Origin of the sequence: Nesterenkonia sp. AN1 (assembly GCF_000582475.1) — a bacterium.
Lineage (GTDB): Bacteria > Actinomycetota > Actinomycetes > Actinomycetales > Micrococcaceae > Nesterenkonia > Nesterenkonia aurantiaca.
The window spans coordinates 166,746-280,548 of record NZ_JEMO01000001.1 but is presented as its reverse complement, the minus strand read 5'-3'; the positions used below and the strand labels follow the sequence as shown (position 1 = coordinate 280,548).

General features: G+C 67.1%; 107 protein-coding genes, 1 tRNA gene, 1 other RNA gene and 6 pseudogenes (2 of these 115 only partly in view). 31 read left to right on the top strand and 84 right to left on the bottom strand.

Translation table 11 applies throughout. The features are described 5' to 3' along the window. A protein-coding gene (aceA, locus tag BG28_RS01365) for an isocitrate lyase (protein WP_036473319.1) crosses the window boundary here: on the bottom strand, positions 1-556 show its 5' portion. 812 nt of this gene lie to the left of the window's left edge; the window shows 556 of its 1,368 coding nt (coding positions 1-556); its start codon is at positions 554-556; its stop codon lies off the left edge, out of view. 204 nt (positions 557-760) lie between these two features. Between aceA and BG28_RS15590 the strand changes: the two genes are divergently transcribed. Next, positions 761-1,198 (top strand): TMEM14 family protein, encoded by a 438-nt coding sequence (locus tag BG28_RS15590; protein ID WP_161634778.1) that lies wholly within the window; start codon positions 761-763, stop codon positions 1,196-1,198. A 21-nt stretch (positions 1,199-1,219) separates the two neighbouring features. Here BG28_RS15590 and BG28_RS01355 read toward each other — a convergent pair whose 3' ends face one another. The 4 genes from BG28_RS01355 to BG28_RS01345 all read right to left on the bottom strand — a co-directional run bounded on the left by BG28_RS01355 (position 1,220) and on the right by BG28_RS01345 (position 4,296). Next, complete coding sequence (locus BG28_RS01355) at positions 1,220-1,747, bottom strand: LytR C-terminal domain-containing protein (RefSeq protein WP_036473317.1); 528 nt, start codon at positions 1,745-1,747, stop codon at positions 1,220-1,222. Positions 1,748-1,785: 38 nt separating this feature from the next. Beyond that, positions 1,786-2,277 carry a hypothetical protein gene (locus BG28_RS01350; protein ID WP_036473316.1) on the bottom strand — a complete coding sequence of 164 codons (492 nt, stop codon included), beginning with the start codon at positions 2,275-2,277 and terminating at the stop codon, positions 1,786-1,788. Between the two features lie 183 nt (positions 2,278-2,460). After that, an RNA gene (gene ffs / locus BG28_RS14700) (signal recognition particle sRNA small type) lies at positions 2,461-2,557 on the bottom strand. 41 nt (positions 2,558-2,598) lie between these two features. Continuing rightward, positions 2,599-4,296, bottom strand: a complete 1,698-nt coding sequence (locus BG28_RS01345) for an alpha-keto acid decarboxylase family protein (protein WP_051500790.1) — start codon at positions 4,294-4,296, stop codon at positions 2,599-2,601. A gap of 206 nt (positions 4,297-4,502) precedes the next feature. On the opposite strand from BG28_RS01345, the gene BG28_RS01340 reads away from it, so the two are divergent. Then, positions 4,503-5,510, top strand: a complete 1,008-nt coding sequence (locus BG28_RS01340; protein ID WP_369797167.1) for a zinc-binding dehydrogenase — start codon at positions 4,503-4,505, stop codon at positions 5,508-5,510. A gap of 50 nt (positions 5,511-5,560) precedes the next feature. On the opposite strand, the gene gluQRS is transcribed toward BG28_RS01340, so the two are convergent. Continuing rightward, positions 5,561-6,493 carry a tRNA glutamyl-Q(34) synthetase GluQRS gene (gene gluQRS / locus BG28_RS01335; RefSeq protein ID WP_036473315.1) on the bottom strand — a complete coding sequence of 311 codons (933 nt, stop codon included), beginning with the start codon at positions 6,491-6,493 and terminating at the stop codon, positions 5,561-5,563. A gap of 140 nt (positions 6,494-6,633) precedes the next feature. On the opposite strand from gluQRS, the gene BG28_RS01330 reads away from it, so the two are divergent. The 3 genes from BG28_RS01330 to BG28_RS01320 all read left to right on the top strand — a co-directional run bounded on the left by BG28_RS01330 (position 6,634) and on the right by BG28_RS01320 (position 10,916). Next, a tRNA-Ser gene (locus tag BG28_RS01330) sits at positions 6,634-6,718 on the top strand. Between the two features lie 142 nt (positions 6,719-6,860). After that, positions 6,861-7,376, top strand: coding sequence for a hypothetical protein (locus BG28_RS01325; RefSeq protein ID WP_036473314.1), 516 nt, complete (start codon positions 6,861-6,863; stop codon positions 7,374-7,376). A gap of 354 nt (positions 7,377-7,730) precedes the next feature. Beyond that, positions 7,731-10,916: an ExeM/NucH family extracellular endonuclease gene (locus BG28_RS01320; RefSeq protein WP_084479299.1), complete on the top strand. Its 3,186-nt coding sequence runs from the start codon at positions 7,731-7,733 to the stop codon at positions 10,914-10,916. Between the two features lie 106 nt (positions 10,917-11,022). Here BG28_RS01320 and BG28_RS01315 read toward each other — a convergent pair whose 3' ends face one another. Both BG28_RS01315 and guaB read right to left on the bottom strand, forming a co-directional pair. Then, entirely contained in the window at positions 11,023-12,165 is a 1,143-nt protein-coding gene (locus BG28_RS01315; RefSeq protein WP_036473313.1) for a GuaB3 family IMP dehydrogenase-related protein, read from the bottom strand. A 13-nt stretch (positions 12,166-12,178) separates the two neighbouring features. Continuing rightward, positions 12,179-13,717, bottom strand: a complete 1,539-nt coding sequence (guaB, locus tag BG28_RS01310) for an IMP dehydrogenase (protein ID WP_051500808.1) — start codon at positions 13,715-13,717, stop codon at positions 12,179-12,181. A 342-nt stretch (positions 13,718-14,059) separates the two neighbouring features. Here guaB and groES point away from each other — a divergent pair, with 342 nt between their 5' ends. Both groES and groL read left to right on the top strand, forming a co-directional pair. Next, positions 14,060-14,356, top strand: coding sequence for a co-chaperone GroES (gene groES, locus BG28_RS01305; RefSeq protein ID WP_036473312.1), 297 nt, complete (start codon positions 14,060-14,062; stop codon positions 14,354-14,356). A 73-nt stretch (positions 14,357-14,429) separates the two neighbouring features. Further along, the gene (groL, locus tag BG28_RS01300; RefSeq protein ID WP_036473311.1) at positions 14,430-16,025 is read left to right on the top strand and encodes a chaperonin GroEL; all 1,596 of its coding nucleotides are present in this window, start codon (positions 14,430-14,432) and stop codon (positions 16,023-16,025) included. Between the two features lie 69 nt (positions 16,026-16,094). Here the strand turns inward: groL and BG28_RS01295 are convergent, their stop codons facing one another. Beyond that, on the bottom strand, positions 16,095-16,934 hold the full coding sequence (locus BG28_RS01295; protein WP_235180907.1) for a CPBP family intramembrane glutamic endopeptidase: 840 nt from the start codon (positions 16,932-16,934) through the stop codon (positions 16,095-16,097). Between the two features lie 52 nt (positions 16,935-16,986). Here BG28_RS01295 and BG28_RS01290 point away from each other — a divergent pair, with 52 nt between their 5' ends. After that, complete coding sequence (locus tag BG28_RS01290; protein ID WP_036473310.1) at positions 16,987-17,565, top strand: hypothetical protein; 579 nt, start codon at positions 16,987-16,989, stop codon at positions 17,563-17,565. A gap of 24 nt (positions 17,566-17,589) precedes the next feature. Here the strand turns inward: BG28_RS01290 and BG28_RS01285 are convergent, their stop codons facing one another. Further along, complete coding sequence (locus tag BG28_RS01285; protein WP_036473309.1) at positions 17,590-18,522, bottom strand: fructosamine kinase family protein; 933 nt, start codon at positions 18,520-18,522, stop codon at positions 17,590-17,592. Between BG28_RS01285 and ligA the strand changes: the two genes are divergently transcribed. Genes ligA through BG28_RS01270 form a run of 3 tightly spaced genes read left to right on the top strand, consistent with a single transcriptional unit; the run spans position 18,521 to position 22,361 of the window. Further along, positions 18,521-20,896: an NAD-dependent DNA ligase LigA gene (ligA, locus tag BG28_RS01280; RefSeq protein WP_084479297.1), complete on the top strand. Its 2,376-nt coding sequence runs from the start codon at positions 18,521-18,523 to the stop codon at positions 20,894-20,896. The two genes, BG28_RS01285 and ligA, sit on opposite strands and share 2 nt — an antisense overlap. Continuing rightward, entirely contained in the window at positions 20,893-21,804 is a 912-nt protein-coding gene (locus BG28_RS01275) for an inositol monophosphatase family protein (protein ID WP_084479296.1), read from the top strand. Before ligA ends, BG28_RS01275 begins: the two co-directional genes overlap by 4 nt. 5 nt (positions 21,805-21,809) lie before the next feature. Continuing rightward, complete coding sequence (locus BG28_RS01270; protein WP_051500787.1) at positions 21,810-22,361, top strand: GNAT family N-acetyltransferase; 552 nt, start codon at positions 21,810-21,812, stop codon at positions 22,359-22,361. Between the two features lie 199 nt (positions 22,362-22,560). Here the strand turns inward: BG28_RS01270 and BG28_RS01265 are convergent, their stop codons facing one another. The 10 genes and pseudogenes from BG28_RS01265 to BG28_RS01220 all read right to left on the bottom strand — a co-directional run bounded on the left by BG28_RS01265 (position 22,561) and on the right by BG28_RS01220 (position 34,581). Further along, positions 22,561-24,114 (bottom strand): sodium:alanine symporter family protein, encoded by a 1,554-nt coding sequence (locus tag BG28_RS01265; protein WP_133726474.1) that lies wholly within the window; start codon positions 24,112-24,114, stop codon positions 22,561-22,563. Between the two features lie 339 nt (positions 24,115-24,453). Further along, positions 24,454-25,974 carry an Asp-tRNA(Asn)/Glu-tRNA(Gln) amidotransferase subunit GatB gene (gene gatB, locus BG28_RS01260; RefSeq protein ID WP_036473307.1) on the bottom strand — a complete coding sequence of 507 codons (1,521 nt, stop codon included), beginning with the start codon at positions 25,972-25,974 and terminating at the stop codon, positions 24,454-24,456. Positions 25,975-25,982: 8 nt separating this feature from the next. Further along, entirely contained in the window at positions 25,983-27,542 is a 1,560-nt protein-coding gene (gene gatA, locus BG28_RS01255) for an Asp-tRNA(Asn)/Glu-tRNA(Gln) amidotransferase subunit GatA (protein WP_036473306.1), read from the bottom strand. An 8-nt stretch (positions 27,543-27,550) separates the two neighbouring features. Continuing rightward, positions 27,551-27,847: an Asp-tRNA(Asn)/Glu-tRNA(Gln) amidotransferase subunit GatC gene (gene gatC / locus BG28_RS01250; RefSeq protein WP_036473304.1), complete on the bottom strand. Its 297-nt coding sequence runs from the start codon at positions 27,845-27,847 to the stop codon at positions 27,551-27,553. 177 nt (positions 27,848-28,024) lie between these two features. Then, on the bottom strand, positions 28,025-29,083 hold the full coding sequence (locus tag BG28_RS01245; protein WP_036473303.1) for a hypothetical protein: 1,059 nt from the start codon (positions 29,081-29,083) through the stop codon (positions 28,025-28,027). A gap of 118 nt (positions 29,084-29,201) precedes the next feature. After that, the gene (locus BG28_RS01240; RefSeq protein WP_051500786.1) at positions 29,202-29,981 is read right to left on the bottom strand and encodes a protein phosphatase 2C domain-containing protein; all 780 of its coding nucleotides are present in this window, start codon (positions 29,979-29,981) and stop codon (positions 29,202-29,204) included. A gap of 125 nt (positions 29,982-30,106) precedes the next feature. Continuing rightward, positions 30,107-31,161 (bottom strand): annotated as a pseudogene (locus BG28_RS01235) (adenylate/guanylate cyclase domain-containing protein). Positions 31,162-31,669: 508 nt separating this feature from the next. Continuing rightward, a complete protein-coding gene (locus BG28_RS01230) occupies positions 31,670-32,245 on the bottom strand; it encodes a hypothetical protein (RefSeq protein WP_036473302.1) in 576 nt (191 codons plus the stop codon). 79 nt (positions 32,246-32,324) lie between these two features. Then, positions 32,325-33,344, bottom strand: coding sequence for a biotin--[acetyl-CoA-carboxylase] ligase (locus BG28_RS01225; RefSeq protein ID WP_051500785.1), 1,020 nt, complete (start codon positions 33,342-33,344; stop codon positions 32,325-32,327). Between the two features lie 196 nt (positions 33,345-33,540). Next, the gene (locus BG28_RS01220; RefSeq protein WP_036473301.1) at positions 33,541-34,581 is read right to left on the bottom strand and encodes an NAD(P)-dependent oxidoreductase; all 1,041 of its coding nucleotides are present in this window, start codon (positions 34,579-34,581) and stop codon (positions 33,541-33,543) included. A 179-nt stretch (positions 34,582-34,760) separates the two neighbouring features. Here BG28_RS01220 and BG28_RS01215 point away from each other — a divergent pair, with 179 nt between their 5' ends. From BG28_RS01215 to BG28_RS01200, 4 genes and pseudogenes are all read left to right on the top strand, one after another. After that, positions 34,761-36,344: an acyl-CoA carboxylase subunit beta gene (locus BG28_RS01215; RefSeq protein ID WP_036473300.1), complete on the top strand. Its 1,584-nt coding sequence runs from the start codon at positions 34,761-34,763 to the stop codon at positions 36,342-36,344. A gap of 14 nt (positions 36,345-36,358) precedes the next feature. After that, positions 36,359-36,793 (top strand): acyl-CoA carboxylase epsilon subunit, encoded by a 435-nt coding sequence (locus tag BG28_RS14020; protein WP_051500784.1) that lies wholly within the window; start codon positions 36,359-36,361, stop codon positions 36,791-36,793. Next, a complete protein-coding gene (locus BG28_RS01205; RefSeq protein ID WP_036473299.1) occupies positions 36,790-37,434 on the top strand; it encodes a nucleoside triphosphate pyrophosphatase in 645 nt (214 codons plus the stop codon). The genes BG28_RS14020 and BG28_RS01205 overlap by 4 nt, the downstream gene beginning before the upstream one ends. 91 nt (positions 37,435-37,525) lie before the next feature. Then, positions 37,526-39,399: pseudogene (locus BG28_RS01200) on the top strand (biotin carboxylase N-terminal domain-containing protein). A gap of 249 nt (positions 39,400-39,648) precedes the next feature. On the opposite strand, the gene BG28_RS01190 reads toward BG28_RS01200, so the two are convergent. From BG28_RS01190 to BG28_RS01165, 6 genes are all read right to left on the bottom strand, one after another. Then, positions 39,649-40,791 carry a mannitol-1-phosphate 5-dehydrogenase gene (locus BG28_RS01190; RefSeq protein ID WP_036473297.1) on the bottom strand — a complete coding sequence of 381 codons (1,143 nt, stop codon included), beginning with the start codon at positions 40,789-40,791 and terminating at the stop codon, positions 39,649-39,651. A gap of 132 nt (positions 40,792-40,923) precedes the next feature. Then, positions 40,924-41,370 carry a PTS sugar transporter subunit IIA gene (locus BG28_RS01185; RefSeq protein WP_036473564.1) on the bottom strand — a complete coding sequence of 149 codons (447 nt, stop codon included), beginning with the start codon at positions 41,368-41,370 and terminating at the stop codon, positions 40,924-40,926. 95 nt (positions 41,371-41,465) lie between these two features. Beyond that, the gene (locus BG28_RS01180) at positions 41,466-42,953 is read right to left on the bottom strand and encodes a PTS mannitol transporter subunit IICB (RefSeq protein WP_161634777.1); all 1,488 of its coding nucleotides are present in this window, start codon (positions 42,951-42,953) and stop codon (positions 41,466-41,468) included. A 96-nt stretch (positions 42,954-43,049) separates the two neighbouring features. Next, positions 43,050-44,708 (bottom strand): phosphoenolpyruvate--protein phosphotransferase, encoded by a 1,659-nt coding sequence (gene ptsP / locus BG28_RS01175; RefSeq protein WP_036473296.1) that lies wholly within the window; start codon positions 44,706-44,708, stop codon positions 43,050-43,052. Continuing rightward, positions 44,708-44,980 carry an HPr family phosphocarrier protein gene (locus BG28_RS01170; RefSeq protein ID WP_036473294.1) on the bottom strand — a complete coding sequence of 91 codons (273 nt, stop codon included), beginning with the start codon at positions 44,978-44,980 and terminating at the stop codon, positions 44,708-44,710. The genes ptsP and BG28_RS01170 overlap by 1 nt, the downstream gene beginning before the upstream one ends. Beyond that, on the bottom strand, positions 44,977-45,324 hold the full coding sequence (locus BG28_RS01165) for a PTS sugar transporter subunit IIB (RefSeq protein ID WP_051500783.1): 348 nt from the start codon (positions 45,322-45,324) through the stop codon (positions 44,977-44,979). Before BG28_RS01165 ends, BG28_RS01170 begins: the two co-directional genes overlap by 4 nt. 139 nt (positions 45,325-45,463) lie before the next feature. Here BG28_RS01165 and BG28_RS01160 point away from each other — a divergent pair, with 139 nt between their 5' ends. Next, a complete protein-coding gene (locus BG28_RS01160; protein ID WP_036473561.1) occupies positions 45,464-47,395 on the top strand; it encodes a transcription antiterminator in 1,932 nt (643 codons plus the stop codon). A 193-nt stretch (positions 47,396-47,588) separates the two neighbouring features. Here the strand turns inward: BG28_RS01160 and BG28_RS01155 are convergent, their stop codons facing one another. Both BG28_RS01155 and BG28_RS01150 read right to left on the bottom strand, forming a co-directional pair. After that, positions 47,589-49,001, bottom strand: a complete 1,413-nt coding sequence (locus BG28_RS01155) for an MFS transporter (RefSeq protein ID WP_051500782.1) — start codon at positions 48,999-49,001, stop codon at positions 47,589-47,591. A gap of 529 nt (positions 49,002-49,530) precedes the next feature. Then, on the bottom strand, positions 49,531-50,247 hold the full coding sequence (locus BG28_RS01150) for a TetR/AcrR family transcriptional regulator C-terminal domain-containing protein (RefSeq protein ID WP_036473559.1): 717 nt from the start codon (positions 50,245-50,247) through the stop codon (positions 49,531-49,533). 611 nt (positions 50,248-50,858) lie between these two features. On the opposite strand from BG28_RS01150, the pseudogene BG28_RS16620 reads away from it, so the two are divergent. The 9 genes and pseudogenes from BG28_RS16620 to BG28_RS01115 form a co-directional block, all read left to right on the top strand. Next, a pseudogene (locus BG28_RS16620) lies at positions 50,859-50,981 on the top strand (PRC-barrel domain-containing protein); the annotation flags it as partial. Positions 50,982-51,070: 89 nt separating this feature from the next. After that, on the top strand, positions 51,071-51,625 hold the full coding sequence (locus BG28_RS15985; RefSeq protein ID WP_051500781.1) for a YsnF/AvaK domain-containing protein: 555 nt from the start codon (positions 51,071-51,073) through the stop codon (positions 51,623-51,625). A 278-nt stretch (positions 51,626-51,903) separates the two neighbouring features. Then, complete coding sequence (locus BG28_RS01140; RefSeq protein WP_036473558.1) at positions 51,904-52,314, top strand: phage holin family protein; 411 nt, start codon at positions 51,904-51,906, stop codon at positions 52,312-52,314. Further along, a complete protein-coding gene (locus BG28_RS14015; RefSeq protein ID WP_051500780.1) occupies positions 52,301-52,693 on the top strand; it encodes a DUF3618 domain-containing protein in 393 nt (130 codons plus the stop codon). The genes BG28_RS01140 and BG28_RS14015 overlap by 14 nt, the downstream gene beginning before the upstream one ends. Before the next feature lies 1 nt (position 52,694). Then, positions 52,695-52,808, top strand: a complete 114-nt coding sequence (locus BG28_RS14695; RefSeq protein ID WP_084479294.1) for a DUF4235 domain-containing protein — start codon at positions 52,695-52,697, stop codon at positions 52,806-52,808. A gap of 63 nt (positions 52,809-52,871) precedes the next feature. Further along, on the top strand, positions 52,872-53,975 hold the full coding sequence (locus BG28_RS01130; protein ID WP_036473293.1) for a YihY/virulence factor BrkB family protein: 1,104 nt from the start codon (positions 52,872-52,874) through the stop codon (positions 53,973-53,975). A gap of 227 nt (positions 53,976-54,202) precedes the next feature. After that, positions 54,203-54,904 carry a hypothetical protein gene (locus BG28_RS14010; RefSeq protein WP_051500779.1) on the top strand — a complete coding sequence of 234 codons (702 nt, stop codon included), beginning with the start codon at positions 54,203-54,205 and terminating at the stop codon, positions 54,902-54,904. 101 nt (positions 54,905-55,005) lie between these two features. Then, a complete protein-coding gene (locus BG28_RS01120) occupies positions 55,006-55,365 on the top strand; it encodes a phage holin family protein (RefSeq protein WP_235180904.1) in 360 nt (119 codons plus the stop codon). Next, positions 55,362-55,874 carry a DUF3618 domain-containing protein gene (locus tag BG28_RS01115; protein WP_235180903.1) on the top strand — a complete coding sequence of 171 codons (513 nt, stop codon included), beginning with the start codon at positions 55,362-55,364 and terminating at the stop codon, positions 55,872-55,874. The genes BG28_RS01120 and BG28_RS01115 overlap by 4 nt, the downstream gene beginning before the upstream one ends. A 426-nt stretch (positions 55,875-56,300) precedes the next feature. Here the strand turns inward: BG28_RS01115 and BG28_RS01110 are convergent, their stop codons facing one another. The 4 genes from BG28_RS01110 to BG28_RS01095 all read right to left on the bottom strand — a co-directional run bounded on the left by BG28_RS01110 (position 56,301) and on the right by BG28_RS01095 (position 60,527). Continuing rightward, positions 56,301-57,071 (bottom strand): ABC transporter ATP-binding protein, encoded by a 771-nt coding sequence (locus BG28_RS01110; RefSeq protein ID WP_036473291.1) that lies wholly within the window; start codon positions 57,069-57,071, stop codon positions 56,301-56,303. Beyond that, the gene (locus BG28_RS01105; RefSeq protein WP_036473290.1) at positions 57,068-58,159 is read right to left on the bottom strand and encodes an iron chelate uptake ABC transporter family permease subunit; all 1,092 of its coding nucleotides are present in this window, start codon (positions 58,157-58,159) and stop codon (positions 57,068-57,070) included. Before BG28_RS01105 ends, BG28_RS01110 begins: the two co-directional genes overlap by 4 nt. Continuing rightward, on the bottom strand, positions 58,156-59,193 hold the full coding sequence (locus BG28_RS01100) for an ABC transporter permease (RefSeq protein WP_036473288.1): 1,038 nt from the start codon (positions 59,191-59,193) through the stop codon (positions 58,156-58,158). Before BG28_RS01100 ends, BG28_RS01105 begins: the two co-directional genes overlap by 4 nt. 179 nt (positions 59,194-59,372) lie before the next feature. Beyond that, positions 59,373-60,527, bottom strand: a complete 1,155-nt coding sequence (locus tag BG28_RS01095; protein ID WP_084479293.1) for a siderophore ABC transporter substrate-binding protein — start codon at positions 60,525-60,527, stop codon at positions 59,373-59,375. Positions 60,528-60,858: 331 nt separating this feature from the next. On the opposite strand from BG28_RS01095, the gene BG28_RS01090 reads away from it, so the two are divergent. Next, entirely contained in the window at positions 60,859-62,046 is a 1,188-nt protein-coding gene (locus BG28_RS01090; protein WP_369797166.1) for an SAM-dependent methyltransferase, read from the top strand. A gap of 4 nt (positions 62,047-62,050) precedes the next feature. On the opposite strand, the gene BG28_RS01085 is transcribed toward BG28_RS01090, so the two are convergent. After that, positions 62,051-63,868 (bottom strand): glycoside hydrolase family 3 N-terminal domain-containing protein, encoded by a 1,818-nt coding sequence (locus BG28_RS01085; RefSeq protein WP_084479292.1) that lies wholly within the window; start codon positions 63,866-63,868, stop codon positions 62,051-62,053. 169 nt (positions 63,869-64,037) lie between these two features. Here BG28_RS01085 and BG28_RS01080 point away from each other — a divergent pair, with 169 nt between their 5' ends. Continuing rightward, on the top strand, positions 64,038-65,201 hold the full coding sequence (locus tag BG28_RS01080; RefSeq protein WP_036473285.1) for a glutamate--cysteine ligase: 1,164 nt from the start codon (positions 64,038-64,040) through the stop codon (positions 65,199-65,201). Here the strand turns inward: BG28_RS01080 and BG28_RS01075 are convergent, their stop codons facing one another. From BG28_RS01075 to glmS, 8 genes are all read right to left on the bottom strand, one after another. After that, on the bottom strand, positions 65,202-66,377 hold the full coding sequence (locus tag BG28_RS01075; RefSeq protein ID WP_036473284.1) for a tRNA (adenosine(37)-N6)-threonylcarbamoyltransferase complex transferase subunit TsaD: 1,176 nt from the start codon (positions 66,375-66,377) through the stop codon (positions 65,202-65,204). Next, positions 66,374-66,982 (bottom strand): ribosomal protein S18-alanine N-acetyltransferase, encoded by a 609-nt coding sequence (gene rimI / locus BG28_RS01070; protein ID WP_235180902.1) that lies wholly within the window; start codon positions 66,980-66,982, stop codon positions 66,374-66,376. The genes BG28_RS01075 and rimI overlap by 4 nt, the downstream gene beginning before the upstream one ends. Further along, positions 66,979-67,707 carry a tRNA (adenosine(37)-N6)-threonylcarbamoyltransferase complex dimerization subunit type 1 TsaB gene (gene tsaB, locus BG28_RS01065; protein ID WP_036473283.1) on the bottom strand — a complete coding sequence of 243 codons (729 nt, stop codon included), beginning with the start codon at positions 67,705-67,707 and terminating at the stop codon, positions 66,979-66,981. The genes rimI and tsaB overlap by 4 nt, the downstream gene beginning before the upstream one ends. Before the next feature lie 17 nt (positions 67,708-67,724). Continuing rightward, the gene (tsaE, locus tag BG28_RS01060) at positions 67,725-68,315 is read right to left on the bottom strand and encodes a tRNA (adenosine(37)-N6)-threonylcarbamoyltransferase complex ATPase subunit type 1 TsaE (RefSeq protein ID WP_152539169.1); all 591 of its coding nucleotides are present in this window, start codon (positions 68,313-68,315) and stop codon (positions 67,725-67,727) included. Then, positions 68,312-69,514, bottom strand: a complete 1,203-nt coding sequence (alr, locus tag BG28_RS01055) for an alanine racemase (RefSeq protein ID WP_036473281.1) — start codon at positions 69,512-69,514, stop codon at positions 68,312-68,314. The genes tsaE and alr overlap by 4 nt, the downstream gene beginning before the upstream one ends. A gap of 45 nt (positions 69,515-69,559) precedes the next feature. Next, a complete protein-coding gene (locus BG28_RS01050; protein ID WP_051500777.1) occupies positions 69,560-71,044 on the bottom strand; it encodes an NAD(P)H-hydrate dehydratase in 1,485 nt (494 codons plus the stop codon). A 2-nt stretch (positions 71,045-71,046) separates the two neighbouring features. Further along, positions 71,047-71,397: a holo-ACP synthase gene (locus tag BG28_RS01045; RefSeq protein WP_036473539.1), complete on the bottom strand. Its 351-nt coding sequence runs from the start codon at positions 71,395-71,397 to the stop codon at positions 71,047-71,049. A 95-nt stretch (positions 71,398-71,492) separates the two neighbouring features. Next, positions 71,493-73,364, bottom strand: a complete 1,872-nt coding sequence (gene glmS, locus BG28_RS01040) for a glutamine--fructose-6-phosphate transaminase (isomerizing) (protein WP_036473279.1) — start codon at positions 73,362-73,364, stop codon at positions 71,493-71,495. A gap of 86 nt (positions 73,365-73,450) precedes the next feature. Between glmS and coaA the strand changes: the two genes are divergently transcribed. The 3 genes from coaA to mscL all read left to right on the top strand — a co-directional run bounded on the left by coaA (position 73,451) and on the right by mscL (position 76,079). Continuing rightward, positions 73,451-74,440 carry a type I pantothenate kinase gene (gene coaA / locus BG28_RS01035; protein WP_051500804.1) on the top strand — a complete coding sequence of 330 codons (990 nt, stop codon included), beginning with the start codon at positions 73,451-73,453 and terminating at the stop codon, positions 74,438-74,440. Positions 74,441-74,524: 84 nt separating this feature from the next. Continuing rightward, positions 74,525-75,463, top strand: coding sequence for a D-alanyl-D-alanine carboxypeptidase family protein (locus BG28_RS01030; protein ID WP_152539168.1), 939 nt, complete (start codon positions 74,525-74,527; stop codon positions 75,461-75,463). An 85-nt stretch (positions 75,464-75,548) separates the two neighbouring features. Continuing rightward, on the top strand, positions 75,549-76,079 hold the full coding sequence (gene mscL / locus BG28_RS01025; protein WP_084479291.1) for a large conductance mechanosensitive channel protein MscL: 531 nt from the start codon (positions 75,549-75,551) through the stop codon (positions 76,077-76,079). A 70-nt stretch (positions 76,080-76,149) separates the two neighbouring features. On the opposite strand, the gene glmM is transcribed toward mscL, so the two are convergent. From glmM to BG28_RS15585, 43 genes and pseudogenes are all read right to left on the bottom strand, one after another. Continuing rightward, on the bottom strand, positions 76,150-77,502 hold the full coding sequence (gene glmM / locus BG28_RS01020) for a phosphoglucosamine mutase (RefSeq protein ID WP_036473277.1): 1,353 nt from the start codon (positions 77,500-77,502) through the stop codon (positions 76,150-76,152). Positions 77,503-77,616: 114 nt separating this feature from the next. Beyond that, the gene (gene rpsI / locus BG28_RS01015) at positions 77,617-78,114 is read right to left on the bottom strand and encodes a 30S ribosomal protein S9 (RefSeq protein ID WP_036473276.1); all 498 of its coding nucleotides are present in this window, start codon (positions 78,112-78,114) and stop codon (positions 77,617-77,619) included. 37 nt (positions 78,115-78,151) lie between these two features. Beyond that, complete coding sequence (gene rplM, locus BG28_RS01010; RefSeq protein ID WP_036473275.1) at positions 78,152-78,595, bottom strand: 50S ribosomal protein L13; 444 nt, start codon at positions 78,593-78,595, stop codon at positions 78,152-78,154. A 434-nt stretch (positions 78,596-79,029) separates the two neighbouring features. Next, a pseudogene (locus BG28_RS01005) lies at positions 79,030-80,492 on the bottom strand (sugar porter family MFS transporter). A gap of 225 nt (positions 80,493-80,717) precedes the next feature. Further along, a pseudogene (locus tag BG28_RS01000) lies at positions 80,718-81,598 on the bottom strand (tRNA pseudouridine(38-40) synthase TruA). A 119-nt stretch (positions 81,599-81,717) separates the two neighbouring features. Then, entirely contained in the window at positions 81,718-82,263 is a 546-nt protein-coding gene (rplQ, locus tag BG28_RS00995; RefSeq protein ID WP_036473274.1) for a 50S ribosomal protein L17, read from the bottom strand. A gap of 77 nt (positions 82,264-82,340) precedes the next feature. Beyond that, a complete protein-coding gene (locus BG28_RS00990; RefSeq protein WP_036473272.1) occupies positions 82,341-83,357 on the bottom strand; it encodes a DNA-directed RNA polymerase subunit alpha in 1,017 nt (338 codons plus the stop codon). Between the two features lie 120 nt (positions 83,358-83,477). After that, entirely contained in the window at positions 83,478-83,879 is a 402-nt protein-coding gene (gene rpsK / locus BG28_RS00985) for a 30S ribosomal protein S11 (RefSeq protein ID WP_036473271.1), read from the bottom strand. 63 nt (positions 83,880-83,942) lie between these two features. Next, positions 83,943-84,311 carry a 30S ribosomal protein S13 gene (gene rpsM, locus BG28_RS00980; RefSeq protein WP_036473269.1) on the bottom strand — a complete coding sequence of 123 codons (369 nt, stop codon included), beginning with the start codon at positions 84,309-84,311 and terminating at the stop codon, positions 83,943-83,945. Positions 84,312-84,524: 213 nt separating this feature from the next. Next, on the bottom strand, positions 84,525-84,641 hold the full coding sequence (gene rpmJ / locus BG28_RS00975; protein ID WP_036473268.1) for a 50S ribosomal protein L36: 117 nt from the start codon (positions 84,639-84,641) through the stop codon (positions 84,525-84,527). 62 nt (positions 84,642-84,703) lie between these two features. Then, positions 84,704-84,925: a translation initiation factor IF-1 gene (infA, locus tag BG28_RS00970; protein WP_036473267.1), complete on the bottom strand. Its 222-nt coding sequence runs from the start codon at positions 84,923-84,925 to the stop codon at positions 84,704-84,706. Between the two features lie 248 nt (positions 84,926-85,173). Further along, positions 85,174-86,022: a type I methionyl aminopeptidase gene (map, locus tag BG28_RS00965; RefSeq protein ID WP_036473266.1), complete on the bottom strand. Its 849-nt coding sequence runs from the start codon at positions 86,020-86,022 to the stop codon at positions 85,174-85,176. Beyond that, entirely contained in the window at positions 86,019-86,588 is a 570-nt protein-coding gene (locus tag BG28_RS00960; RefSeq protein ID WP_036473265.1) for an adenylate kinase, read from the bottom strand. Before BG28_RS00960 ends, map begins: the two co-directional genes overlap by 4 nt. Further along, the gene (gene secY, locus BG28_RS00955; RefSeq protein WP_036473264.1) at positions 86,585-87,892 is read right to left on the bottom strand and encodes a preprotein translocase subunit SecY; all 1,308 of its coding nucleotides are present in this window, start codon (positions 87,890-87,892) and stop codon (positions 86,585-86,587) included. Before secY ends, BG28_RS00960 begins: the two co-directional genes overlap by 4 nt. 161 nt (positions 87,893-88,053) lie before the next feature. Beyond that, positions 88,054-88,548, bottom strand: coding sequence for a 50S ribosomal protein L15 (gene rplO, locus BG28_RS00950; RefSeq protein WP_036473263.1), 495 nt, complete (start codon positions 88,546-88,548; stop codon positions 88,054-88,056). A 2-nt stretch (positions 88,549-88,550) separates the two neighbouring features. Continuing rightward, on the bottom strand, positions 88,551-88,787 hold the full coding sequence (gene rpmD / locus BG28_RS00945; RefSeq protein WP_036473262.1) for a 50S ribosomal protein L30: 237 nt from the start codon (positions 88,785-88,787) through the stop codon (positions 88,551-88,553). Next, positions 88,784-89,539 (bottom strand): 30S ribosomal protein S5, encoded by a 756-nt coding sequence (rpsE, locus tag BG28_RS00940; protein WP_036473261.1) that lies wholly within the window; start codon positions 89,537-89,539, stop codon positions 88,784-88,786. Before rpsE ends, rpmD begins: the two co-directional genes overlap by 4 nt. After that, positions 89,536-89,907, bottom strand: coding sequence for a 50S ribosomal protein L18 (rplR, locus tag BG28_RS00935; RefSeq protein WP_036473259.1), 372 nt, complete (start codon positions 89,905-89,907; stop codon positions 89,536-89,538). Before rplR ends, rpsE begins: the two co-directional genes overlap by 4 nt. Positions 89,908-89,910: 3 nt before the next feature. Continuing rightward, positions 89,911-90,447: a 50S ribosomal protein L6 gene (rplF, locus tag BG28_RS00930; RefSeq protein ID WP_036473258.1), complete on the bottom strand. Its 537-nt coding sequence runs from the start codon at positions 90,445-90,447 to the stop codon at positions 89,911-89,913. Between the two features lie 20 nt (positions 90,448-90,467). Next, positions 90,468-90,866 (bottom strand): 30S ribosomal protein S8, encoded by a 399-nt coding sequence (gene rpsH, locus BG28_RS00925; protein ID WP_036473257.1) that lies wholly within the window; start codon positions 90,864-90,866, stop codon positions 90,468-90,470. A gap of 115 nt (positions 90,867-90,981) precedes the next feature. Next, entirely contained in the window at positions 90,982-91,557 is a 576-nt protein-coding gene (gene rplE / locus BG28_RS00920) for a 50S ribosomal protein L5 (RefSeq protein WP_036473255.1), read from the bottom strand. Beyond that, positions 91,557-91,892 (bottom strand): 50S ribosomal protein L24, encoded by a 336-nt coding sequence (gene rplX, locus BG28_RS00915; RefSeq protein ID WP_036473254.1) that lies wholly within the window; start codon positions 91,890-91,892, stop codon positions 91,557-91,559. The genes rplE and rplX overlap by 1 nt, the downstream gene beginning before the upstream one ends. A gap of 3 nt (positions 91,893-91,895) precedes the next feature. Next, a complete protein-coding gene (gene rplN, locus BG28_RS00910) occupies positions 91,896-92,267 on the bottom strand; it encodes a 50S ribosomal protein L14 (RefSeq protein ID WP_036473253.1) in 372 nt (123 codons plus the stop codon). A 417-nt stretch (positions 92,268-92,684) separates the two neighbouring features. Continuing rightward, complete coding sequence (rpsQ, locus tag BG28_RS00905; protein WP_051500775.1) at positions 92,685-92,957, bottom strand: 30S ribosomal protein S17; 273 nt, start codon at positions 92,955-92,957, stop codon at positions 92,685-92,687. 2 nt (positions 92,958-92,959) lie between these two features. Further along, complete coding sequence (gene rpmC / locus BG28_RS00900) at positions 92,960-93,247, bottom strand: 50S ribosomal protein L29 (protein WP_036473250.1); 288 nt, start codon at positions 93,245-93,247, stop codon at positions 92,960-92,962. 2 nt (positions 93,248-93,249) lie between these two features. After that, positions 93,250-93,666, bottom strand: a complete 417-nt coding sequence (gene rplP, locus BG28_RS00895; protein WP_036473248.1) for a 50S ribosomal protein L16 — start codon at positions 93,664-93,666, stop codon at positions 93,250-93,252. Continuing rightward, positions 93,666-94,484 carry a 30S ribosomal protein S3 gene (rpsC, locus tag BG28_RS00890; protein WP_036473247.1) on the bottom strand — a complete coding sequence of 273 codons (819 nt, stop codon included), beginning with the start codon at positions 94,482-94,484 and terminating at the stop codon, positions 93,666-93,668. The genes rplP and rpsC overlap by 1 nt, the downstream gene beginning before the upstream one ends. Then, positions 94,484-94,849, bottom strand: a complete 366-nt coding sequence (gene rplV / locus BG28_RS00885) for a 50S ribosomal protein L22 (RefSeq protein WP_036473246.1) — start codon at positions 94,847-94,849, stop codon at positions 94,484-94,486. Before rplV ends, rpsC begins: the two co-directional genes overlap by 1 nt. 68 nt (positions 94,850-94,917) lie before the next feature. Beyond that, on the bottom strand, positions 94,918-95,199 hold the full coding sequence (gene rpsS, locus BG28_RS00880) for a 30S ribosomal protein S19 (protein WP_036473245.1): 282 nt from the start codon (positions 95,197-95,199) through the stop codon (positions 94,918-94,920). A gap of 12 nt (positions 95,200-95,211) precedes the next feature. After that, a complete protein-coding gene (rplB, locus tag BG28_RS00875) occupies positions 95,212-96,048 on the bottom strand; it encodes a 50S ribosomal protein L2 (RefSeq protein WP_036473244.1) in 837 nt (278 codons plus the stop codon). 37 nt (positions 96,049-96,085) lie between these two features. Next, complete coding sequence (gene rplW / locus BG28_RS00870) at positions 96,086-96,394, bottom strand: 50S ribosomal protein L23 (protein WP_036473243.1); 309 nt, start codon at positions 96,392-96,394, stop codon at positions 96,086-96,088. Further along, the gene (gene rplD, locus BG28_RS00865) at positions 96,391-97,005 is read right to left on the bottom strand and encodes a 50S ribosomal protein L4 (RefSeq protein WP_036473534.1); all 615 of its coding nucleotides are present in this window, start codon (positions 97,003-97,005) and stop codon (positions 96,391-96,393) included. Before rplD ends, rplW begins: the two co-directional genes overlap by 4 nt. Positions 97,006-97,010: 5 nt before the next feature. After that, complete coding sequence (gene rplC / locus BG28_RS00860) at positions 97,011-97,673, bottom strand: 50S ribosomal protein L3 (RefSeq protein ID WP_036473242.1); 663 nt, start codon at positions 97,671-97,673, stop codon at positions 97,011-97,013. Between the two features lie 21 nt (positions 97,674-97,694). Then, complete coding sequence (rpsJ, locus tag BG28_RS00855; RefSeq protein ID WP_022871716.1) at positions 97,695-98,003, bottom strand: 30S ribosomal protein S10; 309 nt, start codon at positions 98,001-98,003, stop codon at positions 97,695-97,697. A 566-nt stretch (positions 98,004-98,569) separates the two neighbouring features. After that, positions 98,570-99,760, bottom strand: coding sequence for an elongation factor Tu (gene tuf, locus BG28_RS00850; RefSeq protein ID WP_036473241.1), 1,191 nt, complete (start codon positions 99,758-99,760; stop codon positions 98,570-98,572). Positions 99,761-99,999: 239 nt separating this feature from the next. Further along, complete coding sequence (gene fusA / locus BG28_RS00845) at positions 100,000-102,114, bottom strand: elongation factor G (RefSeq protein ID WP_036473240.1); 2,115 nt, start codon at positions 102,112-102,114, stop codon at positions 100,000-100,002. Positions 102,115-102,132: 18 nt separating this feature from the next. Then, positions 102,133-102,603, bottom strand: coding sequence for a 30S ribosomal protein S7 (gene rpsG / locus BG28_RS00840; RefSeq protein WP_036473239.1), 471 nt, complete (start codon positions 102,601-102,603; stop codon positions 102,133-102,135). After that, positions 102,603-102,977 (bottom strand): 30S ribosomal protein S12, encoded by a 375-nt coding sequence (gene rpsL / locus BG28_RS00835; RefSeq protein WP_036473238.1) that lies wholly within the window; start codon positions 102,975-102,977, stop codon positions 102,603-102,605. Before rpsL ends, rpsG begins: the two co-directional genes overlap by 1 nt. Positions 102,978-103,309: 332 nt before the next feature. Then, positions 103,310-107,195 (bottom strand): annotated as a pseudogene (locus BG28_RS00830) (DNA-directed RNA polymerase subunit beta'). A 62-nt stretch (positions 107,196-107,257) separates the two neighbouring features. Beyond that, positions 107,258-110,776, bottom strand: coding sequence for a DNA-directed RNA polymerase subunit beta (locus tag BG28_RS00825; protein ID WP_036473236.1), 3,519 nt, complete (start codon positions 110,774-110,776; stop codon positions 107,258-107,260). Between the two features lie 371 nt (positions 110,777-111,147). After that, complete coding sequence (locus tag BG28_RS00820) at positions 111,148-111,813, bottom strand: response regulator transcription factor (protein ID WP_036473234.1); 666 nt, start codon at positions 111,811-111,813, stop codon at positions 111,148-111,150. Next, the gene (locus tag BG28_RS00815) at positions 111,806-113,077 is read right to left on the bottom strand and encodes an ATP-binding protein (RefSeq protein WP_051500774.1); all 1,272 of its coding nucleotides are present in this window, start codon (positions 113,075-113,077) and stop codon (positions 111,806-111,808) included. Before BG28_RS00815 ends, BG28_RS00820 begins: the two co-directional genes overlap by 8 nt. Beyond that, positions 113,074-113,226, bottom strand: coding sequence for a PspC domain-containing protein (locus BG28_RS15585; RefSeq protein WP_161634776.1), 153 nt, complete (start codon positions 113,224-113,226; stop codon positions 113,074-113,076). Before BG28_RS15585 ends, BG28_RS00815 begins: the two co-directional genes overlap by 4 nt. A gap of 136 nt (positions 113,227-113,362) precedes the next feature. Between BG28_RS15585 and BG28_RS14005 the strand changes: the two genes are divergently transcribed. Then, positions 113,363-113,803: the beginning of a PspC domain-containing protein gene (locus BG28_RS14005; RefSeq protein WP_051500773.1), read on the top strand. The gene runs 933 nt beyond the window's last position; 441 of the gene's 1,374 nt are visible here — the first part of the coding sequence; it begins with the start codon at positions 113,363-113,365; its stop codon lies off the right edge, out of view.

Genomic DNA, 113,803 nt, shown 5'->3' with positions numbered 1-113,803 from the left:
CGAACCCGGCCTCGGCGTCGGCGATGATCGGGACCATGTAGTCCTCCACCGTGCGGGTGCCCTCGAGGTAGTCGATCTGATCCGCGCGCAGCAGAGCGTTGTTGATCCGGCGCACCACGGAAGGCACCGAGTTCGCCGGGTAGAGCGACTGGTCCGGGTAGGTGTGGCCCGAGAGGTTGGCGTCGCCGGCGACCTGCCAGCCGGAGAGGTAGATGGCGCGCAGCCCGGCCTTGACCTGCTGGACCGCCATGTTGCCGGTCAGCGCGCCCAGGGAGTTGGTGTACTTGCCCTCGGCGTGCTCTGCGGTGAGCTGGCTCCAGAGCTTCTCGGAGCCGCGCTTGGCCAGCGTGTGCTCCTCCTGGACGTTGCCCTGCAGCTTGATGACCTCGGCTGCGGAGTAGTCGCGGGTGGTGTGTTCCCAGCGGGGGTTGGTGTCCCAGTCCTGCTGCAGCGCGTCGACCTTCTGCTGGAAGACCTCTTTGGTCTCGGGGCTGAGCGTGCCCTCGGGCTGCGAGGTCTGCGATGTCTCGGACTGCGGAGTAAGTGTGTCGGTCATCTGAATCTCCTTTGAATCGTGGACCGTTTTTCGGGGACAACCCCAGTTCACGCCCTGCGCAACCCAAGCGCCAGGGTTTTCCCATCAAAGATCCGCACTTCTTTGCGCAATCGAAGAAACGTCGAAAGATGTGATGGATCCGGATCTTCTACACTGTGTAGAAGAGACAGGACGCACCACCCCCGCCACCCGAGAAGGAGCACCATGACCAACCCCGCAACACCGAGGAACTCCACGAGATCGACGACGACGGCCCCCGCCGCTCCGGCGAGCCCGATGCCTCGTCTGACCCTGATCGTCGGCGGCCTGCTGGTGGTGATCGGCATCGCCGGCTACGTGGCCACCGGCTTCGCCAGCGTGACCGCGCTGATCCCCTCAGTGGTCGGTGTGCTGCTGCTGATCAGCGGCGGCATCGCGCTGAAGAACCGCAAGCTCGGCGTCCATATCGCCCTGGTGGTCGCGCTGCTCGGCGCCTTCGGGATGATCATGCCGCTGATGAGCCTGCCCGAGCTCTTCACCGGCGAGTCCGAGAACCCGGGAGCCGTGATCTCCTCGCTGGTCACCGTGATCGTGCTCGTGGTCTACATCGTCCTGGGCGTGCGCAGCTTCATCGCCGCCCGGCGCTGGAAGAACGCGCACTGAACTGAACGGGGCTGAGCCGGCTCAGTCCGCAGAGCAGCGCAGGAGGCCGGGGACCAGATCGAGGTCCTCGGCCTCTCCTATGTCCTGGACCTCGAACTCGGAGCCCAGAATCAGGTCCACGCGGAAGTCGCCGCGGTCATCGACGTCCACCATGCTGCCGGGGATGTGCTGCTGCAGGGTGTAGGCCTGCCGCAGGCCGCGGTCCCCCACCCGGATGATCCCGGCGAAGCCCGTGTCGGCGAAGTAGTCGTTGTCGACGTCGGCCACCCGGAAGCCGCGAAGGCTGAGCTCATCGGCCACCTGGTGGGCCAGCCCGGGCGCGTTGGTGGTGTTGAACACCGAGATCCGGACCCGTTCGGGCACCACCGGCTGCTGGGTGCCGGAGGGGCACTGGTCTGCCGCGGGGATCGAGCCGCGGCCGAAGATGCTCACCGGCAGCGTTCCATTGATCATGAGCCAACTGGTCCCGCTGATCAGCCCGATCACGGCGAAGGTGCCCAGCGAGATCAGCAGGCGCTGGGTGCGCGTGCTCGCGGGCCGGTGATCCATGGGACAAGTCTAGAAGCTTGCCGGGTGTGGAAGATTCATCAGACGGATGCGGCGAGCCGAGGCTCACCCTCTGCGATGCCGACGCGTGGCCTCGGCTGCTCCGGGGTGCCCCCGGTGGCTCCTGCGACCAGACCACCCAGCACGGCCATCACCATCCGTGGCCGCGCGACGCCGAGCTCACGCAGCTTGTCCTCTATGGCGCCATCAGCCCACAGCGAGAATCGCATGTACCCGTAGACCGAAGCTCCGGCGGCAACCCCGATGCTCCACAGCGCCACCTTGCGCCGAACGGTCGGCGGCGGCTTGTGTCCTTCACGTGGCTGCTCCTCCGCAACCGGCTCCGGCTCGCCCTGTTCCCGCTCGTGTTCCTGCTCCGCTTCCTCGGGCAGTCTCGCTCCAGCCTCTGCCATCGCCTCCCAGACTCGAGGAGTCACCAGCACCGCGGTGGCACCTGTGGCTGGGACCCACATGGCGGCCTGACGCAGCCATTCCGGATACCTGCGCGCCGGCACCAGGGTCAGGAGCCCCACGGCAGCACCTTGGACCCACCGGTTGCCCAGCCACGCGGGGGCTCGAGAAGGCGCCTGGACAGCTGTGGAGGGGGAGCTTGGAGATGATGTCATACCAAGAGACTAGGAACTCAGCGGCGGCGGGTCCTCCGTCCAGGGGCTGATCCTGTCGAGAAACCGGCCAGGCAAAAAACGGCTGGAGACATTAAGAGCCCCACGTGCACCTGCCAGAGCCCGCTTACCCTTGCTACCTTCCGGTCCTGGGGGAGTTCAGCAGGATGGCACCGCACGTGGGGCCAGGAGTCATCGTATCTCGGCCGCGGTCGAGAAGGCCAATGGAGCTCAGCGCTTGAGCGCGTTGGCCACATCCTGGAGCAGCTGCGGGATGTCATCGCGGTCGGTGATCGCCTCGATGAAGACCAGCTTCTCGCGGTTGCTCATGGTGTCCTTGCAGGCCGCAAGCAGCTCCTTCTCGGTGGTGACCCGGCGGTAGAGGTAGTCCGCCTCCTCGGCGCCGAAGAGGCGGGGCACCAGCTCCCAGCGCCACGGCGCGATGTCGTTGTAGATCTCGTCGGGGCCGTGGATGGCCCGTTCCACGGTGTATCCGTCGTTGTTGACCAGCACCACGACCACGGGCAGCTTCTCCCGGATCATCACGCCCATCTCCTGGATGGTCAGCTGTGCGGAGCCGTCACCGATGAGCAGCACCGGTCGGCGGCTGGGGTCGGCGAGCCCGGCACCGATGATCGCGGGCAGGGTGTAGCCGATCGAGCCCCACATGGGCTGCCCGATGAACGTGGACTTCGCCGGGAAGCGGTGGGAGGCCATCCCGAAGTAGCTGGTTCCCTGGTCGGCCGCGACGATGTTGGCCGACTCCAGCTGCGAGGCCAGCACCGACCAGAGGCCGTCCTGGGTCAGCGGACCCTCGGAGGGCTCCCGTGGGGTCTCCGGCGCCGGAGCCTCAGCAGCGGGCATGGGGACGACGTCGTCGAGCTCGGTGGTGACCCGATGCAGGACCGCGAGCGCGTCCTGCAGCGAGATCGGGGTGAACACCTCGTCACCGACCCGGGCGCCGAAGCGGGAGACGTCGATCATCCGGGCGGGATCGAGATCCATCGAGAACCCGGCGGTGGTGTTGTCGGTGTATTCCACCCCGAGGGTGATCAGCGCATCGGCACCCTCGATGACCTCGCGCACCCGATCCTGCGACGCGGCTCCGGCGTAGATGCCCACGAAGTTCGGGTCCGACTCATCGACCAGGGTCTTGCCCCAGGCCAGGGTGGCGAAGGGGAGCTCGGACTCGGTGAGGAAGGAGGCCAGCTCCTCGGTGGCGCCGAGTCGGTGGACCAGCAGATCGGCGAGCACCGCAGTGCGCCGCCCGGGCAGGAAGCGGCGCACCGCGGCTTCGAAGGCGGCGACGGCGCGCGGGGTGGTCACCGGCAGGTCGGTGGTCAGCGGCTCCGAGGGCGGGTAGGCGGCGACCTCGGCGACGTCGGCGGCCAGCATCAGATATCCGGGGCGTCGGCGGAAGACCACATCGCGCAGGACCCGGTCGATCTCCCAGGTGGCGGTGGGGGCATCGAGGTCCGCGTGCGCGCAGGTGACCTCTTCGGCCATGCGCAGGAAGTGCTTGAAGTCGCCGTCGCCCAACGAGTGGTGGATCTTGCGACCCGAGGCCTGGGTCTCCTTGGGCGGAGCGCCGACGATCTGGACCACCGGCACGGACTCGGCGTAGGAGCCGGCCACGGCGTTGATCGCCGAGAGCTCCCCGACGCCGTAGGTGGTCAGGAAGGCGCCGATGCCGCGGATCCGGGCGTAGCCGTCGGCGCTGTAGCCGGCGTTGAGCTCATTGGCGGAACCGACCCAGCGGATGCCGCGGTGGGCGACCACATGGTCCAGGAAATGGAGGTTGAAGTCTCCGGGGACCCCGAACAGCTCGGTCAGGCCGAGTTCGGCCAACCGGTCCAGCAGGTAGTCACCGATGGTGTAGTTCTCCAGGGACGCATCCTGGGCGGTTTCGGACAGTTCTTCTTCGGGCATGGGTCTCGCCTTCTGGTCTTGGCGGGCTCCAGCGATGCGGGTGGTTCGACTGGGCGGCCAACGGTCTACGGTGCGATCAGTCTACGTGCGAGCCGTCACATCCGATCCTGACCAGGCCGCCGGGCGGGGCTGCGAACGGAATAGCCCGCAGCGCAAAGCCGTTGCTCCACGCGTGAGGCCTCAGCAGCATCGGCGTCACCAGCATCATGCAGCAGCACCCAACGGAAGGCAGAACATCATGCGCGCAGTCACCCAGAAGACCTTCGGCGAGCCATGGGACGCCTCGACGCGAGGAGGTCCCCACCCCGGATCCCGGCGCCGGAGAGGTGCGGGTGCGGACCCTGCTCTCCCCGATCCACAACCACGACCTGTGGACCATCCGCGGGTCCTACGGCTTCAAGCCGGAGCTGCCGGCCCGCACCGGGTCCGAGGCGGTCGGTGTCATCGATGCCCTCGGTGAGGGCGTGGAGAGCCTTGCAGTGGGGCAGCGGGTGGCTGTCGGCGGCACCTTCGGCGCCTGGGCCGAGTACTTCACCGCCCCGGCCGCGGGCCTGATTCCGGTGGATGAAGACGCCGCCGACGAGGTCGCCGCCCAGCTGGTCGCGATGCCCTTCTCCACCATCGCGCTGCTGGACTGGTTGGACCTAAACGAGGGTGATTGGATCATCCAGAACGCCGCCAACGGCGCCGTCGGCCGGATGCTCGCCCAGCTCGCCCCGACCCGGGGCATCAATGTGCTCGGCCTGGTGCGCCGCGACGCCGGCGTCGAGGAGCTCAGCGCCCAGGGCATCACCGGGGTCGTCTCCACCGAGTCGGCGGGCTGGCAGGACCGGGTCGCCGAGATCACCGGCGGAGCCAAGATCGTCGCGGGCATCGACTCCGTGGGTGGAGACGCCAGCAATCACGTGCTCTCCCAGCTCGGTGAGGAGGCCACGCTGGTCATCTTCGGAGCCATGGCAGGTGGCACGATGGCGCTGAACTCCGGCGCGGTCATCTTCAAGAACGTCACGATCAAGGGCTTCTGGGGCTCCCGGGTGATGAGTGATCTGGCGCCCAAGCGCCGCGGCGAGCTGTTCACCGAGCTGCTCACCCGGGTCGCGGACGGCACGCTTTCGCTGACCGCCGAGGCGACCTATCCCTTCGATCAAGTGCGGGAGGCGGCGAAGGCGAACTTCGTCCCGGGCCGCAAGGGCAAGATCCTGTTGCGCCCCTGAGCCCCTGAGTGCAGCCACGCGCTGCGCCGGGCGCTGAGGCCCGGTGCGGCTCAGCCGCCCGGCGGCTGAAACACCCAGGGCTCGCTGGGCAGCGCCTGGGGGTCGAAGGACGCCAGCGCCTGGCCCAGCGGGCCGGCCGGGAGACCCAGCGAGACCAGCAGCAGGTCCCGCAGGGCCTCGGCCTCGATCCCCTGCTCCTCCAGGGCTGCCCGGGTCACGGCACCGTCCCGCTTCGCCAGGCGCTCACCCTCGATGTTGAGCACCAGCGGGACATGCGCGTACTGGACCTTCGCGGCCGCCTCCGTGCCGTAGAGCAGTCCGCGCAGATAGGCCTGGCTCGGTGTCGAGGAGGCCAGATCGTCGCCGCGCACCACCTGGTCCACACCGGTGAGCTGATCATCGACCACCACGGCGAGGTTGTAGGCGGCGGCGCCGTCGTTGCGCTGGATCACGAAGTCGTCGACCTCGGTGGTGAGCCTGCCCAGCAGCACGTCTTCGACGGCGAATCGTTGCGCCGCCCCGGTCTCGGTGCGCGGAGTGCGCAGCCGCACCGCCGCGGGGCGCTGCACTCGCCGTCGTGCCCGCTGTGCTGCGTCTAGATCGCGACAGGTCCCCGGGTAGGCGCTGGTCGGCCCATGCGGGGCCCGCGCGGCCTCCCGGATCTCGCGGCGCGAGCAGAAGCACTCATAGGTCAGACCCGCTTGCTCCAGCTGCGCGATGGCTGCGGCATAGCGATCCGTCCGCTCGGACTGCCAGATCATCTCGGCGCCGTCCTGCACGTCGAAGGTCAGTCCCATGGCGTGGAGGTCCTGGAGCTGCTGTTCCGCCGACCCGGGGACGGTGCGGGCGGTGTCGAGGTCTTCGAAGCGCAGCAGGAAGGCCCGCCCCGTGGAGCGGGCGAAGAGCCAGGCGAGCATCCCGGTGCGCAGGTTGCCCAGATGCAGCTCCCCCGAGGGGCTGGGTGCATAGCGTCCAGCGGGCATCGATGTCCCCTTTCCTCAGGTCAGATCGCGGCAGTGATCCATCCTACGGGGGCCCGATGTGCATTATGCGTCGGTTCTCCGCTAGTATGAAGTCTGCTCTCGAGGGCCGTGCCGATCAGGCAGGCCAGCGGAAGCAGCCAGGAGGATTCGCCTAGCGGCCTATGGCGCACGCTTGGAACGCGTGTTGGGTTCACGCCCTCGGGGGTTCAAATCCCCCATCCTCCGCCGAGTGAAGCCCGTCAGTCTGGACACCAGACCGGCGGGCTTCTTCGTGTCCGGCGGCACTGTGCATCTGGGACCCGGGGTAACGTTGGCACGCGCGCCCTGCGGCATCCGCCGACACACATCACTCACCCCTGGAGGGGTCATGCACAAACCAGTTGCTGCCGGGATCGGCTTCCTCGCGATCCTGGGCCTGGTCAGCTGCGCCGGGGGCTCCGAGGAGTCGGCGGCGCCCAGCGAGCAGCCGGCCGCCCAGGCCACAGCCACGGCGACGCCGGGGCCCGGAGAAGATTCAGCGGCCGAGGTGCCCGGCGATGCCTGGTTGGCCCAGGCCAGGGATCTCCACCTGGACGACCTCGAAGCGTGGCACCGCGAGTACCTCCAGGCCGACTGCGTGGCCGCCGAACCCCGGTGCCACGAACTCTTCGCCGAGGCTCTGCCGCTGATGGCCGATTACAGCTACTGGATCCGCAATCAGACCGCGGGCCTCCCCGAGTACGTTCCGGGGTCCTACCCCTCGGATCTCGGTGCGGCCGCGCGAGGCCTGGTCTCCTGGTCCTACGCCTGCCCCGAGGGCGAGGACTGCGCGGAGATCGCCCGGGACGCCGAGTCCCAAACATCTCAGGTGATCATGGAAGCCTCGGACTGGCCAGAGCAGTGACCGCTGCCTGGCTGACCTGAGGGCCAGCGCCCAGGCGACCCTCAGCGGCTGAAGAGCCTGCTGAAGAATCCGTCGGGGCGCGTGGACTCATGGCCTGGGCAGCGCTGGGCGGGACTGACCCCGCGCATCACCTGATCGACATGCTGGCCGCATCCGGCCCAGGTGGTCTTGTGACAGGTCTTGCAGGTCACGGCTCGACACATGGTGGCTCCTCTGCTCGGTTGAACGATATCCCCACTATACCCCCGGGGGTATACGTGGCGCACCATCATCGTCCTCCCGACCCATGCTGCGCCGTCATCCTCGCAGGTCACATGGGGTGCCGGGTTTCCTCATCTGTAGCACGCCGTTCACATGACCCTGCTTGGATTCGATGGTGGGCTGGGTCTGCGGCGCGCTCTGCGCGGCAGCCTGGTCCACGGTGACAACACTGACGTGACCATCGGTGAGCGCACGAGACGATCACCTCGAATGGAAGAAGACTCCACCTTGATGAGCATCCCCCACCAGAGCGCCCCACCCGGGCGAGGACGTCCGCTGCCGCGGGCACTCGCCGCCCTGGGGCTCAGCGCGGCCCTGCTGGCCCCCGCCCCCGCCTTCGGCTCCACCGACTCCGCTGCCCCCGAGGAGGGCAGTCCTGCGGGGACCGACTGCGTCGTGATCAATGAGGCCTTCCCGAACGGTGGGAGCGGATCCGCCGCCCTCTCCCACCGGTTCGTGGAGCTGCTGAACACCTGTGAGACCGCCGTGGACCTCAGCGAGTGGTCGCTGCAGTACCGCGCCCGGACGTCCACGGGCGCCCCGAGCTCCACCGTCGAGCTCGACGGCGAGATCGAACCCGGGGGGCACTATCTGATCCAGGGCGGCGGGAACAACGGCGACGGCGCAGCCCTGCCCACCCCGGATGCCCAGACCGGGGTGGCCATCGGCGCTGCGGCGGGAGGCACGTTCATCCTGGCCACCACATCCGAGACGCTGGAGGAGCTGCCGCTGGATTCAGTGCTGGAGCATGACCAGGTGGCGGACCTGCTGGGCTTCGGCACGACCAACACGTTCGAGACGGCACCGGCCACCGCCGCGACGAACACCACCTCGATCGGCCGGACCGAGGGTGTGGACACCGATGACAACTCCGCGGACTTCACCCGCGGCGAGCCCTCCCCGACCAACGCCGCCGGCGAGACCCTCGGCGCGACGGACCCGGCTGACCCGGACCCGGCTGAACCCGAGCCGACAGACCCAGCAGACCCGGAGCCGACTGACCCGGCGACTCCGACCGAGCCCAGCGAGCTGGAGATCGCCGAGATCAACGCCGCGCTGGACTCCGATGGCGAGGACCGCCCGGTGACCACCCGGGGCGTGGTGACCGCGGTCTACCCCGCCGAGCAGAGCTTCAACGGCTTCTACCTGCAGACGGCAGGCTCCGGCGGCGATGTTGATCTGAGCAGCCATGAGACCTCGGACGCGATCTTCGTCTACTCCCCCGCCGCGATCTCCCAGGAACTCGTGCAGATCGGGGACTTCGTGGAGATCACCGGGGACGCCACCGTCTACTTCGAGAATCCACAGATCGCGCTGTACCCGGGATCCACCCAGACCCCGCACCACGAGCTGGCGCTGATCGAGGACGAACCCTTCGAAGCGGTCAAGCCGGCCTCTCTCGAGGTTCCGGAGGATGCCCGGCAGCGCGAATCGCTGCTGGGCATGCTGCTGGACCCGCAGGGCAGCTACACGGTCACCGACCACTACACGCTGAACCAGTACGGCGAGATCGGCATCGTCCTGGGCGAGGAGCCGCTGATCAATCCCACCTCAGCCTTCCGCCCGGGCGCTGAGGCCGAGGCGCTGGCGGCGCAGAACGCCGAGCGGGTGATCTATCTGGACGACGCGGCGTCGACCTCTTGGCAGGGCTGGAGCGATGATCGGGACAAGCCGCTGCCCTATCTGAGCATCGAGGATCCGATCCGGATCGGCGCCGAGGTGCTCTGGCAGACCGATGTGATCATGGACTACCGGTTCGAGGAATGGCGGCTCCAGCCGCTGGGCAAGCTCACCCCCGAGACGGCCGAGCAGATCCAGCCGGCGCAGTTCGAGAACACCCGCGAGGGCAACGAGTCCCCCGCCGAGCGCGCGGGCGATCTGCGCATCGCCGGGTTCAACGTGCTCAACTACTTCATCTCGCTGGGCGAGGATGAGCCCGGATGCGCGTTCTACACCGATATCGATGGCAACCCGACCACGAATGACTTCTGCGACGCCCGCGGAGCCTACAGCCAGGCCAGCTTCGAGCGTCAGGAGGACAAGATCGTGACCGCCATCAACGGGCTCGATGCCGACGTCGTCGCCCTCCAGGAGATCGAGAACAGCCGCTACTTCGTGGAAGACGGTGACCGTGACCGTGCTCTGGCCGCTCTGGTCGAGGCGCTCAACAGCGCCGAGGGCACCGCGGGGACCTGGGACTACGTCGAATCCCCCGAGGAGGTGCCCGCTGACGAGGATGTGATCCGCAACGGGTTCATCTACCGCACCGATCGCGTGGCGCCCGAGGGAGATTCACGGATCCTCTTCGAGGACGGGATCGAGGACCTTGATCAGGAGGCCTTCGCCGGATTGGACCTCGAGGAGATCTTCTCCAACGCACGGGAGCCGCTGGCCCAGGAGTTCACCGCCCTCGGAGGCGGAGCCGAGGACAGCCAGGAGAGGTTCCTCGCGATCGTCAACCACTTCAAGTCCAAGGGTGGCAGCGGCAGCGGCGACAACGCCGACACCACCGGGCAGGGCTCCTTCAACGGGGACCGGGTCCGGCAGGCGCAGGCGCTGGTGGCCTTCGCCGACGCGCTCGAGGAGGAGGCCGCGACCGGGAAGACCTTCCTGATGGGCGACTTCAACTCCTACGAGATGGAGGACCCGCTGCAGGTCATCGCCGAGGCCGGCTACGCAAACCTCTCGGCCCAGACCGGTGGGTACAGCTACATGTTCGACGGTGCGGTGGGATCCCTGGATCACCTCTTCGCCTCGGAGGCCGCCGCGGCCGATGTCGTGCAGACCGAGATCTGGAACATCAACTCCGTGGAACCGCTGGCACTGGAGTACAGCCGCTACAACTCCGTGGGCACTCTGCTCTACTCCCCGGACCAGTGGCGCTCCTCAGACCACGATCCGATCCTCGCTGACCTGATCCTCTCAGGTTCCGAGGCTCCCGGTGGCGGGGACGAGGAGGAGACTCCGGAGCACGCAGCCTGGAGCTCCGGCGCGGTCTACACCAACGGTGACACCGTGAGCCATGAGGGCGGCGTCTACCGGGCGCTCTGGTACACGCAGAACCAGGAGCCCGGGGCCTCCCCGTGGAGCGCCTGGTCCCAGGTCGGTGCGCCTACGGACTGCTCCGGTGAGACGTGGGCGCAGTGGGCGCCGAGCTCACAGTTCGACGGCGGCGAGACCATCGTCCACGACGGGGTCAGTTACACCGCGAAGTGGCACACCCGGAACCAGGAGCCCGGAGGCCGCTACGGCCCCTGGGAGGAGTCCGGCAGCTGCTGAGCCGACCCGCCCCCGACGTGAAAAAATCGTAGGGCTGTGGGATGTCGTAGAGCTCAAGCCCTACGACATCACCACAGCCCTACGATTCTTTTGCCGAGAGACAGGCTCAGCGGGTCTGCTGGCCCATCGGGGAGACGATCGCGTCCACGCGTTGGAAGGACTTCAGGTCCACGTAGCCGGTGGAGGCCATCGCGTGGCGCAGGCCGCCCATCAGGTTTGAGGAGCCGTCGGTGTGATGCGCGGGCCCCCAGAGCACCTCCTGCAGCGGCGCCACGGTCCCGACCCGGGTGCGGTGGCCGCGCGGGAAGTCCTGGTGCACCGCCTCGAGTCCCCAGTGCCAGCCCTGCCCCGGCGCCTCTTCGGCGCGGGCGAGGGTGGTGCCGAGCATCACGGCGTCGGCGCCCATTGCGAGGGCCTTGACCAGGTCTCCGGAGGAGCCCATGCCGCCGTCGGCGATGACGTGGACGTAGCGCCCCCCGGACTCATCCAGGTAGTCCCGGCGGGCCGCGGCGACGTCGCTGATCGCGGTGGCCATCGGCACCCGGATGCCCATGGCGCGGCGGGTGGTGGTGGCGGCGCCCCCGCCGAAGCCCACCAGCACACCGGCTGCGCCGGTGCGCATCAGGTGCAGCGCAGGCGTGTACCCCGCGGCGCCCCCGACGATGACCGGGACGTCGAGCTCGTAGATGAACTCCTTGAGGTTCAGCGGGTCACCGTTCTGCGCCACGTGCTCGGCCGAGACGGTGGTGCCGCGGATGACGAACATGTCCACCCCGGCCTCGATGACGGTGCTGTAGAACTCCTGGGTGCGCTGGGGAGTCAGCGAGCCGGAGACGACGACGCCGGCCTCCCGGATCTCGGCCAGCCGTGCGGTGATCAGCTCGGCCTTGATCGGCTCGGCATAGAGCTGCTGCAGCCGGCGGGTGTTCTGCGCGGAGACCTCCTCGGCGCCCAGCGCCGCGATCTCCGCAAGCACCGGCTCCGGGTTCTCGTAGCGGGTCCAGAGGCCCTCCAGGTTGAGGACCCCGAGACCGCCCTGCCGGCCGAGCTCGATGGCGGTGGCCGGGGACATCACCGAGTCCATCGGGGCGCCGACCACGGGCATGGAGAAGGAGTAGGCGTCGATGCGCCAGTCCAGACTCACATCCGCGGGGCTGCGGGTGCGTCGATTCGGGACGATGGCGACATCGTCCAGAGCCCAGGCCCGACGGCCGTTCTTGGCCAGGCCGATGGGGATCTCGTTGCTCAAAGCTGCTCCTTTACTAGCGCCGGTAGTTCGGCGCTTCCACCGTCATCATGATGTCATGCGGGTGCGATTCCTTGAGTCCGGCGGAGGTGATCCGCACGAACTTGCCCTTGTACTTGAGCTGCTCGATGGTGTGCGCTCCCACGTAGAACATGGTCTGGCGCAGACCGCCGGTGAGCTGGTGGAACACCACCTCGAGCGGGCCGCGGTAGGGCACCTGCCCCTCGATGCCCTCCGGGATGAGCTTCTCATCGGTAGGGACATCGGCCTGGAAGTAGCGGTCCTTGGAGAAGGAGGTGTTCTTCCCGCGGGTCTGCATCGCGCCCATGGATCCCATGCCGCGGTAGGCCTTGAACTGCTTGCCGTTGTAGAACACCAGGTCTCCGGGGGACTCGGCGGAGCCTGCCAGCAGCGAGCCGAGCATCACCGAGTCGGCCCCGGCGACCATGGCCTTGCCGATGTCGCCGGAGTGCTGCAGCCCGCCGTCGGCGATGAGCGGCACCCCTGCCGGGATGGTCGCCTTGGATGATTCGTAGATGGCCGTGACCTGGGGAACCCCGACGCCGGCGACGATGCGGGTGGTGCAGATGGAGCCCGGTCCGACGCCGACCTTGACCGCGTCGGCCCCGGCGTCGACGATCGCCTGTGCTCCCTCGCGGGTGGCCGCCTGACCGCCGATCACATCGACCCCGGCCGCGGCCGGTTCGGCCTTGAGCCGGGCGACCATGTCCAGCACGCCGCGGGTGTGGCCGTTGGCGGTGTCCACCACCAGGGCGTCGACCCCGGCGTCGATCAGGGTCATGGCGCGCTCGAAGCCCTCACCGAAGAAGCCCACGGCCGCGCCGACGCGCAGCCGGCCCTCGGAGTCCTTGGTGGCCTGCGGGTAGCGGTCGGCCTTGTCGAAGTCCTTGATCGTGATCAATCCCTGCAGCACGCCCTGATCATCGACCAGCGGCAGCTTCTCCACCCGGTGCTCGGAGAAGATCCGCAGCACCTCCTCGTTGGGGATCCCGACATGGGCGGTGATCAGCGGCTGCGGGGTCATCTTCTCGTAGACCTTGGTGGTCAGGTACTGCTCGCGCGGGATGAACCGGGTGTCGCGGTTGGTGATGATGCCCAGCAGCTTGGACTCGCTGTCCACGACGGGAAGGCCGGAGACCCTGTAGTGCGCGCAGAGCTCATCGAGATCCGCGATGGTCGCGTCCGGAGTGATCGTCACCGGATCGCTGATCATGCCGGACTCGGAGCGCTTGACCTTGTCCACCTGCCGGGCCTGATCGTCGATGGAGAGGTTGCGGTGCAGGATGCCGATGCCGCCCTGGCGTGCCATGGCGATGGCCATGGGCGCCTCGGTGACGGTGTCCATCGCGGCGGAGGCCACCGGGGACTGCAGCATGATGTTGCGGGAGAACCGGGTCGCGGTATCTGCTTCTGAGGGGATGACGTCGGTCGCGCCGGGGAGCAGCAGGACGTCGTCGTAGGTCAGTCCGACGAAGCCGAAGGGATCATGCTCCGGGCCTCCGGCCGCGCTCGGCTGCTGATGAGTTTCAGTCACGGTGGTGCCTCTCGGGGTCAAAAGCGGGTGGCTCGGGCCCAAGTCTACGTGTCGTCCACGTCCGCCCGGAGCCAAAGGCTTAGCACTCTGCTTGACCGAGTGCTAAGCCCGTCTATAAAGTTTCGTCTAGCACTCGAGACCCTCGGGTGCCAGCTTGTCCGTGGGTCGTCAACCCGCGGAGATCAGCCTGACGGGGCACCATCCGGCACCGCGACGACGGTTGGCCACTCCCAAGGCGTGCGACAGATTTCGGCTCGTCGAGCACCCCGGAAGCACCGGGGAGGCTCTGCACGGGTCTGTGCTGATAAACCGAATCCACACCACGCAAAGGAGAGTACTGACGTGTCAGTCTCTATCAAGCCTCTCGAGGATCGCATCGTTGTTCGCCCCCTGGAAGCAGAGCAGACCACCGCTTCCGGGCTGGTCATCCCCGACACCGCCAAGGAGAAGCCCCAGGAGGGCAAGGTCATCGCGGTGGGCCCAGGTCGCTTCGACGAAAAGGGCAAGCGCATCCCGGTTGACGTCTCCGAGGGCGACGTCGTCATCTACTCCAAGTTCGGCGGCACCGAGGTCAAGGTCAGCGGCGAGGAGTACCTCGTGCTCAACGCTCGCGACGTCCTGGCCATCATCGAGAAGTAAGAACGGACCGCTGAAGGTTCTTCACAGACCTGATCACGATCCGATTCTCACACTCTCAAAGGAGCACTAACCCATGGCAAAGCAGCTTGAATTCAGTGATGCTGCACGCCGCGCTCTGGAAGCCGGCATCGATAAGCTTGCAGACACGGTCAAGGTCACGCTCGGCCCGAAAGGCCGCAATGTAGTCCTGGACAAGTCCTGGGGCGCACCGACCATCACCAACGACGGCGTCACCATCGCCCGCGAGGTGGAGGTCGAAGACCCGTACGAGAACCTTGGCGTGCAGCTGGCCAAGGAAGTCGCCACCAAGACCAACGACGTCGCAGGCGACGGCACCACCACCGCAACGGTCCTGGCCCAGGCGCTGGTCAAGGAAGGCCTGCGCAACGTGGCCGCCGGTGCGGCACCGAGCGAGATCAAGCGCGGCATCGAGATCTCGGTCGCCGCCGTGACCCGCCGGCTGCGCGAGAACGCACGCGATGTCGAGGGCCAGCAGGTCGCCAACGTGGCCGCGATCTCCGCGCAGAACGACGAGGTCGGTGAACTCCTGGCTCGTGCATTCGACGCCGTGGGCACCGACGGTGTGATCACCATCGAAGAGGGGTCCTCGACCTCCACGGAGCTGGAGATCACCGAGGGCATGCAGTTCGACAAGGGCTACCTGTCCCCGCACTTCGTCACCGATCCTGAGCGCCAGGAAGCGATCCTCGAAGATCCGCTGATCCTGATCAACCAGGGCAAGATCTCCAACATGGCCGAGTTCCTGCCCGTGCTGGAGAAGGTCCTGCAGGCCAAGCGCCCGCTGTTCATCATCGCCGAGGACGTCGAGGGTGAGGCCCTCTCCACGCTGGTGGTCAACAAGCTGCGCGGCACGCTCAACGTGGTCGCGGTCAAGGCTCCCGGCTTCGGAGACCGCCGCAAGGCCATGCTCGAGGACATCGCCGTGCTCACCGGCGGACAGGTCATCTCTCCTGATCTGGGCCTGAAGCTCGATCAGGTGGATCTGGAATCACTGGGCACCGCACGTCGGGTGACCGTGACCAAGGACGCCACCACCCTCGTCGACGGCGCCGGGTCCAAGGAAGATGTGGACGCTCGCGCGGCCACCATCAAGGCCCAGGCCGACGCCTCTGACTCCGAGTGGGATCGCGAGAAGCTCCAGGAGCGTCTGGCGAAGCTCTCCGGCGGCATCGGCGTCATCAAGGTCGGCGCTGCCACCGAGGTGGAGCTCAAGGAGCGCAAGCACCGCATCGAAGATGCCGTCTCGTCCACCCGTGCGGCTCTGGAAGAGGGCATCGTGGCCGGCGGCGGCACCGCGCTGATCAACGCTCTCTCCGTGCTGGACGAGGACGAAGACGTGCAGGCGCTCTCCGGAGATGCCGCAGCCGCTGTGGGCATCGTCCGCCGCGCGCTGGTCCAGCCGCTGCGCTGGATCGCTCAGAACGCCGGCGAGGACGGCTTCGTCGTCGCCTCCAAGGTTGCGGAGATGGAGCCGAACCACGGCTTCAACGCAAAGACCGGTGTCTACGGCGATCTGATCGCCGACGGCGTCATCGACCCGGTGAAGGTCACGCGCTCTGCTCTGCAGAACGCCGCCTCCATCGCGGCCCTGGTGCTGACCACCGAGACCCTCGTGGTCGAGAAGAAGGATGAGGAAGACGATCACTGATCGCATCTGACTCTTCCCTCGCAGGTGGGGCCCTGACCGTTCGCGGTCAGGGCCCCACCTGCGTTCGGCCTACGCGAGCGCGAACAGCTGCAGCACCAGCGGGAAGGCCAGGAACGCGACCACATCGAGGAGCAGGTGCGCGATCACCAGCGGCATCACCCGGCCGTAGCGGTGGTAGATCCAGCCGAAGATGATGCCCATCAGCAGATTGCCGATGCCCGGGCCGAAGCCCTGGTAGAGGTGATAGGCCCCGCGCAGCAGCGCCGCGGCGAGGATGATCAGCCAGATGCTCGCCCGGGGCCAGATCCGGCGAGCGCGGTCGAAGAGGTAGGCGATCATGATCACCTCTTCGAGCAGCGAATGCCGCAGCGCGGCCAGGATCAGCACCGGGGTGGTCCACCAGTGCTCGCCGACGTCGGCCGGGATGATCTCGGTGGTGATCCCCGCCGCCCGGCCCAGCCCGTAGACCACCAGCGTGCCCAGCCCGATGATCAGAAAGAGTCCGACGCCGAGGCTGAGGTCCCGCACGGGACGGCGCAGGTCCAGCCCGAAGCGGCGGAACGGGTTCATCCCCTGCAGGAAGAACAGATAGCAGACCAGCACCACCGGGAAGAGCGCGAACAGCGAGTCCAGCACCTGGTAGCTGAGATCGAAGAACTCCGCCCGGGATCGCGAGGACTGCACCGTGGCGCTCTGCTCGGCCAGCGGCGCCAGGCTCAGCCGTTCGATGAGCCGCAGCACCGCGTAGACCGCGGAGCGGCCCAGCGAGAGCCCGAGCACGATCGCGAGCTCCCAGCCCAGGAACCGCCGACTCATCGGGATCGGCGCTCCACCAATGCGCACAGGGAGCACCGATCCCGATGAGTCGGCGGGCTGCGGACCGGAGACCTCCGGCGTGGTTGGCTTCACGCTCAAGAGTCTAGATCCGCCCAGCGTCGAGGAGTGTGGTCAGATGGAAGCTATGACTGAGACTTACGCCCTGCTCGCCGTCTGCACCGGCAACATCTGCCGCTCCCCCGCCATGGACCGGCTGCTCGCCCATGAGCTGGGTTCGCAGCCCGGCATCACCGTGCGCTCCGCGGGCACCCACGCCCATGTCGGAGAAGACATGGAGGCGCAGATGAAGGATCGGCTCGTGGAATATGGCGCCGACACCGAAGATTTCGAGGCCGAGCAGCTGGAGCCTGACCTGGTCCGCAGCGCCGATCTGGTCCTCACCGCCACCCGAGAACATGTGCGCGACATCCTCGCCGATGTCCCCGAGAGTCGGCAGAAGGTGTTCACGCTGCGCGAGTTTGTCCGGCTCCTCGATTCCCTGGACCCGGGGGCTCGTGCCGGGGCCCTGGAGACCTCGCAGACCGTGGCCGGGAAGCTTGCAGCCCTGGTGGCGCTGGTGGCGGACCGGCGCGATCAGGCGCAGGCACCCACGGCGCAGGACGATGTGGTGGACCCGTACATGATGCCCGGGGACGTCTTCGAGGAGTCCTTCGCCCAGGTCCGCGGACCGATCGAGGCGCTGCGCGAGACCCTCCGGGGCTGAGCCTGCAGCGCTGACCCTGACCGCTCAGAGCCGGAGCACGGCCTCCGCGGCGTTCAGCGTGGCCCCGCGATAGCTCGGCCCGAAGAGCAGCCAGTGCACCGCGAGGCAGAAGAGCTGGTGCAGCGGGATCCGCTCTCGCCAGCCCTCCCGCAGCGCGTGTTCCTGCTGATAGCCGCTGATCACCGCGTCCAGCTCAGGCAGACCGAAGAGGTGCAGCAGCGCGATGTCGGTCTCCCGATGTCCGGCGTGGGCGGCCGGGTCGATCAGCACCGCCTCCACAGCGCCGGCCTCGGTCCTGGTCCATAGCACATTGCCGGCCCAGAGGTCCCCGTGGATCAGCGCGGGCGGCTCGTCGTCGTCGAGCGCACCGGAGTCGATCCGGTCCCGCGCGGCGCGCAACAACGCCTTATCCGGGACCGTGATGCTCGCCTCCAGGGCCCGCAGCACCGGGTCCAGGCGCTCGGCAGCGGTGAAGGCGCCCCAGGAGCTGTGCACCCCGATGCCCAGTGCCAGCGGCTGCTCGGCGGGTCCGAAATAGGCCGGGGTGCCGACGGGATGCTCTGGCGGCAACGTGCCGAAGCCGACAGGCTCCGCAGCACTCGCTGCATCCCCCGCGCCGCTGGCGGCTCCGGCGGATCCGGCATCCCCCGCACCACCGGCGGCTCCGGCGGCTCCGGGGCGGGAGGCGAGCCAGACATGGGTGCGGGCCAGCGCGGCGCCGAAGCGCTGCGCCGCCTCCGCATCCGGGGTCCTCGAGCTGAGCTCCTCCAGCTCCAGCGCGCCGCGTCGCGCGTCGGATCCGGGCCCCGCCCCGGGCCCGGTCCCCGGGGTGGCCCTCAGCACCGGCACCACCGGTGCCCCGCCGGCCTCGGCGGCCCGGGTGAGCCAGCGCAGCCCGGCGGCCTCCACCATGGTGGCCTGCGGGTGAGCTGCGGGAGCGTGCTTGATGAAGACCATGTGCCACACCCTAGTCACGACTAGACTCAGACGAGTGAGCGAAACAACCCAGATCCCCGCCGCTGACTCCTCCGAGGCCGCCGCCGAGGCGGTCCCGTCACACGCGCTGCGTGAGGAGTACGTGGAGCTGGTGGAAGAAGTGCGCAAGCACCGGATCGCCTACTACCAGGACAACGATCCGATCATCTCCGACGCCGAGTTCGACGTCCTCTTCGAACGCCTGGAGCAGATCGAGGCCGAGCACCCCGAGATCATCGCCGCAGACTCCCCCACCCAGGAGGTCGGCGGCGAGGTTGCCGAGGCCTTCTCCCCGGTGCAGCACCTGCAGCGGCTCTACTCCCTCGAAGACGTCTTCACCGCCTCGGAGCTGCGCACCTGGTATGACCGGGCGAGCGTCTCGCTGGCCGCCCAGCGCCCCGAGGAGACCGTGAAGTGGCTCGTCGAGGTCAAGATCGACGGCCTGGCGATCAACCTGCTCTACCGCAGCGGCAGGCTGATCCGCGCCGCCACCCGCGGCGACGGCACCACCGGTGAGGACGTCACCCATAATGTGCTCACCATCAAGGACATCCCCGCCGAGCTCGCCGGGACGGACCACCCGGAGGAGCTGGAGGTCCGCGGCGAGATCTTCATGCCCACCGCGGAGTTCCATGCCTTCAACACCCGGCTCACCGAGGCCGGCAAGGCTCCGCTGGCGAACCCGCGCAACGCCGCGGCCGGTTCGCTGCGGCAGAAGGACCCCGCCAAGACCGCCGAGCGGCCGCTGTCGATGTTCGTCCACGGCATCGGCGCGCGCACCGGCTTCGAGCCTGGCAGCCAGCACGCCGCCTATGAGCAGCTCGCCGCCTGGGGACTGCCGGTCAGCCCCTACACCGCGCTGCTGGAGGACTACGCGCAGATCGAGGCGTATCTCGACGAGCACCAGGCCAAGCGGCACTCGCTGGTCCATGAGATCGACGGGGTGGTCATCAAGGTCGATGACTTCGCCCAGCAGCGCGGCCTGGGACACACCTCTCGGGTGCCGCGCTGGGCCGCGGCGTATAAGTACCCGCCCGAAGAGGTCCACACCCGGCTGCTCGACATCATGGTCCACGTCGGGCGCACCGGCCGGGTCACCCCCTTCGCCGTGCTTGAGCCCAAGAAGGTCGCCGGCTCGGTGGTCTCCCGCGCCACTCTGCACAACCGCGACGTGGTCAAGGCCAAAGGGGTGCTGATCGGCGACGACGTCATCGTCCGCAAGGCCGGAGACGTGATCCCGGAGGTGGTCGGACCGGTGCTGCCGGCGCGGAAGAACCGGGAGGATGAGCTTTTCGAGTTCAGCTTCCCCACCCACTGCCCGGTCTGTGGCACCGAGCTCGCCCCGGCCAAGGAGGGCGACGTCGACTACCGCTGCCCCAACGCCGAAAGCTGCCCCGCCCAGGTCAGTGAACGAGTCATCCACATCGGCTCCCGCGGCGCCCTGGACATCGAGGCCCTCGGCGAGGAGGCCGGACTGGCGCTGACCAACCCGGACCTGCGCCGCCCCATCCCGGAGTTGATCGACTGGGAGGAGACCCGCGCCTCGGGCATCATTCTGAACCTCGACGAGCAGGGCGCGCCGACTCCCCAGGAGCCGGTGCTCCACGGTGAGGCCGGGCTCTTCGACCTGGGGGTCCAGGACCTCAAGGACGTCTACGTCTGGCGAGAGACCCGCCGAAGGAACGCGGAGACCGGACAGCGCGAGTCCACCGGGAAGTGGGCCCCGTCGCTGTATTTCTTCACCAAGGCGCAGCTCGCCAAGGACGGGACGGTGAAGAAGTCCTCCGAACCCACGGCCAACACCGTCCAGCTCTTCGCCGAGCTCGAAAAGGCCAAGGCCCAGCCGCTGTGGCGGGTGCTGGTCGCGCTCTCGATCCGGCACGTCGGGCCCAGCGCCTCCCGTGCGCTGGCCAATGCCTACGGCTCCATGGCGAAGATCCGGGCGGCCAGCGAGGAGGAGCTCGCCGGGATCGACGGGGTCGGCCCCACCATGGCCTCCACGCTGGGCGACTGGTTCAGCACCGACTGGCACTGCCGGATCGTGGATCGCTGGGCCGCCGCCGGGGTCCGGATGGTCGATGAGATCGACGAGTCCGCTCCGCGCACTCTGGAGGGACTCAGCGTGGTCGTCACCGGATCGCTGGAGGGCTACTCCCGGGATGAGTCCAAGGAAGCGATCATCACCCGAGGCGGCCGAGCCGCCGGATCGGTGTCGAAGAAGACCGACTACGTGGTGGCCGGCGCGAATGCCGGCACCAAGCTCGAGAAGGCCGAGGCGCTGGGCGTCCCGGTGCTCGATGAGGAAGCGTTCACTGTACTGCTGAACAAGGGTCCCGACGGATTGGACGATGCATGACTACGCCGAAGCCTGAGCACGTGAACCCCCAGAGGCCGGATCCTCAGACGCCGGATCCTCAGCGGCTGAGCCCGCAGAAGCTGCAGGACCTGCTGGAGATCGCCCATGAGGCCGCCGCCGCAGGTGCCGGGGTCCTGGCCGAACGCGAGGACGTCTCCCCCTCCGGGCTGGTCCTGGGCCAGGAGCACTCCGGGGTGCAGACCAAGTCCTCTGCCTCGGACCTGGTCACCGACTTCGATCGGCGCGCCGAACAGGCCGTGCGCGAGGTGATCAACCGGCGTCGACCCTCCGATGAGGTCTCCGGTGAGGAGTACGGCACCACCACGCCGGCCGAGCCCAGCGGCTACCGCTGGTCCATCGACCCGCTCGACGGCACCACGAACTTCATCCGCGGCATCGTCTACTACGGAACCTCGGTGGGCCTGCAGGGCCCCGACGGCAACTGGCTGGCCGGCGTCGTCGTGGCGCCGGCGCTCTCCCGGATCTGGTGGGCCAGCGCCGGAGCCGGCGCCTGGAGCACCCACGGGGACTCCGAGCCGAACCGGCTGGGCGGACCCACCGGCGAGCTCGACGCCGGGCTGCTCTCCACCGGCTTCGGCTACGACCCCGCCCGACGCGCCGAGCAGACCCGTGCGGTCAACGCGATGCTGCCGCACTTCGGCAATATGCGCCGTCTCGGGGCCGCCGCTCTGGACATCTGCATGGTGGCCGATGGCACCCAGAACGCCTACGCCGAGTACGGCATCTGGGAGCACGACTGGGCTGCCGGGGCGCTGATCGCCGAAGAGGCCGGGGTCTTCGTGCGCCGCCCGATCGCGGCAGACAGCAGCAAGACCCCGGACTGGACCGTGATTGGGGACATCGGCATCGACCCCAGCGAGCTCTCCCCGGCTCCGCTGACCCGCTGAGCGCCGTGGACCGGAACCACGCGCAGCCCAGCCGCGCCCGAACCGACTCTGCCTCGATGCAGATCCGCACCGCCACCGTCGCCGACTGGGACCGGATCGCGGAGCTGACCGTGGCCGCCTATGTCGACGGTGGCTTCCTGAGCGCAGGAGACTCCTACGTCACACATCTGAGCGACGTCGAGACCCGCGCCCGCGGCTCGCAGCTTCTGGTCGCCGAGATGGACACCCTCGACGGCGCCGCGGTGGCCGCCTCGGTGGCGGTCGCCGACGCCGGCGGCCCCATGGCCGAGGTGGCCCGGGCCGGGGAGATGGAGTTCAGGATGCTCGCCGTGGCGCCGGAGCATCAGGGCCGGGGCGTCGCACGGGCGTTGGTGCGTCACATCATCGGCATGGCCGCATCGCGGCCGGAGATCCACGCGCTGACCCTGTGCAGCCTGACCTCGATGACCACCGCGCACGCGCTCTACCGCTCCGAGGGCTTCCACCCGATGCCGGAGCGGGACTTCTACCTGCCCGAGAAGTCAGCACGGTTCCCGTTCTTTCGGCGCGAGGTCTGAGCCCGCTCAGGTTCTCCGGCCGTCACAGCCCGACCCGGCGCGAACCGGTGGTCACAGCCCGACCTGGCGCGAGCCGGCCGTCACAGCCCAGCGCGAGCCCCCGCATGCGGGCATGAGAAAGCCCGGTGGCCCCTCTCCCCTCGAGAGGAACCACCGGGCTTCATCGTTCATCGCGACGTGTCGCGAAGAGCTGCTGGGATCAGCGGCGCTCTGCCAGCTCGTGGGGCAGCGGCTCCGGATCCTCCAGCAGACGACCCGCCTTGCGGTCCGCCAGGTACTGCTTCATCTCTTCCTTGACCTTCGGCGCCAGGATGACCAGGCCGATGACGTTGATGAAGATGCACATGAACAGCGCCGAGTCGGCGAAGTCGAAGATGTTCTGCGTGGAGACCAGGCAGCCCAGGACCACGAGGGTCAGTGCGATGATCCGGAAGATCGTGTCACCGACCTTGGTGGTGCCGAAGAGGTGCCGCCAGGCCTGGATGCCGTAGTACGCCCAGGTGATCAGTGTCGAGAAGGCGAAGAGCAGCACAGCGACGGTCAGCACGATGTTGAAGCCGGGCAGGAACGAGTCGAAGGCCGCCGAGGTCAGGCCCACGGGGTTCTCTGCGCCACCGGCGTCGAGTGCTTCCTGGTACTCGGGGGTCCAGGCGAAGATGATGACCAGTGCGGTCATGGTGCAGATCAGGACCGTGTCGATGAAGGGCTCGAGAGCAGCGTTGAAGCCCTCGGAGATCGGACGACGCGTCTTGACTGCGGAGTGGGCGATCGGGGCCGAACCGATGCCGGCCTCGTTGGAGAAGGCTGCGCGGGTCACACCGATGATGATCACGCCGAGCACGCCGCCGGAGATGCCCTCCGGGGAGAAGGCGCCGCTGATGATCGCGCCGAAGGCCTCGCCGATGTTGGAGAAGTTCACCCCGATGACGATGAGGCAGGCCACCACGTAGATGATGGCCATGGCGGGAACCAGCTTGGCGGTGACCGCACCGATGGACTTGATGCCGCCGATGATCACGATGCCGACCAGTCCCGCGAAGACCAGGCCGAAGATCAGTGCGGCGAGGTCCGAGCCGAAGATGCCGTCCTCTCCGCCGGTGGCGGCGCGCAGCTGACCGAAGGCCTGGTTGGACTGGAACATGCCGCCGCCGACGACGCCGAAGAGCATGATGGCGATGGCGAAGAGGCCGGTGATGATGGCCACGGGGATACGGCCGAGCTTGTGGTAAGCGACCTTGAGGTACTGGAAGGGTCCGCCATGGACGATCCCGTTCTCATCGATGTAGCGGTACTTCACGCCCAGCGTGCACTCGACGAACTTGGTGCACATGCCGAAGAGACCGGCGACGATCATCCAGAAGGTGGCGCCGGGGCCGCCGAGTGAGACTGCGGCGGCCACACCGGCGATATTGCCGAGACCCACGGTCGCCGAGACCGCGGAGGTCAACGCCTGGAAGTGCGAGACCTCCCCCGGGTCCTTCTCGGTGGTCCACTTGCCGCGGAGCACCTCGAGGCTGACCTGCGGCGTGCGGAACTGGACGAAGCCGAAGTAGATCGTGAAGCCGATGGCCGCCAGGATGGACCACAGCACCACCACCGGTGCGTCGAAGTCGCCCAGCGGGACGGTGGCGAAGATGATTCCGGAGAAGAACTCCGTGATGCCGGCGAACCAGCCGTCCACGGTGTTGGCGGCCCCCTGCAGCGCGGATTCCTCCGTGGCTGCCGCCGAGATGTATGCACTCATGGTGCTCATGTGATTCCCTCACTCGATGATCGGTGCAAAGCGCGTGTGATGTGTTGGTGCAAAGCGCGTGCGATGTGACGGTCCGAGGTCAAGCCTCGGGTTGCGCAATAATCTACTCCCCCACTGTTACCACCAGTTTGCGACACGCAATGATTGTGTATCGAGCATGTTGCCAGGTGGTGGAATATTGCACAAGAGAGAATTGTGCCATAGAACACAAAAACGGCCCAGAATCGCGCTCAGGGAGCGGATTCCGGGCCGTCTGTCAGGGTTTCGGCGGTGCGCCGGCGCAGCTGCGGCGCCGCGATGCGGCAGGGCAGCTGCGGCGCCGCGATGCGGCAGGGCGGTTCAGCCCTCGATCCCCAGCTTGGCCAGCACGATCTCGCGGACCTTGCCGGCGTCGGCCTGACCGCGGGTCTCCTTCATCACCGGACCGATGAGCGCCCCGATGGCCTTGAGCTTGCCGGCGGCGATCTTCTCCACCACGTCGGGATTCTCTGCCATCGCCTTCTCCACCGCAGCGGTGAGCGCACCGGAGTCATCCGAGACGACCTCCAGTCCGCGGGCGGTGACGATCTCCTCCGGGGTTCCCTCCCCGGCGATCACGTGCTCCAGGACCTGGCGGGCGATCTTGTCATTGATCCGACCCTGGGTGATCAGCCCGTTGAGCGCGCTGATCGTGACGGGCTCCACGCCGAGGGCGGCGGGTTCGAGGTCACGGGCGTTGGCCAGCCGTGAGATCTCCCCCATCCACCATTTACGGGCCACGCTCGGGGAGACCCCGGCGGCCACGGTCTCGTCGATCTCATCGAGCAGACCGGCGGCGACCACGTCACGGAACTCCTGCTCGGAGAAGCCCCATGCGGCGAGCAGTCGACGCTTGCGATCGGCGGGGGGCTCGGGCAGCTGCGCACGCAGCTCCTCGACCCAGGCCGCGGTGGTCACGATCGGGACCAGATCCGGCTCCGGGAAGTAGCGGTAGTCGTCCGCGTCGGACTTCGGGCGGCCCGAGCTGGTGGTGCGGCTGCCCTCCTGCCAGTGCCGGGTCTCCTGCACGATGGTGCCGCCGGCGGCCAGGATCCCGGCGTGGCGGCGCATCTCGTAGGTGACTGCATGCTCCACGGCGCGCAGCGAGTTCACGTTCTTGGTCTCCGAGCGGGTGCCGAAGGTGGTGGTGCCCTTGGGCATCATCGAGACGTTCGCGTCGCAGCGCACATTGCCGCGCTCCATCTTCGCGTCGGAGATGTCCAGGCCCTTGACGATGTCGCGCACCGCCGAGACGTAGGCCCGCGCGAGCTCCGGCCCCCGTGACCCGGCACCGACGATGGGCTTGGTGACGATCTCCACCAGCGGAATCCCGGAGCGGTTGTAGTCCACCAGGGAGTAGTCAGCGCCCTGGATCCGTCCGGAGGTGCCGGCGTGGGTCAGCTTGCCCGCGTCCTCCTCCATATGGGCGCGTTCGATCTCCACGCGGAAGACCTCACCGTCGTCGAGCTCGATGTCGAGGTAGCCGTCGAAGGCGATCGGCTCGTCATACTGCGAGGTCTGCCAGTTCTTCGGGGTGTCCGGGTAGAAGTACTGCTTGCGGGCGAAGCGGCAACGTTCGGCGATCTCGCAGTTCAGCGCGAGGCCGAGTTTGACCGCGTACTCCACGGCCTTGCCGTTGACCACCGGCAGGGTGCCCGGGAGTCCCAGGCAGACCTCGTTGACGTTGGTGTTGGGCTCGTCGCCGAAGGCGTTGGGCGCCGAGGAGAACATCTTGGTCTTGGTGTTGAGCTCCACGTGGACCTCGAAGCCGAGCACCGGGTCGAACCTCTCCAGTGCCTCCTCGAAGCTCAGCGGGGACGCGTCGGTCAGCGTGTCAGTCATGTCTTCCTTCACTTCCCGGCGGCGTGGGCCGCCGCTTCCGCAGTCTCCGCCAGCTCTGGGGCTTGGGCCCAGAGTGGTTCAGCGTCCTGGGTCAGCAGCTTCTCCAGCGCCGCGCCGGCCCGGTAGACCCGGGCGTCCTCCCGGATCGGGGCGAGGAACTGGATCCCCACCGGCAGGCCCTCGGAGAGTCCGCCGGGCACCGAGAGGCCGGGGATCCCGGCGAGGTTGGCGGGGATCGTGGCCACATCGTTGAGGTACATCGCCAGCGGGTCGTCGTCCTTCTCCCCCAGCGGGAACGCCACGGTCGGCGAGGTCGGGGAGATCAGCACGTCGGCCTTGGTGAAGGCCGCGTCGAAGTCCTGCTGGATCAGCGTGCGGACCTTCTGGGCGGACCCGTAGTAGGCGTCGTAGTAGCCCGCGGAGAGCGCATAGGTGCCCAGGATGATGCGACGCTTGACCTCGTCGCCGAACCCGGCGGCCCGGGTGGAGCCCATGACCCGTTCGATGGTCAGCGGTCCGACCTCAGGCAGCACCCGGGTGCCATAGCGCACGCCGTCGAACTTCGCGAGGTTGGAGGAGGCCTCCGAGGGCATGATCAGGTAGTAGGCACCCAGCGCGTACTCGAAGCTGGGGCAGTCGACCTCCACGATCTCGGCGCCGGCAGCGCGCAGCGCGTCCAGGGCCTCGTGGAAGCGAGCCAGCACGCCCTCCTGGTATCCCTCGCCCTGAAGCTGCTTGATCACCCCGACCCGCAGACCCTGTACCTCGGCGCCGCGGACGGTCTCGGCCAGGGCCGGGACCTCTCCGGTGAGCGAGGTGGAGTCCTTCGGATCGTGTCCTGCGATCAGCTCGTGGAGCAGCGCGGCGTCTTCGGTGGTCCGGGCCACCGGGCCGATCTGGTCCAGCGAGGAGGCCATCGCGATGGCCCCGTAGCGGGAGACCGCTCCGTAGGTCGGCTTGCCCCCCACGGTCCCGGTCATCGCGCCGGGCTGGCGGATCGAACCCCCGGTGTCGGTGCCCAGTGCCAGCGGCGCCTCGAAGGCGGCGACCGCGGCCGCGGAGCCACCACCGGAGCCCCCGGGGATCCGGCTGATGTCCCAGGGGTTGCGGGTCACCCCAAAGGCGGAGTGCTCGGTGGAGGAGCCCATCGCGAACTCATCCAGGTTGGTCTTGCCCAGGATCGGCAGCTTCGCAGCGCGCAGCTTGGTCACCACGGTGGCGTCGTAGGGGCTCATCCAGCCGTCGAGCATCTTGGACCCGGCGGTGGTGGGCTGCCCCTGCGTGACGATCAGGTCCTTGACCGCGATCGGCACCCCGGCCAGCGGATGCAGGGCCTCAGCCTCGGCGCCGCCGGCGGCACGGATCGCGTCGACTTCGGCGGCGGTGCGCAGCGCCTCCTCCGCGGAGACGTGCAGGAAGGCGTTGATCCCGCGCTCGCCGCCGTCGACTGCGGCGATCCGGTCCAGGTGCGCCTGGGTCAGTGCCACGGAGGTGATCTCCCCGGCGCGCAGCTTCGCGGCCATCTCGGCGGCGGTGAGCCGGATCAGCTCATGGGTGTGGGTGGTCATATCGGGGGTCACTCCTCGTCCAGGATCGCCGGGACCTTGAAACGGCCGGCTTCAGCGTCAGGTGCATTGAGCAGCGACTGTTCAGCGGTGAAGACATGCCCGACCTCGTCCTCGCGGAAGACGTTGGTCAGCGGCAGCGGATGACTGGTGGCGGGGATCTCGCCGGAGACGGCCTCGGAGACGGTCGCCATGGAATCCACGATGACGGCCAGCTCCTGCGCCATCTTCTCCAGCTCCTGCTCAGTCATGCTGATGTGCGCAAGTTTTGCAAGATGCTCAACGTCTGCGCGCGAGATCTCAGACATGCAGCTCCCTCGGGGATCGGTGGTGGATGAACTCGGTCCAGTCTATCGGCCAGCAGGACGACGGCGGCCGCCCACCGGTGAAGGTGGCGGCCGCGTCGGGGCGCCGGGCTGATCATTCGATTCGACCGATGACTCGGTCAAGCTGGTCAGCCAGCCGGGTATTGCTGGGGTGTCTGCTCAGTCGGCGACGTCCTGGACCGGGGCCTCATAGCGCAGGACCGCGGCCACGGCGTCGGAGACCGGGGCGCCGACCAGGCCGAAGGAGGCACCACTGGCGGAAGCGTCCGCCAGCAGCTGGTCCTCGCCCTCGGCGCGCTCATCCTGGCGCAGCAGAAGCGTGTCCACTGCGCCGAGCCGGATGGCCGCGCGGATCTCCTCGACGCCCTCCGCGGAGCGACCGTGTCCGGTCGCCTCGCCGTAGCGATCGGTCTGCTCGTTGCCGCGCTGGATGACGACGCGGCGAGCGATCACGGTCAGCTCATCGCGGAGCGCCTGCTCGGTGCCTTCGTCTGCGTTGCCGGCGGGGATTCCGCCGCCGGTCTCGGCCTCGACGGCGAGCTCCTGGAGCGCCTTGGGCAGCTCCTCATGCAGCGCTCGACGGCCCTGGGTCTCGCCGGCGACCACGATCACGTCCGGGTTCCAGGAGTCTGCAATCTTGGCGACCCGCTGGGTGATGTCCCGAATGTTCTGCGTGGCGGCCTCGTCGGCGGAGCGCTGGATCTGCTTGTGGCTCAGTGCACCCTGGCGGGGCTTGTGCACCGACTCGACGCTGCTGCCCTGGACCGACTCCTCTTGCGCCGAGGCGAGCAGCTCCTCGCCTGAGACGACCAGGCGGCGGATGAGGGCCTGCTGCTGGTCAGCGATGACCACCAGCATTCGGGCGGCTCCGAGACGGTGGCGGACATAGTCGCCGAGCTGCGGCGGCTCGCCGACCGTGGCCAGGTCCCCGGAGCCCTGGGCGGCGTCGAAGTGCTCGTTGAGGACTACCCGGGTCTGATCGGCCACGAGAACGCGGCCCTCGGTGTGGACCTCGGTAGGTGCTGGTCCGGTGACGGCCTCATCGAGCTCGGTCAGCGCGACATCGGGGGTTCCCGCGTCGGCCAGCTGCGCGCGAAGGTCCTGCCAGCGGAGCCGAAGCTGGTCCTCGGCGTCGGCGGCGGGGGAACGTGCTTCAAGGTAGACGGTGGCGAACGGGCCCTGGGCCTCGTAGACGCCTCGGAGATTGGTCAGCTGCAACTGTGCTCCTTCCTGCGTCCGACGACGGCGGAGACTCTGCTCCAGATCACCGTCCGACGCGAGCTGTTGGTGGCAACAGGTGACTGTCTCCGACGCTATCCATGCCGGAAAGTCGCGGTCAAACGATCTGTTCCTGCACATCCACCACGACGACGGTGACGTTGTCGCGGCCACCGGCGCGCAGCGCCTGGTGGACCAGCCAGTCCACGGTGTCCTGGGCGTTGCGACCGGCGCCGAGGATGCGTTCCATCTCGGAGTCGTTCAGCTCTCCGCTGAGTCCGTCGGAGCAGATCATCAGCCGCTGGCCGGCGCGCACCGGGGAGGTGAAGTAGTCCGCGTCCCACATGTCTCCGGCGCCCAGGGCGCGGGTGATGACATTGCGCTGCGGGTGGGTGTGCAGCTCCTCGGCGGTGATCAGGCCGGATTCGAACATGTCCTGGACCTGGGAGTGGTCGCGGCTGAGCTGCCGCAGCTGGGACTGCTCGAAGAGGTAGGTGCGGGAGTCCCCGATGTTGAAGACGATCCAGTTCAGTCCGGCGCCCTCTTCGGCCAGCAGCGCCCCGGAGACGGTGGTGCCGGCCTTGGAGTCGGTGGCCTCGCGGATCCGCTGATCGGCCTCGGCCAGAAAGGACTGGATCTGGTCCCGGGCGACGCGTCCTTCGGCCCGGTTCCATCCATCGGCGAGGGTCTGCACCGCGAGCGCCGAGGCGACCTCTCCTGCCTCGTGGCCACCCATGCCATCGGCCACGGCGAAGAGCGTGTCGGTGATCACCGAGGAGTCTTCGTTGAGTTCCCGGCGCAGGCCCACATGGGACCCGTATCCATAGTCGAGGTAGAGGCCTGCGGGCGGGGTCTGCTGCTCCCGGGGTTCCTCTGGACCTTCTGCGCTTGCTGCCACATCACCATCTTGTCACGGGGCCGGTCGCTGTGGTGACGGTATGGCACGTTTCGCGCCACCCGGGCACCGCTCGGGCACGGCTCGGGCGTCGCCGTCGTGAGCGCTGGCTCTCGGCGCGGGTCGGCTCAGCGGCCCTCGGTGACGATCCCGGCGCCCTGGCCGCGCAGCAGCATATTGGGCTGGACCTCGCCGAAGCCGCGCACGATCCGGGGCGGCTGCGGCACCAGCAGATAGTCCGGGTTGGACTCCAGCGTCTGGGCGGTGACCTGGTCCACCAGGATCGTGCCCGGGTCCGCCAGTGAGGTGAGCCGGGCGGCGAGGTTCACCGTGGGTCCGTAGATGTCCCCCATCCGGGAGAGCACCCGCCCCCAGACCACGGAGACCCGCGCCTCGGGCAGCACGTCGTCGGCGGCGATGGACTCGGCCAGGGCGAGCGCGATCTCCGCGCCGGCCTCGGGGGTCTCGGCGTTGTAGAGCACCTCGTCCCCGACGGTCTTGACCAGCCGGCCGCCGCCGATGGAGATGATCTCGGCACACTTGGACTCGAAGTGCTGCACCATGTGGGCCAGGGTGCGCTCGTTCATCTGCCGGGAGAGCGAGGTGTAGGAGACCAGGTCGGCGAAGCCACGGCGCGGGCCAGCGGCAGCGCGGCGTCGTCCTCGGCGCCGGTGCGTCCGTGCGCGGTGGCGGCCAGACCGGATTCGACCCGGACGGTGAGCCGCTGCAGGGCCGCCGAGAGCTGGCGGCGCCAGGTGTAGCCCATGAGCTTCTGGATCGGTTCGATCAGCTGGGGCAGCGTCTCCACGACCTGGGTGCGGGCCACGGCGTCGGAGAGCTGGCCGTTGGCGATCTTGTCCTCCACCAGCGCCTCGATCTGCCAGACCACCATGCGGTCGGTCATCTGACCCACCGAGCGGGTCAGCGAGATGGCGGTCTCCTCGTTGAGGTGCCCGTCGCGGACCAGCTCGATCATCGTGGCCAGCGCCTCGACGTCAGTCTTGGTGAACGCCTTGACGTCGTCGTCGAGGTTGGGGAAGCCCAGCGCCCGCCAGAGCCGGCGGGCGGATCGGGTGGAGACGCCCAGCTGATGCGCCATCTCCCGGTAGGTCAGGGTGCGTTCGGCGCCGAGCAGCCGGTGCTCCAGCTCCCGGATGGTCCGGTGCCATTCCCGCTGCTCCATGCTCGGGATCGGGATCGCGGCGGTCTCCGGGGCACGCTCATGCCCGGTGGGCGCCGTGGCGCTCTGACTGGTCGCGGCGGCCCCGGCGCTCTGGAACTGGGCGTTGCGCGCGTCAGGCGCCTCGCGGTCCGCGCGGCTGGTGCTGCGGTCGGCCAGGCCTTCAACGGGGACGGCGACGTCGGGGCCCTCAGTGATGCGGCTCTCCCCCGCCTCCTGCAGCACAGTCTGGCGGACCCGGCCCTGCAGCCGCGGGGAATTGAAGTCAGACCAGTCCTGGCGGGCGGCTTCGAGCTCGGCGGCGGAGTAGTGTGCCGACACCTCGGCGGGCAGCTCTTCGGCTCCCGCCGCCTCGGCGGAGCCGGCGGCCTCCGGGGTGAGACGGGTGGGCTCACCGCTGAGCTCGAGTCCGCGGCTGGCTCCTGGAGGCGTATAGCGCACCGCCCGCCATGAGGCGTCGGTGTCTTCGCCGCCGAGGTAGACCGGTCCGCGGTCGGTTCCTGGCGGGTTCTCAGGCATAGTGCGCCTCTCCGTATCCTCCAGGAGCGGGAGCCTGGTTCGCGTACTGCGCGGCGACGTGACGACGGTATTCGCCCAGCTCCTCAGCGATGACGGTCTGGAAGTGCGCGGCGTCGGGCATGTTGGACAGCCGGGTCCGCTGGTGCTGGCCGTAGGCGCCGTGGAGCAGGACCAGGTCCCCGGCCTCGGACATGGACTGGATGCGGGACTGCTTGAGCTGCACCTCGGAGAGCAGGCCCAGCGGCACGACGCTGGCCTGGGCGGCCCCGAGCAGGTTCTTCTGCACCAGGCGATGGCTGGTCAGGTAGGTCATACGGTTGCCCCAGCTCAGCAGGGGCTTGAGCGTGCCGAATGCGAGCGCGAGGAGCCCGCCGGCCCAGATCAGGAAGACCCCGATGTGCTGGTAGTGCTCGACGAACGCGGGCTGGTCTGCCCGGGAGATGTAACCCAGCAGGAAGCTCATCACCATCACGGTGACGAGCAGGTTCAGCAGGGCAGGCAAGAGCGCGCGGTGGTGCGCGCGGGTCCGGATGACCACCTGTTCGCCGTCGACCAGCTTGAGCTTCATCGTGAGCCACAGCCTCCTGCCGGTCTTCGTCCACGCACCCCAAGCCCAGGGCGCGCCAATTCGTATGCGGTCTGCCGGGTCAGTCTACCGGGGGTCGCTGGGCGCCAGCCCGGTCGGCCCGGAGATGGGTCACGTCGCCGGCGGAGAAGGCCTTGAGCTCGGGCATGCAGGGCTGCCACCCCTGCTCGGCGGTGGCACGCCGGGCTGTGACCTCGACCTGGAGTGCACCCTGGGAGGTCAGCCGCTGCGCGACTCCGCGCTCGGCGCTGCCGTCGGGGAGCTCCACACGGACCTGTTGGCCCAGGGTGCTCAGCACCCGGGACACCATGGTGACCAGCACCTCCGAGACCGTCTCGGGAGCCCGTCGCGCAGCCGCTTCCACGGGGCCCAGGAGATTCGCGAAGCGCTCCAGGAAGCAGCACAGCAGCTCGGTGCGCAGCGCCCCCGGCTCCTGGCTCTCCGGTTCCTGGTCACCAAGTCCCTGGCCACCCGCAGCGAGCCCCGGGTCCAGCCGCCCTGCTGCGCGGCGGCGCAGTTCGATCAGCACCGAGGTGGAGTTCTCGATGGGCAGCTGTTCGGGCGTGAGCAGCACGTTGATCCCGACTCCCAGCACGACGGCGCCCGGCGCGGCGGGGCGACCGGTGACGGCGGAGGCCAGAATCCCGCTGATCTTTTTCTCCGGCCCCTCGGCCTGGGTCACCTGCACGTCATTGGGCCACTTGAGCACCGCGCGCTGGTCCGCGGTGTCGAGTCCGAAGTCCTGGCGCAGCGTGTCCACCAGCGCCCGACCGGCGAGCATCGAGAGCCAGCCCAGATGTTCCACCGCCAGCTGTGGGCGCAGCACGATCGAGGTCGAGAGCGAAGCCCCCTTCGGCGAGCTCCAGGCGCGTCCCAGCCGGCCCCGACCTCCGGTCTGCTCCTCCGCGGTGAGCACCGAAAGGTGCGGCCACGCCGTCGGAACCTGCCGCTGCGGCGGCGTGGCCGACTGCGAGTCCGGCTGCGCGTCCGAGTGCGCGTCCGAGTGCGCGTCCGGCTGCGCCGGCGACTCGGCGGCGAGTGCTCGAGTCAGCCATTCATTGGTGGAACCGACGGACTCCACCCGTTGGATCCGCGCGTAGCTCCTCCGGCCTCGCTGAGGAGTCGCCGGGCGAGAAGTGCGTCGTCGAGTGGTGGCAGTGCGGCGGTCATGAGCCCAGGCTAGGCCACCGGTCTTGGGCTCGCCGCGCAGCTTCGGTGCAGCCGTGGTCGCAGCCGCGGTCGCAGTCGCTGTCGTGGTCGCAGCCGCGGTCGCAGTCTCAGAGGAAGGCGTCGGGGATCAGCTCGGCCTCGGGGTCCACCGCATAGTCGGTGAAGTCCTCGATGCCCAGCTGGCGCAGCACCTGCTCGTCGGTGAGGAAGGCCCCGCTGATCGGGTGCGGCGTCCCATCGGCTCCGGGGGTGTTCACCTGCCCGGAGAGCAGCGCGACAGCGGCGTCAGCCACGATCTCCACGCGACGGGCCCCACGGATCATGGTCTCGCCCTGCTCACCGGCGAGCGCGGCGAGATTGCGGATCGCCGCGGTGTCGATATAGGTGGCGGGCCAGAGCGAGTTCACCGCCACGCCGTCGGGCTCCAGCTCTGCTGCCAGGCCCACGGTGGTCATCGACATTCCGTATTTGGACATCGTGTAGCCCAGGTGCCGGCCGAGCCAGACCGGATCCAGGCCGGCAGAGCTCAGCGCCAGCGGCGGGGAGAGGGTCAGGATCTGCGGGGTGAAACCCGGCTCAGAGCCTGCCGAGGAGGCAGTGTCCGCTGCTGCGCCCTCCGCGGCGGCCTGGTGCTTCGCGGCGCTGGTGCGCAGGTGCGGGGCGGCGGTCTTGGAGAGCAGGAAGGTGCCGCGGACGTTGATGTCGTGCATCAGGTCGTAGCGCTTCATGTCCAGCACCTCGGTGGGCGAGAGATCGATCGCGGAGGCGTTGTTGATGACGATGTCGATCCCGCCGAAGGTCTCCACGGTGCGCTCCACGGCGGCGAGCACATCCTCGTCGCGGCGCACATCGCCGACCACGGCGAGTCCCTGGCCGCCAGCCGCACGGATGTCCTCGACCGCGGTGTGCACGGTGCCGGCGAGCTTCGGGTGCGGGGTGTCGGTCTTGGCCAGCAGCGCCACGTTCGCGCCGCGGGCGGCCAGGGCGACCGCGATGGCGTGTCCGATGCCGCGGGACCCGCCGGAGATCAGGGCGGTCCGCCCCTTGAGGTTCCCGGCGCGCCCGGCCAGTTTGGTGGCTGCGGCCGGTCTGGTAGCCGATGCAGGGTCGGTGGCGGTCGCGGGGTCAGGAGATGTGAACTGGGTCATAGCAGCACCCTACCGGTGAGTAACCACGGGTGGAAGCGGGCAGCTCCGTCCAAGCCTGCAAGTCCGGGCCGGCTTTTTGTAGAGAGTCCACAGCGGAACCACCCTCTGGCGTGGATAGACTGGCCGCTGAATTGTGGACTTCCTCCAGCCTGCGATCGGAAAGGTGCCACCGCGCAGCCATGACGTCAGATCTCACCACCACCGCCGGCAAACTGGCCGACTTCCGCCGGCGACGCGACAAGACCCATGCCCCTGCCGGGGAGGAAGCCGTGGCCAAGCAGCACAGCCGCGGGAAGAACACCGCCCGGGAGCGCATCGACATGCTCCTGGACCCGGACTCCTTCATCGAACTCGACGCCATGGCGGTGCACCGCTCCACCTCCTTCGGGATGGAGACCCGCCACCCGCTGGGCGACGGCCTGGTCTCGGGCTATGGCACCATCGACGGCCGGCTCGTCGCGGTGTACTCCCAGGACTTCACCGTCTTCGGCGGCTCCCTCTCCAAGGTCAACGGCGAGAAGATCGTCAAGGTCCAGGAGTTCGCCGCGCGCAACGGCTGCCCGGTGATCGGGATCAACGACGGCGGCGGCGCGCGCATCCAGGAGGGCGTGTCCTCGCTGGCGATGTTCGCCGACATCTTCCGGAACAACGTCCACGCCTCGGGCGTGGTCCCGCAGATCACCCTGATCATGGGCCCTGCCGCCGGCGGCGCCGCCTACTCCCCCGCGCTGACCGACTTCGTGATCATGGTGGACAAGACCTCGCACATGTTCATCACCGGACCCGACGTCATCAAGTCCGTGACCGGTGAGGACGTCGATATGGAGACCCTGGGCGGAGCGCGCTCGCACTCCACGGTCACCGGCACCGCGGCCTATATGGCCTCCGACGAGGCCGACGCGGTGGAGTTCGCCAAGGAGCTGCTGGAGTTCCTGCCGCTGAACAACCTCGCCGAGGCGCCCATCGAGGACCATGAGGAGCGGCCCAAGATCGAGGCCGGGGACGAGGCGTTGAACGCGCTGATCCCAGACTCCTCCTCCGCCCCCTACGACATGCGGATCTTGATCGAGCAGATCCTCGACGAGGGCCATTTCCTGGAGCTGCAGAGCCTCTACGCGCCCAACGTCAGCATCGGCTTCGGCCGGGTGGAGGGCCGCTCGGTCGGGGTCGTGGCGAACCAGCCCACCCAGTTCGCCGGCACCCTGGACATCGCCGCCTCGGAGAAGGCCGCCCGGTTCGTCCGCTTCTGCGACTCCTTCAACATTCCGATCCTGACCCTGGTGGACGTTCCGGGCTTCCTGCCCGGCACCGACCAGGAGTTCAACGGGATCATCCGGCGCGGGGCCAAGCTGCTCTACGCCTACGCCGAGGCCACGGTCCCGAAGATCACGGTGATCACCCGCAAGGCCTTCGGCGGCGCCTACATCGTGATGGGCTCCAAGAAGCTCGGCGCGGATGTGAACCTGGCCTGGCCCACCGCGCAGATCGGCGTGATGGGCGCCCAGGGTGCGGTGAACATCCTCTACCGCCGCGACCTGGCGGCGGTGGAGAAGTCCGGCGGGGACGTGGAGGGCCGTCGCAGGTCCTTGATCGCCGACTATGAGGCCGAGCTGCTCAATCCCTACCAGGCGGCCGAGCTGGGGTACATCGATGCGGTGATCGAACCGGCGGAGACCCGCTGGCAGATCGCCAACGCGCTGCGCGCCACCCAGCACAAGCGTGAGGCGCTGCCGGCCAAGAAGCACGGAAATATTCCGCTCTAGAAGGGCTTCAGACCATGACCCACGCAACTCTGAGCACCGACCCGCTCCCCGAGACCGACGCGGCGGCCATCGACTCGACCGACCCGTTCGGGACGGTGGCGGCGGTCGGTTCCGCGGCGCCCGCCGAGGGCGAGCCGGGCTCTGAGAGCCGGCAGGACTCTGAGACCGAGTCGGATTCCGACGCGTCGGATGCCGGCGCTGAGGCGGATCTCGAGGACCCGACGGGTCCGGAGGGCTCCGACCTGCAGCTGGCGGGGGGCTCCCTGACCGATGAGGAGCTCGCCGCGGTGACCGCCGTGCTGGGCACCCTCGCCGGATCCTCGGGGGTCGAGCACAGCGGCGCCGGCAGCGCCGGGCCCAGTGACCGCACCCTGCAGCGACGCCGTCGGCTCGGCCTGTGGGGGCGCCCGGGGCCGGACTCCTGGAAGCACGCGGCGGGCCTGCGATGACCCGCCTGATCCTCGGCTCCGCCTCGAGCAGCCGTGCCCGTATCCTGACCCAGGCCGATGTGCGCTTCACCGTGCGCGTCTCCGATGTGGACGAGCCCGCCGCCGTGGCCGCCGCCCAGGAGAAGCTCGGCGACGAGCAGCTCAGTCCGGCCCTGGAGGCCCAGCTGCTGGCCGACCTGAAGGCCGCCGCCGTCGCGAACCTGCCTGGCATCAACAGCCGGCCCTCGGTGATGGTGCTGGGCTGCGACTCGGTCTTCGAGCTCGACGGGGCCAGCTACGGCAAACCCTATGAGGTCGACGTGGCGGTGCAGCGCTGGAAGCAGATGCGCGGACGCACCGGGGTGCTCCACACCGGCCACGCCCTGGTCGACGCCGCCACCGGCGCCCGAGCCCAGCGCACGGTCTCCACCCGGGTCAGCTTCGGGGAGCCCACCGACGCCGAGATCCAGGCCTACGCGGAGTCCGGGGAGCCGCTGACCTGTGCCGGAGGCTTCACCATCGACGGTCGCGGCTCAGCCTTCGTGGACCGCATCGAGGGGGATCACCTCTCCGTCATCGGAGTCTCCCCGGCGGCGCTGCACTCGATGCTCGCCGAACTGGGCCATTCCATCATCGACCTGTGGTCTCCGCCTCCGCGGTGAGCCACACCTGAGACATCCCAGGGGCGGTACTTCCCGCGCCTGCAGACCCACCGATCCAAGGTGGGTGACAGCGAAAGCAGAGAGAGGAACCATGACCGAGTTCACCAAGGTCCTGATCGCCAACCGCGGCGAGATCGCCGTCCGCGTGATCCGAGCCGCCCAGGACGAGGGGCTGGCCGCCGTCGCCGTCTATGCCGACCCGGACCGTGACTCGGTGCATGTGCGCATGGCCGACGAGGCCTACGCCCTCGGCGGTGCCAGCGCCGCCGACAGCTACCTGAGCATCCCCAAGATCCTCGCCGCGGCCCGCGCCACCGGCGCCGACGCCGTGCACCCGGGCTATGGGTTCCTCTCCGAGAACGCCGAGTTCGCCCGGGCCGTGATCGACGCCGGGCTGACCTGGATCGGGCCCCCGCCCAAAGCCATCGACACCCTCGGGGACAAGGTCTCCGCGCGGCAGCTGGCCGAACGGGTCGGCGCGCCGCTCGCACCGGGAACCAAGGAACCGGTCAAGGACGCCAAGGAGGTCATGCGCTTCGCCGAGAAGCAGGGGCTGCCGCTGGCCATCAAGGCCGCCTACGGCGGCGGCGGACGCGGCATCAAGGTGGTCCGCGAACGTGACGAGATCGCCGAGCTCTTCGAATCCGCGGTACGTGAGGCGGTCTCCGCCTTCGGCCGCGGCGAATGCTTCATCGAACGCTTCCTTGACTCCCCGCGCCACGTCGAGACCCAGTGCCTGGCGGACGAGCACGGCAACGTCGTCGTGATCTCGACGCGTGATTGCTCGCTGCAGCGGCGCAACCAGAAGCTCGTCGAGGAGGCTCCGGCGCCGTTCCTGACCCGGGCGCAGAACCGGCAGCTCTACCGAGCCTCGAAGGCCATCATGCGCGAGGCCGGTTATGTCGGCGCCGGCACCTGCGAGTTCCTGATCGGTCAGGACGGCACCATCAGCTTCCTGGAGGTCAACACCCGGCTGCAGGTCGAGCACCCGGTCTCCGAGGAGGTCACCGGAATCGACCTGGTCCGGGAACAGTTCCGGATCGCCCGCGGCGAGCGCCTGGGCTACGAGGACCCCGAGATCCGCGGACACAGCATCGAGTTCCGGATCAACGGCGAGGATCCGGGCCGGAACTTCATGCCCGCACCGGGCACCCTGGAGACCTTTGACCTGCCGCACGGACCCGGGGTCCGAGTGGACTCCGGCGTACACGCCGGGGAGACCATCTCCGGGGCCTTCGACTCGATGATCGCGAAGGTCATCATCACCGGGGCCACCCGGGAGCAGGCGCTGCGCCGGGCCCGGCGCGCGCTGAAGGAGATGAAGATCGAGGGCATGCCCACGGTGCTGCCCTTCCACCGCGCGGTGCTCGAGACCCGGCCTTCGCCCCTGAGCTGGCTCCGGCCGCCCAGCCCGCCTCCGCAACTGGTGCCACGGCAGGCTCCGGCAGCCCGGTCTCCCAGGCCGCCGAGCGGCTGGCTCGACGCCGGGCGCCCGCCCCGGAGAGCTTCCATGTGCACACGCGGTGGATCGAGACCGAGTTCAACAACCAGATCCCGCCGTACAACGCGCTGATGGCGCACCCGGCCCATGACCACGAGGAGCCGCGCGAGTCGGTGGTCATGGAGGTCAACGGCAAGCGCATCACCGTGAACCTGCCCGCCGCCCTGGCCGGCGGCAAGCTCGGCGGCAAGCCCGCCGGGGGCAAGAAGCGGCGCAAGGCACGAAGCAGCTCCGCCGCTGCGGTCTCAGGTGATGACCTGACCTCACCGATGCAGGGCACGATCGTGAAGGTCGCCGCGAAGGACGGCTCCAAGGTTGCCGAAGGGGACCTGGTTCTGGTGCTGGAGGCTATGAAGATGGAACAGCCGATCACGGCGCATAAGGCCGGCCGGCTCAAGGGGCTCAAGGCCAAGGCCGGGTCCACCGTGACCGCCGGCCAGGTCGTGGCCAGCATCGTCGACTGAGCCTCCCCCGCGCCCGTACCGCGCCCGCGATCCGTCCCGCCGCACGATCCGTCCCGCCGCACGATCCGTCCCGCCGCGCGATCCGTCGCATGTCTTTGCCAGGTCCCATCGCTATTTCCGTCCAAAGCGATGGGACATGGCATAGGGATGCGACAGCCGCGGGAGAGGGTTCGGAGAGGCCGCGGGAGACGCTGCGGGAAAGGATGCCGGAGTCCGAGCCGGAGTAGGACGCGCCGCGCGGCCCCGCCGCTAGCGCTGCCGCGCGGCGACCAGCTCGCGGACCCTGCTGTAGAGCGGATCCTCCGACCGCAGCCCGGTGACCTCGGTGGTCAGTGCGTCGGCGTCGAGCTCGGTCAGCAGCTTCTGCAGCTGCTGGGTCTGCTCATCGGCAGCGGACTCGAAGTACAGTGCGGCCTCCACGACGGCGAGCAGCCCCGCCACGCTCAGACCGCGTTCCTCGGCCTCCGCCGCAGGACCGACGAGCCGTTCGTTCCGGGAGAGCTTGCGCAGCGGCTGCCGGCCCACCCGGTCCACGGTGTCGGGCAGCTCCGGATTGCGGAAGCGCTCCAGGATGGTCTCACGGTAGGCCGCCATCTCCTCGGCCGCGAAGCCGTGCTTGGCCACCAGCAGTGCCGAGGTCTCCTCCAGAGCCGCCCGGACTCCGGCGAGGACGGTCTCATCGGCCAGCGCCTCGGCGATCTTGCTGCGCCCCGCACGGAAGCCCAGGTACGCCGCGGCGGCATGCCCGGTGTTCACGGTGAAGAGCTTGCGCTCGATATAGGGCCCGAGGTGCTCCACGAAGTGAGCTCCCGGGATGTTGGGCCGGTCGGCACCGAAGGGACCGGCCTCGATGGCCCATTCATAGAACGGCTCCACGGTGACGTCGACTCCCCCGGCGGCGGGCTGTCCTGGGACGATCCGGTCCACCGCGGTGTTGGCGAAGACCGCCCGGGCGGAGAGCTGCTCCCACTGGTCCCCGGCGAGCTCCTGCACGTGCCCGCGCAGGGTATCGGTGGCGCCCAGCGCGTTCTCACAGGCCATCACCTGCAGCGGCTTGGCCTCGGCGGGACGCTGCAGCAGCCCGGCGAGGATATGCGGGGCGATGAACTTCAAGATCGCAGGGCCCACCGCGGTGGTGACCACATCAGCCGAGGCCACCTCGGCGGCCACCGCCTGGGGGTTCTCCGCGCTGTTGATGGCCCGGAAGTTCGTGACCTCCCGGTCCACGCCTCCGGCTCCGACCTCATGGACGGTGTAGCTGCCCGCGGCCGTGAGCGCGTCCACCAGGGGTGCGGCGACGTCGGAGAAGACCACCTCGTAGCCTCCCTCGTGCAGCAGGGTACCTACGAAGCCTCGACCGATGTTTCCAGCGCCGAAATGGACTGCCAGCATGTTGACTCCCGAAGATTGAGTGCTCAGATTCATGTCGTGTGTACAGATGCGAAGGGGGTGCGCCCCCGGGTGACCCGGCGTGACGCACCCCTTCGGCTCAGCTGGTGCTCGCAGGCACCTGTGTCAACGGCCTCAGCTCGCGTTGACCGCCGAGAGCAGCTCCAGCAGCTCCTCCTCGGAGGAAGCCCGCTTGAGCTTGGCGACCTCGGCGTCGTCGGAGAAGAGCTCCGCGATCCTGGAGAGGATCTCCAGGTGCTCGTCGCCGACCCCGGCGATGCCGATCACGAAGGTGACCTTCTCCCCGGACCAGTCCACGCCGCCGTCGTAGCGGGTCACCGACAGGGCCGAGGCCAGAATCGCTGACTTCGCGTCGTTGGTGCCGTGCGGGATGGCCAGCTCGTTGCCCATGTAGGTGGAGACCGTGGCCTCGCGCTCCTTCATGGCCGAGAGGTACTCCCCGGTGACCGCGCCGGCCGCGCCGAGGATCTCGGCGGCTTCGGTGAGCGCCTCGTCCTGGCTGGCGGAGCCGGAGTGGATCCGGACCTGTGAGCGGGTGAGGATCTGTGCCTCGCTGCGCACCCGGGTGTCCGTGGCGACGCCCCCGGCGGAGGACTCGCCTGAGTCCGCGGTGTCATCGGCGTCGGACCCTGAGGCCTTCGCCTCGCTCTCGCGGATCAGCGTGACGACGTCGTCGTACTCCGGGGCGTCATGAAGCTGTCCACGGAGACGTGCACCGCTTGAGGCTCCTTGGCTCGTGCTCGATCTGTGAGCTGCTGCTGGGTGATGACCAGGTCAGCGTTGCCCGGCAGCGAGGCGACGGCCTTGTTGGTGACTGTGACGCCCTCGATGCCAGCGCCGATGATCTTCTTGCGCAGCACCGAGGCGCCCATGGCGGAGGAGCCCATTCCGGCGTCGCAGGCGAAGATCACGTTGGTGATCTTCTGCGCCGGGACCTGAGTCGCAGCGGAGAGGTTCGCCAGATGCGAGGAGGACTTGCCCTTATTGGCCTCGGTCTTGGCCACCGCGGCGGAGAAGCTGTCCACAGCCATCTCGAGGTCGCGCTTGCGACTGGAGAGCAGGATCGCCGAGGCGACGGCGAAGGTCACACCTGCGGAGAGGATCACGGAGAGGATGACACCCACGTAGGAGTCCGATGCCGTCTGCAGCAGCACCGCGAAGATGGAACCTGGCGCAGCCGGGGCGCGCAGGCCAGCGTCGAAGACCATGTTGGTACCCACGCCGGTGGCGCCGCCCGCGACGACTGCCAGCAGCAGCGCGGGCTTCATCAGCACGTAGGGGAAGTAGACCTCGTGGATGCCGCCGAGGAACTGGATCAGGATCGCGCCCGGAGCCGTGGCCCGCGCGACGCCGGTGCCGAAGACCGTGAAGGCCAGCAGCACACCCAGGCCTGGACCGGGGTTCGCCTCGAGCAGGAACAGGATCGACTTGCCGTTCTCGGCGGCATCGGCGATGCCCAGCGGGGTCAGTACGCCGTGGTTGATGGCGTTGTTCAGGAAGAAGACCTTAGCCGGTTCGATGATGACCGAGGTCAGCGGCAGCAGGTTCGTCTCGATGAGCCACCGCACCGCGTTGCCCATGACCTCCATGAACGCATTGATCACCGGGGCGAGCCAGTAGAAGCCAGCGAGCGCGAGCAGGAATCCGCCGATGCCGGCGGAGAACATGTTGACCAGCATCTCGAAGCCGGATTTGATCTTGCCCTCCCAGAGGGCGTCGAGTGCCTTGATCGCGTAGGCGCCCAGTGGGCCCATGATCATCGCTCCGATGAACATGTGCACCTCACCCAGTTCGTCAGCGCCTTCTGCGAGGCCGGCGTTGAACTGCGCGACGATGAAGTCGGAGCCGGCGATGACACCCATGGTGGCGATCGCGCCGACCACGGCGCCGCGGGTCTCGTAGATCATCCGTCCGCCCTGCATGGCGATCAGGATCGGCAGCAGGTAGTGGATCATCGGTCCGACGATCATGGCCAGACCCTCGTTCGGGAACGGACCGACGTCGATGAACAGCGCGGTGATGATGCCCCAGGCGATCAGCGCCGGGATGTTGGGCATGATCATGCCCGATAGGAATGAGCCGAATCGCTGGACGGCCACACGTGCGCCGCCCCGATCCTTCGTCTCAGCTGACACCGTTGTCATGACGGAGCCTCTTTCTTATGGTGACGCCCCTTGTGGTGCGTCCAAGGTGGTGGCCCCTCTGCTGAGGGACCAGATAGGAGTGATTCAGCGGGTGGTTCAGGACTTCTGCGCCGCCCCCTGCGCGGCTTCCCGTGCCTGCGCAGCGGTGGCGGCGGTCAGCGCGGCGGCTGCGATGCTGCGCGCCTGCTCCAAGGTGTGCAGCTTCAGCTCGGCGCGCACCTCGGCGAGCGCGGCCGGAGACATGGAGAGCGTGTTCACGCCGAGCCCGACCAGGACGACGGCGAGCAGCGGGTCCGCGGCGGCCTCGCCACAGACTCCGACCGGCTTCTCCGAGGCGATTCCCGCCGCGCCGACCTGGCGGATGAGCCGCAGCACCGCGGGGTGCCAGGGATCCTGCAGAGACGCTACGGAACCGAGCAGCCGGTCGGCCGCCATCGTGTACTGGGTCAGGTCGTTGGTGCCGATCGAGGCGAAGTCGGTGCGCGAGAGCAGCTCATCGGCCATCAGCGCGATGGAGGGAACCTCCACCATGACCCCTGCGGTGGCCAGACCGTGCTCCTTGGCCAGGGCGGTGAACGCCTCGGCCTCCTCCACGGTGGAGACCATCGGAGCCATCACCCAGACATCGGCCTCGGTGTTCTCCTGGGCCTGGGCCAGGGCCGTGAGCTGGTCGCGAAGGATCTGCTCATTGGCCATCAGTGCGCGCAGTCCGCGCAGGCCCAGTGCCGGGTTCTCCTCAGGTGCGTCGTTGAGGAAGCTCAGCGGCTTGTCAGCACCGGCGTCGAGGGCTCGGACCACGACCTTCTGGCCCGGGAAGGCCTCGAGCACCGACTGGTAGGCCTCGCGCTGCTCTTCCACCGAGGGCGCCTCGTCGGCGCTGAGGAACAGGAACTCGGTCCGGAAGAGCCCCACGCCTTCGGCGCCCAGCGCCACGGCCTTCTCGGTGCTCTTGGCGGAACCGAGGTTCGCCAGCAGCGGCACCGCGGTGCCATCTGCCAGGGCGCCGGGGGTGATCGGCGCCGCGGCCTGTGCCGCATGTGCCGCGCGGCGGGCCTGGGCCTCGTCGAGCTGATCCTGGGTGGGATCGGTGATCACGGTGCCTGATTCGGCGTCGACGATCACCTGCTGGCCCTCGGTGAGGCTCCCGGCCTCGGCGACACCGACGATGGCGGTGATGGACTTCTCGCGCGCCAGGATCGCGGTGTGCGAGGTGGGACCGCCCTGGATGGTCACCAGGGCCTGGACCTGGTCCAGGTTCAGCAGCGCGGTGTCCGCCGGGGCCAGGTCCTCGGCCACCAGGATGAACGGGTGGCCGGGGTCTGGCACGCCGGGGGCGGGGAGCCCGCGCAGGCTGGCGATCACTCGCTGGGAGACGTCGGAGAGGTCTGAGGCGCGCTCGCCGAGATAGCCGCCGAGCTCCTCGAGCGTGGCGCGGAACTCGGCGAAGGCCTCGTGCACGGCGTACTCGCCGGTCTTGCCCGCCTGCAGCCGGGTCGCGACCGCGTCATGCAGTGTGGGGTCCTGGGCCATCATGGCCTGGGCCTCGAGCACATCGCGTGCCATGCCGCCGGCGGTGCGACCGCGGGCTTCGAGCTCGGCGGCCACCTCGGCGACCGCCACCTGCACACGCTGCGTCTCAGCCTCGGTGCTGAGCGCGGAGGCTTCATCGGCAGGTGCTGGCGGAGGAGGGGACATCCGGGCCACTGGCCCCGCGGCGATGCCCCTTCCAACGCCGATTCCGGAGAGCTCCGGCATCAGGAGGCCTCGTCGTGGTCGGTGGTGAGGAACTGCTCCAGGCTGTCCAGGGTCTGCTCCTCGTTCTCGCCCTCGGCGGTGAGCAGCACCTGGTCATCGCGCTCCACGCCCAGCGAGAGCACGCCGAGGATGCTGGCCGCGTTCACGGACTTCTCGCCCTTGGCGATCGTCACCTGGGCGCCGGAGGCCTGGGCGGCCTCGACGAACAGCTTGGCCGGACGAGCGTGCAGTCCCTGGGAGGAGGCGACGGTGACAGTGCGAGTGGAGCTCATGAGAGTCCCTTTCGGGTTGATGCGGCGGCAGCCGCGTCGGGCATGGGGAAGACCTCGAGGATCAGCGCCAGAGCGCTGGTGCCCTCGAGGTCGGTGTAGATGTCTTCAGGAAGGAGCCTCACCACGGTGCCTGCCGGCGCGGTGAGTCCTCGGATGTCCTCCAACGAGTCCGCGAGGTGCGGGCCGAGCAGGATCAGATCAGCGGAGTCGAGATCATGGAGCAGGGAGGCCTGATTCCCGGCGCGCACCGCGTAGGGGACGCCGGAACGGCGCATCGCCAGCTTCAGGCGCTGCGCCACGAAGGTGCTGGACGCACCAGCACCGCAGACCACCAGGATCTCCATTGATCACACTCTCCTTCCTCCTCGATTGTGCAGTGATTCAGGGCACACTGCACCGGTCTGGGGCTGAGAGTTCTTTCCGCTGGGGAGGAAAAACCGGTGCCTCGAGATGGCCGCCCGGTAAGGTTTGAGCGTGGACCGGATGAGCAAGCGCCAGGAGCAGCTGATCAATCTGCTCCTGCGTGAGCCCGGGTGGATCACCGCCGGCTCGCTGGCTGACCTGCTCGGCGTCACCCCGCGCAGCGTCCGGTCCTATATCGCGCAGCTCAATGCACGCGCCCCCGCTGGCGCCCCTGCGGCGGATTCACAGACGGCTCCGATCGAATCCGGGCCCGCGGGATACCGAGCGGACCGGGCCGCGCTGGCGGCGCTGCGCAGCGACTCCGGCCGCGCATCGACCCGGGACCGGCTCCACGGCTTGGTGCGCGAGCTGCTCGAGGCGCAGAACGGGGTCGATCTGCGCCGCACCGCCGAACGGCTCTACGTCTCCGTGGCCACGGTGGAGGCCGATCTGGTGCGGGTCCGCGAGCTGCTCGTGGGCACCGGCAACACCGTCCAACGCTCAGGCTCGCGTGCGCTGCTGGTCGGCGATGAGCTGGCCCGGCGCCGGCTGGTCTCGAAGCTCGCGCACGAGGAGATGGAGCACGGTTCCTTCGACGGCGAGGGCCTGCGCCGCGCGGCAGGGCTGGGGTCGCTGGAGGCGGAGGCCTTCGGTCCGTTCAAGCGCGAGCTGGCGACGCAGCTGGCCGAGCAGGGTTACTACGTCAACGAGTTCGCCTCCACGGACGTGGTGCTGCATGTGGCGATCGCGGCAGATCGTGTCAGTCACGGCCACCCCTTGGCGGGCACCCACCTCGAGCCCAGCGCCCAGCAGGAGCGGCTGGCCGGCGTCGTCGGGAAGCTGGCCTCGGCGCATTTCGGAGTGAGTCTGGGGCAGGGCGACCTGCAGCATCTGGCCTCGCTGGTGCTGACCCGGGTGGTCGCCTCGGACGGCAGCGCCGGCACCGAGGTGCCGCTGGATGCCGAGGTGGAACGGGCGGTGATCCGCGCCGTGGGCCACGCCGCGGAGGAGTATCTGGTGGACATCGCTCACGAGGACTTCATCCGTCGGCTGAGCCTGCACGTGCAGAACCTGGTCCACCGGGCACGGGAGCAGGCGTTCTCCCGCAATCCGCTGACCAAGTCGCTGAAGTCCACCTATCCGATGATCTTCCAGGTCGCGGTCTCCATCGCCAGCGATGTCTCAGAGCAGCTGGACGTGCTGATCCGCGAGGATGAGATCGCCTATATCGCCATGCATGTGGGCGGCCGGCTGGAGCGCAGCCGCCGCACCGAGGCCGCGCTGACCGCGACCATCGTGTGTCCCGGCTACTACGAGCTGCATGACCTGCTGCGCTCCCGGCTCGATGAATCCCTCGGTCCGGGCATCGAGGTCACCGCGGTGGAGACCCGGACCGATCCAGACTGGGCCGGAATGGACACCGATCTGGTGCTGACCACGATCGAACCGCCGGTGCCCGATGAGCGCACCGTACAGCTGGCCCCGTTCATCACCGACGCGGATATCCAGCGCATCGCCGCGGTGGCCTCGAAGCGGCGCCGCACCCGGCGGCTCACCCGGCTGCGCGGAGAGCTTGAGCGCTATTTCAGCCCCGACGCCTTCATCCGCCCGCTGAAGGCCAAGGATGAAGAGGACGCGATCCGCCAGCTCAGCGCCCCGCTGCTCGCGCAGGGCATCATCGACGAGGACTATGTGCGCGGCACCATCGAGCGCGAACGCCTCTCCTCCACCGCCTTCACCGAATCGCTCGCGGTCCCGCACGCACTGACCATGACCGCTCGGCGCACCGCGCTCTCCATCGGGATCGCCGAGGGTTCGATCCGCTGGGGCGAAGGACGGATCCAGGTCGTGGCCCTGGCGGCGTTCTCCGAGTCCGAGCGCGATGCGTTCCAGACCGTCTTCGAACAGCTCGTCGAGGTGCTCAGCGAACGCGACTCGCTGCAGCGGATCCTGCGCCGAGGCACCGACTTCGGCGGATTCCTCGACGAGCTGGTCGCCGTCATCGACGGCTGACCCGGCTCTTCAGGCTCGGCCGGCTCGACGGCTCGACGGCTGACCCGGCTCGTCAGGCTCGTCAGGCTCGTCGGCTCCTCGGGCTCGTCCAGCTCGGCCGACCGAGTCTCATGAGAAGCGCCGCTGCCCTGGACGCAGAACTGCCCCGCCCCCGGCTCATCAGTCGGGGACGGGGCAGCTGGAGCCGGTGCGACTACTTGGCGGCCTCGGTGTAGAGCGACTTCTTCGAGGTCTCCGGGGCCAGGATCAGCGCGATCAGGGTCAGCACGCCCAGGCCAGCCAGGTAGAGCCCGACCGCGCCGACGCCGTAGGCCTGGACCAGCCAGGCCGCCACGAAGGGGGTCAGAGCCGCGCCCAGGATCGAGGCGGCGTTGTAGGCCACACCCGATCCGGTGTAGCGGGTGTTCGTGGGGAACAGCTCCGGCAGCACCGCGGACATCGGGCCGAAGGTGAGCCCCATCAGGGTCATGCCGACGGCGAGGAAGGCCAGCATCTGCCAGACGTTGAGGTCCTCGCCGGTGCCCATAGAGTCCGCGGAGAGCCAGTAGCGGAAGCTCAGTCCGAAGGCCATGATCGCCAAGGTGACCACGATCAGCATCGGGCGGCGGCCGAAGCGGTCGGCCAGTCGGCCGGCCACCGGTACGAAGATCGCGAAGAAGGTGATCGCGACGATCTGCAGCACCAGGAAGTCCTGGTACCCGTAGCTCAGCCCTCCGACCTCGGCGCTGCCGATGGCGTAGGAGAGCACCCAGGTGGTCATCAGGTAGAACAGCCCGTAGGTGGCCAGCATGATGAAGGTGCCCAGGACGATCTCCCACCAGTTGCGCCGGAAGACCTCCCCGATGGGGGCCTTGACCCGCTCATTGCCGGCCATGGCCTTGGCGAAGACCGGGGTCTCCTCGATCCGCAGCCGGACATAGAGCCCGACGGCGACCATGACCACCGAGAGCAGGAATGGCAGGCGCCAGCCCCAGACCAGGAACGGGTCGTCGAGGTCGCGTGCCGTGGAATCGTAGGCGAACAGGGTGGCCAGCAGCAGGAAGAGGCCGTTGGCGAGCATGAAGCCGAAGGGGGCACCCAGCTGCGGCCACATGGCCGCCTGCGCACGTTTGCCCGGCCGGGCGGTCTCGGAGGCCAGCAGCGCGGCACCGGACCATTCTCCGCCCAGGCCCAGGCCCTGGCAGAAGCGCAGGATGGTCAGCATCGCCGGCGCCCAGAGCCCGACCTGGTGATAGGTGGGCAGCGCGCCGATCAAAAAAGTGGCGATGCCCATGGTCAGCAGTGCGCCGACCAAGGTGGCCTTGCGACCCACCTTGTCCCCATAGTGGCCGAAGATGATCGCACCCAGCGGCCGCGCCACGAACGCCGCCCCGAAGGTGGCCATCGAGGCCAGCAGCGCGGAGCCTTCATCGCCGTAGAAGAAGAGCAGCGGGAAGATCGAGACGGCCGCGGTGGCGTAGATATAGAAGTCGTAGAACTCGATCGTGGTCCCGATCAGCGAGGCCATGATGATCCGGCGGCGCGGCACGGTGAGGTTCTCATCGGCCACGTCGTCGACTTTTCGTTTCGAGGCGCCGGGCGCTGAGGGGTCAACAGAGGTAGACATTGCTGGGCATCTCCACAGAAGGGTTGATGGTGAGCGGCGCCGAGTGCGGCGCAGACCCAAAATGATAGGGCGAGGCCCCGAGGGTGCTGTACCCGGGTCGATGCCGTCTCATCAGCTGAGACTGAAGTGGGCGGCCTCCGGAGCCCAATCCGAATGACTCCACAGACCACCCGTCTGATGTGAAGCTGCAACGATCTCATCGGGCCTATGCTCATACGTCAGTCTTGGCGACTCTATCGTCCGATTTCGGCGTGGCGCCGATGCCACTCGTTCCCGCTGCGGAATCGCGCGTCTGTGGGGAACTCAGGTGCGAATCCCCTGATTGCCAACCCGTCGTCGCAGGAAAACACTTGTGACGGCGGCTGTCAAAGACTCGGCACGCAGCGCACGCATGGATCCTCCAAAGCTTCCGCCAGGCCCACGGGGAGACATAGGCTTCGACCCTATAAGGGCATGCACACCGGGTTCGCAACCATATTAGATGCAAAAAATAACCAGCAAGTAAATTTCCAGAAAAGCTGATTAGAAGCTATTGGCTGATATAGAATTCAATGCGATCGATTAGTGCTTCCAGGCCGATCTCAAATTCATTCTTGGAGTGATCCTCACTCAGAGCTGCCTTCAAACGCATCACCACTGGGACTGCGCTGCGGTCGAGGTCGGCATCCCCTTCAGGAACAATTGCGTTTCCCTCGTCCAGGGGAACCTCTACGGAGGAGACCTCAGCGCCGCGGACGATTGATTCCAACAGCAGGTGCCCCAGCAGGAAGCTGCTGATTATTCGGTAGGTGTGAACTGCGGCAGAGTCGCTGAAACCATGGTCGATGAGCGCGCGAAGGAAGCCTTCTACCAGGGAGAGGCTGCGCAGTGGGGGGCGAAGCCACGGTGCCGCAGGATGGCGGGTCGCGACAAGCGGGAAGACCAGAGGGTGCTCGACCGCGATCTGGCGAACCTGATGGGCAAATGTCTGAAGGTACCCCTGCCATGTTTCACTGAGCTGTTTGTCGAGATCGTCTTCCAGACCTTGTAACAGTTCAGCGACGACGCTCTCGAGCAGGTCTTCACGCCCTGAGACGTGCCTATACAGCGCCATTGCCTCCACATCGAGGCTGGCACCGAGTGCGCGCATCGTCAGCTTTTGTGCACCATGAGTGTCGATGTACGACAGGGCCGACCTCACAACCAATTCACGGCTGAGCCCAGGTCGCGCCTTGCCTGAACCTTCGGCGTCGGTTGTCCGATCCATTTGCATTTACCCCGCTACCTGATAGGTGACTTCCTCAGAAGACGCCCAGCTGGTGAACGCTTCTGCGTGCGCTCACCCATGGTACTCCGGCGGAGTTTCTTCACAGTTTCAGTCGAGCTCCTCACCGCAGCAGCATGCCCAGGATCGAAGGTCTTGGACATCACCTCGAATACCCAAGCCAGGAGCGATCACACGTGGACCCCCGGCGGGCCGGGCCGCCTTGCCCGGCGCAGCGCCCACCCGCGCACCCCTGTCCCACCGCCAGCGATCAGGGGGCCCTGGTGAGGCATCAGCGGCGCAACGCGGCGTGCTGCCACATGGCCCTCCGATTCCGTCTGGCCGGCTATTGCTCGGAGCTGTGTTTACAGTGTAATCTCCACATCAGGCTGAAGCCCCGAAGCCGCGGCGACGACGCGAGGACGGGCGCTTGCCTGCTACGAACGCGTCACTCGGGGCCGGGAGCACTCTCGAGCACCTACAGGCACGGTTGGCGCGATGAAATAGACGGTGCAGTTGATTCCAACAATTATTTAACTCGAATCAATTGGCATATAAATGTTATTTTAAAAAATCTTGACCCCCGAAGCTCGGGGGCATGGGAAGGCGAGTGAATGACCATGGTCAACAGCAACTTCGACATCGACTCGATCGAGAACGCAGATGTATATGACAGTGAGGGAGCCAAGGTTGGCTCCGTCGGTCAGGTCTACGTCGATAGTCAGACACAAGAACCCGAGTTCGTCACCGTAAATATCGGCCTCTTTGGTACCAAAGAGAACTTCATCCCCTTCGGCGCGACCGACCACTCCCCCGAGGCCTCAGGGTGCCGTTCACCAAGGCCTACATCAAGGATGCTCCCAACATCGACGTTGACGGACACCTCAGTGTTGAGGAGGAGCAGCGTCTCTGGGACTACTACAGCTCTGCTCGCGACACCGGACGCCACGGGGTAGACACCGGCGGTCCCGATGTTGACACCGATACCGCAGATGCCGACAACATGGTCGCCCATGAGGAGCGGCTGAAGATCGGCACCGAGCAGCGCGAGGCAGGCCAGGTGCGCCTGCGCAAGCGGGTTCGCACCGAGAACCAGAGCATTGAGGTGCCCGTCCAGCGCGAAGAGCTCGTCGTTGAGCGGGAGAAGGTCGACCCGAACTCCGCCGATGCGAGCTCTGCAGGCACGATCGATGATGCGGGTCGCGAGGATGAAGTCGTGACGCTGCGCGAGGAACGCCCCGTGGTCGACAAAGAGACCGTGGCCACGGAGAAGGTCAATGTCGGCAAACGGACTGTCCAGGACACCGAAACCGTCTCCGGCGAGGTCCGCAAGGAAGAGATCGACGTTGAAGGCGACGCTAAGCCCGGTGCGAAGCGGTGAGCGACGTCTCTGCAGCTTGCGCATTCAGAGCCTGACGTCTGGCGCCAACCGGGGGTCGGGTCTGAGGGTCCGACCCCTGGGAGGTGCCATCAAGAACAGGCCCCCGGTGCCAGCAGGTCGATCGCACAGGATGCAGGATCTTCTGCTGATCGGGACATCCGTGATGGCCGGTTCTTAGGCCCGATCCATCTACCGGTCCTACGGCACGGGGCAGCTTGATCTTCGAATGTCAGCAGCCACGAGGTTGCACGTCGATTCACATGCAAAGGGAACACATCATGAGTCACCCCGCGAAACCGTCCGAACCTACAGTTCCTGAGTTGATGACCCGCCTCTCAGAACAGACCTCACGATTGGTCCGCGACGAGGTGCGACTCGCCCAGGCGGAGTTGACCGCGAAGGCGAGACAGGGCGGCATCGGTGCTGGGTTCCTCGGCGTCGGAGGCATCCTGGCATGGTTTGGTGTCGGTGCTCTGATCACCACATCCATCCTGGGGCTCGCGTTGATTCTGCCGGCGTGGGCAGCCGCACTCATCGTCACGGCTGTCCTCTTCATCGCCGCCGCCATTACGGCCCTGCTCGGCAAGAAAAGACTGGAAGAGCTTTCACCGGCGCCCGAACGGACAATCACCAACGTCAAGCTAGACGTTGCTGAGGTCAAGGAACACACCCGCCATGACACCCGCTGATCGCAAGAATCCTCAGGGGCCCCGCCTGACTACAGGCACGAAGAACGCCACCGCTGTTCAGTCAGAGCCTGGGAAGGGAGCTTCCAAAGATGAGATCGAGGCCGACCTTATGCGCACTCGGCGCGAGCTCGGTGAGACTGTCGGGGCTCTGGCCGAGAAACTCGATGTGAAATCCCAGGCCCGGGAACAGATCAACGTGACGAAGGACCGCATAGCCGAGCAGTCGAGCGAAGCACGCCAGCACGCCGCCAGATTCATCGGGCGCGTGAAGGCATCTCTCAGCGATGGACAGGGCAGACCGAACACGAACGCGTGGATCGGTGCAGGCGCTCTCGCCGTGACCGCAGCCCTCCTCCTAGCCAGCCGGGCTCGTCGGTGAGGTGCTTCTCGCGGCTGCTGTTCGAGGAGCGCTCTTCGCCTGTGTCAAAGCCCTCGTAGATCGCGGTGGAGCTCGGACGTTTCAGCGGCTCACCAGAGAGTGGCCGGGCGACTAGACCCAGACCGCCACCATGTCCCGGAGCTCGTGCTCCCTACACACTCGGAGAAAGGCCCGTCTCATGTCTCACAGCTCCCGCGACAATACCCAGAATGATCCGGCGGACGCTCCTCACCCGGAGGACGAACGCAAGCCTGACTCTCCGGCTGAGATCACCAAACCTACGTGGAAGTACATCCTCAGGACCACGATCCGCGAGTTCTCCGCGGACGGTTGCACCGATCTGGCCGCCGGCCTCACCTACCGCACTGTCCTTTCCATCTTCCCGGCACTGATCGCCGTGGTTTCGGTGTTGAGTCTGTTCGGGCAGGGCGGGGGAACCGTCACCGCGGTCCTTGATCAGGCGGAGGGCATCGTTCCCTCCGATACGTGGGGCACAGTCCGGCCTGCCTTGGAGTCTGTCCTGACAGCCCCTGCTCCGGGGCTCGGGCTCATCCTCGGATTGCTGGCCGCGTTGTGGTCGGCCTCCAGCTACGTGAAGGCGTTCGGCCGGGCGATGAACGTCATCCACGAGGTTCCTGAAGGTCGTGGTGGGATCAAGCTCAATGTGCAGATGTATCTCCTGACAGCGCTGATCCTGGTCCTGGGAGCGGTTGCCCTGCTGATCCTGGTCCTGTCGGGACCGGTTGCAGAAGCAGTGGGAAGCGCGATCGGGCTTGGCTCGACGGCGGTCACGGTGTGGAGTATCGCCCAATGGTTCGTCCTGGCGTTCGTCGTCGTGTCCGTCGTTGCTCTGCTCTACTACGCAACTCCCAACGTGCAGCAACCGAAGTTCCGCTGGGTGAGTGTCGGGGCCCTCATCGCCATCGTGGTCGCGGTCCTGGCCTCTGTGGGCTTCTTCTTCTATGTGTCCAACTTCGGCAACTACAACGCCACCTATGGAGCGCTGGCCGGGGTCATCATCTTGTTGCTGTGGATATACATCGTCAATGCGATCCTGCTCTTCGGCGCCGAGGTTGACAGCGAAGTCGAGCGCGGCCGTGAGCTCCAGGCTGGAATGCCCGCAGAGGAGAACCTCCAGCTGCCAGCCCGAGACACCAAGGCCAGCGACAAGAAGGCGAAGAAGCATCAGGAGGATGTCGGGCGCGCACGCAATCTGCGCAGATCTGCCGGCCGCAGCCAAGACGAACCAGCAGTTGGCACGGACGAGTCTGTCCGGCGCTGAGGTGTCGGGCGTCACCCGTCTAGTTGATCTCCAGACTCTCTTTTCAACCTCGGTTCGTCGCGAATCCGAGGACACGACGAAAGGCAATCATGTTAAACCCACACAGCACCCCGAATAACAATCTCGGCGGAGAGGACGCGTCACGAGCCAAGACGTTCCCGACGCCTCCGTCGACCTCGCCCGGGAGGGAGACGGATCCTGCAGCGAACGATCTCCCACTGGGGACCATGCCGATCTCCGGGCAGCAACAGCACTCGGAGCGTCCCGGCTCCGGGTCTGATTCCACATCTGGTTCCACCTCCGATTCTGCGTCTCAGGACCAGAAGAAGTCGGATCATGCCAAATCCGCGGCCCAAGATGTCGCCGGCGACGCCAAGGGTGCCGGACGGGCAGTCAAGGACACGGCGACCCAGGAAGCCGCAGGGGTCAAGGACGACGCCGTGCGCGAGGCCAAGCGCCTGGGCAGTGAAGCGGGCACCATGCTCGAGTCCCAGGCGTCTGAACAGCTGGATCGCGCAGCCGGCACGGTGCGCACCTTCAGCGACGACGTCGCTCGCATCGCTCGTGGCGAGAAGCCTGAGCCCGGGGTCGCGAAGGACCTCGTGGACCAGCTGAACACCCGCGCCGAGGCGACTGCCAGCTGGCTCGAGGATCATGACCCCCGGGAGGTTCTGCACGAGGTGCAGAGCTTCGCGCGTCGTCGTCCGGTGGCGTTCCTGGCCATCGCAGCCGGTGTCGGTTTCGCCGCTGGCCGGCTGACCCGTGGACTCAAGCAGCACCACGCCGATGACGCAGGCGCTGTCGCAACCGGGCCTGCTGCCGGTGACGCCGACCCAGGCACTGCCCCGGCCTATGAAACCGGTCCCACCAGTCCCGCCCCGGGTTACACCAGCGACACCGATCCCTACGCCGGCGGTGCTGGCCGATGAGCAGCTATGCCCGTCGCCCCACTGACCCAGAACCCACATCTGGGACAGATCCCACGCCTAGGTGGGAGCGCAGAGCCGAAAAGGAATCATTGGGTTCGCTCATGTCCAACGTCAGCAGTGACCTCTCCACCCTGATCCGGCAGGAGATCGCCCTCGCCAAGGCCGAACTGCGCGAGACCGCGAAGAACGCCGGAAAGGGTGCCGGCATGTTCGGCGGCGCCGGCATCGCCGGGCACTTCGTGCTGCTCTTCCTCTCCATCGCCCTCTGGGCCGCTCTGGGCGCCACCGCGATCGGCACCGCCTGGTCAGCGGTGATCGTCGCCGCGATCTGGGCGATCATCGCCGCGGTCCTGGCGGTGCTCGGGAAGAAGAACCTTGAACAGGCCCAGGGCGCCCCGCACACGACGGAGACCCTCAAAGAAATCCCCGACGCCCTCACCCCCACCAAGGAGACCCGATGACACAGCAGACTCCGGAAGAGATCCGCGCCGATATCGAGCGGACCCGCAGCAGCCTCTCCCTTGACGTCGACGCCGTCGCCGATAAGGTCTCACCCTCCAAGGTCGCGCAGCGACAGACTGAGAAGGTCCGCCACACCGTGGGCGGATGGAAGGATCACGTGATGGGCTCAGCCGATGATGCCTCCACCAAGGTCTCCGATCGGGCGCACCACGCGGCCGAAGGTGTTCAGCATGCACCCGGTGCCGCGAAGCAGAAGACTCGCGGAAACCCGCTGGCGGCCGGGCTGATCGCCCTGGGCGCCGGGTGGCTCGCAGCCTCGATCGTGCCGGCCTCTGAGCCGGAGAAGAAGGCGGCCGCCAAGCTCGAAGACCAGGCCCAGCCCTTGGTCGATGATGCGAAGAGCCAGGCGAAGTCGATGGCCGAGGAGCTCAAGGAGCCGGCGCAGGAATCTGCGCAGCGAGTCCGAGAACGTCAGCGGCTGAGAGTGCGGCAGAACGTGAAGTCGTGAAGTCTGAAGGACAGGATCAGAAAGATTCCGTCGCAGACTCCGCGAAGTCCTCGGCGCAGGACGTGCGGGGCAGCTGACACGTGATGCGCCAGGGCGGGCCTGCGGTATCGGCTGCGGACCCGCCCTGGTCATCGATGGCTCGTGAAGGTGGCTTCAGTCACCGTTGCCTATCACCGCACAACGACTGCATCGCATCCACGAGCCCCCTGCACACGAGCGTCATATGCTTCGGTGCCGCTGTCGGTCAGGGTCAGATTCCGCAGTGGTGCCGACGGGACCGGATGATCAGCTCAGTTCCGGGTTCAGCACCGGAGTGCCCAGATCCGGGTCCACCGTGCGAATGGCGTGGGTAAAGATCTTCGTCCTCTGCGGTTCAAGGCCGCTCCTGTCGAACATCGCCACGCGATCACTCATCAACGAGAGCTCTCAGTAGTACACCGCGAGCGGCCCGCGCGGACCCTCGATCACGGTGACCTCAGTATCGAAGACTCGCGTCAGCACCGCATCCTGCATGATCTCCGCAGGGGTTCCGTGCTCGACCACTACGCCATCCTTCATCGCCAGGATCCTGTCCGAGTAGCGGGCGGCGAAGTTGATGTCGTGCAGCACGATCACCACGGTCCGGCCCAGCTCGTCGGCGGCGCGGCGCAGCTGCTGCATCATCTGCACCGCATGCTGCATGTCCAGGTTGTTCAGCGGCTCATCGAGCAGCACATAGTCGGTGTGCTGGGCCAGCACCATGGCCACGTAGGCCCGCTGCCGCTGACCACCCGAGAGCTGATCCAGGTAGCGGCCCTCCAGTGCGGTGAGGTCCAGGAAGTCGATGGCCTCGGAGATGTGCCGCTCGTCCTGAAGGGTGAGCCGGCCCCGGGAGTGTGGGAACCGGCCGAAGCCCACCAGCTGGCGCACCGTGAGCCGGGTGACGAAGTGGTTCTCCTGGCGCAGGATGGAGAGGATCTTGGCGATGGTCTTCGAGGGCGAGCTCACGACGTCGTGCCCGGCCACCTCGATCCGCCCGGCGTCCACATCGAGCAGCCGCCCGATCATGGTCAGGATGGTGGACTTTCCGGCACCGTTGGGGCCCACCAGGGCGGTGATGCCGCCGGCGGCGATGTCCACGCTGACCGGGCCGATGGCCACGGTGTCGCTGGCCCCTTCTGTGCCGTAGTTCTTGGCGACCTCGGTAAGGCTGATCACAGGCGACCCTTTCGCATCAGGACTATCAGGAAGACGACGCCGCCGATGAGCTCGATGATCAGGGTCACCGCGCCCTGGGCGTAGAAGATGTTGCGCATGATGAAGTACGCCCCGGTCAGGACGGCGTACCCGATGAGTATGGCCATCGGGAACAGCATCCGGTGGGAGTAGGTGTCGGCGAACTGGTATGCCAGGGTCGCAACCAGGAAGCCCAGGAAGGTCATCGGGCCGACCAGGGAGGTGCTCATCGCCATCAGCACCGAGACCAGCGCCAGGATGATCAGCACTTCGCGCCTGTGGTGGACCCCGAGGTTGTCCGCTGTGTCACGTCCCAGCGCGACCACGTTGAGCCGTCGCGCCCGCCACCACAACACCCCTGCGGCCGCCAGCGCGATCGGGATCGCGTAGGGCAGGTACTCCCCGCGGGCATTGCCGATATTGCCGAAGAGCCGCGCGGTGAGCACGTCGAACTCACTGGGGGTCAGCACCCGCTGCATGAAGGTCGACAGCGAGCCCAGTCCCCCGCCGATCACCACGCCCACCAGCAGCATGATGTGGATGTTGGAGAACTTCCCGCTGAGCAGCCAGGAGTAGAGGATCGTCGCGAAGAGCACCATCGCCCCGGCCTGCATCAGGAACTGCGGCAGCCCGGTGACCAGGGTGACCCCGGCGATGCCGAAGAAGAACACCGCACCGGTCTGGATCGCCACATACAGCGATTCGAATCCCATGATCGAGGGCGTGAGGATCCGGTTGTTGGTCGCGGTCTGGAAGGACACCGTGGCCATCGCCTGGCAGAAGACGACGACGCCGATGACCAGCACGGTCTCCGCGCGCATCTTTGCGATCAGCCAGTACCCGTCGGAGCCCACGGGCATCGGATTGTCATAGCTGAGGATCCCCGCGGTGAAGAGCACCGAGAGACCGGCGAGCAGCGCCATGATGCCCCAGTAGCGCAGGCCGTGGCGCCTGGTGGTAATCGCCCCGGAGCGCCGACCGTCCCGATGCGGCGACCTGACTCCCGGTGACCCGGCATCTCCGGCCGGGCCAGATGTGGCGCGGTGTTCGCGATCGAGCTGTGCGGTCATACGGGAAGCCCTCCTTTCTTGCGCTGCCGCAGCAGCAGCCCGACGAACACCACAGCGCCGACCAGGCCCAGGACCAGCCCGACAGGAATCTCGAACGGTGCGCGGATGGTGCGACCGATCAGGTCGCAGACGGTCACGGTCGCGATCCCGAGCAGCGCGACCCATGGCAGGTTGCTGCGCAGGTCATCGCCGCGGAAGAGCGAAACGATATTGGGCACCACGAGCCCCAGGAAGGGCAGCGTGCCGACCACCGTGGCGGTGACCCCGGTGGCCACCGCCACCATGGCGGTGCCCATGAAGAGCACGGCGGTGTAGTTCAGGCCCACGTTGGTGGCCATGTCCTTGCCGAGTCCAGCGACCGTGAACTGGTCGGCGGTGATGAACACCAGGATGGTCACCCCCAGCACCAGGAACATCAGCTCGTAGCGCCCCTCGACCACTCGGGTGAAGGAGCCCGCGAACCAGATGCCCAGGGTCTGCAGGTGGTCGGTCATCAGCGCGATGTAGGTCGTGAAGGAGCTGACCACGGCGCCCAGCATGATCCCGATGATCGGCACGATCAGCGAGGACTTCAGGGTGACCCGCTGCAGGAAGAGGAAGAAGATGACGGTGCCGATGAAGGCCATCGTCACGGCCCCGCCCATCCGAGCGAGCATCGAGGCTCCTGGGAAGAGCCAGAGCACCAGGATCAGCCCCAGTCCCGCCCACTCGGTGGTGCCGGTGGTGGTGGGCTCCACGAAACGGTTCTGTGTGAGCAGCTGCATGATCAGTCCACACATGGCCATCGAAGCGCCGGCCAGCACCAGTGCGATGGTGCGCGGGACCCGGGTGATGCCGAACATCCAGAACCCGTCTGCGGAGAAGACGTCGTACGCTCCGGTGGTCAGCGAGAGCATCAGCAGCCCTGAGGTGATCAGCACGGCGATCAGCAGGCCTGAGGTGAGGAGTCGCTGCTTGCGAGTCTCTCGGGGGCCACGTGCGACCGGAGTCGCGAGGTCCTCGCGACTCCGCGCTGCAGAGGGGGTGTCAGGCATCGAAGGGGCTTTCCATGATGAGCTGGAGCTATGCAGTGGTCCGCATAGTCCGTCCGCTGCGGACCTGAATAGCTAATACAGGTATTTCGTATTGGAGACGGTCCCGCGCAGGTTGTCCAGGCCTGCGCGGGACCGTCGGGCGACCATCATTCACCGACTGGCAAGAGAGTGAACTGCGGTCATTCCGCGGCTTCGAGTGCGTCTGCGAAGTCGCGGAAGAACTCGGTGTAGGCCTGGATGTCTTCGGTGAGGTAGAAGTTCTCCGGCAGGTACACGATCTGGTCGTTCTCCACGGCGGAGACGTTGGCCAGTGCGGCTGACTCCTCGACGATCTCGGCTGCGGGGCTGTACTCCTCGCCCTCGTCCAGGGAGAGGCGGGCCTCGCGGTCCAGCACGAGCAGCCAGTCTGGGTTCGCGGTGGCGATGGCCTCCACAGAGATGTCATCGCCATGGGACTCGTTCTCCCCCTCCTGCTCCAGTGCGGGGGTGAGGTCGAAGGTGTCGAAGACCGGTCCGATAGACCGACCCTCAGGCCCTGGCGCCACGTAGCTCATGTCACCGCCGGAGGTGAGCAGGCCCATCACCGTGGACTCGCCGTCGTAGGCGTCCTGGACCCGCGCCATCTCGGCCTCGAGCTCTTCCACGAGCTCGGCGGCGACACCCTCTTCACCGAATACCTCGCCGAGCGATTCCGTCTTCCGGATCAGCTCTTCGACCAGGTCGGCGTCCTCCTGCGGCTCGAACTCCAGAATGGTGGCCTCGGGCGCAAGACCTCCGAGGTCCTGGTAATACTGCTGGAAGCGCTGCCCGTTGATGATCAGATCGGGCTCCGCCGCGACCACGTTCTCCAGATCCGGCTCACGGTGATTGCCCAGATCCAGGATGGACTCATCCTCAGCCCAGTCATGGGTCTGGGCGTCCATCAAGCTGCGCGCGGCGGCAGTGGGCTCGACGCCGAAAGCCTCTAAAGTCCGGTAGGACCTGTTGTCGGTGACGACGACGCTCTGGGGATCGGTGGAGACCTCGTGGGTGCCGTGGTCATCCTCGATGGTGACCGTGGCAGCGTCTTCACCCTCAGCCTCACCCTCGGCGTCTTCCGCTTCAGCTGCTTCCCCTTCGGTGGCCTCGGGCTCTTCTGCCTCGGCCTGCGAGCCGCAGGCCCCCAGGGCGAAGATCGCGATGAGGCCCAGGGAGAGCGCGCCCACGGTCCGGGAGCGCGGCGTCGGCGCCGAGCTGCGCGCAATGGACTCAGGGCCTGCGGCCCCGAGCCGGGGGCGCTTGGGCGCAGTGCTCTCGGAGGCGGTGCCCTCGGGTGCGAAGTCTTCAGTGGGCATGGCCCTGCCTTTCACGGTGATTGCTCCGGGTACTCACGGAAGAAGATTGAGACTTAGTGTCCCCTAAGCTAAATAGAAGCTACAGACTTATCTAATTTAGCGCAAATAGGGTGCCCTATATGTCGGGAAGGCGTGATTCGGTCATCAGTTCGTGAGGTATTGTTCGTGGCGGGGTCTCCAGCATGCGGATTCGCCCGGATCGGCGGGCAGCTACCGGTACCGTAGGAGCAGTGTCCTCCCCCGCCGCTGATCCTCTCTCCCCAGTCCTCACCCCGGAGGGTGGGAGCTGCTGAATTCGCTGCCGCCCTATGACGAGGAGGCGGCCTTCGGATTGAACCTTCGGCTGCGCGAGGCCGGCCACCCGCCGGATCGGGTGGCGGCGGCCCTGACGCAGTCCCGGCTTCGCGCGGCGGCGCGGAAGAAGTTCGGCGAGTTCGCCGGGCGGATGCTCTTCACCCACGAGGGCCTGCAGCAGTCGACCCGGCTGCCGGTGGCGGCGCGTCATGCCCAGCGCTTCCGCACCGCCGGTCTGGATCGGGTGATCGATCTCGGCTGCGGCCTGGGGGGAGATGCCATGGCGGCAGCCTCGCTGGGCCTGGCCGTGACGGCGGTGGAGGCGGATGAGCGCATCGCCGCAGCGGCCACGATGAACCTGCACCCCTTCCCGGAGGCGGCGGTCCAGCACGGCACGGCCGAGGACTTCGCCGTGACCTTTGATCTGCTCGGCACCGGGGCTCCCCCAGGTTGGGGCCTGTGGCTGGATCCGGCACGCCGCGATCCGCATGCGGCCCAGGACTCCGCCTCGACCGGGCCTTCTCGGCTCTGGGACCCGGAGTCCTTCTCCCCTCCGCTGAGCTTCGTGACCGCCCTGGCGAGCACCGGCACCCCGATGGGGGTCAAGCTGGGTCCCGGGCTGCCGCATGAGCTGATCCCGGCCGACTGTGAGGCCGAATGGGTCTCTGTGGACGGAGATCTGGTGGAAGTGGTGCTCTGGTTCAATGCGCTGGCCCGCCCCGGGGTGCGCCGGGCCGCCACACTGCTGCCCAGCGACGGCGCCACGCCCGTGGAGCTGATCAGCGAGACCGACTTCGGATCCGGCGCGCAGCTGGAACCCGAGGGGCGAGCCGGGCTCTCCGGGGTGCTGCATGAGCCGAACCCGGCGGTGATCCGTTCCGGGCTCGTCGCCGAGCTCGCCGACTCGTTGGATGCTCACCTGCTCGATGAGCACATCGCCTATTTCTGCGCCGATGAGCCCGTGGGGGACCCCGCCTATCGGCTCTCCCGACAGTTCCGGGTGCTCGAGGTCAGGCCCTACAACGTCAAGTCGCTCAAGGCCTGGGTGGCGGATTCCGGGGTGACCAGTCTGGAGATCAAGAAGCGCGGGGTCGACGTCGTCCCGGAACAGCTCCGCCAGCAGGTCCTGCCGAAGAAGCGCACCAAGGGACCCCGGCACCGGGCCACCGTGGTGATCACCCGGCTGGGCGAGGAGCGGGTCTTCGCCGTGGTGGAGCCGCTGTAGCCGCTCAGCAGGCGGAGTGGCCGCGCGGCAGCTCGCCCACCTTCACCGGAAGCGCTCCAGGGGCCTGGGCCCCGGCGAGCACCGCGGCGAGCGCCTGGAAGGATTCCTGGGTGCGGCCGTAGAGCGCGATCTGGGTGGGAGCGTCGGCGTCGGCCAACACCTCGGGACGGTCCAGGGCCACGGCGATGTCACCACCGGCGGCGCTGGACTCCCCGACCAGGTTCACCACCGCGCCGGTTCCCACGGTGAGGCCGGCAGCCTCGGCGGCTGTGGTCAGCCGGGCGCGGTCCTGGTCGGTGCCGCCGAGGATGGTGATGCCGGCGTCGGCCAGGTCGGCCTCACACTCTCCAGCGACAAGAGTCACCGCGGATTCACTCAGCTCCGCCGCGGTCTCTTCTGCACTGCCGGACTCTGATTCCTGGTCGGCGTCTCCTTGCGCATCTTCGCCGCGCAGCCGCTCGGGCAGCTGGGCGCCGGGCCCCGCGGCGAGCTCTCCGTCGGCCAGCTCGGCCTGCCAGAGCTGAAGCGCGGCGACGCGTTCGGCCGCCTCCTCGAGGCGAGAGCGGTCAAGCTCGCCCGACTCCACCGCCGTGACGATGCCGGTGTGGGCGCCGCGGAGGTCGGCGGGCATCAGCAGCAGGTCCGCGCCTGCGCTCAGCGCGGTCACGGCGGCCTGGTCGCCGCCGTAGCCCTGGACGATGGCGCCCATGTTCAGCGCGTCGGTGACCACCACGCCGTCGTGGCCCAGCTCGCGCAGCTCGGTGTAGGCGGCGGCGGAGAGTGAGGAGGGGACGTCTGCTTCCAGCGCGGGCACCTCGATGTGGCCCATCATGATCATCGGGACACCGGCCTCGGCGGCCTCGGCGAAGGGCGCCCAGTCGCGGGCGCGCAGCTCCTCGAGGCTGGCACCCTGGACCGGGAGTGTCTGGTGGGAATCCTCGGTCACGGAACCATGCCCGGGAAAGTGCTTGACCGAGCCTGCAAGTCCGCCCTCGGCGAGGCCGCGGATGCCCTCCATGGTCAGTTCCGCGACGGCCTCGGCGTCCGAGCCGAAGGACCGGGAGCCGATGGTCGGATCGGAGGCACCGACTGTGACGTCGCCGTTGGGCGCGAAACTGGTGGTGAACCCCAGGTCAGCCAGCTCAGCGGCGAGGAAGCGGTGTCCAGTCCGGGTGAGCGCGCCGTCGTCGTCCTGCGCGTCCACCTCCGGCTGTTCCTGTTCAGGATCGTCCTGCCCGGAATCAGCCTGCCCTGGGCCGGCTGCTCCGTAGGCCATCGGGGTGGGCCATTCGGTGAGCGGGGCGCCGACCCGGGTGACCAGGCCGCCCTCCTGGTCCACGCTGATCATCGGGGGCACCTCGCGCTCGCCGCCGGCCTCGCCCAGCGTGCTCAGCGCGGCGGCCAGCTCCTGGGTGTCGACACCTCCCTCGGCGACAGGGACGTTGGCGCCCATGATGATGGCACCGCCCAGGTGCAGCTCCTCGATCAGGGCCACCATGCCGGAGGCATCGGGGGTCGCGTACTCCCCCACCAGCACGGATCCCGCCAGCTCGCTGAGCGAGTACTCGGCCACGATCTCGGCGGCCCGCTCCTGGTGCTCCTCAGCGGGCCCGGCGAGCGCGGCCTCCTGGGCCTGCTCGGCCTCGGCGCGACGCTGCTCCTCGGCCTCCGCCGCGGCATCCTCGGCGCTCTGCTCGCTCGGCTCCGACGGATCCCCGGAGACATCCGGATCGGCGCCCCCGGCACAGGAGCTCAGCAGCAGGGAAGACAGCAGCACCGCCGCCGCGAGGGGGCGAGGACGTGAGGAACCGGCGGAAGACATGTCAGCCAGGATATCCGCGCCGCCTGGAAAGCTGGGCCGGACCTCGGACGCGAGTCCTGAGAGTCCCGACCTCCAGGGGAACTCCGGGCCGGGTATCGGGAATCGTCCAGCCGGGGCAGTATTCTGTGTGTTGATGCGGCCGCCGGCCCTGACACCCTGAGGAGCCAAGTTGGAACTACCCTTCGCGCAGTCACGACGTTCCACCCTGGGCCTCGAGTGGGAGCTGGCCCTGGTGGATCGGCAATCCGGAGATCTCCGGTCCGTGGCGGACCAGATCCTGCGGTCCTGTCACGAGGACCTGCCGGATCTGGGCCCGGAGGACGAGCACCCCTACGTGAAGCAGGAGCTGCTGACCAACACCGTGGAGCTGATCACCGATGTCTGCCCGGATGTGAACACCGGGGTGGATCAGCTGCGCGAGACCGCCAGCAACGTGATGCGCCACTGTGAGCCGCTCGACGTCGAGCTCTACTGCCAGGGCTCCCATCCCTTCGCCGCACCCACCGAGCAGGAGGTGACGGATAAAGAGCGCTACGCGGAGCTGATCCGGCGCACCCAGTGGTGGGGCCGGCAGATGGTGATCTACGGGGTACACGTGCACGTGGGCCTCGATGACGTGGCCCAGGCGATGCCGGCGGTCAACGCCCTGTGCAACTACAACGCCCATTTCCAGGCGCTGACCGCCTCCTCGCCCTACTGGTCGGGTGAGGACACCGGATACGCCTCGCAGCGGGCGCTGGTCTTCCAGCAGCTGCCCACCGCCGGTGCGTCCTTCCAGTTCGAGGAATGGTCCGGCTATGAGCGGGCCGTCAGCGACCTGGAGCACACCGGCGTGATCAAAGATGTCACCGAGGTGCGCTGGGACGTGCGTGCCGTGCCGCGGCTGGGCACCGTGGAGCTGCGGGTCTGTGACGGTCTCGCCACGCTCGAAGAGATCGCCGGGGTCGCGGCGCTCACCCAGTGCATCGTGCACTCCACGGTCAAGGACCTGGAGAACGGCGGCAAGGTGGTCTCGATGCCGCCATGGTTCGTGCAGGAGAACAAATGGCGCGCCGCGCGCTACGGCCTGGACGCCGAGATCATCCTCAACGCCGAAGGTGACGAGATGCTGGTCACCGATCACCTTCAGCAGGAGCTGAACCGGCTGGAACCGGTGGCCAAGGAGCTCGGCTGCGCCGATGAGCTCGCCCTGGTCGAGCAGATGATGCGCGAAGGCGCCGGCTATATCCGTCAGCGCCAGGTCGCGGAGACCCACCAGGGGGATCTGCGGCAGGTGGTGCTCGACGCGGCCGCCAGGACCCGGATGTCGATCAACGGTCCGCGGCGGGTCTGATCAGACGCTGATCTGCTGCACCGGCTGGGAGGAATCGGCCGGGATCTGCAGCGAGGAGGGCGTGACTCCGGCGGCGACGAGCTGCGCGCCCAGGGCAGCGACCATGGCACCGTTGTCGGTGCACAGGCTCACCGGCGGGATCCGAAGCTCGAGGCCGGCGGCGGCGCAACGCTGCGCCAGCAGCTCGCGCAGCCGCTGGTTCGCCGCGACTCCCCCGCCCAGCATCAGCGTGGTGATGCCGTGTTCCAGGCTGGCGCGCACCGCCTTGGCGGTGATCACATCCACCACCGCCTCCTGGAAGCTGGCGGCGATGTCTGCCACCGGGACCGGCCGGCCGGAGGCCTCGAACTGCTCCACAGCGCGCGCCACCGCGGTCTTGAGCCCGGAGAAGGACCAGTTGTGCCGATGCTTCCCCGGGTTCTGCGCGGAGCCTTCGAACTTCGGCATGGTCAGGCCGCGCGGGAAGCGGAAGGCGTGTGGGTCCCCGGCCACCGCGGCGGTGTCGATCGCTGGCCCGCCGGGGTAGCCCAGTCCCAGCAGCCGGGCGGTCTTGTCGAAGGCCTCACCGGCAGCGTCGTCGATCGTCGAGCCCAGCAGCTCCACGTCGCTGGTCAGCGAGCCGACTCGAAGGATTTCGGTGTGGCCGCCGGAGACCAGCAGCGCCCCGGTGTTCTCCGGCAGCCTGCGCATGCCTCGCGGCCCAGCCTCGGGCTCAGCGCCGGGGTTGCCGGCGCGGTGCCCGGAGGGCTCTTCGACAGGGCCACCGGAGGGATTCTCGTGGGGGTCCAGCAGCCCGACGCCGACGTGGGCAACCAGGTGATTGACTCCGTAGAGCGGTTTGTCCGCCGCCAGGGCGAGCCCCTTCGCGGCGGAGAGCCCGACCATCAGCGCTCCGGCGAGCCCGGGGCCGGAGGTGACGGCGATCGCGTCCACCTCGTGCAGCTCGATCCCGGCGGTCTCCAGCGCCTCACGCAGCGTCGGGAGGAAGGCCTCGAGGTGGGCGCGGGCCGCGATCTCCGGGATCACGCCGCCGAAGCGGACGTGTTCCTCCATAGAGGAGGCGACGGTGTTCGCCAGCAGTTCGGTCCCGCGGACGATCCCAATCCCGGTCTCGTCGCAGGAGGTCTCGATGCCGAGCACCAGCGGGGCGCTGCGGGCTGAGAAGGTCTCGCTCATGTGAAGGGACTCCTGAGATCTGCTGCCGAGCTGGGTGCGGTGAGGTCGATCAGCGGCTTCGCCATGATCAACGCATCTTCGCCGTCCGGGTAGTACTGCGCCCGGGTATGGATGCGGCTGAAGCCCTCACGGCGATACAGCGCCTGCGCCCCCGGGTTGTCCGAACGGACCTCGAGCAGGATCTGCTCGGCGGACTGCTCTCGGGCCGAGCTGATCAGCAGGCGCAGCAGACGGGTGCCGAGTCCGTGACCCTGGGACTCGGGGGCCACTGCCAGGGTCTGCACATCGGCCAGCGGCAGCACGCACATCATGCCGGCGTAGCCGGAGAGCCGGCCCCCGGCGTCCCGGGCCACCCAGTATCGACGGGTGGGTTCGGCACCCGGGCCGGAGGCGGTGTGTGCCAGTTCGTCGTAGAAGAAGCTCTCCGGCCAGGCGTCCTGCGGGAAGAGCCGGTGCTCCAGCGCGAGCACCTCGTCCACGTCAAGGGCCGTCATCGGAGTGAGGCCGAAAGCCTCGGCTGCGGGGGACGGCGTGGGCGGCGGGGTCTTGGGGTCCGGCGGGGACGGCGAGGTATTGGGGTCCGGCGGCGGGGTCGTGCCGGTCATGACGCCTGCTTCGCGCGCATCTGGGCCGGGACCTTGGCGTCGGACTCGCGCAGGTACAGCGGAAGCGGCTCGCGCAGCCCCGTCCCGGCGGCAGCAGCCGTCGGTTCCCCGCTGCGCTGCGGCTCTGGGATCTGCCCCAGCTGACGCTGGGCGAGCTGGCCCAGCTCCACCGCATCGGGCAGCCAGTGTGATTCCGCCGCCCCACGAGCAGTGAGGTCTTGCGGATACAGACTGGCACCCACCCCGACCACCGGGAGCTCGGGCAGCTCGGTGGCGGCGCTGACCCGGGGGCCCTCGAGCAGCTCGGCGAACCCGTGGGCGTCGGCACGGTAGCGGGCCCAGTAGACCTCGCGGCGGCGGGCGTCGCTGGCGACCAGGAACTCTCCCGATGCCGAGGTTCCCGACTCAGCCGGCTGGTTCACGGCGCGCTGCGCCAAGGAGTCCAGGCTGCACACTCCATAGAGCGCGACGCCCCAGACCTCGGCGAGCGACTGCGCCAGCGCGAGACCGACCCGCAGTCCGGTGAACGGGCCCGGGCCCACTCCGACGACGACGCCGCGCAGCCCGGCACCGGTCGCCTCGGCGTCGCGCATCGTGAGCGCCACCGCCTCGGCGAGCACCTCGGCATGGGTCGTCGTCTCAGCGGTGCGCCATTGGGCGCGCACCCCACCGGCGTCGAGCACGGCCACGGAGGCGCCGGCAGAGGAGTCGATCGCAAGAATCACCCCTCCATGGTAGTTCCTCACAGCTGCGGGGGCTGAACCCAGGCAGGCCCGTAGCCGCGCAGCACGGCGCGCCGTCGGGACCCCAGCAGATCGGCCTCGGTCTCGGAGAAGTCGGTGATGATCCCGGCATTCCCGGGGGAATCCTGCGGGGTGGCCTCCGCCTGCGAATCCCTGATCAACTCGAGGTCCAGCCAGGATCCCGCCGTTCCGACCAGTGCCGCCTCGACCATTCCGCGGCCCCATTCCACCACGGTCACGGAATCGGCCATGGTGGAGCTCAGATCCAGAGATTCCAGGCCCTCCGGGTCGGTGCGGTAGGCGTCCACATGCACCAGGTCGGGCCCCAGGCCCTGCCCCCGGTGGATGCGGCTGAGGATGAAGGTCGGGGAACTGATCATCCCGCTGACTCCCAGTGCGCCGCCCAGGGACTGGGTGAAGGTGGTCTTGCCCGCCCCGAGACCTCCGGTGAGCACCAGCAGCGCACCCGGCCTGAGCAGTCCGGCGAGATCTGCGGCGAACCTGGCCGTGGCCTCCAGGTCTTCCAGGACCACTTCGATGCTCCACAGCTGCCCCTCCAGGGGTGCGGCCGGGCTCTGCAGGCCGCTCATGCGGAGCCCTGCTGCGGGGTGGCGGCGGAGGGGGCCTGCTCGGAGTCCAGGACCACGCGCGGCACGCGTTCCCCGATCCGGGTGATGATCTCGTAGTTGGTCGTTCCGGCCGCGCTGCCCCAGTCCGCGGCCTCGATCCCGGAGTCTCCCCCGAAGATCACCACCTCGTCTCCGACCTGGACCGGGGTGTCAAGCTCCTCGAGGTCGACCACGAACTGGTCCATCGCCACCCGGCCCACCGACTGGTAGCGCCGGCCGTTGATCCACACCGGGGCGTGGACCGCCACCCGGGGGATCCCGTCGGCGTAGCCCAGGGGAACCAGCGCCAGGCTGGTGGGCCGGTCCACCCGGTGGGTGAGTCCATAGCTGATCCCCTGGCCGGTCGGGACCTGCTTGACGTTGGCCACGGTGGTGCGCAGCTCCATCGCCGGACGCAGTCCCAGGTCTTCTGCGGTCCGGTCGGCGAAGGGGCTGTGCCCGTAGACCCCGACTCCGACACGCACCATGTCGAAATGTGCGTCCGGGCGAGAGAAGGCGGCCGGCGTGTTCGCCACATGGCGAAGGTCCGGCACGATCCGGTGCTCCTGCGCCACCTCGAGCGCGTGGCGGTACACCTCCAGCTGGTCATCGGTCTCCCGGCGGTCAGGCTCGTCGGCCACGGCGAGATGGGTGAAGATGCCCTCCACGCTGATCAGACCGCGCTCTTGGCACTGCGCGGCGAGGCTCAGCAGCTCGGGCCACTGCTCCACGGTGCAGCCGTTGCGGCCCAGTCCGGTGTCGATCTTCAGGTGCACGCGGGCCGGCTTCTGCAGGGCCTCTGCCGCGCGGGCCACGTGGTGGATCTCCCAGCCGGAGATGCCCAGATCGATGTGTTCGGTGATGGCCGCGGCGAAGTCGGTCCCGCGGGTATGGAGCCAGGCCAGGATCGGCGCCTCGATGCCGGCTGCGCGCAGCACCAGCGCCTCGCTGACATGGGCGGTGCCCAGCCAGTCTGCTCCCCCCTCGAGCGCGGCCCGGGCCGCGGTGACCGCTCCGTGCCCGTAGCCCTCGGCCTTCACAGCTACCAGCACCTTGGCCGGATGCACGTAGGAGGCGATGGTGCGCACGTTGTGCCGGATCGCGGCGGGGTCGATCACGGCCGCGCGCTCGACGGCCTCGGGAAGACGGGGGGTGGCGCGGGGGTCGCCGATGATGCTCATGGAACCACCCTATCGAGAGCCGCGGACACAGGTGCGGCGCGGTGGCTACTCGCGCAGCGCGCCGATGAGCGCGCTGGCTCCGAAGTGTCCCCGGCCGTGGGGATCCAGACGCTGAGCGGCGGCGGCGTGGAGCCGGGCGCCCTCGGCGGCGATCCGGGAAAAGTCCAGGTCCTGCACGCTCGACGCGGTGGCCAGCAGCGCCCCGATGATCCCGGTCAGAACGTCGCCGGTGCCGGCGGTGGCCAGACCGGGGGTCGCGGAGCGCACGATCAGCGGTGCCGCGCCGTCGGGTCCTGCCACCACGGTGCTGGGTCCTTTGAGCAGGACCGTGGCGCCGAGGGTCGCGGCCAGCGCGCGGGCGGACTCCAGGGTGTCAGGCTCCCCGGCGAGCAGCCGCTGCAGGGGCTGGTCCTCCAACGCCTCGGCAATCCGGCGGGCCTCGCCCAGGTGCGGGGTCAGGATCAGCTGAGCGCCGAGTCCGCCGGAGCTGAGCAGATCGCCGCGGAGCAGCTCCAGACCGGTGGCGTCGAGCACGCAGGGCATCTGGGCCTCCACGGTGGCGCGCAGCATGGTCTCGGCCTCCACCTGGCGGGAGCGGTCGCGTCCGAGGCCCGGCCCGATCGCGGCGGCGGTGGCGCCCTCGATGGCCTTCTCGGCCCGGCCCTGACTCATCACGGCCTCGGGCCAGGACTGCAGCACCGCGGAGGAGACGCTGGGCTCGGCCTTCAGCCGGACCATCCCGACCCCGGAGGTGATGGCCGCACCCACGGTCAGCTCCGCGGCTCCGGGGAACTGCGCGGAGCCGGCCACCACCTGAAGGATTCCGCGACTGTACTTGTGGTCCCCCGGTCGCGGTCGCGGAGCGCTGAGCTCGGGACCGGTCAGCTCCCAGGCGGCGGGGCCTGGCAGCTGGTCTTGGAGCCCGATGTCCACGGTGCGGATCTCCCCGCTGAGCAGGCCTCCCTCCCCCAGCAGCAGCCCCAGCTTCGCGGCACCGAAGCTGACGGTGTGCTGGGCGGGGATCGCGTCACCGGGGCAGCGGCCCGTGTCCGCCTCGACCCCGGAGGGGATGTCGCAGGCGACGACTGTGCTGGTGCTGGCCGCGGCGCTCAGCCCTGGGACCTCCGGGAGGCTGAGCCCGCCGCGGGCGCCGGTGCCCAGGATCGCGTCGATGAGCACCGTGGTATTCGGCGGGACATCCGCACGCAGTCGTCCCCCAGCACGGAGGAAGGCTTCCAGCGCCTGCGGGTGGGCGCGCTCGGCCACCAGCACCGCCTGTGCGTCGACGCCGCGGGAACGCAGCTCGGCCAGCGCGTAGAGTCCGTCGCCGCCGTTGTTTCCGGAGCCGATCAGGCCCACGACTCGGGCGCCGTAGATCCCGTCGGCGCGGCGCAAGAGATCCAGCACCTGGCTGGCCAGGCCGTAGGCGGCCCGCCGCATCAGGGCGGGACCCTGGCCGGCCTCGAGCAGGGGCAGCTCGGCGGAGCGAACCTGGGTGCCGGAGTAGAGCGGAAGCAAGGCTGCGGTCATGATCAGCCCTCTGCGACCACCATGGCGGTGGCCACGTCGCCGTCGTGGGAGAGCGAGAGGTGCCAGCGTTTGACACCCTTGGACTCGGCCACCTGCTCCACGGTCCCTGAGACCTTGACATGCGGTGCTCCGGAGGAGTCCATGACCACCTGGCAGTCCTGCCAGTTCATGCCCGCCGGGGCGCCCAGCGCCTTGGCCACCGCCTCCTTCGCCGCGAAGCGCGCGGCGAGCGAGCGGGTGTTGAGCTCACGCTCGGCCGGGACGAAGAGTCGCTGCCGCAGAGCCGGGGTTCGGCGCAGCTGATGTTCGAACCTGGTCACCAGGACCACGTCGACGCCGATTCCGACGATCATGTGCTGCTCCTTCTTCCGCGGGATCACGCTCAGCTGCAGGGGCACCCCCCGCTGTGCGGCTCGCGCCGCGCAGCGGGTCACTTCAATATCGATGGTCACTCCACGGTGACCGACTTGGCCAGGTTGCGCGGCTGGTCGACGTCGTAGCCCTTCTCGGCGGCCAGAGCACAGGCAAAGATCTGCAGCGGGACGGTGGTCAGCAGCGGCATCAGCAGCGGCTGGGTCTCCGGGACGTAGAAGACCGTCTCGGAGTAGTCCACGACGTCAGCGTCGCCGGTCTCGGCCACGGTGATCGTCTTGGCGCCGCGGGCGCGGACCTCCTGGATGTTGGAGACCACCTTGGCGTGCAGCGAGTCGCGGCCGCGCGGAGAGGGGACCACCACGAAGACCGGCTGGCCCTCGTCGATCAGCGCGATCGGACCGTGCTTGAGCTCGCCGGCGGCGAAGCCCTCGGCGTGGATGTAGGCGATCTCCTTGAGCTTGAGCGCGCCCTCCATCGCCACCGGGTAGCCGACGTGGCGTCCGAGGAAGAGCACCGAGGGGGCCTGGGCCATCTCGCGAGCGAGCTCGCGGATCTGCTCGCCGCCGTCCAGGACTTCCTGGATCTTGGCGGGGATCTTGTGCAGATCAGCCAGGATGTCCTCGATCTCGCCCTGGAAGAGCTTCCCGCGCAGCTGCGCCATGTAGAGGCCCAGCAGGTAGGAGGCGGTGATCTGGGCGAGGAAGGCCTTGGTGGAGGCCACCGCGATCTCGGGTCCGGCGTGGGTGTAGAGCACCGCGTCGGATTCACGCGGGATGGTGGATCCGTTGGTGTTGCAGATCGCCAGGGTCCGGGCGCCCTGCTCCTTGGCGTAGCGGACCGCCATCAGGGTGTCCATGGTCTCTCCGGACTGGGAGAGCGAGACGATCAGTGTGGAGTCATCGATGATCGGGTCGCGGTAGCGGAACTCGTGGCTGAGCTCCACCTCCACGGGCACGCGCACCCAGTGCTCGATGGCGTACTTCGCGACCATGCCGGCGTAGGCGGAGGTGCCGCAGGCCAGCACGATGATCTTGGAGATGCCCTTGAGCTCTTCAGGGTCGATGCGCAGTTCGTCGAGCACCAGGCGGCCGGAGGCGTCGGTGCGGCCCAGCAGGGTGTCCTCCACGGCCTTGGGCTGGTCGTGGATCTCCTTCTCCATGAAGGTGCCGTAGCCGCCCTTCTCGGCGGCGGCGGCGTCCCAGTTCACCGAGAAGCGCTTGCCCTCCGCGGGGGTGCCGTCGAAGTTGATGATCGCGACGTCCTCGGTGGTGATGGTCACGACCTGGTCCTGCTCGAGCTCCACGGCCTCACGGGTGAAGTCGATGAAGCCGGAGACGTCGGAGCCGAGGAAGTTCTCCCCCTCGCCCAGGCCCACCACCAGCGGTGAGTTCCGGCGCGAGGCGACCACGCGGTCAGGCTGGTCGGCGTGGACCGCGAGCAGCGTGAAGGCGCCTTCGAGCTCGCTGGCGGCCAGGCGCATCGCTTCGGTCAGGTCCCCCGCAGCCGAGCCGGTGAAGTACTGACCGATCAGCTTCGCGGCCACCTCGGTGTCGGTCTGGGAGCTGAACTCCTCGCCGGTGGCGACGAGCTTGGCCTTGAGCTGGGCGAAGTTCTCGATGATGCCGTTGTGGATCACTGCGAGCTTGCCGTCGTCGGCCAGGTGCGGGTGTGCGTTCGCGTCGTTGGGCGCGCCGTGGGTGGCCCAGCGGGTGTGACCGATGCCCACCGAAGCCTCGGGCATCGGGGCCTCGTCGATCTCCGCCAGGAGGTTGGCGAGCTTGCCGGACTTCTTCCGCGTCGAGACGCTCCCGGCCGTCACGGTCGCCACGCCCGCGGAGTCGTATCCGCGGTACTCCAGACGGCGGAGGCCCTCTAGGAGCACATCAAGTGCTGAGTGCTGACTGGTCTTCTCGGGCAGGCCTATATAGCCGACGATTCCACACATGAGGGATAGCGTATCGTGTCAACGTGTCTGAACGCCCATCCGAAGATCCTCATCCGCGCGCCTCCACGGGACCGCTGCCGGCCCTGGTGGCGGGCACCGCACCCTGGGCGGGCTCCCCGTACAAGCCGGATCAGCCGAACACCTCGCACTCGCCCTTCGCGGAGCTTGACCGCCAGGCCTGGGCCCGGTTGGCCGACACCATCGAACAGCCGCTGAACCAGGACGACGTGGACCGGCTGCGCGGCATCGGTGAGCACCTCTCGCTCAACGAGGTCGAGCAGATCTACCTGCCGCTGAGTCGGCTGCTCTCGATCTATGTGGAGTCTGCGGCGCAGCTGCGCTCTGCGGCGAACGAGTTCCTCGGCGAGCAGACCCTGCGCACCCCCTTTGTCATCGGGGTGGCCGGATCGGTGGCGGTGGGCAAGTCCACCACCGCCCGCGTGCTTCAGGAGATGCTGCGCCGCTGGCCCTCGACCCCCAGGGTGGAGCTGGTGACCACCGACGGCTTCCTGTATCCCAACGCCGAGCTGCAGCGCCGCGGCCTGATGGACCGCAAGGGCTTCCCGGAGGCCTACGACCGCAGGGCGCTGCTGCGCATGGTCTCCGAGGTGAAGTCCGGCAAGCCCGAGGTGCGCGCCCCGTGGTACTCCCACCTGGTCTACGACATCGTCCCGGACCGTGAAGTGGTGATTCGCCAGCCCGATGTGCTCATCGTCGAGGGCCTCAACGTGCTCCAGCCGGCACGGGTGCGCGAGGACGGCACCACCGGTCTGGCGCTGAGCGACTTCTTCGACTTCTCGATCTATGTCGATGCCAAGCCCAAGCACATCGAGCAGTGGTACGTGGACCGGTTCATGCGCTGGCGCGACGGCGCGTTCGCCGATCCGCAGAGCTACTTCCACCAGTACTCCTTCCTCGACGACCAGCAGGCGCAGGCGCGCGCCTCCGAGATCTGGAACCGGATCAACGGTCCGAACCTGCGCGCCAACATCGCCCCGACCCGCTCCCGAGCCCGGCTGGTGATGGCCAAGGGTGAGGATCACTCGGTCTCCCGCGTCCTGCTGCGCAAGGTCTGACGCCTCGAACATGGTTCTGCCCCGCTTCGTCTACACCTCCACCGCCGCCCGCATGCTGCCCAGTCCTTGCCGAGGGGGCGCCTGATGTCGAAAGCACGGCTGAGCCCGGACGGGCGTCGTCAATGGCAGCAGCAGCAGCAGGCCCGCCGCGCCCGGATGTACCGGCGACGTCGCGTGTTGGTGGCTCTGCTGCTCCTCGGCGCGCTCGCGCTGACCGTCTTCCTGCTGCCCCGGGCCTGGGACGGGGTGCGTGCCGCGCTGGACGTGGACCAGACGCTCTCCGAGGTGCGCGGGGACCAGGTCCCGGATGCCCAGGACGCGTCTCCGGACTCCGAGCAGACCCCCGAGCCCGCTCCAGAGGCAAGCCCAGAGCCCTCTCCGGAGCCGTCCCCGGAGCGCGCCAGCGAGCCCTCCTGGGACCCGGACTCCATCCATGTCCTGGTGAACCCGCAGAATCCGCTGGAGCCCGAGGACTACGCCCCCACAGACCTGGAGGTTCCGGAGGTCCGCACGACCACCGAGAACCAGCTGATGCTGCGCGAACCCGCCGCCGAGGCGCTCGAGCAGCTCATCGCCGCCGCGGCGGAGGATGGCCAGGTCCTCGCCATGACCAGTGGCTACCGGTCCTATGACGCGCAGGTGAGCTTGTATGCGAACCGCCACGCGTCTGTGGGCACCGAAGCCACCGACGAGCTCGTGGCTCGGCCCGGCTACTCGGAGCACCAGACCGGGCTGGCGGCCGATGTGATCAGCATCGAGAACCCCGAATGCATCCAGGGGCACTGCTTCGCGGAGACCCCGGAGGGCCAGTGGGTGGCGGAGCACGCCGCAGACCATGGATTCGTGATCCGGTATCTGGAAGGGGCCGAACAGATCACCGGCTACGAGTTTGAGCCCTGGCATCTGCGCTATGTCGGTGAGGAGACCGCGCAGGAGGTCTCCGCCGAGGGACTCACCCTGGAGGAGTACTGGGACCAGCCGGCGGCTGCGGAGTACGACGACGCCGAGCCTGCCCTGCCCTGAGGCGCACCGTGAGCCCCTGCTGAGCACCCCGGGGGCGCCCGATGCCGACCCGGTCAGCGGGTTCTCGGTGTCCTAGACTTCTTCCATGCTCAAGGGATTCAGACTCTTCATCACGCGCGGAAGCGTCGTGGACCTGGCCACCGCGGTGGTCATCGGCACCGCGTTCACCGCAGTCGTCACCGCACTGGTGGAGAGCGTGCTGATGCCCCTGATCTCCGCGCTGGTGGGCACCCCCGACTTCGATGACTTCGCGGTGGTGATGCTCAACGACACTCCGATCCGTTTCGGGGTGCTGCTGACCGCCCTGGTGAACTTCCTGCTGATCGCCGGCGCCGTCTACTTCGTGATCATTGCGCCGATGACGCGCATGATCGAGGCCAGGGAGCGCCGCTCACAGGCTGCTCCGCCGGAGGCGGAGGATGAAAACATCTCGCTGCTGCGCGAGATCCGGGATCAGCTCAAGGCCCAGACCGAGGTCACCAATCCCGCGTTCCTCGCCTCCCTGGCCGAGGCCCAGCGGCAGGCGGCCGAGGACGCGGAGCAGCAGAGCACCCAGGGGCCCAGGCGCCATTCGGTGCTCGGCAAGGCCAAAGACGTGGTCTGGGGCAAGGACTGAACCCCACCCCACGTTGAGGGGCACCGCCCCTCGACGGAGAAGGGCACTGCCCCTCGCTGGGGCTATGGGGTCACAGCGCGAGTTCGGCCTTCACGATGTCGGCCAGCGCCTCGGACTCGGCGCGGGCGAGGTCTGCCGTCGGGGCTTCCACCATGACCCGGACCACCGGCTCCGTGCCCGAGGGACGCAGCAGCACCCGGCCGGTGGCGCCCAGTCGGGCCTCGACCTGCGCGACGGCCTCCTGCACCGACTGGTGCGTCTTGACCCGAGTCCGGTCCACGCCCTTGACGTTGATCAGCACCTGTGGAAGCCGAGTCATCGACTCTGCCACGAGGGTCCGGACCGACCTGCCGGTGGCCGCTACCCGGGCGGCGAGCTGCAGCCCGGTGAGCAGTCCGTCACCGGTGGTGGCGTAGTCCGCGAAGATCAGATGCCCCGACTGCTCGCCTCCGAGGTTGTAACCCGCTGCGCGCATCGCGGCGAGCACGTAGCGGTCCCCGACCGCGGTCTCCACCAGCTTGATCCCTGCGGCCTCCATGCCGAGCTTCAGGCCGAGGTTCGACATCACCGTGACGACCAGGGTGTCATCGACCAGGGTGCCGGCTTCCTGCTGCGCGATCGCCAAGACCCCCATGATCTGGTCACCGTCGATGATCTCTCCGGTGTGGTCCACGGCCAGGCAGCGGTCGGCGTCGCCGTCGTGGGCGATGCCCAGGTCGGCTCCATGCTCGCGCACCGCGTCCTGCAGCGGGCCCAGGTGGGTGGAGCCGTAGCCCTCGTTGATGTTCAGACCGTCGGGCTCGGCCCCGATGACGACCACCTCGGCCCCGGCATCGGTGAAGGCCTGGGGCGAGACCCCGGCGGCAGCACCGTGGGCGCAGTCGAGCACGATCTTGAGCCCCTTGAGGCTGACGCCGTTCAGCGAGCGAAGCAGGTGCACCAGGTATCGGTCCTCCGCGTCGGCGAACCGGCTGATCCGCCCGACGTCGGCTCCGGTGGGCCGCGGGGGCGTGCGCCCCATCTCGGTCTCGATGGCGTCCTCGGCGGCGTCGTCGAGCTTGTGGCCGCCCCGGGCCAGGAACTTGATGCCGTTGTCCGGGGCCGGGTTGTGCGAGGCGGAGATCATCACGCCGAAGTCCGCCCCGATGTCGGCGACCAGGAAGGCTGCTGCCGGGGTGGGCAGCACGCCGGCGTCGAAGACATCGACCCCGCTGCTGGCGATGCCGGCCTGCACCGCGGCGGAGATGAACTCCCCGGAGATGCGAGGGTCCCGCGCCACCACTGCGGTGGGCCGGGTGCCGGGGGGCACCTGCTGGTGACCGAGGACGGTTGCTGCTGACTGGGAGAGGGTGAGGGCGAGTTCAGCGGTGAGCAGCTCGTTGGCCACACCGCGCACGCCGTCAGTGCCGAAAAGTCGTGCCATGATGACGGTCAGTCTACTGGGCAGATCCCGCACAGACGCGAAGAACCCCGCCGGAGAGTCTCCGGCGGGGTTCTTCGAGCAGCTGGGGTCAGCACTGGAAACAGTGCTGGGTGATCAGCGCTTGGAGTACTGCGGTGCCTTGCGAGCCTTCTTCAGACCGGCCTTCTTGCGCTCCACCGCACGGGCGTCGCGAGTCAGGAATCCAGCCTTCTTCAGTGCCGCGCGGTTGTGGTCGCGGTCGATCTCGTTCAGCGCCCGGGAGATGCCGAGCCGCAGCGCGCCGGACTGGCCCGAGGGGCCGCCGCCGTCGATGCGGGCAATGACGTCGTAGGCGCCCTTGAGATCGAGCAGGGTGAAGGGATCGTTCACTTCCTGCTGGTGCAGCTTATTGGGGAAGTACTCCTCCAGGCTGCGACCGTTGAGGGTCCAGGTGCCGGTGCCCGGGGTGATGCGGACACGAGCACGTGCGCGCTTGCGTCGACCGATGGCGGCTCCGCCGACGGTCAACGGTGCACGCTCGGACTCGCCGGCGGTCTCCTCGGTGGGGGTTGATTCCGAGGTGTAGCTTGAAAGCTCCTCGGTTTCGGTGAGCTCTTCAGTGTTCTGAGCCACGATTCTCCTTGAAAATTCTAGTGTCGGGTGGCCAGGACTACTGAGTGACCTGGGAGATGTCGAACGGCTTCGGCTGCTGCGCGACGTGCGGGTGCTCTGCACCTGCATAGACGCGCAGCTTCTTCAGCTGAGCCGTTCCGAGCTTGTTATGCGGCAACATGCCCTTGACCGCCTGGTAGGCGGCGCGGGTGGGGTAGCGCTCGACCATCTCGTTGAAGGTCAGCGACTTGATGCCGCCGGGAAAGCCGGAGTGGCGCCAGTAGCGCTTCTTCTCGGCCTTGTCGCCAGTCATGGCGACCTTCTCGGCGTTGATGATGATGACGAAGTCGCCCATGTCCTGGTGTGGGACGAAGGTCGGCTTGTGCTTGCCGCGCAGCAGCGCGGCAGTCTGGGAAGCGAGCCGGCCCAGCACGACGTCAGTCGCGTCGATGACGTGCCACTGGGCGTCGGCGTCGCCAGGCTTCGGGGTGTACGTACGCACGTTGGTATGCCTTCGGTCGATGTTCTACGGTTCAGTGCACTGGACTCTCTGGTGTGTGAGAGGCACCGAGTGTCAGTGACTGTTTCTTCGCGAGTGCGACATCCGGATTCCCAGGTGAGGACTGGGAAAAGACCGGGCCCGTGAGTTCCCCTGCAGTCCGCGGAGGCTGACGACCATGCAACTGAGCCGCCTCGACACGAACCCACGCAAGGGTGGACACGCACAACAACCAACAACTATACAGAGCGCCCCCGCCTTTGAGCAAAGTCACCCTCCAGATCGACTGGCGGTGACCCTCGCTCCGGGCGGGGGCGGTGCTTCTCCGCGGGGCTTCAGCCCCCATCCTGGCGGGGCTTCAGCTCCGATCCTGGCAAGGCTTCAACCCTTATCCAGGCGAGGCTTCAGCCCCATCCGGGGCGGGACCCAGCGCTGGCTCAGCGGGCCTTTGTGGCCCGTGGAGCCTTCTCATAGGCGCCGTCTGACATGTCTTCCAGCTCGCGCCCATTGGTCTCGGGCACCCACTTGAGCACGAAGAACATCGAGAGCAGCGCCGAGGCGGCGTAGAAGCCGTAGGCGAAGACCAGCGAGAACGCCGCCATCTCGGGGAACAGCATCGAGATCAGGAAGTTCGCGGCCCAGTTTGCTGAGGCGGTGACGCCCAATGCCACCGCACGGATCCGGTTGGGGAACATCTCCCCCAGCAGGACCCACATGAAGGGCCCCCAGGTGGCGCCGAAGAAGAGCACGAAGACGTTCGCGGAGACCAGCGCGATCATGCCCCAGGCGCCCGGCAGCGAGACCAGCTCCTCGCCGTCGGCCCCGATCGTGATGATGGCCTGGCTGAACGCCACCGCCATCATGCCCAGACCCAGGGCCATGCCGGCCGAGCCGACGGCCAGCGGGATCCGGCGGCCCACCTTGTCCACGATGATGATGCCGATGACGGTGGCCACGATGTTCACGCTCGTGGTGATGATCTGGACCAGGAAGGCCTGATCCTCCGCGATGCCCACGGCCTGCCAGAGGGTGTTGGAGTAGTAGAAGATGACGTTGATGCCGACGAACTGCTGGAAGACCGCCAGGCCCAGACCGACCCAGACGATGGGGGTCAGCTTGCCGCTGACGATGAGGTCACGGAACTTCTGCCGCGCCTCGAGGTTGATGGTCTCCCGGACCTCCTTGATCTTCTGCGCGATCGCCGTTTCCCCCCGAACGCCCACGATCTCTTCGAGCACCTTCGCGGCCTGCTTCTCCCGGCCACGGGAGATCAGGTAGCGCGGCGATTCGGGGATCGAGGAGGCCAGCAGGCCGTAGAGCAGCGCCGGTCCGGCCTCGAGCAGGAACATCCAGCGCCAGGCCTCCAGTCCGAACCAGAGCTCTTCCGCCGCGCCGTCGGCGACATTGGCGATGAAGGCATTGGAGGAGGCGGCCATGAAGATGCCGACCACGATGGCGAGCTGCCAGGTGGAGCCGAGGCGTCCACGCAGGTGGGTCGGGGCGACCTCGGCGATGTAGGCCGGGGCGATCACCGAGCCATGCCGACGCCGATGCCGCCGAGCACGCGCCAGAGCACCAGGTCCACGGAGCCGAAGGCCAGCCCTGAACCGATCGCTGAGATGAAGAACAGCGCCGCGGCGACCATCATGGCCCGCTGGCGGCCGATCCGGTCCGAGAGGCTGCCACCGGCCCAGGCGCCGATCATGCAGCCCAGCAGTGCGGAGGAGACGGTGAAGCCCACCGCGATGTCAGAGAGGCCGAACTGGGCCTGGATGGGACCCACGGCCCCATTGATCACAGCGGTGTCGAAGCCGAAGAGGAAGCCGCCGAACGCGGCGACCAGGACGACCCACGCGACGCCGCCGATGCCGGAGTCCTGCGAACGAGAGGTGGTGCTCATCTGTGGTTGGTTCCTTTGCAGGTCAGGGATGAGGGCCTTCTTCGGTGAAGGCGAGCCCGAATGAGTATGGCCCTCAACCGTGTTCCACGCCACCCCGGGACTCTGCCGCAGGCTGCGAGGGTAGCCGTGAGACGGCTCCCCCGCCCAGCACTGACAGGGCATCCGGGGTGCAACGACCTGTCTGACACGATATCCTGCTGTGCTTGAGATCACATCAGGGCTGGGCTAATCGTCCTGTTCAGCGCGCTGCCGGCGCGCTCGGGTCTGCGCCGCACGGCGGCCCAGCTGCTCGTCTGGCGGATACGCGACGGACTCCAGGACCAGGCCACCTGGTGGGGCCAGTCGGACCCGCTGGTCCCAGATCGGCTCCTGGAGCCGGCGCATCAGCCAGCCGGGGGCCCGGCGCCCCTCCCCCACGTCCAGGCAGGCCCCCATCAGGGCGCGCACCATATGGTGGCAGAACGCATCGGCGGTGAGCTCGGCGATGATCACCCCGTCGACGTCGCGGCGGATGCTGAAGTCATGCAGCTCCCGGATCGTGGTGCTGCGCTCCCGAGGCCGGCAGAAGCTTCCGTAGTCCAGGAGCCCGGCCGCTGAGGCCGCCTCGAGCCGCATCAGCTCGGCGTCCAGCGGCACCCGGTGCCAGGCCGTGTCGACCCGGCGCAGCGGGTCCCGGCGGGCCGGAGCATCAGCGATCCGGTAGCGGTAGGTGCGGCTCAGCGCGGAGAATCTGGCGTCGAAGTCCTGCGGCACGACGGCGGCGGCGAAGACGACGACGGCTCCGCGCTCACCGTGCAGCACCCCGGTCAGCCGCCGCACCAGCGCTTCCTCCGGGGCGATCCAATGATCTCGACCCAGCTGGGCGTACTCGGCTTCGGTCAGGTCCAGGTGGACCACCTGCCTCGAGCGTGGACGCCGGCGTCGGTGCGCCCGGCCACGATCAGCGGCACCTCGCGTCGAAGCAGGGTCGCCAGCCCCAAGCGCAGGGCACCTTCGACGGTGCGCAGCCCAGGCTGCATCGCCCACCCGTGGAAGGCGCTTCCGTCATAGGCCATGTCCAGGCGCACCCGCATGGTCGGGGCCTGGGGGTCTTCGCGCAGGCTCATGGGCTCCCCTCTGTCCATGCGAGATTCGCGGTTGAATGCGGTGTGGATCTGGACACAGACACGTCAGGCGCCCGCGATCGGTGAGATCGGGGGCGCCTGAGCGGTGCGTGCTGTGAGGTCTACTTCTGGCCCTCGGCCTCAGTGGCCTCAGCCTCAGTGGTCTCGGCCTCAGTGGCCCCAGCCTCTGTGGCCTCAGCCTCTGTGGTCTCGGCCTCAGTGGCCTCGGCCGGCTTCTGGGCGGGGGTCGCGGTGGCCTGTTCGGCCTCCTTGACCACTGCCTGCTTCGGCGAGACCGGCTCCATGACGAGCTCGATGACAGCCATCGGGGCGTTGTCGCCCTTGCGGTTGCCGATCTTCACGATCCGGGTGTAGCCGCCTTCGCGCTCGGCCATGGCCGGGGCGATGACGGTGAACAGCTCGTGGACGATCGCCTGGTTGGTCGCGCTGTTGGCGCTGATCTTGCCGACCACGCGGCGACGGGCGGCGATGTCGCCCTGCTTCGCCATCGTGATCAGACGCTCCGCATAGGGGCGCAGGCGCTTGGCCTTGGTCAGCGTGGTGGTGATCGAGCGGTGCTCGAACAGGTTGGCGGAAAGGTTCGCCAACATCATCTTCTCGTGCGACGGGCTGCCGCCCAGGCGCGGACCCTTGGTGGGGGTAGGCATGGTCTGGTTCTCCTTGAGTGGTGCGCAGTCAGTTCAGTTGAACGTCAGCGCGAATAGTTGTCGTGGGCCGCAGTTCTTCAGAACCGCTGCTGCTCTTCTTCGACGTAGTCCTCGTCGCCAGCTTCCTGGAAGCGAGCCGCGGTCGGGTCGAAGCCTGCCGGGGAGTCCTTGAGGCTCAGGCCAAGCTCGACGAGCTTGTCCTTGACCTCGTCGATGGACTTGGCACCGAAGTTGCGGATGTCCATCAGATCGGCCTCGGAACGAGCCACGAGTTCACCCACGCTGTGGATGCCCTCGCGCTTGAGGCAGTTGTAGGACCGCACGGTCAGTTCCAGATCCTCGATGGGCAGAGCCATGTCGGCGGCCAGTGCGGCGTCGGTCGGCGAGGGGCCGATCTCGATGCCCTCGGCGGCCACGTTGAGCTCGCGAGCCAGCGAGAACAGCTCGACCAGGGTGGTGCCTGCCGATGCCAGGGCATCGCGGGGCTCCATGGACGGCTTGGTCTCGACGTCGACGGTGAGCTTGTCGAAGTCGGTGCGCTGCTCCACACGAGTCGCCTCGACCTTGAAGGAGACCTTCAGGACCGGGGAGTAGATGGAGTCGACCGGGATCCGGCCGATCTCGGCGTCAGCCATCTTGTTCTGTGCCGCCGAGACGTAGCCGCGGCCGCGTTCCACGGTCAGCTCCATGTCGAGCTTGCCGTGCTCGTTCAGCGTGGCGAGGTGCAGCTCCGGGTTGTGGAACTCCACGCCTGCTGGCGGAGTGATGTCGGCCGCGGTCACAGGACCGGGGCCCTCCTTGCGGAGGTAGGCGACCACGGGCTCGTCATGCTCGGAAGAGACCGAGAGCCGCTTCACGTTCAGGATGAGCTCGGTGACGTCTTCCTTGGTGCCGGCGATGGTGGTGAACTCGTGGAGCACACCGTCGATCCGGACGCTGGTGACGGCCGCACCGGGGATGGAGGAGAGCAGGGTGCGGCGCATGGAGTTGCCGAGGGTGTAGCCGAAGCCCGGCTCGAGGGGCTCGATGACGAAGCGGGAGCGATTGTCGGCGACAACTTCTTCGGTCAGCGTGGGGCGCTGTGCAATGAGCACTGATTGTTCCTTTCAGAGTGCGTCCGCTATATGACGCATTCTCACTGAGTAATGATGCTCGGCCTGCCCCCGGCGTTGCGGCCGGGGGCAGGCTCTAATGTCTTGTAAAGAAGTTCTCGCTCAGACGCGACGGCGCTTGGGCGGGCGGCAGCCGTTGTGCGCGCTCGGGGTGACGTCCGAGATGGAGCCGACCTCGAGGCCTGCGGCCTGCAGCGAGCGGATCGCGGTCTCGCGTCCCGAACCGGGTCCCTTGACGAAGACCTCGACCTTCTTCATCCCGTGCTCCTGTGCCCGCTTGGCGGCCTGCTCTGCGGCCAGCTGTGCGGCGAAGGGAGTGGACTTGCGTGAACCCTTGAATCCGACCTCACCTGAGGACGCCCAGGACACGACGGCGCCCTGGGGATCGGTGATGGAGACGATGGTGTTGTTGAAGGTCGACTTGATGTGAGCCTGACCCTGGGTGATGTTCTTGCTGACTTTGCGGCGCGGTTTGCGTGCCGCTGCGCGTGACTTTGGTGGCATTTCTTCTCCGTGACTAAGTTCTTCGGATCAACTGCTGACTCGCTGCGAGTCGGCGCTGCTGAACTACTTCTTCTTACCTGCGACGGTCTTCTTCGAGCCCTTGCGGGTACGAGCGTTGGTCTTGGTGCGCTGACCGCGGACCGGAAGGCCGCGACGGTGGCGGATACCTTCGTAGGAGCCGATCTCGACCTTGCGGCGGATGTCAGCAGCGACCTCACGACGAAGGTCACCCTCGACGGTGAGATTGCTCTCGATGTAGTCACGCAGAGAGATCAGCTGATCATCAGTCAGATCCTTCACGCGGGTACCTGCTTCGATACCGGTTGCTTCAACGGCTGCTTCGGCGCTGGTGCGCCCGACGCCGTAGATATAAGTGAGTGCGATCACCGTGCGCTTTTCGCGCGGGATGTCTACACCTGCCAGACGTGCCACAGTGGCAGTCCTCCTTGTTGTATTCCGAAGGTCTTCAGCAGTGCAATTCCCTCTGGGACCGGTGTGGTCCGACATCGGAGGTGATGTCATCAGCGGGTCCCCGGCCTTCGGAAACCGGGGGTGTGCCCGTCCAGCTCAGTGACGGGCTGCACTGCATATGATGTGAGCTGTCCAGCGCGGGTGCGCCCTCACTTACAGGTGTAAGTGAAGGACTCAGCCCTGGCGCTGCTTGTGGCGTGGGTTTGACTTGCAGATCACGCGGATCACGCCGCTGCGGCGGATGACTTTGCAGTCGGTGCAGATCTGCTTCACGCTCGGCTGAACCTTCATGGGTTCTCCTCTTATTCGGTCGCGTGCGACAGGTTTTTACGTTGACCGACGCGTTCGTCTGCTCACTTATAGCGGTAGACGATGCGCCCACGGTTGAGGTCATACGGGCTCATCTCCACCACTACGCGATCCTCGGGGAGGATGCGAATGTAGTGCTGGCGCATCTTGCCCGAAATGGTCGCGAGGACGACGTGCTCGTTCTCCAGACGCACGCGGAACATTGCATTCGGCAGAGCTTCAGAAACCCGGCCCTCTACTTCGATGACGCCTTCTTTTTTACCCATATGCTCCACATACCGTTCGCGACCCCCGAGGCCTCCGATGCCGACACTGCGGCGCAGTGCCATCTCGGGCGACCCAGGGGTCTGATTCGATTGCTGCGGCGTCTCAGACTTCCGCGTACAGGCACTGGATGCAGGCACGCAGAACGACAGAGACAACCAGCAGTAAAGCCTACAGGACGGGTTCGCCCTGGACAACTTCGGGATCCTGCCACACCGGACCTCGGACTGCGCCGAGGCTCCGGACCGGTTCAGGCCGCGGGCAGCGGCACGGGCGTCACGCCCAGGGGTCCCAGCGCAGCGGCCCCGCCGTCTGCGGCGGTCAACACCCAGATGCCCTCTTCGTGGCGGGCCACCGAGTGCTCCCATTGGCTGGCTCGGGAGCCGTCGCTGGTCACCACGGTCCAGTCATCGTCCAGGACCTTGGTCTCGATGCCACCACGGGTGAGCATCGGCTCGATGGCCAGCGCCATGCCGGCGCGGATCTTCGTGCCCTTGGTGCCGGTGGAGTAGTTGAACACATCCGGGGGCATGTGCATCTGCGAGCCGATGCCGTGGCCCACGTAGTCCTCCAGGATGCCGAGCTTCTTGCCGGGCTGGGCGGACACATAGTCCTCGATGGCCTCGCCGATCTCTCCGGTGGTCTTGGCGGTCGCGAAGGCCGCGATCCCACGCCACATCGCCGCCTCGGTGACCGCCGAGAGCCGTTCGTCCTCGGGATCTGCGGTGCCCTCCTGGGATGAGCCCAGGATGCGGGTGCGCGCCGAGTCCGAGTGCCAGCCCTCGATGATGCACCCGCCGTCGATCTTGAGCACATCCCCGGGTGCGAGGACCCGCTCCCCCGGAATGCCGTGGACGACCTCCTCGTTGACGGAGGCGCAGATATAGCCGGGGAACCCGTGGTAGTTCAAGAAGTTCGGCTTCGCGCCGCGGGCGGTGATGATCTCGGCGAACACGTCATTGAGCGCGCCGGTGCTCACCCCCGGGGCGGCCGCGGCGAGCGTGGCCTCAAGAGCCTCGTTGAGGATCGCACCTGCGGCGGCCATATGGCGCAGCTGCTCCTCGGACTTCAGCTCGATGCGGGTGCGCGAGAACATCAGGGCTTCAGGGCTTCCATGATGCGTGCGTTGACCTCGTCCATCGGGCCCAGCCCGTCGACTCGGCGCACGAGTCCGCGTGATTCGTACTCCGCGATCATCGGCGCGGTCTCGGACTCGAAGATCTCCAGTCGACGACGAATGGCGGCTTCGTCCGCATCGTCCTCTCGGCCTTCGATCTCCGCGCGCTTCTTGAGCCGAAGGATCAGCTCCTCGCGGTCCGCGGTGAGCTCCAGGACCACGTCGAGGCTCACGTCGAGACGTGAGAGCATCTCGTCCAGTGCGGCGACCTGCGTGCGGTTGCGCGGATACCCGTCGAGCAGGAAGCCGTTCTTGGCGTCCGCCCAGGTGAGGCGATCTTCGACCATTCGATTGGTGACGGAGTCCGGCACCAGGTCGCCGGCGTCCACGTAGCGCTGAGCCTCGCGTCCGAGCTCGGTCTGCTCCTTGATGTTCACTCGGAAGATGTCACCGGTGGAGATGGCGACGATCCCGAGGTCCTCGGAGATCCGCTTCGACTGGGTGCCCTTGCCTGAACCGGCGGGTCCAACTATCAACATGCGCGTCATCGCAGCAACCCTTCATAGTTCCGTTGTTCCATCTGTGCGTTGATCTGTTTCACCGTGGTGAGTCCCACGCCGACCATGATCAGGATCGAGGTGCCGCCAAATGGGAAGTTCTGGTTCGCACCGATCAGCACGAAGGCGATCAGCGGAATCAGCGCGATCAGGCCCAGGTAGAGCGCGCCGGGGAAGGTGATCCGGGAGATCACATAGGCCAGGTAGCTCTCGGTGGGTTTGCCCGCGCGGATGCCGGGGATGAACCCGCCGAACTTGCGCATGTTCTCGGCGACCTCGTTCGGGTTGAACGTGATCGTGACGTAGAAGTAGGTGAAGAAGATGGTCATCAGGAAGAACGCGGCCATGTACAGCGGATGGGTGCCGCCGACGAAGTACGTCTGGATGAACTGGATGAACGCCGAGGGCTCGTCGCCGGGTCCGGGCTGGTTGAACTGTGCCAGCACCGAGGGAAGCATCAGCACCGAGGAGGCGAAGATGACCGGGATGACGCCGGCCATGTTGACCTTGATCGGGATGTAGGTGGAGGTCCCGCCGACGGTGCGCCGGCCCACCTGGCGCTTGGCGTACTGCACCGGCACGCGGCGCTGGGACTGCTCGACGAAGACCACTGCGGCGATGGTGACCAGACCGATCAGCATCACCATGCCGAAGGTCCGCCATCCCTGGGTGGTCCAGATCTCGCCCATGGCGCCGGGGAAGCCCGCGGCGATGGAGACGAAGATCAGGATGGACATGCCGTTGCCGACGCCGCGTTCGGTGATCTGCTCACCGAGCCACATGATCAGCGCGACACCGGTGACCATCGCCAGGATCATCAGCAGCACGACCGGAAGCACGTCGTTGGTGATGATCGGGATGTCACAGCCCAGCAGGGCTCCGGTGCGGGCCATGGAGACCAGGGTGGTGGCATTGAGCAGCGCCAGCGCGATGGTGAGATAACGGGTGTACTGGGTGAGCTTGGACTGACCCTGTGCGCCCTCTCGCTGGAGGTTCTCGAAGCGCGGGATGACCACGCGCAGCAGCTGCACGATGATCGCCGCGGTGATGTAGGGCATGATCCCCAGCGCGAAGATGGACACCTGGAGCATGGCTCCGCCGGAGAACATGTTCACGAACGAATAGAGGCCACCCTCAGTGGTTCCCAATGCCAGGCACTGTTGCACTGCTGAGTAGTCCACCCCGGGTGCCGGGATGAATGCGCCGATGCGGTAGATCGCGATGATCGCGATTGTGAACCAGATCTTTCGACGCAGGTCGGGTGTCTTGAACACCCTTGCGATCGCGCTGAACAAGCGGCCTCCTGAAGCGTGAATTGCCGTTGCGCGGCCTTCGGCCGCACAGTCAGTCATACTAACGCGCGGTGCGCACGGGGAAAGAATCCTGGGACCGGGATCGGTCCGGATATGACAAGACCCCCGTGGGAACCACGGGGGTCTTGATCATGGAGAGCCGATCAGGCCTGCTTGGAGGCGGCCTTCAGCGGGAGCTGCTCGGTGGAACCACCGGCAGCCTTGATCTTCTCCTCGGCGCTGGCCGAAAAGGCGTGAGCCTTCACGGTCACGGCCACGGAGATCTCTCCGGAGCCGAGGACCTTCACCGGGCGGCCCTTGCGAGCAGCCCCCCTGGCGATCAGGTCATCGGCGTCGACGTTGCCGCCCTCGGGGAACATCTCGCCGAGCTTGGTCAGATTGACCGGCGAGTACTCCACGCGGAACGGGTTCTTGAAGCCGCGCAGCTTCGGAAGGCGCATGTGCAGCGGAAGCTGACCACCCTCGAAGCCGGCGCGGACCTGGTAACGGGCCTTCGTGCCCTTGGTACCACGGCCTGCGGTCTTGCCCTTGGAGGCTTCACCACGTCCCACACGGGTGCGGGACTTCTTGGCGCCGCGTGCTGGACGCAGATCGTGGACCTTGAGGACGTTGGAATCTTCAGCGGTGTTCTCTGGCATCCTTAGTTCGCCTCCTCAGCCTGCACTAGATGCTTCACACTGTTGAGCATGCCCACGGTCACGGCGTCGGCTTCACGGACCACGGTGTGGCCGATCCGCTTGAGACCAAGCGAGCGAACAGTCTCGCGGTGCTTGGGGTTGGCGCCGATCAGGGACTTCACCTGAGTGACGGCGAGCTTGTGATCGCCGACCTTCAGGTTGCGCGCGGTGTTGTAATTGACGGTACTGCGCAAAGTCATGCACCTGCCTTCTGTGCACGGGCTTCGCGGTCAGCCGCCATGGTGCGCAGCATCCGGGCCGGTGCGATCTCGTCGAGAGCCTTGCCGCGGCGGGCTGCCACGGATTCGGGCTCTTCGAGCTGCTTGAGAGCATCGATGGTGCCGTGAACGATGTTGATGGCGTTCACCGAGCCCATGGACTTGGTCAGCACGTCGTGGATGCCTGCGCACTCCAGGACTGCGCGGACCGGACCGCCGGCGATCACACCGGTACCGGGTGAGGCCGGACGAAGCAGGACGACGCCGGCAGCATCCTCACCCTTGACCAGGTGCGGGATGGTGGAGCCGACGCGCGGGACGCGGAAGAAGCTCTTCTTGGCCTCTTCCACACCCTTGGCGATGGCCGCCGGGACTTCCTTGGCCTTGCCGTAGCCGACACCGACCATGCCGTCGCCGTCTCCGACGATCACCAGGGCGGTGAAGCTGAAGCGTCGACCACCCTTGACGACCTTGGAGACGCGGTTGATGGTCACGACGCGCTCGAGGAACTTGTCCTTCTCCTCTTCGCGACCGCCGCGACCGCGACCGCGGCCGCCGCCTTCGCTGCGAGCACCACGACCGCCGCGGTTGTCACCGCGGCCGCCACGCTCACCGCCGGCAGCATTGCTCTTCTCGCCGGCGGCCTGAGTCTGCGATGCAGTCTCGGGAGCGGCGGTTTCCTTGGCCTCAGTCACAGACGAGTCCTTCTCAGGGTTGTTTGCGTTCTCACTCACAGCTTCAGACCACCTTCCCGGGCTCCGTCGGCGACGGCTGCCACGCGACCGTGGTACTTGTTGCCGCCGCGGTCGAAGACCACAGCGTCGATGCCGGCAGCCTTGGCGCGCTCGGCCACCATCTCGCCGATCTTCTTCGCCTTGGCGGTCTTATCGCCGTCGAAGCTGCGCAGGTCTGCCTCCATAGTGGTGGCGGAGACCAGGGTCGTGCCCTCGAGGTCGTTGACGACCTGAGCGACCATGTGACGAGCAGAGCGGTTGACCACCAGGCGCGGACGCTCGGCGGAGCCGTTGAGCTTCTTGCGCAGGCGCAGGTGGCGGCGGCCGCGGGCAGCGGACTTGGACTTGCCCTTGATACCAATAGCCATGGTTTACTTACCTGCCTTTCCAGCCTTGCGGCGAACCTGCTCGCCCTCGTAACGCACGCCCTTGCCCTTGTACGGGTCAGGCCTGCGCAGTTTGCGGATGTTGGCGGCGACCTCGCCGACCTGCTGCTTGTCGATTCCGCTGACAGACAGCTTGGTGGCGCTCGCAACCTCGAAGGTGATGCCCTGAGGGGCCTTCACCGGAACCGGGTGCGAGTAGCCGAGTGCGAACTCCAGGTCCGAGCCCTTCGCCAGCACGCGGTAACCGGTGCCGACGATCTCGAGCTTCTTGGAGTAGCCCTCGGTGACACCGATGATCATGTTGTTGATCAGGGTGCGGGTCAGGCCGTGGAGTGAGCGCGATTCGCGCTCATCGTTGGGACGGGACACCGTAAGGGTGCCGTCCTCTTCTGAGACGGTGATGCCTTCGGCAAGCGTGCGGGAGAGTTCGCCCTTGGGCCCCTTGACGGAGACCTGGCGACCTTCCAGCTTGACCTCGACGCCGGCAGGGATGGTGATCGGAAGACGACCGATGCGTGACATAGTGCTTCGACTCCTTCCGGTTACCAGACGTAGGCGAGGACTTCCCCACCTACACCCTTCTTGGCTGCCTGCCGGTCTGTGAGGAGACCGGAGGACGTGGACAGGATCGCGATGCCGAGGCCGCCCAAGACGTGCGGGAGGTTCGTGGACTTCGCGTAGACCCGGAGACCGGGCTTGGAGATGCGGCGCAGGCCGGCGATCGAACGCTCACGGTTCGGGCCGAACTTGAGGTCGATGGCCAGGGTCTTGCCGACCTCGGCCTCCTCTTCGCGCCATTCGGAGATGTAGCCTTCCGCCTTCAGGATGTCAGCCAAGCGAACCTTCAGCTTGGAGCTGGGCATTGAGACCTGATCGTGGAAAGCCGAGTTGGCATTGCGCAGACGGGTCAGCATGTCTGCGACGGGGTCAGTCATTGTCATGAGGGGCTTCTGCCCTTCCTCGCCGTGGTTTCAGATCTCCGAAGGAACTCGATCCTCCGAGATGAATCGGAAGGAGTCGGAACCTTTGGTGAAAGGACCTGCGGCGTAGTTGCTGTTATTCGGTCTTGAAGGGGAAGCCCAGCGCCTTGAGCAGCGCGCGGCCTTCCTCGTCAGTCTTTGCGGTGGTCACCACGGTGATGTCCATGCCGCGAGGCCGATCGATCTTGTCCTGATCGATCTCGTGGAACACCGACTGTTCGGTCAGACCGAAGGTGTAGTTGCCGTTGCCGTCGAACTGCTTGCCGCTGAGTCCGCGGAAGTCGCGGATACGGGGCAGCGCCAGGGTCACCAGGCGGTCCACGAACTCCCACATGCGATCGCCGCGCAGCGTGGTGTGCGTGCCGATCGGCTGTCCTTCGCGCAGCTTGAACTGGGCGATGGACTTCCGGGCGCGAGTCACCTTGGGCTTCTGACCGGTGATCTTGGTCAGATCCTCGATGGCGCCCTGGATGAGCTTGGAGTCACGAGCCGCCTCGCCGACGCCCATGTTGACCACGACCTTGACCAGGCCGGGGACCTCCATGACGTTGGAGTATCCGAACTCCTCCTGCAGCGTGGAGCGGATCTCTGCGCGGTACTTGCCCTTGAGCCGGGGGGTGGTCTTCTCAGTCTCGCTCTGAACCTCAGTCATCACAGGTCCTTTCCGGAAGCTTTGGCGAAGCGGATGCGCACGGTCTTGCTGACGCCATCCCGCTCCACGGTCTCCTGCCGGTAGCCGACGCGAGTGGGCTTGCCCGTCTCGGGGTCGACCACAGCGACGTTGGAGATGTGGATAGCAGCCTCAGACTCCACGATGCCGCCCTCGGTGCTGCCGAACTGGCCGGCACGGAGGTGGCGCTTGACGCGGTTGACGCCCTCGACGAGGACGCGCTCCTTGGCTGGCAGGACCTGCAGGACCTTGCCCTGCTTGCCCTTGTCTTTACCGGTGAGGATCTGGACGAGGTCGTCCTTCTTGATCTTGGCCATGAGTCAGAGCACCTCCGGAGCGAGCGAGACGATCTTCATGAACTTCTTCTCGCGCAGCTCGCGACCGACGGGCCCGAAGATACGGGTTCCGCGCGGCTCAGGAGTCTCACCCTTGAGGATCACAGCAGCGTTCTCGTCGAAGCTGATGTAGGACCCGTCGTTACGACGGATCTTCTTCTTGGTGCGCACGACAACAGCCTTGATGACGTCGCCCTTCTTGACGTTGCCGCCCGGAATTGCGTCCTTGACGGTGGCGACGAATGTGTCGCCGATACCTGCATAGCGGCGTCCCGATCCACCGAGCACCCGGATGACAAGGACTTCCTTGGCACCGGTGTTGTCGGCGATCTTGAGCCGCGATTCCTGTTGAATCACTTGTTTTCTCCTGTCGTCTCACTGGTTCTCGGACTCGTGCCGAGCCTTGTGGAACTTCTAGCCTGAGTCGGACACCCGCTGCGGCGATCAAACCGCTGCAGGCCTGTGGTCCGACTTACCTGACAAGTCCCCTGGCCGCTTACCCACACACTCTCCATCCCGTGAGGGACGGGCAGTTGAATGCATGGCCGAGGCGGCGTTTCCCGGGGCCTCGGGAGGCCCTTTCGGGGACGTGCGCTGTCCTCTGAGGTGGATAGCCTCATCTACAAGGGCGCACAGCCTCAATATCCTACACGAGAGACGCCAAGGGCCCAACTTCTGCACCGGGGGTGCAGGAGTCGGGCCCTTGACGGCACGCGTAGTGGTGCACGCCGAGCGGAGCGGCAGCAGCTGCTGCCGATCCGCTTCGGCGTGGGATCACTCGGCCTTTTCGACGATCTCGGCCAGCCGCCAGCGCTTGGCTGCGGACAGCGGACGGGTCTCGGCGATCACCACGGTGTCGCCGATGCCTGCCTGCTCGGTCTCGTCGTGAGCCATGAACTTCGTGTGCCGCTTCATGATCTTGCCGTAGAGACCATGCTTACGACGGTCCTCGACCTCGACGACGATGGTTTTATTCATCTTGTCGGAGACGACGACGCCGCGCAGGGTCTTGCGGTCATTGCGGGTCTCTGCAGTTGCTTCACTCATGCTCAGTCCTCAGTCTTCTTCTCGTTCTGCTCATCAGCCGAATCCGAGGAGTCCGAAGCGGCATCGACATTCTCACGAATGCCCAGCTCCCGCTCACGCACCACGGTGTAGATCCGGGCGATGTCGCGCTTGATGTCCTTCAACCGGCTGGAGCTCTCCAGCTGGCCGGTGGCGGACTGGAAGCGGAGGTTGAACAGCTCTTCCTTGGAAGAGCGCAGCGCCTCTGCAAGGCCTGCTGAGTCCATCTCTGCGAGCTTCTCAACGGTCAGCTCTTTGGTTCCAACTGCCATTGTCACTCACCACTCTCTCGGCTGATCACGCGTGCCCTCATGGGCAGCTTGTGGATTGCCAGGCGGAGCGCCTCTTTGGCGACTTCCTCCGTGACACCGGACAGCTCGAACATGATCCGTCCGGGCTTGACGTTGGCGATCCACCACTCAGGGGAACCCTTGCCGGAGCCCATGCGGACCTCGGCAGGCTTCTTTGTGAGCGGCTGGTCCGGGTAGATGTTGATCCAGACCTTGCCGCCACGCTTGATGTGGCGGGTCATGGCGATACGCGCAGATTCGATCTGGCGGTTCGTCACGTAGGCGGGATCAAGGGCCTGGATGCCGTACTCGCCGAAGGCGAGCTCGGTTCCACCCTTGGCCCGCCCGCGGCGCTTGGGCCGGTGCGGCTTGCGGTACTTGACTCGGCGGGGCATCAACATCAGTTCTGCCCTCCCTCAGCACCAGATCCGGCTTCGGCGGGTGCCTGGGCACCAGCTTCACGACCGCGGCCCGGGCCACGACGACGACGCTCTTCGCCGCCTCCGCGGGGTCCACCACGACCACCACGGGCTCCACCGCGACCTGAAGGCTGTGCAGCCTGCTGCGCGGCGAGCTCCTTGGCGGTGAGATCGCCCTTGTAGACCCAGACCTTCACGCCGATGCGGCCGAAGGTGGTCTTGGCCTCGTGCTTGCCGAAGTCGATGTTCGCGCGCAGGGTGTGCAGCGGAACGCGACCTTCGCGGTAGAACTCGGAGCGGGACATCTCTGCACCGCCGAGGCGTCCGGCGCACTGGATACGAATACCCTTTGCCCCTGAACGCATCGCCGAGGTGATGGCCTTCTTCATCGCGCGGCGGAACGCCACACGAGCGGCGAGCTGCTCGGCAACACCCTGGGCGACCAGCTGAGCATCGGTCTCGGGGCTCTTGACCTCGAGGATGTTCAGCTGGATCTGCTTGGCGGTGAGCTTCTCCAGCTCGCTGCGGATCCGGTCCGCCTCGGCGCCGCGGCGACCGATGACGATGCCTGGCCGTGCCGTGTGGATATCCACCCGGACACGATCGCGGGTGCGCTCGATCTCAACCTTCGAGATGCCGGCGCGCTCCACGGACTTGGCCAGGAGTTCACGAATCTGGACATCCTCTTTCACGAAGTCCTTGTAACGCTGACCGGCCTTGGTCGAGTCGGCGTACCAGTGCGAAACGTGGTCAGTGGTGATGCCCAGACGGAAACCATTGGGGTTGATCTTCTGTCCCACTACTGATCCCCACCTTTCTCTTCGGCGCCGACCACGATGGTCACGTGGCTGGTGCGCTTGTTGATGCGGAACGCCCGGCCTTGAGCCCTGGGACGGAACCGCTTCATGGTCGGGCCTTCATCGACGCGTGCCTCGGTGATGAAGAAGGCGTCCTCGTTAAAGGCGACTCCTTCCTTGTCTGCGTGCTGGCGAGCATTCGCCAGCGCAGAAGCGACCACCTTGGCCACCGGCTCTGTAGCGCCCTGAGGGGCGAACTTCAGAATTGCCAGTGCTTCGTTGGCCTGCTTGCCGCGGACAAGGTCGACGACGCGCCGGGCCTTCATAGGCGTCACACGCAGGTAGCGCGCAATTGCCTTGGCTTCCATTGCTTTCCTTCTCTCGTCTTGTGACACGAAGTACAAGCTCGCAGATCGTTCCTCGGAGGAGGAAGCGATCAGCGGCGCTTGCCCTTCTTGTCGTCCTTCACATGGCCGCGGAATGTACGCGTCGGAGCGAACTCGCCGAGCTTGTGCCCGACCATCGACTCAGTGATGAACACGGGGATGTGCTTGCGTCCGTCGTGCACAGCCAGAGTGTGGCCGAGCATGTCGGGGATGATCATGGAACGGCGGGACCATGTCTTGATGACATTCTTGGTGCCCTTTTCGTTCTCAGCGACGACCTTGAGGTACAGGTGCTGATCTACGAAGGGGCCCTTCTTCAAGCTGCGTGGCATGTCTCCAGGCTCCTATCGCTTGTTCTTGGTACGACGGCGACGCACGATGAGCTTGTCGCTTTCCTTGTTCGGACGGCGGGTGCGCCCTTCCGGCTTGCCATTCGGGTTGACCGGATGACGACCGCCGGAGGTCTTGCCCTCGCCACCACCGTGCGGGTGGTCGACCGGGTTCATCACAACACCGCGGACGGTCGGACGAACGCCCTTCCAGCGCATGCGTCCAGCCTTGCCCCAGTTGATGTTGGACTGCTCGGCGTTGCCCACCTGACCGATGGTCGCGCGGCAGCGAACATCGACGTTGCGGACCTCGCCGGAGGGCAGACGCAGCTGGGCGAACTTGCCCTCGCGGGCCACCAGCTGGATGCCTGCGCCTGCGGAGCGGCCGAGCTTGGCGCCGCCTGCTGGACGCAGCTCCACTGCATGCACCACGGTGCCGAGTGGGATGTTGCGCAGCGGCAGGTTGTTGCCGGGCTTGATGTCGGCGTTGGGGCCGGACTCCACGGCTGCACCCTGCTCCAACTTGGCCGGGGCCAGGATGTAGCGCTTGGTGCCGTCGATGAAGTGCAGCAGCGCAATACGAGCGGTGCGGTTCGGGTCGTACTCGATATGAGCGACCTTCGCCGGCACTCCGTCCTTGTCTGCGCGACGGAAATCGATCACACGGTACTGGCGCTTGTGGCCACCACCCTTGTGACGTGTGGTGATCTTGCCCGAGCTGTTTCGGCCGCCGGTCTTGGACAGCGGACGCAGCAAGGACTTCTCCGGGGTGTCCCGGGTGATCTCTGCAAAGTCGGCCACAGACGAGCCGCGTTGGCCCGGTGTGTTCGGCTTGAGGTTACGGATAGCCATATTCTTCTTCCTCGATCAAGTGGTTCCGATCAGCCGATCAGGCTGCGGATCCTCCGAAGATGTCAATGTTGTGTCCCTCTTTGAGGGTGATGATCGCACGCTTGGTACCGGTGCGTGAGCCCCATCCGAACTTGGTGCGCTTGCGCTTGCCAGCTCGGTTGATGGTGTTGACCGAGGCGACGCGCACGGAGAAGATCTTCTCCACCGCGTACTTGATCTCGGACTTCGTGGCTCGGGGGTCCACCAGGAAGGTGAACTTGCCCTCATCGATCAGGCTGTAGGACTTCTCCGACACGACGGGTGCGATGACGACGTCGCGCGGGTCCTTGCTTGTCAGGACGCTCACTTGGTCTCCTCCTTCGCAGTGCCCTGTGCCAGGAAGGCGTCATAGCCGGCCTGCGTGAACACGATGTCATCAGAGACGATGACGTCGTAGGTGTTCAGCTGATCGGCATACAGGGTGTGGACGTGCGGCAGGTTGCGGGTCGACAGCGCGGCGATGTCATCGCTGCGGTCGATCACGACCAGCCAGTTGCGGTTAGCGCCGCCGAGTCCTGCCAGCGCCGCCTTGGCCGCCTTCGTCGAGGCCTGGTCGGTGACCAGTGAGTCCACGACGAGGATGCGGTCGTTGCGTGCCCGGTCCGAGAGGGCACCGCGCAGGGCGGCGGCCTTCATCTTCTTGGGCGTGCGCTGGGAGTAGTCGCGGGGCTGCGGTCCGTGGACCACGCCGCCGCCGACCATGTGGGGTCCGCGCAGCGAGCCCTGACGGGCACGACCGGTGCCCTTCTGCCGGAACGGCTTGGCGCCGGTGCCGGAGACCTCTGCACGAGTCTTGGTCTTGTGGGTACCCTGGCGAGCCGCAGCTCGCTGAGCGACGACCACCTGGTGGATCAGCGCGACGTTGGTCTTGGCGTCGAATACTTCGGCGGGGAAGTCGACAGAAACCTTGTTGGCCATGTGGATCATGCTCCCTTCACTGCAGTGCGGACCAGGACGACCTGGCCGCGAGCACCCGGAAGGGCACCCTTGATGAGCAGCAGGTTCTTCTCGGGGTCCACTGCGTGGACGGTCAGGTTATGGGTGGTCTGACGGACGCCGCCCATCCGACCTGCCATGCGCAGACCCTTGAAGACGCGGCCCGGGGTGGATGCGCCGCCGATGGAGCCTGGCTTGCGGTGGTTCTTGTGCGAACCGTGCGAGGCGCCCACACCGGCGAAGCCGTGACGCTTCATGACGCCGGCGAAGCCTTTGCCCTTGGTCTTGCCGATGACATCGACCTTCTGGCCGGTCTCGAAGGACTCGACGGTCAGGTCCTGTCCGAGCTCGTAGGAGCCGGAGTCACCGGTGCGGATCTCCACCACGTGGCGGCGTGGGGTCACGCCGGCCTTCTCAAAGTGACCTGCCAGCGGCTTGGTCACCTTGCGGGGATCGATGCGCCCGAAACCGATCTGGACGGAGTTGTATCCGTCGCTGTCGATGGTGCGGACCTGGGTCACGACATTGGAGTCGGCCTGGACAACAGTGACTGGGATGAGAACGTTGTTCTCGTCCCAGACCTGGGTCATGCCGAGCTTCGTGCCCAGCAGTCCCTTGACGTTCAGTTCAACGCGGGAAATATTGGTCATAGTGTTCTCAGCACCTCCCTGCTAGAGCTTGATCTCGATATTGACGTCTGCAGGCAGGTCGAGTCGCATCAGGGAATCGACGGCCTTGGGCGTCGGGTCCACGATGTCGATCAAGCGCTTGTGAGTGCGCATCTCGAAGTGCTCGCGAGAGTCTTTGTACTTGTGGGGCGACCGGATCACGGCATACACGTTCTTCTCGGTGGGCAGCGGCACTGGGCCGACAACCGTTGCACCAGCACGTGTGACCGTGTCGACGATCTTCCGGGCCGAGGTGTCGATGACTTCGTGGTCATACGACTTCAGCCGGATGCGGATTTTCTGTCCCGCCATGCGTTGAGCCTCTTTCTGGTGTTCTGACATTCGTCTTACGTCGCAGCCCAAGACTGTGACGGAGCCATGGGGGCTCCCAGAGAGGCATCAGCGCTGGCTCCCTCGCGGGGCAGGCGGTGCTGACCTTCTGCAGTTATGGGCTGCGCACCCGCACCAGCATCCGCTCGGTCTCCCGAGTCTGACGATGCGTGGAGAAGATGCACGACCCGAACAGTCCGAATCCGTCCGGGCGAACCCTGCGTGAAGCAGGCCTCGACGGGTTCCTCGGGCTGACGGGCATCCGACCCCCGCGGTCGGGCGTGTCGCTTATATGAGCAGGGATCCTGCACACAGCAAAACACTGAGCGGGTGTCGGCCTATAAGTTTTTGGTATTCGCTCCACACGGTGGACCCGAGGGCACACCGGGGCACAGGGCCCGTGAGCAACCTGTCTATTCTCACATAGATAGGGACCCATGACAAACACGAGACCCCGGTGGCTAATGCCACCGGGGTCTCGTGTTATTGCCTCATGTCAGCTGCCGGGTTCTTGCCCCAGCACCTGGGTCATGCGAGAGATCCGAATATTACTTCAGGATCTTCACGACGCGACCTGAACCAACGGTGCGTCCACCCTCGCGGATGGCGAAGCCGAGGCCCTCTTCCATGGCGATCTCCTGGATGAGCTCCACGGTCATCTCGGTGTTGTCACCGGGCATGACCATCTCGGTGCCCTCGGGCAGCGAGATGACGCCGGTGACGTCGGTGGTCCGGAAGTAGAACTGCGGACGGTAGTTGGTGTAGAAGGGGTTGTGGCGACCGCCCTCATCCTTGGAGAGGATGTAGACGTTGGCCTCGAACTGCGTGTGCGGGGTGATGGAGCCGGGAGCTGCCACGACCTGGCCGCGCTCGACGTCATCGCGCTTCAGACCGCGAAGCAGCAGGCCACAGTTCTCGCCGGCCCATGCCTCGTCGAGCTGCTTGTGGAACATCTCGATGCCGGTGACGGTGGTCTTCTGCTTCGGACGGATTCCGAGGATCTCGATCTCGGAGTTGATCTTCAGCGTGCCGCGCTCGGCGCGACCGGTGACCACGGTGCCGCGACCGGTGATGGTGAAGACGTCCTCGATGGGCATCAGGAACGGCTTGTCCTTGTCGCGCTCCGGCTCCGGGATGAAGGTATCCACGGCTTCCATGAGCTCTTCGACGGTCTTGACCCACTCGGCGTCGCCCTCGAGAGCCTTCAGGCCCGAGGTGCGGATGACCGGTGCGTTGTCGCCGTCGTAGCCCTGTGAATCGAGGAGCTCGCGCACCTCCATCTCGACGAGGTCCAGGAGCTCTTCGTCCTCGACCATGTCGGACTTGTTCAGTGCGACCAGCAGGGAGGGCACGCCCACCTGGCGGGCCAGCAGCACGTGCTCGCGAGTCTGCGCCATCGGGCCGTCAGTGGCGGCGACGACCAGGATCGCACCGTCCATCTGAGCGGCACCGGTGATCATGTTCTTCACGTAGTCAGCGTGACCGGGGGCATCCACGTGTGCATAGTGGCGCTTGTCGGTCTGGTACTCCACGTGGGAGACGTTGATCGTGATGCCGCGCTCGCGCTCCTCGGGAGCGTTGTCGATCGAGGCGAAGTCGCGGCCCTGGTTCAGGTCCGGGAACTTATCTGCCAGGACCTTCGAGATCGCGGCGGTCAGGGTGGTCTTTCCATGGTCAACGTGACCGATGGTGCCGATGTTCAGGTGCGGCTTGTTACGCTCAAACTTTGCCTTGGCCACAGGTTCCTCCTATAGAACTTGTTCAGGTAAGAAGACTTACTCCAGCCGCACTGTCAACGAGGCTGAAACTCATGCAAGTCTACTAATCGCTAGGTATTTGGTGAAATTTTCCGAATGGTGCTGCGTGAGGAGCGGTGGAGGTCATTCGGAGACCTCGCTTCCTCGAAGCATTGCCGAGCCCCCTGGCTCGATCCCGGTCCGCCGAGCGGACTCGGCGGACCGGGGAGCCGAGTGGTGGATCAGGCGCCGCGGTTCTTCTCGATGATCTCTTCGGCCACGGCCTTCGGAACCTCGGCGTACGAGTTGAAGGACATGGTGAAGACTGCACGGCCCTGAGTGCGCGAGCGCAGCTCACCGATGTAGCCGAACATCTCGGACAGCGGCACGAGTGCCTTGATGACCTTCACACCTGCTGCGTCATCCATTGACTGGATCTGACCGCGGCGGGAGTTCAGGTCACCGATGACCTCGCCCATGTACTCCTCGGGAGTACGGACTTCGACGGACATCATCGGTTCGAGCAGCACAGGGTTGGCCCGGCGTGCGCCTTCCTTGAACACCTGGGAGCCGGCGAGCTTGAACGCCATCTCCGAGGAGTCGACGTCGTGGTAGGCGCCGTCAGTCAGCTCGGCGCGCACTCCGACCATCGGGTAGCCGGCGAGGACGCCGAGACCCATGGCGTCCTGGATGCCTGCGTCCACGGAGGGGATGTACTCGCGCGGAATGCGTCCACCGGTCACCAGGTTGGCGAATTCGTACATCTCGCCGTCCGCGGTGTCGAGGGGCTCGAAGTTCATGAGCACCTTGGCGAACTGGCCCGAACCACCGGTCTGCTTCTTGTGGGTGTAGTCGACCTTCTCCACACGCTTCTTGATGGTCTCGCGGTAGGCCACCTGGGGCTTGCCCACGTTGGCCTCCACGTTGAACTCGCGACGCATGCGGTCCACCAGGATGTCCAGGTGGAGCTCGCCCATGCCGCCGATCTCGGTCTGACCGGTCTCGTCGTTCTGGGTGACGGTGAAGGTCGGGTCCTCGGCGGCCAGCTTCTGAATGGCCGTGGAGAGCTTCTCCTGGTCACTCTTGGACTTCGGCTCGATGGCCACGGAGATCACAGGCTCCGGGAAGGTCATCGACTCGAGCACGATCTGCTCGTTGGGATCGCACAGGGTGTCGCCGGTGGTGGTGTCCTTGAGCCCGATGACCGCGTAGATGTGGCCGGCCTGGATCTCGTCGACCGGCATCTCTTTATTGGCGTGCATCTGGAAGAGCTTGCCGATGCGCTCCTTCTTGCCCTTCGTGGAGTTCACGATCTGCGCACCGGCGTTGAGCTTGCCGGAGTAGACGCGGATGAACGTGAGCTGCCCGAAGAACGGGTGGGAGGCGATCTTGAACGCCAGAGCGGAGAACGGCTCGTCCTTGCTCGGGCGGCGGGTCAGGATCTGGTCCTCATGGTTGGGCTTGTGGCCCTCCATGGCCTCGACGTCTGCCGGGGTGGGCAGGTAGTCGATGACAGCGTCGAGCATCGGCTGGACGCCGCGGTTCTTGAATGCAGAGCCGCAGAAGACCGGGTAGGCGGCGGAAGCCACGGTGAGCTTGCGAACGCCTTCCTTGAGCTCGTCGTTGGAGATCTCTTCGCCTTCGAGGTACTTGTTCATCAGCACATCGTCAGCTTCGGCAACCTGCTCGATGAGCGTGTTGCGGTACTCCTCGGCCTGCTCCTTCATGTCCTCGGGGATCTCCTGGGTCTCATACTGAGCACCCATGGTCACATCGCCCTTGGAGTCACCGGGCCACACCAGGGCCTTCATCTGGAGCAGGTCGACGACGCCGACGAATTCGCTCTCAGAGCCGATCGGCAGCTGCATCACCAGAGGTGTTGCACCCAGCCGGGACTTGATGGTGTCCACGGTGTAGTAGAAGTCGGCGCCGAGCTTGTCCATCTTGTTGACGAAGCAGATGCGCGGGACGTTGTACTTATCGGCCTGGCGCCAGACAGTCTCAGACTGCGGCTCCACGCCTTCCTTGCCGTCGAACACGGCGACGGCGCCATCGAGGACGCGCAGCGCGCGCTCCACCTCGACGGTGAAGTCCACGTGCCCGGGGGTGTCGATGATGTTGATCTGGTTGTCGCCCCAGAAGCAGGTCACCGCGGCGGAGGTGATCGTGATGCCGCGCTCTTTCTCCTGCTCCATCCAGTCCGTCGTGGACGCACCGTCGTGAGTTTCACCGATCTTGTGGTTCATGCCGGTGTAGAACAGGATGCGTTCGGTTGCGGTGGTCTTACCGGCATCGATGTGAGCCATGATGCCGATGTTGCGGACCTTCTTGAGGTCAGTGAGCACGTCTTGTGCCACGGTGATTCCCCTTTTCTATTACCAGCGGTAGTGGGCGAAGGCCTTGTTGGACTCGGCCATCTTGTGAGTGTCCTCGCGGCGCTTCACAGCGGCACCAAGACCGTTGGAGGCGTCGAGGATCTCGTTCATCAGGCGATCCGTCATGCTCTTCTCGCGGCGGTCCTTGGAGTAGCCGACCAGCCAGCGCAGGGCCAGCGCGGTCGAGCGACCGGGCTTGACCTCCACGGGGACCTGGTAGGTCGCGCCGCCGACGCGGCGGGAGCGGACCTCCAGTGCCGGGCGGACGTTGTCCATGGCCTTCTTGAGCGTGGTCACCGGGTCATCGCCGGACTTCTTCGCGACACCTTCGAGCGCGCCGTAGACGATGCGCTCTGCGGTGGACTTCTTGCCGTCGACCAGGACCTTGTTGATCAGCTGCGTGACCAAGGGTGATCCGTGGACCGGATCCTGGACGAGAGGGCGCTTGGGTGCGGGTCCCTTACGTGGCATTACTTCTTCTCCTTCTTGGCCCCGTAGCGGGAGCGAGCCTGACCGCGACCCTTGACACCCTGGGTGTCGAGGGCGCCGCGGACGATCTTGTAACGGACACCGGGAAGGTCCTTCACACGACCACCGCGCACGAGCACGATCGAGTGCTCCTGCAGGTTGTGACCCTCGCCCGGGATGTAGGCGGTGACTTCGACGCCGCCGCCGAGGCGCACACGGGCCACCTTGCGCAGAGCCGAGTTCGGCTTCTTCGGGGTCGTGGTGTACACACGGGTGCACACGCCACGACGCATCGGGCTGCCCTGCAGTGCAGGGGTGTTGTTCTTGGTGCGCTTGGGATGACGCCCCTTGCGCACAAGCTGCTGAATAGTAGGCACTATGCGTTCTCCATACGTGTAGTGAGGGAAGCAGAGGTTTGAGGTCTGCCCGCGGTCGAGAGTTCTAGACACGGTCCGCGGGTACTGGTCCCCAGGCGTGCAAAAATGTGGCATGTGTTGCGCAACTTCCCCGCAACCCGGACCGAGTCCCTCTGCCACATCAGAAACAATCACGTTAACACTAACAGCTGTGCCCTCGGAGCGCGAACGGGCCCGAGGACGCTTCAGACGAGGCAAGGCCCGGGAGAGCATCGCTCCCCCGGGCCTTGCCTGCCGCTCCATCCTCAGCCCCCGATCTTCGGGGCCTCAGCGGAACGTCGTGTCAGCTCCGCTCAGCGGAAGTCGACGTCGGTGTTGTAGTCGTCGAGCGGGATGGCATGGAACTCGCCGTCGCCCTCGGCTCCTGCGTAGTCGAAGCTCGAGCCGTAGAGGCTCGGGCCGGTGAACAGGTTGGCCTTGGCCTCCTCGGTGGGCTCCACCGTGGACTGGGTGTACCGATCCAGACCGGTGCCGGCCGGGATCAGCTTGCCGATGATCACGTTCTCCTTCAGGCCCAGCAGCGGATCGGACTTGGACTCCATCGCCGCCTGGGTGAGCACCCGGGTGGTCTCCTGGAAGGAGGCCGCCGAGAGCCAGGAATCCGTGGCCAGTGAGGCCTTGGTGATGCCCATCAGCTCGTCACGTCCCGAGGCCGGCTGCGCGCCCTCTGCCACAGCCTTGCGGTTGGCGGCAGTGAAGCGGAACCGGTCCGCCAGCTCGCCCGGCAGCAGTTTGGTGCCGCCGGAGTCGATGACGGTGATCCGGCGCAGCATCTGCCGGACGATGACCTCCACGTGCTTGTCGTGGATGCCCACGCCCTGGGACTGGTAGACGTCCTGGACCTCGGAGACCAGGAACTTCTGTGCGGCGCGGGGGCCGAGCACTCGAAGCACCTGCTTGGGATCCACGGCGCCTGCCACCAGCTGCTGACCGACCTCGACGGCTTCACCGTCGGAGACGAGCAGACGCGCACGGCGCAGGATCGGGTAGGCGTGCTCCTCGGAACCGTCATCAGGAGTCAGCACCAGGCGCAGCTGCTTCTCTGAATCATCCAGGTGCACCCGTCCGGCGACCTCCGCGATGGGCGCCACACCCTTGGGGGTGCGGGCCTCGAAGAGCTCCTGGATACGGGGCAGACCCTGGGTGATGTCATCTGCCGAGGCGATGCCGCCGGTGTGGAAGGTACGCATGGTCAGCTGCGTGCCGGGCTCACCGATGGACTGCGCGGCGATGATGCCGACAGCCTCGCCGATGTCCACGGTCTGTCCGGTGGCCAGCGAGCGGCCGTAGCAGCGGGTACAGGTGCCCACGGCCGACTCACAGGTCAGCACCGAGCGGATCTTGATCTCGGAGACGCCTGCGGCGAAGAGCTTGTCGATCAGCACATCGCCGACGTCGGATCCGCCCTCTGCGAGCAGGTTGCCCTCGGCGTCATGCACATCCACGGCCAGCGTGCGGGCGTAGGCGGAGTTCTCCACCTCTTCATGCAGCTTCAGCTCGCCGTTGTCGTCGGCCACCGCGATCGTGACGGTCAGCCCGCGGGAGGTCCCGCAGTCTGCCTCACGCACGATGACGTCCTGCGAGACGTCCACCAGACGACGGGTCAGGTAGCCCGAGTTCGCCGTCTTCAGCGCCGTGTCCGCCAGGCCCTTGCGGGCACCGTGGGTGGCGATGAAGTACTCGAGGACCGAGAGGCCCTCGCGGTAGGAGGACTTGATCGGCCGCGGGATGATCTCACCCTTGGGGTTGGTCACCAGACCACGGATGCCCGCGATCTGCCGGACCTGAAGCCAGTTGCCTCGGGCGCGGAGGTGACCATCCGGTTGATGTTGTTGTGCTCATCCATGCCGGCCTGCATCGCTGCGGCCACCTCGTCGGTGGCCTTGGTCCAGATCTCGACCAGCTCTGCGTGGCGCTCGTCGTCGCCGATCAGACCCATGTCGTACTGGGACTGGACCTTGGCGGCCTGATCCTCGTAGACGTCCATGATCTTCTTCTTGTCCATGTTCGAGGTCACGTCCGAGATTGCGACGGTGACGCCCGAGCGGGTGGACCAGTAGAAGCCGGCATCCTTGAGGTTGTCCAGGGTGCGCGCGGTGACGTTGTTCGGGTAGCGCTCGGCCAGATCATTGATCAGGCTCGAGAGCTGGCCCTTGTCCGCCACCGAGTCCTGCCAGGGGTAGCCCTCCGGCAGCAGCTGGTTGAAGAGCACCTTGCCCATGGTGGTGGTCAGCGTGGCCGGGGTTCCGGGCTCCCAGCCTTCGGGAGCAGGAACCGCCGCCGACGGCGTGTAGCCCTCGACGGTGATCTTCACCGGCGCGTTGATGTGCAGCTCGCGCAGGTCGAAGGCCATCTGAGCCTCACCGATGGAGGAGAAGGCGCGGCCTGCGCCGGTCTCCTCCTCACGCCTGGTGGTCAGGTGGTGCAGACCGATGATCATGTCCTGCGAGGGCAGCGCCACCGGGCGGCCGTCCGAGGGCTTCAGGATGTTGTTCGAGGAGAGCATCAGGATGCGCGCCTCGGCCTGAGCCTCGGGAGACAGCGGAAGGTGGACAGCCATCTGGTCACCGTCGAAGTCGGCGTTGAACGCCGAGCAGACCAGCGGGTGCAGCTGAAGGGCCTTGCCCTCCACCAGCTGCGGCTCGAAGGCCTGGATGCCCAGACGGTGCAGGGTGGGTGCGCGGTTCAGCAACACCGGGTGCTCGGTGATGATCTCTTCGAGAACATCCCAGACCTGGGGACGCTGACGTTCCACCATGCGCTTGGCCGACTTGATGTTCTGCGCGTGGTTCAGATCCACCAGGCGCTTCATCACGAAGGGCTTGAACAGCTCCAGCGCCATCTGCTTGGGCAGACCACACTGGTGCAGCTGAAGCTGCGGTCCGACCACGATGACCGAACGCCCGGAGTAGTCCACGCGCTTGCCGAGCAGGTTCTGCCGGAAGCGTCCCTGCTTGCCCTTGAGCATGTCAGAGAGCGACTTCAACGGACGGTTGCCCGGTCCGGTGACCGGACGACCGCGACGACCGTTGTCGAAGAGCGAGTCCACGGACTCCTGGAGCATCCGCTTCTCGTTGTTCACGATGATCTCGGGGGCACCGAGATCCAGCAGACGCTTCAGACGGTTGTTGCGGTTGATCACACGACGGTAGAGGTCGTTGAGGTCCGAGGTCGCGAAGCGACCGCCGTCGAGCTGAACCATCGGGCGGATCTCCGGAGGGATCACCGGGACGGCCTCGAGCACCATGCCGCGCGGGGTGGTGCCGTTGGCGAGGAACGCGTTGAGCACCTTCAGCCGCTTCAGGGCACGGGTCTTGCGCTGCCCCTTGCCGGTGGCGATGATCTCGCGCAGCCGCTCGGCCTCGGCCTCCATGTCATAGGTGGCCAGGCGACGCTGGATCGCCTCGGCGCCCATGGCACCTTCGAAGTACTGGCCGTAGCGAGTGCGCATCTCGCGGAAGAGCGCCTCATCACCTTCGAGGTCAGAGACCTTGAGGTTCTTGAAGCGATCCCAGACCCGCTCGAGCTGCTCGATCTCGGCGTCGGCGCGCTTGCGCACCTGCGACATCTGCTTATCGGAGGTGTCGCGTGCCTTCTTCTTCTCGGCAGCTTGGCACCCTCGCCCTCCAGACGCTCGAGGTCACCCTCGAGGTCCTTGGAGATCGCGGCGATGTCGGAGTCACGCTGATCGGCCAGGTGCTTGAGCTCCTGGTCGATCTCGGCCTGCAGGTTCGGCAGGTCGTCGTGGCGACGGTCGGTGTCGACCTCGGTGATCATGTAGGCGGCGAAGTAGATGACCTTCTCGAGGTCCTTCGGCGCCAGGTCCAGCAGGTAGCCCAAGCGCGAGGGCACGCCCTTGAAGTACCAGATGTGAGTCACCGGGGCGGCGAGCTGGATGTGACCCATCCGCTCACGGCGCACCTTGGCGCGAGTGACCTCGACGCCGCAGCGCTCACAGATGATGCCCTTGAAGCGCACGCGCTTGTACTTGCCGCAGTAGCACTCCCAGTCCCGGGACGGGCCGAAGATCTTCTCGCAGAAGAGTCCGTCCTTCTCGGGCTTCAGGGTGCGGTAGTTGATGGTCTCAGGCTTCTTGACCTCACCATAGGACCAACCACGGATTTCGTCACCGGTGGCAAGCCCGATACGCATTGTGCCGAATGAGGATTCTTGGGACATAGTCCGGTATCTCTCTTTTCTCTAAAGATTCGTGACGGAGTGAAGGTGCATCGGTGAGGCCCTCAGACCTCTTCGACCGAGCTGGGCTCTGCGCGGGAGAGATCGATGCCGAGCTCCTCCGCAGCGCTGAACCCGGTTTCCTCCGAGTCACGCATCTCGACCTTGCTGCCGTCCGCGGAGAGGACCTCCACGTTGAGGCAGAGCGACTGCATCTCCTTGATGAGCACCTTGAACGACTCCGGAACACCAGGCTCCGGAATGTTCTCGCCCTTCACGATGGCCTCGTAGACCTTCACACGACCGTGGATGTCATCCGACTTGATCGTCAGCAGCTCCTGCAGGGTGTAGGCGGAGCCGTATGCCTCCAGGGCCCAGACCTCCATCTCACCGAAGCGCTGTCCACCGAACTGCGCCTTGCCGCCCAGCGGCTGCTGGGTGATCATCGAGTACGGTCCGGTGGAGCGTGCGTGGATCTTGTCATCGACCAGGTGGTGCAGCTTCAGGATGTACATGTAGCCGACCGCGACGCCCTCAGGGAACGGCTCGCCGGAGCGACCGTCGAAGAGCTGCGCCTTGCCGTTGGCACCCACGAGCTGCTCGCCGTCGCGAGACGGGTTCACAGACTCCAGGATGCCGGTCAGCTCGGCCGGCTCGGCGCCGTCGAACACCGGGGTGGAGACCTTGGTGGGTCCGGTCTCGCGGGGCAGGTTCGGGAGCTTCTTGATCCAGTCAGGCTCGCCCTCGATCTTCCAGCCCTGCTTGGCTGCCCACCCGAGGTGGACCTCCATGACCTGGCCGATATTCATACGACCGGGCACACCCAGCGGGTTCAGCACGATGTCCACCGCGGTGCCGTCGGGCAGGAAGGGCATGTCCTCCACAGGAAGGATCCTGGAGATGACGCCCTTGTTGCCGTGGCGGCCGGCGAGCTTGTCGCCGTCGGTGATCTTGCGCTTCTGAGCCACGTAGACGCGGACCAGCTGGTTCACGCCGGGGGGCAGATCGTCGCCCTCCTCCGCGTCGAAGATCCGGACGCCGATGACGGTGCCGGACTCGCCGTGGGGGACCTTCAGCGAGGTGTCACGCACTTCGCGGGACTTCTCACCGAAGATGGCGCGCAGCAGGCGCTCCTCCGGGGTCAGCTCGGTCTCGCCCTTGGGCGTGACGCGGCCGACCAGGATGTCGCCTGCAGAGACCTCGGCACCGATGTGGATGATGCCGCGCTCGTCGAGCTGGGCGAGCATCTCCTCGGAGACGTTGGGGATGTCACGAGTGACCTCTTCGGCACCGAGCTTGGTGTCGCGAGCATCGACCTCGTGCTCCTCGATGTGGATCGAGGTGAGCACATCGTCCTGGATCATCCGCTGGGAGAGGATGATCGCATCCTCGAAGTTGTGACCCTCCCAGGACATGAACGCGACCAGCAGGTTCTTGCCCAGGGCCAGCTCGCCGGCCTCGGTGGAGGGTCCGTCGGCGATGATCGACTGGCGCTCCAGGCGATCCCCCTCGGAGACCCGCACCCGCTGGTTGTAGGCGTTGCCCTGGTTCGAGCGCTGGAACTTCATGATCGGGTAATGGATCTGCGTGCCGTCGTCGTTGAGCACGGTGACCATGTCGGCGGCCACGCGGGTGACCACGCCGGGCTTCTCCGCGGTGACCGAGTCTCCGGCGTCGATCGCGGCGAACTTCTCCATGCCGGTGCCGACCAGTGGGGACTCCGACTCCAGCAGCGGCACAGCCTGGCGCTGCATGTTGGCGCCCATCAGTGCGCGGTTGGCGTCGTCGTGCTCCAGGAACGGGATCAGCGCCGTGGCGACCGAGACCATCTGGCGCGGTGAGACATCCATGTAGTCGATCGCGTCCGGAATGGTCAGCACGGGCTCGCCCTGCTCACCGGTTCCGTCTGCGCGGCCGCGGCAGAGCACGGTGGACTCAGCGAAGGTCCCGTCCTCGTTCAGCGGCGCGTTGGCCTGGGCGATCTGGGAGACCAGCTCGTCGTCGGCGGTGAGGTAGTCGATCTTCTCGGTGACCACGCCGTCGATGACCTTGCGGTACGGGGTCTCGATGAAGCCGAAGGCGTTGATCCGCCCGTAGGTGGCCAGCGAGCCGATCAGGCCGATGTTCGGGCCTTCCGGGGTCTCGATGGGGCACATGCGGCCGTAGTGCGACGGGTGGACGTCACGGACCTCCATGCCGGCGCGATCACGGGAGAGACCGCCCGGGCCCAGCGCGGAGAGGCGACGCTTATGCGTCAGTCCGGCCAGCGGGTTGTTCTGATCCATGAACTGCGAGAGCTGGGAGGTGCCGAAGAACTCCTTGATGGAGGCGACGACGGGGCGGATGTTGATCAGCGTCTGCGGCGTGATGGCCTCGACGTCCTGAGTCGTCATCCGCTCACGGACCACACGCTCCATGCGGGACAGGCCGGTGCGGACCTGGTTCTCGATGAGCTCGCCGACCGCACGGATGCGGCGGTTGCCGAAGTGGTCGATGTCATCGACGCTGACGTGCACGTCGATCTCTTCAGCGTCGCGGACGCCCTTGATGCTCTCCTTGCCGGCATGCAGCGCGGCGAGGTAGTGGATCATCGCGACGATGTCCGCCTCGTTGAGCACCGAGGCGTCGGCGTCGGTGAACGCCTTGTCCACGCCGAGCTTGCGGTTGAGCTTATAGCGGCCCACCTTGGCCAGGTCGTAGCGCTTCGGGGTGAAGTAGAGCCCGCGCAGCAGCGACTCGGCGGCCTCCACGGTCGGCGGCTCGCCCGGGCGCAGCTTGCGGTAGATGTCGATCAGCGCGTCGGCCTGGGTCTCGAAGGCGTCCTTCTCCATGGTGGCGCGGATCGAGTCGTACTCGCCGAACTCTTCCAGGATCCGGGACTCGCTCCAGCCCAGGGCCTTCAGCAGCGCGGTGACCGGCTGCTTGCGGCGCCGGTCCAGGCGCACGCCGACCTGATCGCGCTTGTCGATCTCGAGCTCGAACCAGGCACCGCGTGAGGGGATGACCTTGGCGGTGTAGATGTCCTTGTCGCTGGTCTTGTCCGGGGTGCGCTCGAAGTAGGCGCCCGGGGAACGGACCAGCTGGGAGACGACCACGCGCTCGGTGCCGTTGATGATGAACGTGCCGCGATCGGTCATGAGCGGGAAATCGCCCATGAACACGGTCTGCTGCTTGATCTCACCAGTGTTGTGGTTCATGAACTCGGCCTTGACGTACAGCGGAGCGGAATACGTGGTGTCCCGCTCCTTGCACTCAGCGACCGGCATCTTGGGGTCGGCGAACTCAGGATCCGAGAAGCTCAGGGACATGGTGCCCTGGAAGTCCTCGATCGGTGACATCTCTTCGAAGATGTCGGAGAGTCCGGAGGTTTCGGAAACGCCCTTGATGCCCTTCTGCCGGGCCTCCTCGACGCGAGCAGCCCAGCTGTCGTTGCCGATGAGGCGGTCGAAGGAGTCGATCTGCAGAGCCAGCAGCTCTGGGACATCGAGGGGTTCGTGGATCTTTGCGAATGAGAGTCGGCCTGCGTATTCAGCAGTGCGGGCCGAGGCAGCGGTTTGAGTCGTTGAGGTGCTCGAGGCGACCAAGTTGGATCCTTCCACAGACCTTCGTAGCTTCCGTAGGAATCACGCATAAATTCAACTGCCCACCGCTATTTGAAGGCACTGATGTAGAGAAGATGCGCAAAAGTACAGAATAGACCACGAAGACAGCCCAAGGCAAGATGAAGCCACTGGGGCATGAGACGCGAGGGCTGTGCCTGACGCCGAATGGGAAGGCCGGCGGAGAGTGTTAAAGGGGCTCCGGGCTTTCTGGGCAGTAACTGTACCAGCCTGCGTGCACAGGACGTGCGATGGGACACACCCCCGGCGCGCCGGGGATGAGGCGCCGGGTGTCGGGCGGCAGGCGCCGGGTGTCGGGCGTCAGGCGTCAGGCCTCAGGCGTCAGGCGTCAGGCGTCAGACGATTCGGCGCCGCTCCGCCCAGCGGGTGAGTTCGTGGCGCGAGGAGAGCTGCAGCTTGCGCAGCACCTTGGAGACATGGGTCTCCACGGTCTTGATCGAGATGAACAGCTCGCCGGCGATCTCCCGGTAGGTGTAGCCGCGCGCGATCAGCCGCATCACCTCCACCTCGCGGGCCGAGAGTCGGTCCAGCTCCTCGTCACGCACGTCCTCGACTCCCCCGGTGCCGAAGGCGTCGAGCACGAATCCTGCCAGGCGTGGCGAGAACACCGCGTCTCCGGTGGCGACGTCCTGCACGGCCTGGACCAGGTCGGCGGTGCTGATGGTCTTGGTGACGTAGCCTCGGGCCCCGGCGCGGATCACCGAGACCACGTCCTCGGCCTGGTCAGAGACGCTGATCGCGAGGAAGCGCACCTCGGGGAGGTCGCGGCAGGCCCGCACGACCTCGGCCCCTCCCCCGCCGGTCCCGCCGGGCAGGTGCACGTCGAGCAGCACCACCTCCGGGCGTCCGGCCCGGACCGCGGCGATCGCGGACTCGACGTCGTGGCCCTCGCCGATGACCTCGACCCGGCCCGAGAGCTCCGACTTCAGTCCGGCGCGGAAGATCCCGTGGTCATCGACGATGACCACCCGGCGCAGATCGCCGGTCGACTGCTCATCCATAGGTCTCCTCGCGCTGAGGCATCGTCTCGGTGGCCGATTCCGGGGCGGTCGTCGCGGTCACGGGCATGCGAATCTGGACCTCGGTGCCGGTCTCGCCCGAGCGGATCCTCGCCGACCCGCCGGCCCGGTTCATGCGTCCGATGATCGATTCGCGCACGCCCAGCCGGTCGGACTCGATGCCGCCGGGGTCGAATCCGGTCCCGCGGTCGCGGATGAACACCGCATCCTCGGCAGCAGTGGACTCCAGGTACACCGAGGCAGGACCGGCATGCTTGAGCGCATTGACGATGCCCTCCCGGGCCGCGGCCACCAGGACCCGGTGATCGCTGCGCTGCGATTCCCCGACGGCGACGACCTCCACGGGCACGCTGTGCAGCTCCTCGAGCTCGGCGGCGACGCTGGTCAGCTGCTCCTTCAGGGTTCCGGTCTCGGGGCTGTCCCGGCTGTAGAGCCAGCCGCGCAGCTGCCGCTCCTGTCGCCGGGCCAGCCGTTCCACGGATGCGGGGTCGTGGCGGTGCTTCTGGATCATGGCCAGGGTCTGGAGCACCGAGTCGTGCAGGTGGGCCGCGATGTCGGCGCGCTCGGCCTCTGCGGCGGCGCGGGCACGTTCGGTGTTGGAGGTGCGGTAGAGCCGGATCAGCCACGGCGCGGTGACCAGGGCGACGCCGGCCAGCAGCATCGCCGCCACCATCAGTCCCAGCAGGAGGTCCGCCGCGGGCAGGAAACCACCGGCCAGGAGCAGCAGTGCCAGGATCACCAGCAGCGCCCCGATGGCGAACTGCCACAGGATGGCCTGCCGGGACCGAGCCCCGGGGGCACGCTGGCCTGGTGTCTGGTCCGCGGTGCTGGGGCCGATGGCGTCCACCTGGGACCAGGCGAGCAGCACCCCGACCCCCAGGATCAGCGGAGGTCCGATGAGCCACCAGTTGATCTGTGCGCCCAGCAGCTGCAGCCCGATCAGCCCGGCCCCGCCCAGCAGCGCTCCGCCCAGCAGCACCTGCGGGGAGCTGGTCAGGGAATGGAGCAGCTCGCGTCCTCGGGTGCTCCAGTACTGCGCGGGTTCCGCCTTGGGATCGATGCCGCTGGCGGCACTCCCCTGCGTTCCGGTGCTCTCCTGACCCGTGGTGTCGCCGCCCTCGACTGCAGGGCCGCTGAGGCCCCGGGCTGCCGCATCGGGTCGCGGCTCGTCCTGGAGTGGGACGAAGATCCAGAGCCAGCAGTAGAGCAGCAGGCCAATACCGCCGGCGATGCTGAGTCCGATCATGACGTGCGCACCGAGGTCACCGAGATCCCCAGGTGACGGGACAGGCCCAGGCAGACCCCTGCCAGCGGGGTCTGCGCGGCGCGCAGCAGCGGAGGCCGCTGCGGGCGCGCGCTGTTCTGCGCCGGGGGCGTCTGGCTGGCGCTGTCCATGTTCTCCATACTGCCACGCAGACCGGTGCACTTCGATGGTCTGAGCCCCATATCGGGGGCCCGGGGCCAGGATTCAGGGTTCAATCAGGGTGCCCCCCAATAGCGGAGAGAGGCGCGCCCGGCGGAGACTGGAGGCATGGACAATCAGAAGCCTGAGACAGGCCGCCGCTTCTTCGACTGGATGCGCACCACAGGACTCGTTCGCCCCGAAGAAGGCTGGCTCGGGGGAATCTTCGCCGGAATCTCACTCAAGGTGGGATGGGACGCCGCCCTGGTGCGGGGGCTCGGCGTCGTCGCCTTCATCATCTTCTTCTCCCCCGCGGCACTGCTCTACGGGCTGGCGTGGATGTTCATCCCAGATCGCGAGGGAAGGATCCATGCGCAGCAGGCGGTGCGTGGCGACTACACCTCGGGATTCATCGGCGGTGCCGTCCTCACGGTCATCGGCGCACTGAACATCTTCACCCCGGTCAGCATCGCTGGACCGCTCGCGGTGCTGTTGAACCTGGTCATCCTGGCAGCAGTGGGCTGGGCCATCTACGTGATGGTTCGCAATCATCGGCGGCGCTCGAGCACA

Bases quoted from the DNA above. Each gene is read 5' to 3' on its own strand.
- BG28_RS15590 (WP_161634778.1), top strand. From the start codon at position 761: ATGACCAACCCCGCAACACCGAGGAACTCCACGAGATCGACGACGACG.
- BG28_RS01355 (WP_036473317.1), bottom strand. From the start codon at position 1,747: ATGGATCACCGGCCCGCGAGCACGCGCACCCAGCGCCTGCTGATCTCG.
- BG28_RS01345 (WP_051500790.1), bottom strand. From the start codon at position 4,296: ATGCCCGAAGAAGAACTGTCCGAAACCGCCCAGGATGCGTCCCTGGAG.
- BG28_RS01340 (WP_369797167.1), top strand. From the start codon at position 4,503: ATGCAGCAGCACCCAACGGAAGGCAGAACATCATGCGCGCAGTCACCC.
- gluQRS (WP_036473315.1), bottom strand. From the start codon at position 6,493: ATGCCCGCTGGACGCTATGCACCCAGCCCCTCGGGGGAGCTGCATCTG.
- BG28_RS01325 (WP_036473314.1), top strand. From the start codon at position 6,861: ATGCACAAACCAGTTGCTGCCGGGATCGGCTTCCTCGCGATCCTGGGC.
- BG28_RS01320 (WP_084479299.1), top strand. From the start codon at position 7,731: ATGACCCTGCTTGGATTCGATGGTGGGCTGGGTCTGCGGCGCGCTCTG.
- groL (WP_036473311.1), top strand. From the start codon at position 14,430: ATGGCAAAGCAGCTTGAATTCAGTGATGCTGCACGCCGCGCTCTGGAA.
- BG28_RS01290 (WP_036473310.1), top strand. From the start codon at position 16,987: ATGACTGAGACTTACGCCCTGCTCGCCGTCTGCACCGGCAACATCTGC.
- ligA (WP_084479297.1), top strand. From the start codon at position 18,521: ATGTGCCACACCCTAGTCACGACTAGACTCAGACGAGTGAGCGAAACA.
- BG28_RS01285 (WP_036473309.1), bottom strand. From the start codon at position 18,522: ATGGTCTTCATCAAGCACGCTCCCGCAGCTCACCCGCAGGCCACCATG.
- BG28_RS01275 (WP_084479296.1), top strand. From the start codon at position 20,893: ATGACTACGCCGAAGCCTGAGCACGTGAACCCCCAGAGGCCGGATCCT.
- BG28_RS01265 (WP_133726474.1), bottom strand. From the start codon at position 24,114: ATGAGCACCATGAGTGCATACATCTCGGCGGCAGCCACGGAGGAATCC.
- gatB (WP_036473307.1), bottom strand. From the start codon at position 25,974: ATGACTGACACGCTGACCGACGCGTCCCCGCTGAGCTTCGAGGAGGCA.
- gatA (WP_036473306.1), bottom strand. From the start codon at position 27,542: ATGACCACCCACACCCATGAGCTGATCCGGCTCACCGCCGCCGAGATG.
- gatC (WP_036473304.1), bottom strand. From the start codon at position 27,847: ATGTCTGAGATCTCGCGCGCAGACGTTGAGCATCTTGCAAAACTTGCG.
- BG28_RS01230 (WP_036473302.1), bottom strand. From the start codon at position 32,245: ATGAAGCTCAAGCTGGTCGACGGCGAACAGGTGGTCATCCGGACCCGC.
- BG28_RS01220 (WP_036473301.1), bottom strand. From the start codon at position 34,581: ATGACCCAGTTCACATCTCCTGACCCCGCGACCGCCACCGACCCTGCA.
- BG28_RS01215 (WP_036473300.1), top strand. From the start codon at position 34,761: ATGACGTCAGATCTCACCACCACCGCCGGCAAACTGGCCGACTTCCGC.
- BG28_RS14020 (WP_051500784.1), top strand. From the start codon at position 36,359: ATGACCCACGCAACTCTGAGCACCGACCCGCTCCCCGAGACCGACGCG.
- BG28_RS01205 (WP_036473299.1), top strand. From the start codon at position 36,790: ATGACCCGCCTGATCCTCGGCTCCGCCTCGAGCAGCCGTGCCCGTATC.
- BG28_RS01190 (WP_036473297.1), bottom strand. From the start codon at position 40,791: ATGCTGGCAGTCCATTTCGGCGCTGGAAACATCGGTCGAGGCTTCGTA.
- BG28_RS01180 (WP_161634777.1), bottom strand. From the start codon at position 42,953: ATGACAACGGTGTCAGCTGAGACGAAGGATCGGGGCGGCGCACGTGTG.
- ptsP (WP_036473296.1), bottom strand. From the start codon at position 44,708: ATGCCGGAGCTCTCCGGAATCGGCGTTGGAAGGGGCATCGCCGCGGGG.
- BG28_RS01170 (WP_036473294.1), bottom strand. From the start codon at position 44,980: ATGAGCTCCACTCGCACTGTCACCGTCGCCTCCTCCCAGGGACTGCAC.
- BG28_RS01165 (WP_051500783.1), bottom strand. From the start codon at position 45,324: ATGGAGATCCTGGTGGTCTGCGGTGCTGGTGCGTCCAGCACCTTCGTG.
- BG28_RS01160 (WP_036473561.1), top strand. From the start codon at position 45,464: ATGAGCAAGCGCCAGGAGCAGCTGATCAATCTGCTCCTGCGTGAGCCC.
- BG28_RS01155 (WP_051500782.1), bottom strand. From the start codon at position 49,001: ATGTCTACCTCTGTTGACCCCTCAGCGCCCGGCGCCTCGAAACGAAAA.
- BG28_RS01150 (WP_036473559.1), bottom strand. From the start codon at position 50,247: ATGGATCGGACAACCGACGCCGAAGGTTCAGGCAAGGCGCGACCTGGG.
- BG28_RS01140 (WP_036473558.1), top strand. From the start codon at position 51,904: ATGAGTCACCCCGCGAAACCGTCCGAACCTACAGTTCCTGAGTTGATG.
- BG28_RS14015 (WP_051500780.1), top strand. From the start codon at position 52,301: ATGACACCCGCTGATCGCAAGAATCCTCAGGGGCCCCGCCTGACTACA.
- BG28_RS01130 (WP_036473293.1), top strand. From the start codon at position 52,872: ATGTCTCACAGCTCCCGCGACAATACCCAGAATGATCCGGCGGACGCT.
- BG28_RS14010 (WP_051500779.1), top strand. From the start codon at position 54,203: ATGCCGATCTCCGGGCAGCAACAGCACTCGGAGCGTCCCGGCTCCGGG.
- BG28_RS01120 (WP_235180904.1), top strand. From the start codon at position 55,006: ATGTCCAACGTCAGCAGTGACCTCTCCACCCTGATCCGGCAGGAGATC.
- BG28_RS01115 (WP_235180903.1), top strand. From the start codon at position 55,362: ATGACACAGCAGACTCCGGAAGAGATCCGCGCCGATATCGAGCGGACC.
- BG28_RS01105 (WP_036473290.1), bottom strand. From the start codon at position 58,159: ATGACCGCACAGCTCGATCGCGAACACCGCGCCACATCTGGCCCGGCC.
- BG28_RS01100 (WP_036473288.1), bottom strand. From the start codon at position 59,193: ATGCCTGACACCCCCTCTGCAGCGCGGAGTCGCGAGGACCTCGCGACT.
- BG28_RS01095 (WP_084479293.1), bottom strand. From the start codon at position 60,527: ATGCCCACTGAAGACTTCGCACCCGAGGGCACCGCCTCCGAGAGCACT.
- BG28_RS01085 (WP_084479292.1), bottom strand. From the start codon at position 63,868: ATGTCTTCCGCCGGTTCCTCACGTCCTCGCCCCCTCGCGGCGGCGGTG.
- BG28_RS01075 (WP_036473284.1), bottom strand. From the start codon at position 66,377: ATGAGCGAGACCTTCTCAGCCCGCAGCGCCCCGCTGGTGCTCGGCATC.
- rimI (WP_235180902.1), bottom strand. From the start codon at position 66,982: ATGACCGGCACGACCCCGCCGCCGGACCCCAATACCTCGCCGTCCCCG.
- tsaE (WP_152539169.1), bottom strand. From the start codon at position 68,315: ATGAGCGGCCTGCAGAGCCCGGCCGCACCCCTGGAGGGGCAGCTGTGG.
- alr (WP_036473281.1), bottom strand. From the start codon at position 69,514: ATGAGCATCATCGGCGACCCCCGCGCCACCCCCCGTCTTCCCGAGGCC.
- BG28_RS01050 (WP_051500777.1), bottom strand. From the start codon at position 71,044: ATGACCGCAGCCTTGCTTCCGCTCTACTCCGGCACCCAGGTTCGCTCC.
- BG28_RS01045 (WP_036473539.1), bottom strand. From the start codon at position 71,397: ATGATCGTCGGAATCGGCGTCGACGTGGTCCTGGTGACCAGGTTCGAA.
- glmS (WP_036473279.1), bottom strand. From the start codon at position 73,364: ATGTGTGGAATCGTCGGCTATATAGGCCTGCCCGAGAAGACCAGTCAG.
- BG28_RS01030 (WP_152539168.1), top strand. From the start codon at position 74,525: ATGTCGAAAGCACGGCTGAGCCCGGACGGGCGTCGTCAATGGCAGCAG.
- mscL (WP_084479291.1), top strand. From the start codon at position 75,549: ATGCTCAAGGGATTCAGACTCTTCATCACGCGCGGAAGCGTCGTGGAC.
- glmM (WP_036473277.1), bottom strand. From the start codon at position 77,502: ATGGCACGACTTTTCGGCACTGACGGCGTGCGCGGTGTGGCCAACGAG.
- rplQ (WP_036473274.1), bottom strand. From the start codon at position 82,263: ATGCCTACCCCCACCAAGGGTCCGCGCCTGGGCGGCAGCCCGTCGCAC.
- rpsK (WP_036473271.1), bottom strand. From the start codon at position 83,879: ATGCCACCAAAGTCACGCGCAGCGGCACGCAAACCGCGCCGCAAAGTC.
- rpmJ (WP_036473268.1), bottom strand. From the start codon at position 84,641: ATGAAGGTTCAGCCGAGCGTGAAGCAGATCTGCACCGACTGCAAAGTC.
- infA (WP_036473267.1), bottom strand. From the start codon at position 84,925: ATGGGTAAAAAAGAAGGCGTCATCGAAGTAGAGGGCCGGGTTTCTGAA.
- BG28_RS00960 (WP_036473265.1), bottom strand. From the start codon at position 86,588: ATGACGCGCATGTTGATAGTTGGACCCGCCGGTTCAGGCAAGGGCACC.
- rplO (WP_036473263.1), bottom strand. From the start codon at position 88,548: ATGCCAGAGAACACCGCTGAAGATTCCAACGTCCTCAAGGTCCACGAT.
- rpmD (WP_036473262.1), bottom strand. From the start codon at position 88,787: ATGACTTTGCGCAGTACCGTCAATTACAACACCGCGCGCAACCTGAAG.
- rplR (WP_036473259.1), bottom strand. From the start codon at position 89,907: ATGGCTATTGGTATCAAGGGCAAGTCCAAGTCCGCTGCCCGCGGCCGC.
- rplF (WP_036473258.1), bottom strand. From the start codon at position 90,447: ATGTCACGCATCGGTCGTCTTCCGATCACCATCCCTGCCGGCGTCGAG.
- rpsH (WP_036473257.1), bottom strand. From the start codon at position 90,866: ATGACAATGACTGACCCCGTCGCAGACATGCTGACCCGTCTGCGCAAT.
- rplE (WP_036473255.1), bottom strand. From the start codon at position 91,557: ATGACTGAGGTTCAGAGCGAGACTGAGAAGACCACCCCCCGGCTCAAG.
- rplX (WP_036473254.1), bottom strand. From the start codon at position 91,892: ATGGCCAAGATCAAGAAGGACGACCTCGTCCAGATCCTCACCGGTAAA.
- rpsQ (WP_051500775.1), bottom strand. From the start codon at position 92,957: ATGAGTGAAGCAACTGCAGAGACCCGCAATGACCGCAAGACCCTGCGC.
- rpmC (WP_036473250.1), bottom strand. From the start codon at position 93,247: ATGGCAGTTGGAACCAAAGAGCTGACCGTTGAGAAGCTCGCAGAGATG.
- rplP (WP_036473248.1), bottom strand. From the start codon at position 93,666: ATGTTGATGCCCCGCCGAGTCAAGTACCGCAAGCCGCACCGGCCCAAG.
- rplV (WP_036473246.1), bottom strand. From the start codon at position 94,849: ATGGAAGCCAAGGCAATTGCGCGCTACCTGCGTGTGACGCCTATGAAG.
- rpsS (WP_036473245.1), bottom strand. From the start codon at position 95,199: ATGCCACGCAGCTTGAAGAAGGGCCCCTTCGTAGATCAGCACCTGTAC.
- rplB (WP_036473244.1), bottom strand. From the start codon at position 96,048: ATGGCTATCCGTAACCTCAAGCCGAACACACCGGGCCAACGCGGCTCG.
- rplD (WP_036473534.1), bottom strand. From the start codon at position 97,005: ATGGCCAACAAGGTTTCTGTCGACTTCCCCGCCGAAGTATTCGACGCC.
- rplC (WP_036473242.1), bottom strand. From the start codon at position 97,673: ATGACCAATATTTCCCGCGTTGAACTGAACGTCAAGGGACTGCTGGGC.
- rpsJ (WP_022871716.1), bottom strand. From the start codon at position 98,003: ATGGCGGGACAGAAAATCCGCATCCGGCTGAAGTCGTATGACCACGAA.
- rpsG (WP_036473239.1), bottom strand. From the start codon at position 102,603: ATGCCACGTAAGGGACCCGCACCCAAGCGCCCTCTCGTCCAGGATCCG.
- BG28_RS00820 (WP_036473234.1), bottom strand. From the start codon at position 111,813: ATGGATGAGCAGTCGACCGGCGATCTGCGCCGGGTGGTCATCGTCGAT.
- BG28_RS00815 (WP_051500774.1), bottom strand. From the start codon at position 113,077: ATGATCGGACTCAGCATCGCCGGCGGTATTGGCCTGCTGCTCTACTGC.
- BG28_RS15585 (WP_161634776.1), bottom strand. From the start codon at position 113,226: ATGGACAGCGCCAGCCAGACGCCCCCGGCGCAGAACAGCGCGCGCCCG.